This window comes from Tenacibaculum agarivorans (assembly GCF_001936575.1).
GTDB lineage: Bacteria > Bacteroidota > Bacteroidia > Flavobacteriales > Flavobacteriaceae > Polaribacter > Polaribacter agarivorans.
Window position 1 is genome coordinate 1 of sequence record NZ_MSMP01000009.1, and the last position, 115,343, is coordinate 115,343.

Sequence of the window (115,343 nt, forward strand, 5' to 3'; positions counted from 1 at the left end):
AATAAAGTTTTGTTATTATTATATTTTGTGAAAACAAAATCCCGAATGTTTTAGTAGCTCATTCGGGATTTTTTATGTTTTAAAATTTATATTTTTTAGTCAATTTCATTTGAATATCTTCAATAGGTTCACATTCATCGTGAACTGAAGGAAATTTACATACTAAACTTAAAATTGTTTTATTTTTATTGAAATGAATTTCTTTTATAATTGGATGATCTAAAACTGTATATATATTCTTACTCTTAAATACTCCTTTACCACCTACTTTATACACACATAAATCCGTATCTGTAATTAAATCGTATCGAAACTCATCTTCTTTGTACCAATACAATTCTACTGATTGCCAATTATTACTTTCTTCGTCTCTAAAAAAATAATAAGATTCCTTTTTATTTAACTTTTGAACTGCATGTAACACAACATTTTCCTGCTTGTCAATGGCACTATTATCATATCTTGACATATTTCCAGCTAATATCATGTCAGATTTCACTGGGCTTTTACAAGAAGTTAATATAATTACTACTACAATTTCAAAAAGTAAAAAACACTTTTTCATCAATTCAACACTATTATCTTAACACCGAAAACTCAATACTAGAATCAGTGAATACAGTATGCGTTTGTGTTTTAAAATCTTTTTTATCTGCTTTATAGATATTATCCACATAAGTTTGTGGATTTAAATCTATTAAAGGAAACCAAGTACTCTGTACTTGAATCTGTAATTTATGTCCTTTTTTAAACGTATGGAAAACATCCTGCAATTTAACATTTACATCAGTTTTCTTGTTTGGTGTAAAAGGTTCTGGCGTAGTAAAACTATTTCTAAATCGTCCACGTAGTACTTCACTACGCACCATCATGTGATAGTTACTTAGTTTAGTATGCGATTGCATATCTTCATTATCATTCTTTAAATCTGCAGGATGCACATCAATTACCTTTACAATCCAATCTGCTGCAGTTCCAGTAGTAGCTACCTTTAGTTTTGCTAAAATATCTCCAGCCAATGTAAAATCTTCAGTAAGCACATCAGTTTCAAAAACTAATACATCTGGCCTACGAGCTGCAAAACGCTGATCATCTGTCATGTATTTTCTTGGTGTAAATACCGTTTTAATATCTTCAGAATACGGTACAGGACGCTTTATATCACTTACAAATTGAATTTTAGTACTTCCTTGTTGGGTTGCACTCAATACTTCGTCTTCTGATAAATAAAAAGATTGTTTTTCCATTCCTTTAGGTGGCCAAGCATCATACGATTTCCATTCTTTTTTTCCTGTATCGAATACATAAGCTTCCGGTAAACTTGACTTAGGTTTTCCGTCTCCTTTTAAAAAGTGATTGAAGAATTTTGTTTCGATATCTTTTTGAAAGTTTAATGAAATAGAATCTCCAAAATAGTAGTTTCCTACTGTAGTTTTCACCTTACTTCTAGACCATCCTCCGTGATCCCAAGGTCCAAAAACTAAAGTATTATAATTATTAGGTTGGTGTTTTTCTATTCCTTTATACGTTTCCAATGGTCCATATAAGTCCTCAGCATCAAACCAACCTCCAACTATCATTGTTGCTACTGTAGAAGGAACTTTGTTTAAATGTTGTATAATGCCTTTACTCTTCCATACAGCATCATAATTTGGGTGCTCTACAATTTCTTTCCAAAAGAAATCATCAATCTGTTCCTTGTTTCCAGTTACTTTAGTATCTAGTTTATCATATTGAAAATATTCATTTAAATTTTTCAATGGTCCTTTATCTAAAAAGAATTGATACTGATCTTGAGTTTTCATACTTGGAAAAGAATACCAAGCTGAATCTGTAGGCTGATCTTTATAGGTTCCGAATAATGATATTGCTCTAAAATAACTCAATAAAAAAGCTCCATTATGATGAAAATCATCAAAGAAAAAATCTCCAATACAAGCTTGTGGAGAAGCTGCTTTTAAAGCAGGATGTGCATCAATAGTAGATACAGTAGCATAATGACCAGGATATGAAATTCCCCATGTACCTACTTTACCATTATTATGTTTTACATTTTTCACTAACCAATCTATAGTATCGTAAGTATCTGTAGTTTCATCTGCTTGTTTTTCTATTTTATTTGGAATATATGCTCTCATATTATCATATACTCCTTCACTCATCCAACGTCCTCTAACATCTTCATACACTATTATGTTCCCTTCTTTCATTAAATTAGGGTTTGGACCAATTCGCTTTCTAAATTTATCTTCACCATAAGGTCTACAACTGTAAGGTGTTCTTTGTAATAAGATAGGATACGTTTTGGTCGTATCTTTTGGAGAATAGATGGTGGCGTGTAACTTCACACCATCTCTCATCGTTATTTTTACTTCCTTTTTGGTATAGTTATCTTGAACATAGGTATCTTCTTTTTGCGCTTCTTCCTTTTTGGAAGTTTTACAACTCATAATACACAATGATAGTAGAAATACTTTTAAAAAAATTTTCATGTCTTTTTTGATTAATTAATTCAGTAAAGATAAAAAACAGATTGATTTTAATACCTTAGCTTTATGATGAATAATTTTACAAGACTAGTTTTCTCTTTTTCTATTGTATTTTTAATAAGCTGTAACACTAAACAAATAGAAAAAGAAGAAAAGCAAACTATTACTACTACCAAAGAATTTCCTAAGTTGGATCCTAATCGTTACAATGTTGCATTTTTAATTATGGATGGAACATATAACACAGAACTTACTGCCCCTTTTGATATTTTTCAACATACAATTTTTAGAAAAGGTATAAAAGCTATGAACGTTTTTACAGTAGCAGATACTGATAAACCTGTTACTACATTTGAAGGCATGAAAATTATTCCTGATTTTAATTACTTAAAAGACAGCTTACCTAAAATAGATATTTTAGTGGTTCCAAGTGCGGAACATCATTTAGATACAGATTTAGATAATGAAAAAATGATTGCTTTTGTTCAAAAAGTAGATACAGAGGCACAATTTGTTACTTCTCATTGTGATGGCGCTTTTGTACTAGCTAAAGCAGGTGTATTAAATAATAGGGTATCTACTACTTTCCCTTCTGATATTGATAAAATGCGTACTATGTTTCCTAACTTAGACATTAGAAAAGAAGTTCTTTTTGTTCACGATGGTAAATATATTACTTCAGCTGGTGGGGCTAGATCTTTTGAAGCTGCATTATATTTATGTGAACATTTATATGATATAGAAACTACAAAAGCTATAGCTGGTGGATTGGTTATTGATTGGGATTTAAGTAAAGTACCACATACCATTATAAAATAAATCTTATTACAAAGCTTACACTATTTCAATAGTACTTTATTGAATAATGCTACTACTATTACAATTACACTTGTAATAAGTATAACAGCCAACACTACAAGGATAAAAAATAATAAAAAACGTAATAATTTAAGTAGTGCTGTTCCAAAAGAATGTTTATACATTTTACTTAATACAAGTAAATAATAAAACATAAAAACAAAACTGCTCGCAAAATAAATTTTGGGATGTATAAATACTGCCATAAGCAATAAAATGGTAGAAAAATACATCGATGTGCCGTACAAATAACTATTAATTACAATGTGTTCACCATAATTATGCGGTTTTCTGTATGTTAACTTACTAATAAGAGCTAAAACTGGTATAAAAAGTAATGCGACTACATTAAAATACTTAAGAAAACTTCCTCCAAATTGTAACCCTACCTGAGCACTTTCTTGTTTTCTTTTTAAATCTTTCATCTCTTTCTCTGAAATAGTACCTTCAAGTTTCGATAGGTCTTTTTCTGCAATTTCAACTTGATTTTTATTTATTGCGTACATAATATTATCAAAATCTTTCTTGAAAATATTCATAACTGTTAACAATAATGCAACACCAATAAGTAGGTGTGAAAAAGGATTAATATATTTTCTTCTAGTTCCTCCAATATACTCAACCAATACATCTTGTGGTTTGAAAAACATCTTTTTTAGCGTTCTAAAATAAAGGCTGTCCCAACCCAAACTTGTTAAAAGTTCTGAAAATAAAAACTTTGTTGTGATTCTATTTTTAATGACTCTTGCACCACAATTTTCACAAAAATGTGCTTCGGCATCAAGCAAATACCCGCAATTTTTACAATTTTCCCCCAATTTTATATCTGTTTGTAGAAAGTAAATATAATGATTTCAACAATATTAACGTATTTTTGCAACATATGAGGATAAGAAGACTTTCTGACTGGTTACCAACTACAAACAAAGAAGTAAAACTTAGAGGTTGGGATGAATTGGATGTAATTTTGTTTAGTGGAGATGCTTATGTAGATCATCCATCATTTGGTCCTGCTGTAATTGGACGTATTTTAGAAAGTTATGGATTGAGGATAGCTATTGTACCTCAACCTAATGTGAATGATAATTTACAGGATTTTACAAAACTAGGTACTCCTCGTTTGTTTTTTGCTGTTACTGGTGGTTGTATGGATCCTATGGTGAGTAATTATACTGCCAACAAGAAAAAACGAGATAAAGATGCCTATACACCCAATGGTGATATTGGATTTAGACCTGACTATGCTACCTCTGTATACACTAAAATATTAAAAGATAAATTTCCTGATACTCCTGTTCTTATTGGAGGAATAGAAGCTTCTTTACGTAGAGTTACACATTATGATTATTGGTCAGATAAACTTTTGCCTTCCATTTTAGAAACTTCAAAAGCAGATATGCTTGTATATGGAATGGGTGAACAACCTTTACGTGAAATTGTAGAATTACTTCAAAAGGGAGTTCCTTTTTCTAGTTTACGTACCATAAAACAAACTGCTTTTTTAGTACAACCTGATGAAAAAACTCCAAAGAACAAAAATTGGGAAGATGTAGAAATTGCTTCTCATGAGGCTTGTTTAAAAGATAAAAAGACTTTTGCTTCTAACTTTAAGATTATTGAACAAGAGTCTAATAAATTAATAGCACGACGAATTTTTCAGAATATTGGAGATAAACAGCTGGTAATTAATCCACCGTTTCCAACAATGACAGAAAAAGAAATTGATTCTTCTTTTGATTTACCTTATACTCGTTTACCTCATCCAAAGTATAACAAACGTGGACCGATTCCTGCTTTTGAAATGATTAAGTTCTCTATTAACATTCATAGAGGGTGTTTTGGAGGATGTAGTTTTTGTACGATTTCTGCTCACCAAGGAAAGTTTATCGCTAGTAGAAGTCAAGAATCTGTGTTGAAAGAAGTAGATCAAGTAGCACAAATGGATGATTTTAAAGGCTACCTATCTGATATTGGTGGTCCTTCAGCAAACATGTACAAGATGAAGGGAAAAATACAGTCTATATGTGATAAATGTGTAGCCCCATCTTGTATTTCGCCTGTAATTTGTAGTAATTTAGATACTTCTCATAAACCATTAACGGAATTATATAAAGCCGTTGACGCACATCCAAAAGTTAAAAAATCATTTATTGGAAGTGGAATTCGACATGATATGTTAGTTCCCGAATTCAATAAGAATGCTGATCCGAAAGAATTAGATGATTACACCGAGGAAGTGATGAAAAATCATGTATCGGGTCGTTTAAAGGTTGCTCCTGAACACACTTCTGATCCTGTACTAAAACTAATGCGTAAACCATCTTTTACGTATTTTCATAAGTTTAAGGATCGTTTTGACCGTTTGAACAAAAAGAACAAATTAAAATTACAGCTAATTCCTTACTTTATTTCTAGTCATCCAGCTTGTGAACCTGAGGATATGGCAAATTTGGCTGCTGAGACGAAAGATATGGGATTCCAATTGGAGCAAGTACAAGGGTTTACTCCTACTCCAATGACTGTTGCTACAGTAATATACTATAGCGGTTATCATCCATACACTTTAAAACCAGTTAAAACTGCAAAAACGCGTCAAGAAAAATTAGATCAACATAAATTCTTCTTTTGGTACAAAAAAGAAAATAGAAAGTGGATTAAAGATACATTAACTAAAGTTGGTAAAACTGATTTGGTTAAGAAATTACTTCCAGAAGATAATTCTTGGCGAAAAAACAAACCTGGTAAAACAAAAAATACTTTTAACGATACTGTTACTCCTGTAAAAGAATCTAGAAGACGCAATAAAGGATTTAAAAAGAAAAGAAGAAGATAATAACACGTTAAAAATAAAGCACTTAAAAATCAAAAAGCATTCGTTTTTTTAATTTTCTTATCAAAATATATCCATTTACGCGCAAATCATGAATAAATAGTGTGCTTTTTTGCTTTATTTATAAATTAGCTCGTGTAAGTTATAATTCAACACCTTTTTAATAAGTTATCATATAATCCCTTAAAACTATTATAACATAAGTTCATCCTCATAATAAAAAGGTGTTGTTTTTTAATTTATGTAAAGTGGAATAACATGAATAAAACCCTGCTCTTTTTATCGTTAATTCTAATGATAAAAATATCTCACACACAAAAGATTACTATAAACGGGAATAAATTTCAAGTCAATGGTCAAGAGCTTTTTTTGAATGGTATTAATAGTCCTTGGCAAAACGATCCTTATTTTCGAATTGACTTTATTGACACTGATTATTTTGAACTTAAATTCTGGAAAGATGAATTTAAAAAAATGAAACAAAATAAAGTTAATACGGCTAGAATTTGGATACATAGCATTGGTAATCATAGTCCTCTTTACGATTCTAATGGTTTTGTTTTATCTCCTTCCACAAGATTCTATCAACATTTAGACGCTGTTATTAATGAAGCTGTACAGCAAGAAATATATGTATTACCTACATTATGGTCTTTTGACATGGTCATAAGAACTGGATCTGGACATGTAGGTAGCGATCAGTTTCAACAACATCGCAATGTATTAAGAGATACCAATAAACTAACTAGTTATGTAGATAATTTCTTAGGGCCAATAGTTGAACGTTATAAAAACAATCCATACGTATTTGCTTTTGATATTATTAATGAACCTGAACACATGTGGGAAAACGCCAATAACTGGGTAGATGGCCAAATTACTAGAAACCATGTAGTTCGTTTTATTGCAAGGTGTGCAGCAAAAATTCATGATATTTCTTCTAGTACTTTAGTTACTGTAGGATCTAAGTGGAACATTTATAATAGTAGCAGATATAATGGTTGGTCTGGTATTGCTCACACTGGAGACAATCTTACTGACGCTATTTTACAAGCGCAATTTAAAGATTCTAAAGCCTATTTAGATTTTTATTCTATGCACTGGTATCAATGGCAAAGTACAGGAGCACCATTTGATGAAAAAGTTTCAGATTTATATCCAGGTGTTACAAAACCGGTTATTATTAGTGAATATCCAGGACAAGATTTACCTAATAACGAATGCAACTGTACTTGTACAAACTGTGATTTTGATATAAGTTTGGCTAATGCTTATGAAGCTGTTTATCTTAATGGTTTTGCTGGTATGTTACCTTGGAGAAATGGTTTAGAAAATGATAAGTTTGGGAAATCTGCAAAAATTTATGAGGCTACTAATTCTTTTGCCAGTAAATACCCTGACTTAGTATTCCCAAGAAATACGTTAAGTACATCTGATAATGAGTTGACTAAAAGTTATGAATCCCAATTTAAATTGTATCCTAACCCAACTACGGACAATAATATTACATTAGAAATTACTTTACAAAAACAACAAGATATTAAAATTGAAATATTTAATGTGATCGGACAATCTTTTTTCTCTTATACTACCACAACACAAGATGGAAAAAATACTATTCCTTTAGATCTATCTAATTTCAACTCTACTGAAGGAATTATTTTCGTTAAAATATCTAGTAATAATTTTAGTAAAGTTTTTAAAGTTTTCAATTAAACTACATAGCTTTAATATAAATCCATTACTTGATCAAAGATATCGTGAATTGTTTCGATTGGAATATCTTCATTTGGATTAATCATCAATTGTGCTGTAAATGTTCTGTCACCTTTAATTAAATCAGGATGATCAACTTTTATACCTTTTCCGATAGCTATGTAAGGGGTTTTAGTTTTTCTATCAATCCATAAATAACAAAATATCTGTTTCTTATACATAAAACATGGTAATCTGTAATACCATTTATGGGTAATGTCTGTATTATAATTTAAAATAATACTTTTCAATGCCAGTAAACACCCTTTTACTGGTTCTTCTTTTTCATGATAAAATTCTTCTAATGATGTCATCTATTCATTATACATAAATTCGTTTTAAATGTATAAAAAAACATCATCCAAAAATTATTTTTCTGAATGATGCTCTAAAATTAGATTAAAGTTAAATCTTATTTTAATTCTAAATCAACAACTAAATCAAACTCGTCATAGATTGCTTTATCTTTTAAATTATCGAAAAAACTAGAAGAACCATATTTAATATCAAACTGCGTTCTATCTACTTTTAAAGAAGCTGTTGCTTTTTTCCCATAAATAGAAATATCAAATTTCACTTTTTTAGTAATTCCTTTAATCGTTAAATCTGCTGTAACTGCATAAGCATTTTTTCCAGAAGCTTTTACTTTTTTAAATACAATAGTAGATGTAGTAAACTTTTCTACATTAAAGAAATCTCCAGACTTTAAGTGTCCATCTAATTTTCCTTTGTATTCTCCGGTTAAATCAGTGGTATTAATAGAAGTCATATCTATGGTAACAGATCCTCCTGTTAATTTATCACCTGTAAAATCTAACGAACCTGACTTGATAGCAACTGTTCCTTTATGAGAACCTGTGACTTTGTATGCTTTCCACTCTACTGAACTTGTTGTAGTATTAACTTCTTTTTTACCTTTATCTAGTGTGGTAAAAGATAATCCTATAAATGCTATTAGCACTACACTTGCTAAACTTTTAAACATTGATTTCATAATTTATTTTCTTTACTATGTTAATTACATAGCAAATTTCTAAATACAAGGAGAAATGAAAAATGAACTAGTTTATCAAATGAAGTTAAACTAGTTTAACTTTTTGAGTTTTGTACTAATTGACTTTTAATTTTACTTAGAAATTCTTTTGTTATACCTAAGTAAGAAGCAATCATATACTGAGGAATTCGTTGTTCTATTACTGGGTAATTTTTCTTAAAAATTAAGTATCTTTCTTTAGCTGTTTTACTAAAATTACGTACGATTCTTTCTTGTGAAGCCACCAAAGCTCGCTCTGTTATTGTCCTAAAAAAGCGTTCTAATTTAGGTACTTTAGCAAATAACTCTTCTCTTACGTTATAATTTAACTGAATCAGCTCGGTATTTTCTATACACTGTACGTTATAATCAGCCGGATTTTGTGTTATGAAGCTTCCAATGTCTGAAGTCCACCAATCTTCTATAGAAAACATTACAATGTGTTCTTGTCCATTTGCATCTACATGACATGTTTTTGTACAACCTTTAATTATAAAATTTACATGTTTACAAACATCTCCTTGTTGCACAACATATTGATCTTTTAAATATCTTCTGTAATGAATCAATTCCTTAACAATCTGTTCTTCTTCTTTAGTAAGCTCAACAATTTTGTTGATATATGTAATAAGTGGCGTTGCATCCATTAGGTAAGCAATATAAAAAAGATGATCTATTAATAATACTATATAAAAGTACTATATATTTTTAATCTAGCTTAACACTAATGAACTCTTAAATTCTACATAAAATAAAAACCACCTAAATATTTAGGTGGTTTAGTGTGTTTTATTTTGACTGTATATTAATTTTTAGTCTCTAATTTATTCAATAAAAACTCGGCTACTAATTCTGAAGAAGCAGGATTTTGTCCTGTTATTAAATAACCATCTTCTACAGCATATGGATGCCAATCTTCTGATTTTGAATATTCACCTCCATTTTCTTGCAGCATATTTTCTACTAAAAACGGTACTACTTCAGTAAGTTGTACAGCATTTTCTTCTGTATTACTAAATCCAGTTACTTTTTTCCCTTTTACCAAAGGTTCATTATTACTTTTTGCATGTTTTAATACAGCTGGAGCATGACAAACCGCAGCAACAGGTTTACTATTGTTGTAAAAATCTTCTATTAAACGAATTGAGTCTTTATCTTCTGCCAAGTCCCATAATGGTCCATGACCTCCAGGATAAAAAATCGCATCATAATCAGATTCTTTTACACTCCCTAATGTGTGTGTATTGGCTAACTTCTCCTGAAGTGTAGTATCTTTATTAAAACGTTCCGTTGCTGGAGTTTGAAAATCTGGTAGTTCACTATTAGGGTCGATTGGAGGTTGACCTCCTTTTGGAGAAGCTAATGTAATATCTATATTATTATCTGCTAAATAATAGTAGGGAGACGCAAATTCTTCAACCCAAAAACCTGTTTTCTTATCAGTATTTCCTAATGTATCATGGCTTGTAAGTACAAATAAAACTTTTTTCATTATTGAGTGTTTTTAATTTATACCACAAAAGTAAATGTAGGATTTTAGATAAAAATTGATCTATGGTAAATAACTTAACTTTTAGCTATTTCTTTACGGATGCGACTTAAGCTTTCAGTTGTAATGCCTAAATAAGAAGCGATATGATAATTTTTCAAATGTTTTTCTATATTTGGATAGGTGTGTAAGAAATCTAAATACCTTTCTTTAGCAGATTTTGTAAGAATGGACAAAATTCTTTTTTCTTGACGCACAAAAGCTTTTTCTAATTTTTTTCTGAAAAAGCTTTCTACTTCTGGTATAGTGTTGTAAATCTGTTCTAAATCTTCTGCTGAAATCTTTAATAGATTAGCTTCTTTAATACAAGCTACATTCAACACCGATTTTTGAGGAGTCCATAATGCAATATAATCACTGATCCACCAATCTTGTATAGCAAACTGAATAGTAGATTCTTTGCCAGACTCTTCTAATTGATATGTTCGTAAACAACCATCGACTACATAGAATTGTGAAGTTACTTCTTCCCCTTGTTGAATTAGTAATTCTCCTTTTTTCACATGAATAAGTACAAATTTTTTAGTTATAAACTCAAGATCGTTTGAATTAAGAGTAATACTCTTAAAGATATGAGCTACTTTTTCTTTAACTATTAAACTACTAACCACAGATTTTACAATTTTCTTTTTCTTGAAGCTCTCCTACCAATTTTCCATGTTCATTTAATGTATAACCACAGCAATCCATAAATCCCTGTGCAATCATTTTACGAGCTCTTTGTATTTGTGATTTCACTGTTGGTAAAGATAGTTTTAATTGATCTGCAATATCTCTTTGTTTTACTCCTTTAATATCATACAAAAATAGAGGACTTCTGTATTTTTTAGGTAAGTTCTTTATAATACCAGCAAGGCAATCTTTTTCAGTATGTTTCTGATCTTCAAATTCATCTTCCAATTCAATATTATCTAATATTACTATTTTACCATTCGATTTAAAATAATCGTAGATTATATTTCTGGTAATTGAAAAAATCCATGGCCTTATTTTGGATGAGTTTTGTAAAGTACTTAATTTACTATGGATTATGATAAAAACATCTTGAAGTATATCTTCAGCACTTACTTCGTCTTTTGTTTTACTAATAATAAAACGTCTTAAATCATTACTGTAAGTAGTCCAAATATCTTGTGTACTCATAACAACAAAATTAGTAAAAAACATATCACTTCGAGTGTTTAAACTATAAGAGAAATCTATAAAATCATTAGACCATAGTAGTTTTAGCGATATTAATACATCTTTCTAAATAATTTAGGATCCACTCGAAGTGATATGATAATTATTTAACAAGTACAGCTTGAACACATACAGTTTTCACAAGTACAATTTGAACAATCTCCTGTTTTACATCCTTCACATACACATGTGCATTGTGCTTTATATTTCATATCTATTGATTTTTAAAATTCATATAGTAGACTTGTGAAACACAAAAAAGATGCAAAAAAATTAAAATTTATTTTTTAATCTGAGTTAAATTAGGCGATAGAATATCTTCAAAATACTTTTCCCATTTCCCATTCTCTAAACGTTTTTCTCCAAACTCATGGAATTCTCCTTTAGCTGTTTTAGTAAAAGTAAGTCTTGTAGTTTCATTAAAATACACCAGAAACTTCCCTTCATTATATTTTCCTTCATAGCCTTTTTTATTTCCGTCTTTAGTAAAAGGATAATAATAATATTTACCACTCTTTTCACTATATACTATTATCGTGTGTAATTTAATCCATGGGGATTTTACATTCAACACTAACATTTCTCCATCCATAAGAAAATCTACCTTCTCCTCTACTGTTACTTTTTTTTCTCCTTTATCAGAGAATGATGTTGAAGTGCCTTTCCAATTTCCTGTTAAAAACGCTAGTTTTTGTAAAGCCTCTTTTGCTGTTTGTTGTCCTGAAACAACATTAATGTTGGCTATTGATAGTAATACGAATAAAAATATTGATCTCATATTATAAAAAACGGGTTATAATTAAATTCCTTACATAGAAATAATAATTATAACCCTTTTTTAACTATTTAATTTAAATGTTAACAATGATAATTTTCGCTAATACAGTTGGGGCAAATATGTTTTGAACAATTTTCAAATTCACATGTTTTACAACTGCATGTACAGTTACTTTTATCTTATATCATTCACCTATAAAGATACTAAATATATTCCATTTTTTTAGTCTTATCAGTTTACTTTTTCTCCATTAAGATAAGTTTCTAACACCTTAGTTTTAGGAACTTTATTAATATCAATTGACATAATATCTTGATCTAACATAATAAAATCAGCAAACTTTCCAGCTTCAATACTTCCTTTTTCATTTTCTTCAAAATTTGCATATGCATTCCAAATCGTCATTCCTTTTAACGTTTCTTCTCTTGTTAATGCATTTTCCATTTGATAACCGTTTTTCGGATAATCATTTAGATCTTTTCTAGCTACCGCAGCATAAAAAGTTAAAAAAGGATTTACTTTTTCAACCGGGTAATCTGTACCTAACGCCACTTTTCCATATACATTTAATAACTGTTTAAATGCATAACCTCCTTTAATACGTTCTGCTCCTACTCTATCTTCTGCCCAATACATATCTGAAGTTGCGTGAGTAGGTTGTATAGAAGGAATCACATTTTTAAACATATCAAAATCAGGTTGATCTACTATTTGCGCATGTTCTATTCTCCAACGTCTATCTGTTTTTCCTTTCAATACTTCTTGATAGGTTTTTAGCATTAAATAGTTTGCAGAATCTCCAATAGCATGTGTATTCATTTGATATTCTGAATCTGCTATTTGTCTGGCTATTTCCTTATATCGATCAGGAGAAAAAATTAAAGCTCCAAAATGATTTTCTCTATCACTATATGGCTTTTTCATTGCTGCACCTCTAGATCCTAAAGCCCCATCACCATATACTTTAAAAGAACGAACATTCAATCGGTCTGTCTTTATAATTCCTTTCTTAATATAATAATCTAAATTCTGCTGTGTGGCAGATACCATTGCATATATTCTCATCTTCAGGGCTTCAGTTTGTTGTAAGCTATCAATCAACTCAATAGTTTCTTGTCCTAAACCAGCATCAACTACAGTCGTTAACCCATAAGAAAAGTTGATTTTCTCTGCATCTAATAAAGCTTGAATTTGTTCTTTTTTTGTAGCCGAAGGAACTTTAACAAAGTCCATAGCGTTGTCTATTAGTACCCCTGTGAGCTTTCCTTTCTCTTTTATAAATTCTCCTCCTTCTACTTTCAAATCTGCTGTAATTCCAGAAACATCCAATGCTTTTTGATTGACTAACATAGCATGTCCATCTACTCTAGTTATGGCTACAGGAGTATTAGGAAAAAGGTTATCTAATTTTTCTTTTGTTGGAAATTTTTTCACTTCCCAGTCATTCTGATCCCAACCTCTACCTGTAATAAAAGGAAGCTTTTTTTCTTTTTGGAAATCAACAAGTTTTTGTAATACTTCATCGTAACTTTTTGTTCCTGTTACATCTACTTTTTGTAATTGTAATCCAAAACGATAAAAATGACAATGTCCATCTATAAAACCTGGATATACAGCTTTTCCTTCTGCATCTATACTATGAGTTGACGCATATTTCTTATTAATTTCAGTAGTCGATCCTACTGATACAAATTTTCCATCTTTAACTGCAAAACTTTCCATTGTATCAAAATTGGAATTTACAGTATATACTTTTGCATTTTTTATTATGAGGTCTACCGTTTCCTTTTGTTGACATGAAAAGGCTAGCAGACTGAATAGTGATATTATTATTAGTTTTTTCATTTTATATAATTTCTTTAGAATAAATGAACCAAGCCCAAGCTATAAGTCCAAATTGAATTAGTAATCGGATGTAGGCATTTTTCTTACTTCCCATAGCTGGTTTTTCCCTTGTAATATCCCAAACATGTAAAGGGAGGAAAATAAGCATCAAAATAAAAATTCCAAAAGCAGCTTGTTTTTCATATGCAGTAATGAATAACCCTATTCCTAAAACTAGCTCAACAATACCAGAAATGTAGGTTACCATTTTTTTTGGGAAAAAATCTGGAATTATAGGATAATAAAATTTAGGTTTCTTAAAATGGTGGATTCCTATTAAAATAAATAAACTCGCCATTAGAAACTTTAGTGCTAAATACAGATATTCCATAAGTTTTAAGGCTTAACTTTTTCTTCTGTATATAAATATTTATCCATCAAATACACCAAACTTGCCATAGAAGCACTTCCTAGTTCTAATTCTCTTTTATTTACTTTATCAAAAGTATCTATTGATGTATGATGATAATCAAAATAACGTTGCGAATCTGGCTTATAGCCTACTAATGTAATATGATCGTCTTTTAAGGGCTTAATATCAGCTCCACTATACCCTTTTATTAAATCATGTAAACCATAAGGAGCTAATAATCTATTCCAACTTTGGACCAAAGCCGTATTTTTCTCGTTAGCATCAATTGCAAAACCTCTAGGTGTATGTCCTCCCGAATCACTTTCTAACCCTCCAATATGAATTTCGTTGTTTTGTTTCGCTAATCTTGCATATTCTTTTGCTCCACGAGTTCCATTTTCTTCATTCATAAAAAACACTATTCTAATTGTGTTTTTCGGCTTAATATTATTCTTTTTAAATAAATACGCCACTTCCAAAGACTGCACTACACCTGCTCCATCATCATGCGCACCTTCTCCTAAATCCCATGAATCTAAATGTCCACCTACAACAATAATTTTCTCAGGCTGCTCAGTACCCTTAATTTCACCCACAACATTATGTGAAGGAGCATCAGGTAAAGTTTTGCAACTTTGTTTAAAGTAAAACTCTATGTCTGGATTCTCTTTTAAATCCCTACTTAAATTTTCTGCTGCTCTAGAACTAATTGCTGCTGCTGGAATGTACTGTTCCTTAGAAATATCTCCATACCCCATAGTTCCAGTATGTGGATAATCATCAATACCATTAGTCATAGAACGTACTATTACTCCTTTAGCTCCAGCTATACCACAGACTCTTGCTCCAGAGAAACGTTGTCCAACACAACCACTGTAAGCCTCAAATGTATTGATTAAAGTATTATCAAAAGCTCCATTAAAAAACACAATTTTATCTTTTAATTTATCTCCTAAGGCTTCTGCTTCTTTTATACTTTTTACTTCTACTACTTTTCCTCTTACTCCAGAACTTGGTGTAGCTATTGAAAATCCAAGCGCACAAATTGGCACATTTTTTTGTTTTCCATCTACTGTGTAGTATGCTTGTTCCTTTTCTCCTCTTACCCAATGTGGTACCATTACTGGTTGCAACCATACTGAATCTAGTCCAATTTCTTTCATCAATTTCTCTCCCCAAACTACTGCTTTAGCTGCTTCAGGAGAACCTGATAAACGACCACCAATATTTTGGGTTAAATCACGCAACCATTCGTATGATTTTCCTTCGGTTAGTGCAGTGTTAAAAAAATGCTTTACGTTAGTACTATCTTTCTTTTGTTCTTCAGAAAGTGTTGTATTTATTGTTGTTTTTAGTGTAGTGTTCTCTGTTGTTGGTTTGCAATTGTATAAAAATACTGCAGTGACACAGAACGCAAAAATTCTCTTCATTAGTAAAATAGTTGATTAAAAGCTAAAGCTACAAAAAAGTTTATGAACTCTAGAATACTTATGATGTTCGTCTTGATAGTTTAACAAAATTCAGTGGTGTACATGGGGAATCTTGTAAAAAATCATTATTTTTCTCTGGACTCAATTTTTTTATTATTAATGTAAAAAAGTATATTTGACTTAGTCACTAAAAAGTTATACAAAGTATATTCTACAAAATAATAATTTTTAATAACTAAACTATAATCTATGAAAAAGGTACTTATTCTGGCTTTCTTTTTATTTTTTGGTTGTAAAAATAAGCCTAAATGTTTTTTAAACGAAAATAATACTGGGAGAGAAATTTATGATATAGATGAAGCAACCTGTTTTATCACCCTGAAACTGAAAAATAATAGTTTTGATATGAATTTAATTCGTAATGCTTTACTTGTTGAAGAAAGTTATATGGATAAAATCGGACTAATTTCATACAATTCAAATTCGAAAAATAACACTGAATCAAATTTCGAATTGGATCTTAATAATCTTGTAAAATATGCCTTGAATCAAGAAGGAATTAACTTAACACAAAGTGAACTATTACTTATTTATGAGACAGAAAATGAATATTTAAAGTTTATTGGGGTTGTGGGTGAAGAAAAAACATACACAAAACCAGAAACAAAGAAAACTTTTGATTATAATAATCATTCAGATTTTTTTTACCACACTTTGAATTTATTAAAAGACGAAAATTACACTGTAAAGTCATTTACTCAAGATTCTACTAAATTTATTGCTTATGAAGCAAAAAATAGCTATCCTGAACACAAAATTGTAAAACAAATTTTAGCACCAAACATAAAAAAGATTACTTATACTATTGAAAGAAAATATCCCACTAGAAAAGGTGGCAATGATTTTGTAAAATTTAATATTTCAGAACTTTATTTCAAAAACGATTCGATTGCCAAAAAGAAAAAACATGAAATAGACTCAATTATTGAGTTTACAGATAGGATTGATATTTTCAATGACAAAAATTATGATTACACTGTACAAAAATCTAATCGAATAATTTACGTGAGTTGTCAATCAAAATATCATTCTTACTCATCAGATTCTCTAAAACCTAAAATTGAAAAATTAAGTAAATAACAATTGTCTATTAACTCTCATTAGGAAACCATTTATTTACTATGCTTTTAATCTCCAATTTAGCTACATCTAAAATTGATTCTAATCGATCTCTATTTTGGTCGACGCCGAAAGCAGAAATTTGTTCTAATGGTATTCCAATAAAATCAAAATTCTGTTTTATTGTTGATGAAGCATATTCTTTTATATCTTCAGAATCACTATAATCAAAACCACTAACAATAATTGATAAAGCTTTTTTATCGTTACAAAGCCCTATAAATCCAGTTTCAGGACTAAAAGAAAATGTTTTATCACTCACTACAATAGCATCAACCCAAGCTTTAACAGTAGCAGGTAATGTAAAATTATAAATAGGAAAAGCTATAACAACATAATCTGCTCTTAGTAATTGATTTATGTATTCATGATGGTTTGACAAAATAGAGAGCTCCGATTCTGAAAAATTTCTCTTTCCATTATTCCAATCCATTATTAAATTGAGGTTTTCTACTAACAATAAATCTGGAGGAGTTTCAGATAAGTCTACTTCAGTTAGTTCAGTTTTTCCTTTAGTTAGCTTAATAAACTCATCGAACAACGTTTTTGTATAAGATCCTTTTCTAGGCGTATACCTAATTACTAATGTTTTTGTCATGATTTATTTTTTTGTCAAAAGTAACTAGAGGTTATTAATAATTTTAATTATTTTAGTTTAACAATTAATAACTATAGTTATGATTAATTTAGAGTGGTTAAGAACTTTTAGCGCTATTTATGAATGTAAAAACATAACAGAAGCTTCTAAAAAATTAAACATGACTCAACCTGGGGTTAGTAAACATTTAGCAGCACTAGAACATCATATTGGAAAAAAATTATTTGAAAGAACTACGCGTAAATTAACTACAACAGAGTATGGTAAGTTTTTTTATTCTCAAATTACTGCTCCACTTCAAGAACTAGAAAAGGTAGAACATTATTCAAGTCAAAGAGTTAAAAAACAACGCTATGCCATAACCATTGGCTGTACAACTGACTTTTTCAAAAAAGAATTAATGCCTTTTATATATTCTTTTGACATGTATATAGTTACTCGTTTTGGTAATGAGAAAGAATTGATTGAAGCGCTAGAGATGGATACAATTCAATTACTTGTAGGAATAAAAAAACATTTTACCTACAATCATGAATTTGATTTTTTAAAAAATGAAGAACTTGTGTTAATCTGCTCAAATACTATTGAAATTCCAAAAGATGTAAACCAAAATGAAAAACAACTCATTAAATGGTTACAAAAACAAACTTGGTTTACTTTTAACAATGAACAAGATGATATAAAAAAGTTTTGGGAAGCTAGGTTTAATACATCTCCCCAAATTATTCCTAGATACATTTTACCATCTTATATAGATATTATAGAATCTATAAAACACAGTCAAGGTTTTAGTATTGTACCTAAACACTTATGCGAAAAAGAATTAGAATATAAGACAATTAAAATACCATTCAAGACATTAGTCCCCATCAACCAAAAATTATTTTATTCTTATAAACTTAAGAATAGAAGATCTAAAGAAATCAATGCATTTAAAGAACAATTGGAAATGACTAAAGCTGTATAAGAGCGTAACTTTTTAAAATTATTTAATAACATTTCAATTCATCCAATATCCTCTATTTATATAAAAAAATTTAGTGTAGCGATATTGAATAAATACAAAAGAGTATATTTATGTAAAGTTTGTCTTACATACATTCTCATACTCTTCAATTAAAAAAATGAACATAGATACATCTGAAATAACATCATTTTTTAAAACTCAATATCCTCTAAATCAAGAAGGTTTAAAAGAGTTATTAGATTTATTCAGTGTAAAAGAATTCAAAAAGAATACCCTAATTTTAAAAGCAGATAGTAAACAACAACAATTGTGTTTTTTGAACAAAGGAATTATTCGAGAATATTATGCATCTACTGATAAGGAAATCAATATCAATTTTTATACAAAACCACAGTTTATTACTGATTTATCCTCATTTATAAACGATACAAAAACAAAAAAATATCAAGAAACATTAACTGATGTAGAGTTATTAGTTATTGATAAAGTTTCATTTAGAAAAATTTTGAATAAGCACAAATGCGGAAAATCATTTATTGAATTATCATTTCAAAAACTCTTAAAACAAAAAGAGCTTTTTGAGTATAATAGAATTACAAAATCATCTGAAGAGTTATACCGTGAGTTATTAATTTATAAGCCTAATTGGTTACAAACTATTCCACAATATCATATTGCTTCCTACCTAAATATTACCCCAGAAACATTGAGTCGAATACGTAAACGTATTTCTTGATTCAAATCAATGTAGTTCATCAATTAGCTCTCTAATTTTGTCTCTCTAAGAAGATAATATTATGAAAATACATCATTTGAGAAATGCTACAATGGTTATAGAATCCAACGATAAAGTAATTTTGGTTGATCCTATGTTAGGAGCAAAAGGTACAGCTGGACCTTCATTTACCTTATTTAGGTATAAACCCAAACGAAATCCAATTCTTGATTTACCAGCTAATGCAATGGATATTATAAATAAAACCACTCATTGTTTAATCACGCATTTACATCCTGACCATTTAGATACATATGCTGAAACTCTATTAAAGACGAAAAGCACTCCTGTAATATGTAGTGTAAAAGATGAGAAAACACTTCGTAAACGTGGTTTAAATGTGACTCAAGTAGTTGATTACTGGAAGTCTTCTGAATTTTTAGGTGGAACAATTGAAGGTATTCCTGCAGTTCATGGCTACAGATTTATAGTAAAACTAATGGGAAACGTGATGGGGTTTTATATCCAACTACCCGATGAGAAATCTATTTATATTAGTGCTGATACTATTTATACTGACGATGTTCATAAAGTATTATCAGACTATAAACCTGATATTAGTGTAGTTGCTAGTGGACGAGCACAATTGGATCTTTTCCAACCATTATTAATGAAAATGGAAGACATTGTCCGGTTTATTAATAATGCACCTGATATGGTTATTGCCAATCATTTAGAGGCCGTTAATCATTGCCCAATTACAAGAGAAGAATTAGCTTTAGAACTCACAAATAGAGGATTGATAGAAAAAACTATAATTCCTGCGGATGGACAAATTATGGAATTCAATTAAAAAATTAATTCCTATGATTACTAATAAATAATAGCGATTTAAGTATGAATTAATCGCTATTTTGTTTTATCAAATCATATAATAATTGTAATCATCGGAGTTGTAATAATTGACTATTATTAATCTATAAAACCTTATGACAAATTAAATGATAAAAAAGAATTTGAAAAAGCTTCATATCAATTGTTAACTAAAAATGAGAAAACTTTAGGTATATTTATAAACTAACTAAGTAAAAATCAACAAATGATTTCTTAGCAAAAACAGTAAGTATAATACTAAGAAATAATGAAATCTAACATCAAAAAATATTTTGGAGAAGGCCTATTAATTGTTTTTAGTGTCCTTTTTGCCTTATTTATCAATAAATCATTTGAAAATCGTCAGGTAAATCAAAAGAAAAAAATAGCTAAAGAAAGTATACTTATAGAATTGTATACGAATCAATCCATACTAAGGAATTGGAAAGAAAAACATACAGCAATAAAAAATAGAATCACACATGTAATTGATGGACAAGCTGATAGTATTAAAACAGAGTTAACAAAATATGATTATTTAAACCTTGGAGTTTTAACGAATAATGAACCTTTAATCAATGCAATACTAACAAATACAGCTTGGGAATCAGCAAAAACAACAGGAATAATTACTGAATTTGACTACGAGACAATTCAAAAACTAACTCATGTATATACCATGCAGGAAGTTTTGGCTGAACGAACCATTATGAATATTCTGGATTATTATTTTGATACAGCATCTCATGATATGAACAATCTAAATAAAGTCCTAACACAATTTCAATTACGATTTTGGGAATTGACAGGACAAGAGGAATTAATGATAACTTTATATAAAGACGCAATACAGCAGATAGAAAAATAAATGTTCTAAAAAAAACAGTCATAATGATTATGATTCCTACTGAAATTCAAAGTTTAATTTTAATTGATTGATAAGGGTGTGAAATTACAGTTTGAAAGATTATAGAATTATTTCTACCCGATACTCTGATGACATTTTTTTTGTAATTTTGATATTAAAATTAAATTATGAAAAAGATACTACTTACATTGACAATTTGTTTCTTAAGTTTAACTAATTATGCTCAAGAGAACATTACAGCTGATCTTAAAATTGCATATGAACAGAAGAGATATGATCACATCATCTCTGAATACTCAGAAAAAGTAAAAGAATATCCTGCTAAAGCAATTTATTATATAGCCATGGCTTACTACATGAAAGCCAATGATAGTAAAGTACTTGAATTAATGGATCTATCTATACAAAAGGATAAGACCGCCCCAGATGTATACTTTATCAAAGGAATGACATTTAACTTCATGGAACAGTTTCATAAAGCGATTAAATCATTCAATAAAGCTATTGATTTAGATACAACGAATTCAAATTATTTTAGTGGTTTAGGTGATTCATATTTTAATCAAAAAAAATATGAAGAGGCTCTTTCTGCATATAAAACAGCAACAGAGAAAAATCAACCAATTGACCGCCCTTTCACAATGATTCCTCAAATATATATTGAGTTAAATCAACCTCAAAAAGCATTAAAAGCCTTTTATAAATCAAAAGAAAATATCTCTAAAGAATCCGATATGTATATAAATACTTTATATAATATTGGACTTTATGAATTCTTAAATAAAGACTATGATAAATCTAAATCTGCATATAAAGAACTTTTAGAATTAGATCCAGATGATTATCATTCTATTGCAAAGTTGATTCAAGTTCTTTAGGGAAAGAAAGAATATGATAAAGTTAAACCTTTGAAAGAAAAGTTATACCAAGCTTATGATAAAGGTATTTTAGATGATAATCTAAAACAAATGTTTTGTTTCGATCAATTTGAATGGCAAGACAAACTGATCCTTGCTTATGAAAGATTTGCTGTTAAAGAAGGGAAATTATATTATAAACATGTTTTTTACGTAACTAATAAAGAAGGAAAAACGGAATTTACTATTCAAACTGAAAACTCACCCATTTCAGTTGAGTTAGGAGGTCCAAAATATGCTATAGGAATGGATAAAGATGGTGTTCATTCAACCTTTGGATTTATTCCTGAAGACTTTAACTATGATGATCTGAAATCAATCATAATTAAAATATTAGACAAACAAGTTAATTCAGTTTCAAGTTCAACGACTGGAAGTCCTAAGAAAGAAAAAAAATAAATACCATTCATTATATCTAATACCAACCTATAATTAAATTAATCAACCACTTGCTATAATATAAAGTATAACAAATCATTTGAACGAAACTGAGAAAATACTATTAATCCTAGATTTAGATGAAACCTTAATTCACGCTACTGAGAAAAAACTTAACGTTGTAGCAGACTTTATGTATGCAGAATACTATGTATATAAACGACCTTATTTAATCGAGTTTTTAAGAGAAATGAATCAGCACTACAAACTTGCGATTTGGTCATCTGCTGATGATGAATATGTAAATGGTATTGTCGAGATCATAAAACCAGCTGAAATAGCATTTGAATTTATTTGGGCTAGAAGTCGTTGTACTATTAGGCGGGACTATGAATTGGACAAATATATCCGTGAAAAGAGACTCAAAAAAGTCAAAAAACAAGGTTTTAAACTTGAAAAATGTTTGATTGTGGATGATTCTCCTGAAAAAACAAGAGACAATTTTGGAAATGCCATTTATATTTCACCGTTTGAAGGAAATCAAAATGACAACGAGCTAATTGTACTATCGAAATTTCTAAAAACTATAAAAGATGCTGAAAATGTAAGAAGCATTGAAAAAAGAGGATGGCGTAGTAAAAACATACACCTTTAACGTGTTGTACATTTGTATTTCTTCTTACTAAAACATGTCTCAAACCAAAAAAAAATCAAAATGAAAATTTTAATCTTTGGCGCTTCTGGTTCTGGAACAACAACTTTGGGAAGTGAGATTGAAAAAAAGACTGATTTTAAACATTTAGACGCTGATGATTATTATTGGGAAAAAACCAATCCTCCTTTTCAAAGAAAAGTACCTTTACTTAAAAGAAATGAATATCTAAAAAAAGATTTTGAACGTTTTGAAAATGTAATAATAAGCGGTTCAATGATTAGTTGGGGTAAAGAATGGTTAACAGCTTTTGATTTAGTCATTTTTATTCGATTGGAAAATACTATAAGGATGGAACGTCTAAAAAAGCGTGAAGCTGAGCGGTATGGAGAAAAGCTTATCACTGATACACAAATTCAAGAAAACTCAAAAGCCTTTTTAGCATGGGCAAATCAATATGAAAATCCTGATTTTAAAGGTAGATCATTGAAAATTCATAATGAATGGATTAAATTATTAGACTGTGAGGTTTTAAGATTAAACGGAGAAATCCAATTACATGAAAAAGTAGCAATTGTTCTCTCCAAAATAAAAGCAAAAAATTAATTACCACTCCTGTCCTACTTCCAAAATTCTCACAAGATTTTCTATTCGGTTTACTTTTACTAATTTTAGTCACTAAATCAAGTAAAGAATCATACGCAAAACGTTGGCCCTAAAAACGAATCTTATGAAAACTTATTTATTCATTTTTATTTTTTTAATTTACTCTATTTGTTCATTTAGTCAAGAAAATAAATCTGTTTCTGAAAAAATTAAAAGTGAAAGAGACGCCGAATTGAGCAAATTAAGAAATGAAGATATTAAGAGTAAAAAAATAATTGATAGTTTACAATTAAAACTAAAATCTACAACTGGAAATAAAAATCGAATTGATGCCTTAGAAAATTTACAGGAAGAAACTGAGAATAGATTAAAAAAACTAGAAGTTAAAGAAAAAACCGAGATCAGATTAAACGGTCAACTAGCTTTTACAGAGTTATTAAGTGTACAACGAGATATTAAACCTGCTGTACTTTTTCTGAAATCTCAAACTTTTTTTAATAATCTAGGAGACATAGGTAATATCAATAAATACAGTACATATACCAGTTGGAGAGTTGAATATGATAAATGGTATAAAAGAAAGAAAAAAAGCAGTGATGTTGTTAACTTGATAAATAATTCATTAAAAATTGTCTCTGATGTTTCTAATAAAGTTCCGTTATATGGCTCTATAGCTCAAACCATAACCTCAGGATTAACTTCTATTATCAGTGGATTTGGAAGAAAAGATAAAGCGCTGAAAGAAAAAACTCCTGAAATGATTAGCTTATTTAACATTATTGGTCAGTTTGAACAACAAAAAGCAATTATAGATCACGAATGGGAATTGATAAATGAAGAATTAAAACAACTTAAGGAAGAAAACCTAACTTTATTAAAAAATCAATTTAAGTACTATCATGTTAATTACAATGAATTTGTAGAAGATTATATGAAAGCAACTCTCGATAAGGATAGAGATACTTTTAAAGAAAACTGTTTGGTTAACATTGATAAAAAAATTGCTGAATTTGAATCAAAAAACAACCATGATTGGCTAGGAGAAGTAGAAACCTACATGTACAAAGTACAATCTATACGATTACGATTTGGACAACTAACTAATAGAATGTTAGCCAATATTGATAGTTATAAGAATCTTATCAAAATTTATGACAAACCATCGTACCCATCTGAATTCACGAAAAAGGTATCTAAATTAGAAAACTCATTGAATGATTTAAGAACAACTTTTTACGATTCGTTTAATCCTGTTGTATACATAGAAGATTCTGCAACCATGTATATTGGTACTAAGAAATAAGTAGAAAATAATTAAAATTTAAAATTCATTGTTATTTCTGAGCTGACAACTCGAGGAGATAAATATGATGAAATAAAGGAGTAAAAAAACACCATGGTTTAATTACCCTCATAGTACTTTTACAATTATCTAAAGCATTAGCATTACATACATAATGAAAATTCATTCTTACATTACTACTATTTTTACCCTATTAGTTTTACCAACTGCTTGTAATAATAAAACTTCTTTGGATTCTCAACTAAAAGTTGAAAATGATAGCTTAAAGCAGGAAATACTTACACTTAAAACTCAAATTAAATTAACTGATAGTTTAAAAAAATATACTTCTAAAGTTACCATAGCTAATACAGATGTTAAAGAATTAACATCAAAATTCAACAATCAGAAATATCAAATTAAAATCTCTTACCCGAAAAACTACTTTAAAAACAGTACAAAAAGATATCCTGTTTTATATGTAATTGACGCAGAAACTAATTTTGGTGGTATAAGCTACATTGTACAAAGACTTATTAAAGATAAATTAATTCCTGAAATTTTAGTGGTTGGAATTGCTTACAACACCGACTATAAAAACTTTTATAGATTAAGGAGTCGTGATTTAACCCCCTTAGAAGATAAAGGTTTAAAAATGGGAAATCATCGTGTTGATCCTACTGGAGGTGCTCCAAAGTTCAGTGACTTTCTTAAGTTTGAACTTTTTCCTTTTATTGAAAAAGAATACAGAATAAAAAAAGAAGATAGAGCCATTTACGGACACTCTTATGGAGGCCTTTATGGTTCATATGCTTTACTAGATAGACCCAACCTTTTTAATAGATACTTATTACTAGGGCCTTCACTTTGGTATAAAGACAAGTTATTGGTTAATCAAGTTTCTAATCAAAAACTAAGTTTTAATAAAACTACAAAACTTTATATGGGATCTGGTGAATTCGATTTAAGAATAAAAGATTATCAAGAAGAGTTTGTTAACCTTCTTCAAAAGAAAAATATATCAAATTTAAAGATTAAATCAGAAGTCGTGAAAAATGAAACTCATAGAACTATTTTTGGTGTTGGATTTACAAATGGACTTAGATTTATTTATACACAGTAAACCTTAATAAGTTAACTATATTATAAGCCTATGAAAAATGAAGTTTTTTTAATCTTAACCTTATCGTTTTTAATTTCCTGTAAAGGACAGTCTCATAAAAAGGCAATTCATAACATAAATACTGAAAAAGTAGTTTCTGAGAATTCTAAAACCCTAAATACTAAATTTGATGCTAAAACAAATACTATTCATATTATTGTAGCCCTTTGTGATAACAAATACCAAGGTATAGTTCCAGTTCCCAAAAGTATTGGGAATGGGCAGGACCCTAAAAATAATTTGTATTGGGGAACGGCTTATGGAATTAAAACCTACTTCAAAAGAAGCTCTGAATGGATATTGATACAACAGGAAAAAATTGATTCCCTTATTTTAGAACGGTTAGTTTTTAAACATCAAAATAAAAATTATTTTATTGTGGCTGATGCTTACAATGGGAAAAATATTAAAGAAGCTACAGAAACATTTTTACGAAGTAGCAGTGGAATCATAAAAGATACCTTAGAAGTTAACAACAAAACTATTGGAATATTAGGTAATTCAAAGCTTGTTGCTTACATAGGTCATGATGGACTCATGGACTTTAATCTTCAAGAAGAATTTATAAATACCGATAATAATATAAGGGATGTTATTATTCTTGCTTGTTATAGTAAGGATTTTTTTAAGCCTCACCTAGAAAAATCAAATGTTAATCCTTTAGTTTGGACTACTGGACTTATGGCTCCTGAAGCCTATACCATTCATGATGCTATAACAGGTTATGTGAAAGATGAAACAAATGATGAAATTAGAATTAGAGCTGCTAAAGCCTATCATAAATATCAAAAATGCGGGTTCAATGCTGCAAAAAGATTATTAGTAATAAATTGAATACTATTATTAGTACATTTCCCTGAAAACGGTGTTGTTCTTAATACTGAAATTTACTTCTTTTAAAGCAAAAAATATAATTTCATAGTGATCAAACAACTAATTTACATACTCATACTTGTCTCAGGAATTTTAGAATGTAATAATCAACCTCAGCAAATTAAAAAATCTATAACTACAAATTCTAATATTCAATCACAGCGCATTGATAATTCAAAATATTACACACAACTAGATACTATTGTAATTATAACAGAGCATAGGGACACTTTGAAGTATACTAAAACTGATTTCAATAACATTATAGATACACATCCTGAATTTTTTAATGAGTACCCATCTGAGCCAGATCTTACCTACTATTGTGAAAATAAAGATGAAAAGTATGTTCTTGGTGAAGTTGGTCGTGACTCATACTATGTTTTATATGCTCACTTTCTCAAACAAAAAAATGGAATTGAAGAATTTACATCACTAAGAAAAAGACTTATCAATATTTATCTAAAAATCAATTCACTTTTTGCGCAATTATGTGGTGGTACTTACTATGGACATCAATACTATCGCATTTTAGGCTATGTTGAATATTCCATCTATATACAATCAAGAAAAAGTAAAGAAAGTTCAGAAAACACCTACAATATAACTAAACAAAAAGAACTCTATGTCCAATCTTTACGCCAGCTCATAGAAGATCAAATTAAATCTGATCGTAATAAATTAGAATATGAGAAAATTGAACGCATTAAAAAACTTAACAAAATTGTTAATCAACTTGAAAACTTAATTACTGATATTTTTTACTTACGACAAGCACAAGAGTTCCAATACAATCACTATAGAAATTATTAATAATAAATTTATAAAACAGAGTAACAAAATAAAATAGTTGCCTAGCTAACTATTTTTATTATATTTGTGTCATGATCAATGCTAATACATATTTTCAAATAGAATTAACAGCAAGAAAAATAAGACAATATGGGCAAAATGTCCTTAAATCTCATGGTATTGATATTACTATAGAGCAATGGTTAGTATTAAATATTATCAATGAAAATGAGTCAATTAATCAAATTCAAATTGGAGAAAAGCTAGTAAAAGATAAACCTACTATTTCAAGAATGGTAAATCAATTAGAAAAAAAGGAATTCATTAATAAAATCCCCTCTTCTACCGATTCTAGAAAAGTTGAGCTATCAGTCTCTAAAAAAGGGAAAACTTTAATTCATAAACTATACCCAATTATTGAAAAAATTCGTTTTTCAGGACTAAGTAAACTCTCTAAAAACGAAAAAGATACTATTAAAGTCATTTTAGAAAAAATTAGAAAAAATTTAGACAATTAATTTTTATTAAAATAGTTGTCTAGCTAACTATAAATAACAATTAAAATTTGAAATCATGAAAACAAAAATCTTAGCAGTTATAACCATTTTTACTTTATTCTCGTGCCAGTCTAATGCGCAAAACAATGATACAAAAGGTGTTAAATCTACACTACAATCATACATAAATGCAGGTGATACTAACAATGCTAAAAAATTAGAGCCCAATTTACATCCTGATTTTAGAGTGGTTTTATATGATAATAAAAAAGATGCAACTTCTATCCTTAACAGATCTACTTACATCTCTTTTATTGAAACCAAAAAGTTTGGTGGATATAAAAGAACCGCAACTTATGAAGACATTCAGTTTATCGGAAATCATATGGCTTCAGTAAAAATTACTCTTACTAGTCCTGGAAAACCAACATTGAAGAATTTTTATTCTTTAGTAAAAATTAAAAATAAATGGACAGTGATTCAAGATTATGTTATTCTAATTCCTTAAAATTAATCTTTCTTAAAAGTTAATTAATTTACAACTACGAATAATATTTTTAAAATATAAGACATTTGAGATTTTATCAAATGTCTTTTTTTATTTAAAATTATAACACATAATGATCATACTATTCCTTTAAATTTTAACACTTATCACTAAAAAAAAATCATAAATCTCCCTGAAAACAGTGTAGTCATCAAAACTTAAATTTTCTTCCTTTGAAAATAAAAAATCGGTAATAATTATGAAAATCTCAATAAAGCTTAACCTTTTATTATTTACTTTAATTATACTTTCTAGTTGTAGTAACTCAAAGGATGACTCTCCTATTTTTTTTGAAGACGTTAATCTTAAAGAAGCTAGATTAACTAATTTTCTTTTAACTGAAACTAACTATCTAAATATTGAGATTGAACAGCCTATAATTGAAAATAATGAAGAAATTAAAGAAGGTAAAATTATTATTACTTTACCACATACTACAACTTCTCTAAATCTTTCCCTCAAGTCTGTAAATATAAATGGTAGTGACTTTAACATTTCACCATCGGTTGGAGCACAAGTACTATTTTCACAAACGGAATTTGTTAAATATACTATTACTTCAATAGCCAATTCTAAAAAAAGTATACATTACAATGTAAAAGTAATCATCTCTTCTACTCCACAGGAACAAAAACTTTCAATAACAGATTTTGAGTTATTAGCAAATGATAACTCTGCTTTTACCAATATTGATTTTATAAAAGAGTCCATATCACTTCAATCTGTAGATTCTCTTTTATTTTGTTTGTTTCCAAAAACAATAGATTTCTCTGATTTAACACCCGCAATCAAGTATCATGGATCTAAAATTGAATACAGGGTTAATAATGATGATTTTGAAGAATACCCTGTAGAAACTGGAAAAAGTATAAACTTTAAATATCCTAATACTGTTGACTTTAAAGTAAGTAACTCGACAACTTCAATAACCTATAGAATAATTGTTGACACACAACATCCAGTTATTTTCACAGAAGATATTGTAATACCAGATTTGAAAATGGGTGATACCTATAACGGCATAGGAGTTACTAGTTGGACGAATAATGGTAATTACCCTATTTCAACAATGAGTCCTAACGAATATTCAGATGTTATATCCCCTGCAACTGGGCTAAACAATATTTTTACTGCTACTCTAACTAAAAATAGTGGTGGAAACATTAACCCTGATGAAAATGGCTTAGTAAATATTATTGTAAATAATACACCTCTTATCGGACAATATGAAGCAGTAGCAAGATTTAACCTTAATTTCAATGAAAACTCTTGGAAAATTGTAAACTTCCCTACTGACAAATTCATTAATGATGTTGGATATAAAACTGTTGATATGAAAATTAAAGGAACTATTATAAATTAATACCTAGATAAAAATGAGATTATTAAATATTTAACCCCTAAGCATTGTATAAAAACAATTTGACTTAATAATAAAGTATTATGAAAGAAACAGTATCATTTTTTATTTTTCTTTTTTTTCTTAGTTGTAGTTCTGAAGATACAGGAGTTAAACTGAATAATGAGCCTAATGATACTATTATCTTACCCATTGTTGTTCATATAATACATAGTGGAGAAGAAGTTGGTGACGGATCTAATATATCCGAATATAGAGTTTTTGAGCAAATAGAATCTCTTAATAATGATTTTCGAAAAAGAAAGGGAACTTTAGGTTACAATACTCACGTACTAGGAGTAGATACTAAAATTGAATTCAAATTAGCTGAAATTGATCCTCAAAGGCAAAAAACTAAAGGTATCAATAGAATAAATTCTTATGATGTAACTATAAAGACTGATCCTGATAATCCACCTTTACCTTTCGATTTACTTCCTCAATATGCTTACTGGAATCCCGAAAAGTATATAAATATATGGGTTTTAAAAGGACCTAAAGATTTATTTTTAGGAAGCTCTCAGTTTCCGTATGCTAAAATCCCAGGATTACAAAATCCATTAAATACTATTGGAACAGGTATTTTTATTAACACATTACATTTTGGAAAATCAGATATTGACAGTAAAATAAACCTAGGAAGAACTCTTACACATGAAATGGGGCATTTCTTAGGCTTAGAACATTTATGGGGAAAAAAGGAAAGTTCTGACTGTTTAGAATATGACGATTATGTGAAAGATACACCTCCTGTAGGACATAGCAATACCGATTGTGATAATACCGAACTATCATGTAACGGAGAATCATCTATTTTAATACATAATTATATGGACTATTCTCCTGATGCCTGTATGAACATGTTTACAAAGGGACAAGCAGAAAGGATGAGATATGTATTAGAAAATAGCACAGATAGAAAATCTTTAGCAACATCAAATGTGATCAATAGATACTGATTGTCAGCAATAAAAATCTAACATTTTATTTAGCTGATAAAAATAGCGGTAAATTTACAAAGTAGTATAAAATTATTAGAAGTGATTACTATAGTATTATAAGATGCCTATTTCAGTTACAAAATATTCTACTTACTTAAATAATAGACATTAAGAACAAATACCCCTGAAAACAGTGTAGTTTTCAATACTTAAATTTTCTTTTTTTTGAAGATTACAGAAACACATGATAACATAAGCTAAGGTTTATCATTATTCAAAAAAATGATGACAACAATTTTTATTCGTACAACTTATCTATTGATCATTACATTCATATTTAGTTCTGTAAATCCTCAAGTAGATAAACGTTTAATTGGAAAGTGGAAACTGGTTAAAATAGTGGAGGATACATTAACTATGACTCCACCAGATTCTGTTGCTTTTGACCTTATAATATCAGAGTCAACTTTCTCTTATTATTTAGGAGTTAATACTTGTGGTTTTGAAGCTAAAACTATTAAAAAAACAATTATCGATACCTTGGGTTTTGGTGGATTGTGCACAGAGGCTTGTTGTGATGAATGGGTATGGAAATACAGTACAAAAATTAACTACACAGGAACATATGAACTAAAGAACAGACAAAAAATACTAATAATTTCTAATCAAGAAAGTGATTTGTACTTAAAAAGAGTTTTAAAATAAATAGAATAAACTTTAGCAAATAAAAATAGTTATGACTACATCAATTTTAGACCAAATTGCAGCACGAGAAAAACAATTGTGGCAACTTTTATCTCCTCCCGTATTAGTGAAAGATCAACAGGGTATTGAATTACCTTTAACTCCAGAAAAAGTGAAGGAAATACTAAATGATTTTGATGAAAATACTATGGTTAGCGATTATAAATCGCAGTTAACAGATATTATCACAAATATCAATACTCAAGATACTTCTTTTAATGCCATGATATTTTCTTGGTTTTATGATGGCGGGGATGAACCTGATCATGCTACTGGCATTGCTTATGAAAAATGCGAAGTAAACTATGATTTTTTAGTTTCTAATGGTCATTTAGAAAGAGAAAATCCATTTTTAGAAGGACAAACTTATGAATTAGACTATCTTTTTACTGGTAATGTTTTAGATTCTTGGTACGAATTGGATATGAATGTGTTTTTTGGATTAGGCGATGATATTTGTATTCAAACTTCAGGAAGTGATTTTATTGAGCTCTCAGAAGTCTACAATGAACTTTTCACTTTAAAATTAATGTCCTTCTTAGCAAAAGCTTATGCACAAATTACTACTAAAAAACCTAAGTATTTCTTTATACAAAGGCAAGATAGATGGCCTTTGTTAATTAGTGATAATTGATCATTAAATAACCATGCTTAAAAGAGTTTTTTTAAAATAAAATATAAATGTCTGGATATACTTTTGATCAAATACCTCAACTAAAACAAGCACTATTAGACGAAAATTTAACCATAGCGCTTGGCAATATTCCTATGGTAAATATAGAAGATGATGAATGGGAATATCTAGCATTAATGCAAGAGTATGACGCTATTTTCAGAGAATTTTATAGTGCTAATAAAACAACCGCTTTACTATGTTTTATACATTTAGTAGCCGCTTCAGAACATATATACTACACAGAAGATTGGCCACAGTTTACCGATTTAATTTCAAATCTATTAGCTGTTATTTCTGAACAACCCTATAGCAAAGAAAATGAGTTATTAGTAGATACTTTACTAAATAAATTAGATCTAAAAGCTAGATATGTTATACTACATGGTAACTTAAACTACAATCTTGCTTGCTTTTTTGCGAATAAACAGGACACTAAAACGATGATGGAATATGTTTTACGTGCTTTCTTTTCATTTGATAAAGACAAATTTTTTCAAGAACCATGCTTTCAGCCATACCAAGACAAACCTTTTTTTAAACAACCTTTAGAAAAGTTCAATTACAGCGCTGCTACTTGGTGGACAGATATTTGGCCTATTAATGATTGGTATACTAGCAAAGAACATAAGTATGAGCTGTAACGTTTACTAAAACTCTAGAAAAAACTATGAAATTAAAACATATACTACTATAGACTTTCAGGAATTTTATATGGAAATGTTGTGGTCTTTTAATTTAGTTCCTAAAGACATAAAGAAGTTTGATTATTACGAAAATACTATAAATGGAATGAATCAATTAGTATTTGATTATTGGAACTAAAAACCAGTATTTTATTCATTATCACCCAACAAAACATGACTATAAAAGCAAACATTTTAAATACAGATTATAACAGAGATTGGATACATTTTATACAATGGTATCAAAATCTATTATTTAGTATACAAGAAGATACTATTTTAGATATGTGGGATGCTAATTTCAAAAAAATAGCCTCAATAGAACTAGGAGGGCGATTTTACGAACCTAGTTTTCAATTTGTAGATCAAAAATTAGTATTAATAGCCAAAAGAGGAAATAGAATCGCAATTATAAATTTTGAGAACCTTAAAAATCCAACTGTAGCATTACAAAAAACAGAAAATGGTTTTATAAAAGGAGCTTGTATTGCTCAACATAAATTATACATCCAAATATCAGAGACGCATAAAGATAAAATTCATTTCAATTTTCAAGTCTCAGATATTCCAACTTTAGAAAATCCAAATCCAGAAATTAACTATGTAATTCCTGTAAACGAAGACGATGTTTACAATGGTGCATTCTATACTCAGGTTGTAAAAGACACAATATACTGGATTAATCAAAATTCAATTTTTGCTATGGACATTACAAATCCGGATGATCCACAAAAAATAGCAGCTAAAAAAATTGTAGATAATGGTATTGGATATCCTGTATTACTTACTGATAACCGAATGCTAGTTTTAGAAATTGGAGGCGATACTTGGATGGGTGTAAATCATTTTGACATTTCTAATAACAACATCAAAAAAATATCAAAAGGAATATTAAAAAACCACTGTATTAGAGGTTGGGAATTAATAGACCAAACACTATACATTATTCATTTAGATCTCAAAAGAATCAATAAAGAAAAAAAATACAAAACGTATATCAGTAGTATTGATATAAGCGGAAATCCAACCATAAATTACACCAAAGAATTACCAATTATAGAAGTATATGGTGAAGATAGTTCAACTATTTATGGTTGTTATTATACTGGTGAGAGTTTAATTCTAATTCAAGGTAATGGAGGAATCCATGAAGTTTCAATAAAAAATTAAAAGTAACATATGAAAGAAAAATTAACAACAGCAATTATTAATGGTGATGTAAACTTTATACAAGACTACTTTACTCAAGGAGGTAAACTCGATAAATTAAGGCTAACAGCTCCTAATGGTTATGGAGTAAGCCCTGTTGAATTAGCAGCTACGTCTCACATTCATCATCAAGGTAATGCTCAAGTAGTTTCTTTAATCGTTAAAAATTCTTCAGAAGATGTATTAGCTGAATCATTTATTCGCTTTTCTAGTGAAGATGATAATACAGCGGAAGTTAAAAGTCTTTTAGAAGCTGGAGTTCCAGTAGATATTATGCATCAAAATAGAACTGCACTTCAAAAAGCTACAGGAAATAGAAATTTAAAAATGGCACATCTATTACTTACTTATGGAGCAGATCCAAATAAAGAAGGTGAATACGGAACTGCTTTAAAAGAAGCTAAAAGTATTCGTTATGAACCTGCTTATCTTGGCATGATGGAATCTTTTTTAGAAGGAAATCCAAAATCTCCTTTCGACTTTGTAAATACAGACGCTATAAAATCACAACTTACAGATTGGTTAACTGCTATCTATAATTTTGGAAAATCCAATAAAGACCAAAAGTTTTATATCATAGCTATTGATGTAGGCAGACTATCTGCGAACTCCGAAGAAGCGTTTGAAGCTACACTAAAAAAATATAGAGAAGATTTCACTGATTCCTATCGCGAGGAAAATGAAGTACAGAGATTAAAATTTAGTGCTGGTGATTTTTCATACCATAACATACATGAAATGAAAGAAACTACTCTTGATACTAATAATTTAGATTACTCATTCTTAGAACCTTTGCCTAATGATGCAAGAACTAAAAAAGAGTTACTTACCGAAGGACTGCTTTTAAATAAAGAATTATTTAGAAAAGAGTTGAATACTACAGACGATTTTAAGGTTCAAATATTTAATCATACTTACTAAAAACAAACACTAAGACTATGAATACAAATGAATTAATAGATAGATCTTTATTTTATTCCCTAAGAAAACAATGGAACAAAGCGTTAGATTTTGCAGAGCAAGCATTAACTAAAGATCCAGAAAGTTTCTTGGCACATAAAAGATTAAGCTTATGTCTTTGGTATCTAGATAAAAAAGAAGAAGCTATAGCCAGCATGCACAAATCACTAGAATTCTATCCGGATTTTGCCAGCGCACATTATAATCTCGCTTGTTTTTACGCTAAACAAGAAGAGAAGGAAAAAATGTTACATCATTTAAATCAAGCCATCGCTTTAGAAGAGTATACAGATTATCGTCAAATGGCTAAGGATGATAGAGATTTTCGTGGATATAGGAAAGATGATGATTTTTTAGCTATTGTAGAAGCAAATAATGAGAAAGAGGATCTTATCATTGCTACTTTATCTGGAGAAGACTATGAAGCTATTTCCAATCTATTACTAAAAATAGAACGTGAAATTCCTGTATCAATAATTGAATGGGAAGATTATTATGGCGATGATGAGACAACACTTCCTTACTTATTAGAATCCAAATGGGATAAAATTAGCGAAGAGGCTTTGTTTCATGTGTTTAAAATAGTTTCTCAAAACCTAGATGCTGAAGATTTTACTGGACTTGTACCATTATGTCAAGCCATAAAGAATAGAATTCCTGCCAACTACAATAACTTTATTATTGAAGCATGGAAAAAAAAGTATAGCTACATGGATGCGAAGCATCTAAGTCGTTTAGACAGAAGTTTTTTAACCTTAATTGCTGAGCTTCCTGTAGAAATAATTGCGGATGTTATAGTATGGGCATTGAATTCTCACGGAAAAGATGCTTTAGAAGATTATCAAGAACTTTGTGCTATCGCACTACAAGATTTACCTGAAAATCATGAGGCTCACGATGCTCTGATTAACATTATTGACACTCTAATGCATGACAATCAATATCAAGATGAAAACATAAGCGATAAAAAACAACGACTTGTTTTAAGCATGGCTCCTCCTCCATTAAAATATCCTGAAGGTATTGAGGATTTTAGAGATAAATTACAATTCCGATTTAAACAAGATCATCCATATCACATTATTAATGGAGCAGCTGGATTAGCAAGACACTACGATTTTATTCATTTAGTAAAACCTAGATTACCAGAAATAGCTAATCTTGCTAACCTAAATATACTGTCTCCTGAATTAAGGTTAGAGGCTATTTCCGAAGTTTTAGCCAAAATAGGAAACAAAGAAGAGATTGCTTTATTGTCTCCTTGTTTACAAGATAAATCGTATCAACTTTTAAAAACTGTTGGTCAACTTTTTTATGAACATGAAATCGTAGCAGAAGAAGCTTCTGAAGCAGTCGATTATTTGATTGCAAGTACTCAAATTGAAGATATAGATGCGTACGAACTTCATGATATTATTGTTGCTTTACGTTGGTTTAAAGACGAACGTATTACAGATATACTTTTAAACTTTTTAGATTACGAAAGAGAACTTGTAGCAAGAGAGGCTTTAAAAGGTTTAGGAACACAAAAAGCAGAAAAAGCTATTCCTAAAATTATCAATCAGTTTAAAAGTGGGTATCCACAGTGCGTTTCTGCTGCTGCACAAGCATTGAATGACATAGGAGGAATTGCACATTTAGAACTAGAAAAAAGAAGTAATTTTGATATAGTTATAGCTAGAGCACAAAAAAGCCCGCGTTGGGCAACTAGAGCTCTCCCATACTTCAGTATAAAAGGAATGGATACTGATTTAATAGCGCTTCTAAAAACAAACAAAGAAAATGAAGCTTACGTACACATAACTAAAGCTATTGCTCAAAAAGGAACCCAAACAATATTTCCAGATTTACTTGCTATTGGTTTAGATACATTTACTTCTAGAAACATTGGAGGAAGAAATTTCGTTTTAATGTTTAATACTATCATCAGAAATACATCGGATAATCTTGATGAAGAAGTCATGAATCAATGTAAAGAAGCACTTGTAAATACAGATACAGAAGATATTACGGCATTCATAAACATTCTTGAAAGAGATGGAGATTATGCTCGTTTAAAATATCCTAATGAAAAGGAACAAACTATTATTGATGCCTTTGTAAAACAATATGCTGAGACTTTAGAAAATAGTGATTTAATCAACGTTTTATTTACCGCTAAATATTATTCTTAATGAACTATTACGTACTATTCGCCGATTTAAGGGTTAAAGGATTGGCTACAGTTATGTCTGTTCCTAATGGAATTGAGATAATGAATACCATGACTGGTGAGAAACAACCTAATTACAGTAAAAAAGAAATTCAACTAGAATTATCTTTAGGTAGTGGTAGTTTTCGTGGTCACATGATGGGAGGAATTCTTCCATTATTCAGGGATGAATTATTAGATGCGTTTGATGAATTTGGGGTGAAAAATTATCAGTCTCAACCCACAGAAATGTTAGATCCAGCAACGAATGAAATAGAATACGGCTATCATTTAACAAATATTATTGGATTAAAAGCTTGTGTTGAGGGGTATGATTGGAATGCAAAACCATGGGATAGACCTGCAAGAATTGAATATTTCCAAATTGACTCAACTAAAACAGATAATCTAGCTATATTCAGATTAAAAGAACAACCTAATTTGATCATTATCAATCAAAAATTAAGAGATTTTCTAATTGAAAAAGAAATGGTTGCAATAAGAATGATTCCTACTGAAGAATTTAATTCCTTAATGTAAAAATACCATGAAGCATGATGAAACGACTGTTTATACCTTTAATTTTTATTTTTAGTCTCTCAAACTTTGCTCAAAACAATAAAATGACGTTGAATAAAGATCAGCTTATCATTCAAGCGAATACAATTTTGGCTACTAAATATCCAAACTTTCGTTTCAATGCTTCATTGTATGAAATTTCTGCATGGAGAAATTCTCAAAAAATCGTTGTTTACTATAAACGAATCATCAAATTTGTTCCTCTTGGTAACAAAGAGCAAGACTTAACATATGACTTTGAAGTAAATCTAACTTCTAAAAGTGTTGCTCCTTTTGACTTTTTTGGTGTTGAAAAATTATATCATCCAAACATTAAAGATCAAAAGAAAATTGATTTTGTGGTAAAAGCTTTCAATTTACCACACTCTGGATTTGATACTAAAATTATAGAAGAATCAACTATGTATGCTATTTATTTAGATAATGAAGTAGCTTTTGGTCAATATTACATTGATAAAACGACTGGTAAAGAATGTTTAGGGTCTATCGAAGGAAGTTATGCCCCAATACCTGATGATATTAAATTACTAGACACAGATCCTCTAATTGAGATCAAAGAATAATCTATCAGTATTTTACAGATCAACTATCTCAAAATAAGATATTCAAAAATTGACCCTAAATTAACTAAAAACACCATGCTTTTTAGGTTAAAAGAAAAACCAAGACTCATCATCATTAATCAAGTGCTACATGATAAACTCTCAAGGGCACATCCTCCAGGTGTAATATTTCTTCCCACTAAATGATATGATGGATCGTTAAATGTTACCTGTTAAATAGTGAACTTATCTATCCATAACCTTATAGTTTATTTATCTTTAAAAATTAAAATCATATCGCACTAGTTCCATTTTTCATATAAAAAACTATAAATCAAAATAATACCAATGAAAATTCAAATAATCGTATGTCATCCTAATGAGAATAGCTTCAATCATGCAATAGCAAATAGAGTTAAAGAAGCATTAATACAGAATGGACATCAAATTATTTTTCATGATTTATATAAAGAAAAATTTAATCCTATTTTAACCTACGAGGAAATTACAGGAAACACAAATGATCCTATTCTTGAAGGTTATATAGACGATTTACTTCAGTCAGACGCTTTAATCATAGTTCATCCTAATTGGTGGGGAAAACCTCCCGCATTATTATCGGGTTGGATTGATAGAGTTCTTAAATTTAATATCGCTTATACTTTTCCTAAAGGTGAAGAAGGAGGAGCATCAATAGGTTTATTAAAACTACAAAAAGTTATCGTTTTAAATACTGCTAATACAACGGATGATAGAGAAAGAGAAATATTTGGAAATCCGTTAGATCTTATTTGGAAAAATTGTGTTTTTGAATTTTGTGGCATACAAAATACTATACGAAAAGTTTTTACCGTAGTTGTAGATAGTACTCTTGAAGAACGTAAAAAATGGCTTGATGAAGCTGAACTTTTAGTATTAAATAACGTGAGTTAAACATAAGAACTCACGTTAAGTATATTCATTATTATTCATTTTGAATGATTTTCTTTTTATACTTTTTAAGTTCTTTTACAACTAGGTAATGGCTGGTACAACCTAAATACCATAAAAGCAATTTAAAAACTAACAATTTGACAAAAAACTTGTTATATTGTTGAGAGTTTTTTTATCAAAATTATTACAATAATAGGGTCTCGACTGCGCTCGACCTAACAACGATGAATATAATTTCTTATTTGAGATATATTATAAAAACTACTTCATTTTAAAAGTTTTCACTGAAAACCGTGTGGTATAATAACATTACTACATTTATTTTTGTATAAATATTTAGTTCTAGTGATGTTTAACAAACTATTAATTATTGTTTTAACTGTTGTTATATCAGCTTGTAAAAGCAAAGAAAACTCTATGAATACACCTACTGTTTTTGATACTGTTGATCCTAAAACTTCAGATCGTCTAAAAATCGAGCACATTACAATTAAAGATAAAACTGTTGAACTTATAGTACCTACCGAAGAAGTTTTTAAAGATAAATTGTATGATGAAGAACAAGCAAAAAGAATCATACACTTAAATTTAGATACCGAAATTAAAAAGAAGATTTCACCTTCAAGACTTTTAAAACTAATCCAGTTTCAAGGCGACTTTATTGAAGCAAAAGATGCAAAACATCAGAACTATTTAGATGATAGTAGAGAAAATACCGCATTCTTAAAACAAAAAATGAAATCCATTGGAATAGATCTTAATTTATCTGATCAGGAAATAAATAATATCATTAGAATAGATTCTTATTATATGGAGCTTATAAATTATACGTTGGAGTGATTATTTAATGTTTTTATGCAATTATTCCTAAAAATTAACAGCTATAAACTACAAACCAAATAATAATGCGCATTAAAAAAATAGTATCTCTTTTATTTGTAATCACGTTATTAGCTTTTAATTCTGTAGCAGATATTACAGGTCCTTCCACAATTGAATCAGAGATACAACCTATAGCTATTAACAAAAAGGGAGAAATTCTTTGTAAAACACGTTTTACCAAAAATGAAATGGGTGCTTATAGTCCTATGAAAATAACATATGGATTTTGTATTATTTCTAATGGTAAGATAATTGAGTTTACCACAAAAGTTTTAGATGTAGATTATAATGAAGCAGTTAGTTATGAACCTTTTTTTAAAGAAGCAAAGTATTGGGATAACATATTCTTTTCTAAAACAACCCCTAAACAACTTCATCAAATAAAAAAATATATTCTTAAAGACAAGTATGATTTTACATCAATCAATGCAGATTCATTTCGAGTTGATAGACTCTTCTCTATTTCTGAATTTGAGAAATCTAAAGATATATCGCTAAAAAGCGAAAAGCAAAAAGCATTACACGGAGCGCATAGCACAAAATATTTTAATGATCAAAAGGTTCATGTACTTTATGATTTTGGAAATATTCTAATTCTTAAAAATACTAGTAGTAGTGATAGTAACGAATCAGAAATAGAGATCGGAGCAAATTTTAACTATTACAACTCATTGAACACTACAATTAATGAAAAAGGTAAAAAGATTAGTTTTGGATTTGATATAAGTGAAGTTACTGGTGTGTTATTTCTTAAATAATGTTTTAAAATCAATAATTGACTAGAATAAATATCAACATATTAATTACGCGAGGGATGATGTATTCCGGATAAATACCACTTTCCCTTTCTAAAATAAAAATAGAATTGATACAAAGGATCATCATCTGTAGGCTTTACTAGTGCAACTATTAATCTGAATTGTGTTTCCTTCTCCCTTTTAACATATTTTAAATGTTCATTCTTAATTTGTTCAGGATTATCTGAAACTATCAAATCGGATTCAATTTGCCATTTTTCATAGCTAGAAATATAATTGTTGCCATCATACAATCTTTCATAAAACACTCCAAATGTAGTAATAGGATATGGTTCTCTTGCATATTCGTTCTCTAGTAAATTAAGGTATGATATCTTACTTTCAGAAGTATATATTTTAGGTATGTAGTTCAATAGATCTTTAACATCGTAAAACTTTTCTGTCGTTTTTTCAAGATCATTAGTAATTGTAGTACGTAAATAATCATTTGTTGATGTAGCTAATACACAATGCACAGGTTCGTTTTCGAGTATTAAACTATTTAATGTTTTAAAATCTTTAGATATTAATGCTTCTAAAAATTGATTCGACTGTTGTAAAAACAATTGAGTTCTTTTACTATCTTCAGATTTTAAAGTAGTTTGAGAACCAAACACCCATCCTATACTATCTTTATACTTAATCTGATACCAATTATCTATATATCCTCTTATAGTATCTAAATCTCCTTTCTTCTGAAGAGTACACACAACACCATTACTTAATTTGAGAATAACCTTTCCTTTTTTAGGTTTCGATCGTACCCAAATATTGTCTCCTTCTATATATATTAATTCCTCTTTAGATGTATTATCCCTTTGTTGAATTGAAATAGAGGATTGTTGTTGAAGTTTAGTTTCCTCTTTTTTGCATCCAAAAATCAATAGGACAAATACAACACTTTTAAGAACGAAATACCTCATGTACAAAATAATTCAAAATATCGTTAACAAAAGAAAAGATTTATCTTTCGGCGTACTACACTGTTTTCAGTTAGTTTTATTTATAACAATGAAATATACTCTTTACAATATTTATGAATTAAGATAGAGTAATACAATGTGTTTAAAATGCTTATTTTAGTGTCAAAACAAACAACTAATACTTTTTCAAGCTATATTTTTCTTAAAAATTAGAGTTTTTCAATATATCTATTCATAGTATTAAAATCAATTGACTCATACATGCAAGAACTTTTAACCTACATAAATAACATAAGCACAATTGAGTATAATACCTTTAAAGAATTACAAAAATATTTTACACCTTTTCAACTGAAAAAAAATGAGTTTTTTGTTAGAGAAGGTGAATATGCAAAACAAATTGGGTTCTTAAAAAAAGGCATTGTGAGGGCTTTTTTCTTAAACAAAGATGGAAAAGAATATACCAAGCAATTTTTTGTAGGACCTTCTATAATTGGTGCATACAGCGCTTTACTTACGAAACAAACTAATAAAATAGCTCAACAAGCACTTACTGATTGTGAAATTTTGGTGGCTAATTTTACTAATATAGAAAAGCTGTATACTAAATTTCATGATTTAGAAAGATTAGGTAGAAAAATAGCTGAGTTTTATTTTTTGGAAAAAGAACAAAAAGAAATTGAAATGGCAATATTGAATGCAGATAAGAGGTATTTAATTATGAGAGAACAATTTCCTACTATAGAAACTATTATTCCTCAATATTACATTGCTTCTTATCTAGGTATTTCTCCAACCCAACTTAGTCGAATTCGGAAAAAGTTAAGTAATCCTTAATTTTAATTACATATGTAAATGTAAGTATTCCTTACTATGATAAAATTTGTATTCACTCATAATTCAAATGCAATGAATCATATTTTATCTTTTATTTTAATTGGGATTTTCTCCATTTTTTTAGGTAGTCAAATTACAGAAGGATGTATTTTAGTACCTTATTGGAAAACATTATCTCATATAGAATTTTATAACTATTATGCTAAGTTTGGGCCAATAATAGGTCGTTTTTATACCATACTAACTATTATAGCAACATTAATTCCGTTATTTGCTAGTATCTATTGTTATTATAAAAAACCTCTTGCTTTAAGATATTCTCTTATTTCTACACTTTTTGCATTTCTAGTTATCGCTATTTTTTATATATATTTTAAAGAAATCAATCAACTATTCTATGAAGCTGCTTTTACTCCCAATCAATTGCAAGCAGTACTAAGCAATTGGGAACATTATCATTGGTTACGTGTATTTTTCGAATTACTATCATTAACTTTTTTAATCCTGTCATTAAATATGCTAAACTTAAAGAAGCGAAAAGTATAGCATAAAATATTAGAACTAAAAAGTTATGTACTCTATAATGAAACCTGCATTAAACTACTAAACATCAGTAACAAAACACCAGAACATTCGTCTTCCTAAAAAATTACAACAACCAACTACAATTATCTATGGAAGCAAAATCAATTTTAGATCATAAAGTTCTAGTAACACTAAGTGTATTTTTTTTAACTCTTTTGTTCATTCTATTTGAATACTTTAATGGCGGCGTAATTACGCATCATTTACTTGCAAGAGAAGATTTACCAGGTATTTCAAACTGGTGGGGATTAGTAACTGTTCCATTACTTTCCTGGATAAGTGTTGTTTTAATAAGTAAACGAAGAGATACTATTATAAAGCTTGAACCAGCACAACTTGAAAATTATGATGCTAAGATTTTAAGAGCATTTTTATTTGCATTATTATTTGGAATCACTGCATCATTACTATGGAAATTCAATTTAGCTAATATCTTACGGTATTTTATTCTTACTCCTATTCTATTTGCCTTTTTTAAACCTGTGTATTTACCTGAATACTTATTAGGGTTTGTAATAGGAATGCAATTTACCTTTGGAGGAATATTACCAATTATAGTTGGTACAGTATTATTAATCTTATGTTTTTTGGTTCATAAGTTAACTAGGATAATAATGAAAACTATACTCCCCAAGAACTGACTTCCTGTAGCTAAAATACTATAAAATTTCACTGAATATTGGGTATAAAGAAAGTAGATAAAACACTAGTTTTATAATATCTGTTATTGGTATATGAAATACATTTTATTTCTAAATAACTTTGAATACAGCAACTATACTATGTTTGATTTAAAAATTCGAAAAAGATGTTTAATACACTCGTAAACCTACTCATTGTTGTTACGCTACTTTTTCTTTTTTTCGGAGTCTCTCCAGCAGGTGGTACAACATCTGGTCTAACTGATGAAGGTATTAATAATCTTATGAAACTATTTTACGGATCTATATTCCTAATCATACTCATAAGTATTAAATTAGTTCGTTTCATTATATTAAAGAGGAAATCTATAAAAAACATAAAACAAACTAATGGCAAACATTTTCACTAATACAAAAGTAAATAATGAAATACTACGGATGAGTAATGGATTAACTTCTGTATTTATTGAAACATTTTGTCTTGCAGGCGCAGACCTTGCAAAAAAACAATTTGAAAAGGATCTTATGATTTGGTTTGGACAACGTGATTGGGTTATTTTAGGTATGGGCGTCGAAGGGTTTGATATCTCAGAAATTATTTGGAATACTAGAGAATTCGAACAACAAAAGACTTTTATTCTTAAGGTTATAGACTCGGTATATACAAAACGAAATTGGCAGTACTTGTCTTATGAACCCAATACCAGTTTCCTTTTTGAAAAATTAAATATGTTTAAAAATATGATACACTCATTTACTTCTGAAAACATTGGAAACAACGATTGGGAAGAAGGTTTATTTGAATTTGATGGAGAAATTATGAAGTATGATCAATGTGAAAAACATAAGATATATAAACATTATCAAGGTTGTGTAATTTGTAATAACGAAATATAAAATATAATACTTACTCCAATAATGCGATCTATTTTAATTAGTATACTCACACTAACTAGCTTTTCTATCTTTGCTCAATATCCATTTGAAAAATACCCATCACCAACATATCAAAAATATAACAATTGGAAACGATATGATTGGACTGATACAAAACAAGCAGTTCATCATACGTTAAAAATTGATCAGTTTTTCGATAATAAAGAGGCTTTAACAATACAATTAACCTCATTTACATCAAACCATAAAACTTCTTTAATTCGTGTTTTTCGAAATAACACACAAATCCAAAAAATTAAAGAAGATATGATTTTCACAACACTAAATACAGGACACGAGCCAATACGTGTTGCAGACATCAATGGAGATGGACTTCAAGATCTGAAAATTATAACCTCATACTTAGGAAACGGAATTGCGGGGCTCAATGTTAAAATCATTTATCTATTTCAAACCCAAAATCAAGAATTCATTAAGGTTTCCTTTTCTGATATGATAGATACTGACAGAACTGAACGAGATTTTGATGGAGATGGTAATTTTGAAATCATCACCATGGGCTTAAATGGATATGATAAACATAATTATTGGACTTTTAATATTTTTGAATATAAAAATGAGGAATTACAATCTGCCAATTTTAAAGATGAATATCCAATAATGATTCAGTACCTTTATCGTAAAAACTATGAAATTACAAAGAAAATTGATCGTCAAAAAATGAAAGAATTTGCTTTAACGTTTCCTCGTCATTACGACAAAAGGAACTAAATATATAATCTTACTTTCTGATCATTTTTGAACAGCATGCAGAAAAAAGAAAACCACATATTAAAATTTTTAAGAGACTATTATAAACCTATTCAACCTACAGTATCAATTACTAATAGTGAAATTAGTTATCGAGAAATTTCACCTAGCGTAACAATTGAAAATTATGTTTATTGTTTTTGGCAATTGAAAACCAAGAAAAAGTTATCGGAAAATTATAAATACAGAGTGGTTTCTGACGGATGCATCGATATTTTTTTTAACCATCAAAAACCAATTGAAAATTTCATAATGGGTTTTTGTAAAAAATATACGCATTTCGAGATTGGAAAAGAGTTTGATTACATCGGAATCCGATTTTTACCTTCTGCTTTTCCCCTTCTATTTGGTATTGATGCCAAAACATTAAGTAATCAGTCTCTAGAACTTAATGAAGTTTTACCTAATTTTTCCAATTGGATTCATACAACTATAACATCTTCAGACTCATTTGAAATCATCTCCAAAAACATAAACAATCAAATCATCAGCTATTTAAAAAACAAGGAAATTAATTATGATCATCGTTTTTTAGATGCGTTACAAAAGATTTTTCTTAAAAATGGATATTTAGATACTGAAAAAGAATTACATACTGGCTTAAGTCCTCGACAACTCCGTAGAATTTTTAACTTTTATATTGGTACTACTGCTAAATCATTCAGTAATGTTGTGCGCTTTCAGTATATTTTAAATAGAAAACCTTCAAAACAAAGTTTAAAAGACAATAAACCTTATTATGACGTAGGTTTTTTTGATCAAGCTCATTTTATCAAAAGTTTCAAAACATTCTACGGTATTACACCTTCAGAGGCTTTCGATTAGATTTTGTCCGATTTTTACAATTCTTGCTGTTATTCTCTATCTACATTTGTATCAACAAAACATTAAACGTGAGAATATTAATCATAACAGTATTTGTATTAACTCTAGGTTTTACAAATGCACAAATACAATACAAGATGAAACTAAATGCAGGAATAATTACAACCAAGCTAAAGGAGACTAAAGAATTTTATACAAAAACATTAAACTTTGGAGTGCGTTTTGAAAACGATTTTTATCTATTACTTCACACTCCTAATCAATCATTTGAAATTAGCTTTTTACTTCCCAATCATCCAAGTCAAAAACCAATTTTTCAATCGCCTTTTAATGGAAAAGGTATGTATTTAACTATTGAAGTTGAAAATGTTGATGAAATTTACCAAGAACTAAAAGGAAAAGGAGTTAAAATGGAAGTAGATATCAAAAATGAACAATGGGGCGATAGACATTTTGCTATTGTTGATCCAAATGGAATTGGAATTGATATTGTAACCTATACGAAACCAGAAGAACAATAAAATTATAATTAATAGTTACTACCTCATTGTACCAGTCTTTACTTAAAGCTGGTACTTTTTTATACGGTTCACTTTCATTAAATTAAAGTATCTTGTATCCATAATACTGATGACAGATGCTATTAAAAGATAAAATAAGAAATTTAGTTCGTAATTTTTCTCCTCTCACTCCAGAAGAAGTAGAACTCATTGTTGAAAAAACAATAGTTAAGGAATTTAAAAAAGGAGATATTTTATTAAGACAAGGACAAATTCCTACCAAATGCTATATGGTTGTAGAGGGCTGTGTAAGAGAGTATTTAATAAAAGATGGAGAGGAAAAATCTACTGCATTTTATACTGAAAGTGAAACATTTACACCTCAATCTGAAAAAGGTATGCCATCAATACACTACTGGGAATGTGCTGAAGATTGCGTATTAACAGTGAGTACTAAAAGTTATGAGGAAGAGCTCCGAAAATTACTTCCCCGCTTAGAAGATGTTTTCCGTCAAATCGCTATTGATAAAATTTATATGGCAAAAATTCAATGGAGTGAATTTGTATCATCCACTCCTGAGGAAAGGTATCTAAACTTATTGAAAACTAGACCTAATCTTTTCAATCGTATACCACATTATCAGATTGCCAGTTATCTTGGCATGAAACCTCAATCATTAAGTAGAATTCGTAAAAGAATAGCTAACTAAATAAATAGTAAATACTACTTCTTTTTTATTATACATTCACTAAAGTGAATGCATAATACTTTTATAGCCTATAAGTTTGTGAAGATATAAAACCTGATTATGAAAAAAGTCATCTCATTTATATGTTTACTCACACTAAATTCTCTATTATTTCCTATGAATGCTCAGCAAAAAACAGACACTACACTAGTTTATGTTCATCAAGAAAAAGCAAGTTTTAAGTCGAAATTCTTTCAAAGCATGGCTTCTATCTTTAGAGTTAAAAAGTATATAGAAAAGAATATTACTAAGCATACATATGATCAAAGTATAGCTCCTATACCTAGATCTATCCGGAAAAACTTTATTATTCATAAAGACAGCTTGCTAAAAAGACAAATTTTTATACTAGAACCTAAACAAAATACTTCAGAAAAAGTGATTTTATATTTACATGGTGGCGCTTATTATTGGAATATTTCGAAGTACAATTGGTCGTTTGCGGAAGAATTAATAAAAGAAACCAGCGCAACTATTATAATTCCTGATTATCCATTAGCGCCAAGTGCAACCTGTGAAGATCTCTATGATTTTATGAATGAATTATATCAACAATTAATCTCTACCCATCATCATAAAAATATTAGTATTATAGGAGAATCTGCTGGAGGTGGTTTAGCATTAGGTTTTTCCATGCTTTTAAGAGATCAAAATACACCTCAACCACATCAACTTATATTATTAGCACCTTGGCTTGATGTCACTATGAGTAATCCAGAAATTTTAAAAATTGATAAAAAAGATAAGATCCTAGGAATAAAAGGACTACAATTAGCAGGTAAGGGTTATGCTGGAAAAATGAATGTTACGGACTATAAAGTAAGTCCAATTAATGGAGATCTATCTAATCTACCTCAAACATCTATTTTCATAGGCACTCATGATATATTTGTAGCAGACGCTAGAAGGTTAAAAAATAAAGCACATGCTAGCGGAGTTCCATTACGCTATTATGAATACCCTAAAATGTTTCACATTTGGATTTTAGTTAAAAAACTTAAAGAAGCTAAGCATGCACGCAAACAGATCGTATCATTACTTCTCGCAAAAAATTCTAATTAAAATTTTCTTAAATTGAAATCTCATAGTAATGAATACCTAACAAGATTAAAAATCATTATTATGCTATATTCCTATAAAAATCTAAAGCTCTATACATGAATCAAACGTTTGGTTGTATTGTTATTCAAAAAGAAAAAAAATTCCTTAGCAAGGATACTATAACTAAATCAATTTCTGAACTAGGATTAAAAGCCTCGATAGACAATTCTTCTTCATATACTTTAGATCATTATTTGTTATCAAATACTATAAAAGATAATTATTTATATGCTACTGAAATACATAATTTATTTGTCCTTTTAGGGCATCCTCTATATTATTTGCTAAATGAAGAAACCTTAGGTAGGGTTCACCAAAAGAAAAGAACATTATTTCATTTTACACAACATGGAAAAAGTAGAGAATATGGATATAAATTTTACCAAAAGGGTGAATTATGTACTCATGAAATTTGTTTTGGAGAAAATTCAGATTTATACTACAAAAGTCCAATACAAAACGGTATAAAATTACCGAAATCTATTCATCGTGATCACGCGTTTCATCAGTTTGCCAATGAAAAACAAATTCCAATAGAACTACTCAATACATTGAGAGCTTCTTTACCTCGCAATGGTATGTCATCTGTTTTTTTTCACCCTAAAAAACAAGAATGGATATATGGCAAATTAGTTTTTCAGAAAAACTCTGAGGGCATAACAGTTACTAATTTTCAAGAATTAGCTCCTCAAGGACACAAAAGAGGAAAGCCTATTCTTGTTGATTCGAAGGCTATTGAAAAAGGACTACTTATCCGATGGGAACAATTATTTTACGAGTGGCATAATAGAACCATAAAAGAACTCCTAGGCTTTAGGTTTGATTACCCAAATGAATATCCTAATAATATAAAACTTACAAAATATGAATTGCTTTCCTAACATTTGTAAAAGTCTAGTTGTATTGAGCTTTGCTTTGGTATTTGCTACTTGTGGAAAACCTAATACACTTCAAATAGGTATTACAGTGCATTCTGAAAAAGGATATGGTATAATTGTAACCAAAATTGCTACACATAAAAATCCAGAGTTACCGATAAAATTTGGCGCTAGAAATCTATGTAAATATTATGTGTATCCAACCCTACCTTTTGAAACCACCAATATCGTTTCTTTAAGAGATTTTGAAGGAATTCCACATGATCATATTCCTAATTATATAACATTTGAATATCAATATGTAAACATTAATGAATGTACTATGTCTCGGAAAGATACTGTAATAAAGCTTCGTTTTTTAAAGGATCATCTTCCTCAAAAAAAGGGTGATATTGTGGAAATGGGTTGGGATAAAGCAGCATATTATGTACATAAAACCAAAGGTATTGCTGAAATCATCAACAATAATGATACTTTAGACCATGTACTTTCAATAGCTCCTGTATACTATTCACGATATGATTGTAAGAAATGGGTTCCGATTGAAGGTGAAAAATTTATGAAAACTATTGATCTTAGCACCTATCAAAACTCTAAAGTAATGACTGACTTCAATAAAAAGACAGCTTTATCTGGCAATAAATATCGTACTGCAATTACCTATAAGTTTTATGATAATGGTGAAATCAAATTAGATATAAAAAATTATAATAACAACCCATGGAAATAATTACATCCTAGATTGGTTAATACATATTTTTACTATAATAGTACTAGAAAACATTTCATACATCTAGAGAATTACAATGCATCACTTTAAAACCATAGTAAATTATTGTAAAGCCATTCAGATTTCTAATCCAAAACATCCTTATTTTGATATTAGACGTTTTGAAGAGAATATGCCAACTGTAGTTGCTAAAATGCCTCCTTTTAAACATGAGTTTTATGCTATTGCTATAAAAGTAGAAGGTTCTGGTAAAGCTATTTCAGGGCATCATACAAATTTTCCTGAGGGAGCTACGGTATTTTTTAATTCTCCTTTTCAAATAATTTCTTGGGATATTTTACCCGATTGGGAAGGCTATTATTTAATGTTTTCTAAAGAATTTATCACACAATCTAAATATTTACAACAATTATTAAGTGAATTTCCTTTTTTAAAGATTGATCAGTCAATACCTTTTGAAGTGAAACCCCAAGAAGTTTCAAAATTGTTGTCTATTTATGAAGCCATTTATGAAGAGCAACAGAACTTAAAAAAAGATTCGCTTATTATTATTGAAAGTCAAGTGTTAGTACTTCTAAATTTTGTAAAACGTTTTTTTAATAATCAAGTAAGTGAACAAGATGCTGAAACTGCTTTTAGAAAAGCAGATATTCATTTATTATCAAGATTTCAGGCTCTGATTGAAACTAATTTTTACGATAATTCAACTATCACTAAAAAAGCACATTCACCTAGTTTTTATGCAAAACAATTAGCCGTACATCCAAATTATTTAAATGCAATAGTGAAACAAATTACAGGACATACAGCGAAACAACAAATTCAAAAACATATATTACAATTGGCTAAATCACGGTTATTACAAACTCAAATGAGTAGTAAAGAAATTGCTTATTCTTTACATTTTGATGCTCCTAACAATTTTAATACCTTCTTTAAAAAACATACAGGAGAAACTCCTACTACATTTAGAAAAAATCAATAATCTTTGATTTTTATACTTCTTGATTTGATTCTATAAATCCATCCTATCTCTTCTTATTGATCTTTGTATCATCAAACTATAAATGATATGAAAATCAAAGCAATAGTAGTAAGTCTGCTATGTACAATAGCAAGTCAACATTTAAAATCACAAGAAATGAGATCAGAAATTATAAACGAAACACAACGTATTCAAGAAACCATTAGTAAATTATTTATACATAGTGATGATAGAAATTGGAAAATTGTTGAGTCTCTATTTGCTGATACCGTAACTCTAGATTATTCTTCTATGACAGGAAATTCAGCCGCTAAAGTTTCGCCTACAGATATTACTTCTGCATGGAAAACTGTATTACCAGGATTTACATATACTCACCATCAGTTAGGTAACTTCATTACAGAAATAAATGAAAGTAAAGCCCATACTTTTTGTTATGGAACTGCAACCCATTATTTGGAAAATAACAATGGAAATATTTGGACCGTAGTTGGTAGTTATGATTTTGATTTAGAAAAAATCAATAATAATTGGAAAATAACACTAATGAAATTCAATTATAAATACCAAAATGGTAACGATAAATTAATTCAAGAAGCTATTAAAAACGTTAAATCAAATTAAATGGACACCGCAATGAGAAACAAAGCAAAAGTATATACATTTTTTAATGCTTTAACAGCTGAAGATGCAAATGCTATAGCCAATTTATTTGCTGAGAATGCAAAACACATCAATCCATATCATTCTGAATTGTTTCCAACAGGAGCAGAAGGCAAAGAAGCTATCCGAAAATACTGGGAACCTGTATTCCCTAATTTTGAAGGAATGACATTTCCTATTGAAGAAATCTATGCTATGGAAAATCCTAATATCGTGTTTGTAAAATATACTGGGATAATCAAATTAAAAAATAATGCTGGAGTATATCGTAATAACTACTACTCCACTTTCAAGTTTAATGACAAAGGAGAAACTATAGAATACGTAGAAATCTTTAATCCGATTGTGGCTGCAAGAGGTTTCGGATTGTTAGATCAAATTTAATAAAGCTCTATTACTAACAATAACATTCAAAATAAAATATGATGAAAAAACTAGTTATGCTCACAGCAGTTGTAGTAGTAAATGCTTGTGGAAAGACTCCAAAAAAAGACGTTATAAAAACAATACAAAAAAACTAAAATCATGGAAAAAATACATTTTAAAAGTGAAGGATTAAACCTAGTAGGACATTTATATTATCCGCCAAATTATAAAGAAGGAAAACAATATCCAGCTATTGTATCTTCTGGTAGTTGGACAACCGTAAAAGAACAAATGGCTGGTTTATATGCTGAGCGTTTCGCAACAAAAGGATTTATCACATTAGCTTTCGATTTTAGAAATTATGGAGAAAGTGAGGGTGTACCTCGCAGTTGGGAAAATCCATCCATGAAAATACAAGATATTAAAAATGCTGTAGCGTATTTAAAAAACTTACCAGAAGTAGATTCAGATCATATTGGAGCATTTGGTGTGTGTGCTGGTTCTATGTATACGCTAATGGCAGCTTCAGAAGATAATGCTATAAAAGCAGTAGCTACCACAGCCTCTTGGTTACATGATGCTGAAGCCGTAAAATTATTTTATGGCGGTATAGAAGGTGTGCAAGGCAAAATTAAAGCTGCGCAAGATGCTAAGAGGAAATACGCAGAAACTGGTGAATTTACTTATATTAAAACTATTTCTACTACTGATGAAACAGCAGCAATGTATGGTGAATATGATTATTACTTAAATCCTAATAGAGGAGCAATACCAGAATGGAGTGCAGATCAGTTTGCTGTGGCTACTTGGGAAGATTGGTTAACTTTAGATCCATTTCCTTCTGCAACTAAGTTAAACAAACCTTTATTAATGATTCATTCTGATGGTAGTGTGCTACCAGATTATACTAAAAAGTACTTCGAAACTGTTCCTTCAAAGAATAAAGAATTAGTATGGGTTAAAACAGATTTACCTTCTCCAATGCATCAATTTGCATTTTATGATCAAGAAAAAGAAGTGAATTTAGCTGTGGAAAAAACAAGCGCTTTCTTTAGAAAAGTATTACACTAAAACGAATAATCCCCTTTTATTTTGTTCCGTCCGAATGTATTATTGCATTCGGATTTTTTATCATAAAGTTATATAAAAGCAATACTTTTAGCCTTTCTTATCAAAAGAATCGGAATATATGAATCTAAATAGTATTGAAGATATAAAAAAATTGAAAGGTGGTATTGGTATTGACACACTAGAACAATATATTCATCAACTTTTACAATTATGTATTGATTATACTATTTCATGGGAAGAAGGTATAGAAGCTTTGAGTGACATAATTGCCTTAAAGAAACATGATAACTCTATTTTATCTGAAAAAGTAACTGCTCCAATACTTAATTGGATTACTAAAACATATAACTCTTCTATATATGAAGGCTTTCCTGAGAGTAAAGATAAGGAAGAACATGAGAGAGTATTACTACTTCTTCGTGTAACCAAAGACGTATTGTTTAAAGTTCATCATACCACTGATACTATCCCTTTTTTACATACTGTATTACAAAACTCTTCTAATCCATTTGAAACAAGAGAAATACAATATTTTCTAGATTATATCAAAAATTTAAAACCTGAACACAAGCATAACTTAGACGATGAACTGTTAGATAAAATTCTTACAGAAGTCGATCTTTTTTTTGATACAGAATACAAGAACGGAGAAAATCCATATGCTGTATGTGGATTAAGAGAAACTATAAAAGAACATAAACTATGCTACTCTATTAGTTGGTGCCAAAAAAAAGATAAATATATTTCTCCAGCCAAAAGATCAGGATGGGTTGGCGTTGGTCCTTTAATGATTTCTAAAAATTTTGATTTATTCCAAAGAATGGGTTCTGCTATAGGCCCTGATTGGATTTATCTTTTTGAGTTGGACATCCAAAATTTAGAAGAATATTTTTATGTAGAAGTTCCTTATCAAAAACAAAATACAGCATTGTTAAAATCTGTATTACAATGTACTGAGGAAGAATTACTAGATAAAATAGATGATAATGAAAATATTATTTTTTCTGAGTCAAAAGCTTGGATTGATAACTATGCTAGTTTCCAATCCATAGTTGACAAGCTAAATGCAGAAGGAATTTCATGTAAAGTTCAAATTAAAACTAGAGAAAAAATAAAGGTGGAGAAAGTTATCAATGAAGATAATATTGAAACAGAAGATGATACTGAAGAAGTACATGAAAACTTAATTCCATTAGCTGTTAATAATGAATGGATCTATAAGCAATCCATCTATAATAAAAAATCAGAAAAAGCAAAAATAGCAACCATAGCCAATACGGTTACTGATACTCTCGATTTATCAGAACATACCCAATATGTAATTACTGAATTTGGTGAAAAATATGATATTTTTCACAATAACAAAGGTATCATACGCTTTAAATGGAGTCAAATAGGTATTGAACGATTATTTTCATTGCAACATCCTTACACAATTGATAAATTTCCTTTTAAATATCAAGCTACTACACTAAAACATATATTTAGTACTGAAGATATCTCTGATACAGAAATTATCACTCATAATGTTATTTTATATAAAGACGATGAGTTACTAGTAATACATAATAAAACATACACGTGTTATAGATATGTTTTAAAGCCTGTTGATGAAAAAGGCGTTGAAATAATAAACAATACGACAACAATTTATATCGCTCTAGACATTGGAATTGTCAAAAAAACAATTGAAACTCCTAATGAAATTATCAATTATGAATTAATTGATCAAAATTTCAATTAAAACAATGCATCAAACTTATAAATAAATCCTCCTATAACTTGGAAACCTTGTGCATCAAAATTAGTAAATCGTTGGTATTGACTATTCGTGATATTATTTGCTCGCAAGAACACTGAGAATAAATCATTAAAATGATATCCTCCATTTACATTTAAATCTATATAGTTAGATAAATCTATCACTGTAAACGTATCAGCACTACGCTGTGCTCCTTTTCTATCGCCTACAAAATATAAATTAGCTCCTGCATACCATTTTTTTCGTTTATAACTAGCAAATACATCTGCTTTTACTTGTGGTAAATTAAAAGCTTCTTCTAAATTACTTACGTCAAACGTATTGAATTCTACATTTAAACCTAAGTTTAATCTTCTAGAAACATCATAGGTTAACTCTCCAAAGAATCCAATAGTAGTTATGTCATCGTAAACCACATCAAAAGAATTTCCGTATCCAAAACCTGGGAAACCTAAACCTGCTGGAGTTGCCGTTGTAGTCCCATTAGATAATGATTCATTCAACACAAAAAATGTTCTACTTTCTTCCTTCTTAAAACTTACTCTTGTATTGTAATTAAAATCTCCACTTAGTATCCCTCTAAAACCTCCAAAAACATTGAATGCCTCACTAGATTGCGTAATATTTAATGTTGGTGATACATGTGGATTTTCAGAAGTAAAACCCTCATAAGAATTTACCGTTAAATCACCCTTTACTCCTGCATAAATATTAGCATATCTCTTTATAATTGGATAGTTAGCTTCAACATCTGGATATGCAAAAAATTTCCCTTCACTATTTTCTAAATCAAAAGAATAATACGCCTTTCCTCCTATTTTCATATCGAAATCACCAAATGATAATGCATAAGAAGGGTTAATTCCTGCTGTAGCAAAACTGTAATTGATTTTTTGATCAGGATCAGCATAAGTTCTATCAAATCCTCCCATTACAAAATTAATCGAAGTTCTTAATTGTAAATCTTCTAAATTAGTTCCAAATCGCCCTAGTGAAATAGCAAACTTGGCATCTACATCAGCATGGATTTCATCTGAATCTTGGCTATCTGTAAAATAAGCAATAGATCCATTAACTTCTTCAGTAGTTCTGTTTGGAAAAAATATAGAACCAAATATGTTGTAATACTGATATAATTGCTCTTCTTCTATTCTATTAATCGCTAAATCCGTGAAGTTTATATCAGTTGGTAGTCCGTACCAATTGTATTTATTTCTATACGCGTTTGCACCAACTTTCCAGTCAAAAAAGCGCATTTCTTGCTTTAAAAATAAGTCAATACTAGCATTGTAATAGCTACTACTTAAAGGTGTACTTGCCACCGGATCTGATGAAGAAATAAAATTAATTTTCCCTCCATATTCATACTCAAACGCATTGGTATTTTGAAAATATCCTTCCACAAATGGCGTTAAATTATTACCAAATCCTAGTGAAAAATAATTATCAAAAAGTCGCTCTCTATCTCCTACATCAATCCCCTTTAACACTCCACTCTTAGGGATAAATTTCGAAGCAACTGGAACGGTTTGTACTTTATATTCTAAAGCTTTTCGTTCGCTATTTTTAGACAATTTAATGACTGGTTTCTTCTTTATTTTAAATGCATCTGTTACTTTAGGCGCATAAGAGGTCACAACTTCTACTACTTCTGTTTTAATAATAGTATCTTTTGCTTTTTCTGTTTTGTCCTTTTTTTGTGCTATACCAAAGTGCGCAACAAACATCAATACTGTTAGTATTATTCCTTTATTCATTCTCATGTACGTTTTACTTTTTAGAACTGATGGATTCGTTAGTTTTAGCTTCTTTACTCTTTATTTTATTAAGCTCGTTCTTAGCTTCTTCTATTAAATCTTTATACTGCGTAAAGTTCTTTACAATGTTATCTAAGATATACGTTGCTTGATAGGCATCTTTTAACGCATAATAATTCTTAGCCATTATAATGTAGCTTTTTACTCCCCAGTATTTATAGGTTGAATAATTGGCGATTAGATTTTGAACTTCTTCATTAGAACTTTCATATGCTTTTTCTTCATGAAGGAAAAATGCTTTGTAGTATAATGTTTCCGCTTTTAACTCTCCGGTTGCTGTATCATCTAATGTACTATAGTAATCTTCAGCAACTACAAGATCATTAGTAGCCATCGCAGAACGCGCTAAAATAATTCTTGCATCGTCACCCACTACTTCATCTATTTTACTGTTAGCTAATACTTTTTCTGCATAAGTAACGGCTTTCTCATAATCTTTCTTTTCATAATACCCTTTCATCAGATTACTTTGCGCAAATATGATATTCTGATCTATATTTCCTTCTTTTTCTAAACGAACTAGAAGTAGCATTGCTGTATTCCATTTCTCTTTTTCTAAGTACAATTGACTTAACTTAGCTAATGCTTCTTCAGAAAACTCATTAACTCCTTTATCAATTACATATTTATAATAAGGTACTGCATCTTGTTTTTGACTTCCTTTGAAATAAAGTTGCCCTAAATAAAAATTCGCTTTTAATGCATGTAATCCATTTGGAAAACTTTGTAAGTAACCAGTAAACCCTTTAATAGCTCTAATCTCATTATTTTCAAGATATTTATTCTCAGCAGCTTCATAAGTAGTATTATCAATATCACTATTAGAAACATTTACAAAATCTAATGTTTTTACCCATGTTGCATATTCGTTTACTTTACCTAAATCTATATACACATTTCTGGCACTAGCTACAGCTTGTTTCGCTTCATTAGAATTCGGATACTTAGCGACTACTGATTTGAATTTTTCAAGTGCTTTCGTATTATTTCCTGAATTGTACTCCAGTAATCCTTGACGTAATTCTACTGTTGGTATATAACCACTTTGAGGATGCTCTTCTAATAACTTATTGTATGAAATATTGGCTTGTTTTGTTTTTCCTAAACTAGTATAGGTAGTTGCTAACTGAAATAAAGCATCGTCTTTTAAGTTAGAACTATCGTAGTTTTTAATTAGATTATGCAAGTCATTAACTTTGGCTTTACTATCACCAGCTAATCCATTACTCATTGCTTTTTGATATTGTGCATAATCGGCACCAGAACCTCCTTCATTAATCACTTTATCATATGCACTAATTGCTTCACCATATTGTTTAGAAGCATAAAAAGAGTCTCCTAAACGATTAGAAGCATCATCATTAAAGTCATTATCCTCTAAATTTTGATTTAAAAATTCATAGAAATATTGTCTTGAATTTTTATAATCTTTTTGCTTAAAATAAGCATAAGCTATGTTATAGTTTAACATTTCAGCCTCTTCAAAATTTGGAGCACTCACTGCTGAAAAAGAAGTTACAGCATTTCTATAATTTCCTATTAAATAATTGGTTTCACCTAACCAATAATGCGCTTTGTTTTTAATAGTATCGTTTACTGCTTTAGTTGCTATTAAAAAATGAGGTAATGACTTATTCAATTTTTGTTCATTAAACAACTGCATTCCTCTGTATAATGATACTTCATGCGCCAAAGCATTATTTTCAGGATTCTGATTGGCTTTTAAATAATTGATAGCTCCCTGATAATCTTGTTGATGTAAGTACGATGTAATTAATAAGCCTGAAATTTCTTGTGTATTTGGTGATTCTGGGTACTTAGCTAAATACTCCTTTAAGACTTGTGGAACACTCTTATATGGATTTCCTGCTTCATAACTAAGCTTGGCATAGTTTAAATCTGCATCGGCAGTGATAATAGGGTCAAAATTCATTTCACTAGCATTCTTAAATGCATTTAACGCTTCTGACTTTTTTCCTTCACTTAAATAACATTGTGCTAAATGATAATAAGCACTTTGTGCTACTTTATTTTCTCCTCCAATAATTTTATTAAACTGTCCTATTGCACTTGTATAATCTTGAAGTTTATAGTAAGAATATCCTAAATAATAGTAATCTGTATTTGTCCATTTACCATTTTTACCTTCATATTTATTCAAATAAGGAACCGCTTTTTCATATTGTTCCAAATTGAAGTAACTCTCCCCTATAATTTTACTTACGTCAGATCGTTGCTGTTGTTTTTTAATATTTGGTAAGATTTTTTCTCCTACTTGTACCGCTTTTTCAAACTTTCCGCTTTTAAAAGCCATATCTAACAAGTAATAATTAGCCTCAGCCTTATACGTTTCATTATCGGCTAACTGACTTAAATTATCTTCTGCTTCGCCATAATTTTCTTGCTTATAAGAAATATATCCATAGAAATAACGAGCGTCTGTACCATATCTAGGATCACCAAGTAACGTTGCAAATTTTTCTTTAGCATCTTTCAAATAGTTCGATACTAAAAGCGTGTATCCCATTTTATAATTGAGCTCTTTTTTTTCTTCAACATTTAAAAGTGTAGGATTTACCTTTTGATACCATTTTAAAGAATGTGATGCTTTTCTATTCGCAAAGTAATAGTTTCCTATATTCAAATATATTTTTTCCTTTTTACTACTGTAAGGATGTTTTTTAACAAAATCTAACACTTTACTATCTGCTTCTGTTTGATTTAATTTAATCGCACACATAGCATCATAATAATCTGCATCTGTTTGTAAATTATGTTTGGTTGTGTTGGCAGAAACCTCTTTAAAGATTCGCTGCGCTCCAGAATATGCCTTATTATTATATAAAGTTATGGCTCTATGAAACTTTCCATCAATATTCGTTTGCACCTCAGTATTCTGAGCCATTGAGCTTTTTAAACCCAAAAAACAACAAAATACGATCCATAAATAGTTATATTTCATATCAGATTTTATCTTTGTTTTCGTTCCCCTTTTAGGATAACGTCATCTTTTTGATTTTGTTTTGTACTATAACAATCCTCAAAGATAAAAAAAGTGGCTTTAATAGATAATAAATAATAGATTTGTAAAAACTTACTTTTTATGGAAGAACCAATACTGCAGCTTGAAAATGCAGATATTTATCAACGAGATATTTTAGTGTTATCAAAAATAAATTTCACCTTAAACAAAGGTGACTTCTACTATTTAATTGGTAAAACTGGAAGTGGTAAAAGTAGCTTACTAAAAACATTATACGGTGATCTTAGATTACAAAGAGGTTTAGGAAGTATTGTTGGTTTTGACTTAAAAAAAATGAAAGAGAAAGATATTCCTTTTCTACGAAGAAAATTAGGTATCGTTTTCCAAGATTTTAAGTTATTAAATGATAGAAATGTTTTTGATAATTTGGAATTTGTTTTAAAAGCTACTGGATGGAAGGATAAAAATGAGCGTAAAGAAAAGATCTATGAAGTTTTGGATAAAGTAGGTATGAAAGAAAAATACTACAAAAAAACTTTTGAGCTTTCTGGTGGTGAGCAACAACGTGTAGCCATTGCTCGTGCACTTTTGAATGATCCTGAATTAATTTTAGCTGATGAGCCAACTGGAAATTTAGACCCTAGGACATCTCTTGAAGTTATGGAATTACTAAATGAAATTCATAAAAGTGGTAAAACAATTTTAATGGCCACTCATGATTACCAGCTAATTGTAAAATTTAAGCAAAAAACTGTTAAGTGTGAAGGCGGTAAAATATTTGAAGTAGTGCAACAACAGCCTACTAAAAGCGAATGATTTCAGTATTAATTCCTACATATTGTTGGAATTCCTTTCCATTAGTTGAAAAATTACATCAACAACTTACCTCTGAATGTATTCCTTTTGAAATCATTGTTATAGATGATGCTTCTAAAGATCAAAGTGTTTTACAAAATAAAAAAGCTAATGACTTAACGTATACTTCTTTTGAAATTTTGTCTCAAAATATTGGTAGAAGTGCTATTAGAAATTTGTTAGCTAGTAGAGCAAAATTTCCTTGGTTATTGTTTTTAGATGCTGATGTAATGATCCAAAGTGATTTTATTAAAAACTATATTTCAGCTATCGAAAATTCAAATTCAGATGTAATTAATGGAGGAATGTTTTATATGGATGATATTAGAAAAGGAAGTTTACGTTGGAAATTTGGGAAAAAGAGAGAAGAAATTAGTGCTATAGAAAGGAATAATCAACCATTTAGATATGTATTTACAGCCAACTTATTGATTAAAAAAAAGGTACTTGATCTTGTAAAGTTTGATGAAGAGTTACTATCTGGATATGGTTATGAGGATTCATTATTTTCTCTAGATTTAAGTAAACAAAACATTACAATTTCTCATATTGAGAATTCCATTTTTCACTTGGAGGTAGATTCGAATAAAAAATTTATTCAAAAAGTAAAACAAGGAATGAAAAATTTGACGAGAATTATGAAGACTAAAGATTCTCATCTGTACGATATCAAAATGCTAAAGTTGTACAAACAGAACCAATTCATATTAAATCACCTATTTTTTTTAAGTCCTATATTTGAAAAAATGGCATTAAAAACCTCATCTTTATTGTTTTTTGATGCATTTAGAATCACCTATTTAGCCAAAATTTTAAGAAAATAAATTTAAAAACTATCACTTGAATACTAGAGAAGAAATAGCCGATTTTATGTATAATAGACTCCTCAAACATAAAGAAGAGTTATCTATTCAATTTCACTCTTCTTCAGAATCCATCGGATATTTTATCATTGATGATCTACTTCCTGATAACATAGCAGAACGTTTTTACACACTTTTCCCAACAGAAGATGAAATTGTAAAACGTAAAAATTTACGTGAATACAAATATGTCGCTTACGAAATGAATAAATACCATACGCTATTAGAAGAAGCTATCTATGCCTTTCAAGATGAAAAAATAGTACATCTAGTTTCTGAAATTTGTAGTTTAAACGCTATTTATCCTGATGATTTTTTATATGCTGGTGGATTGTCTTTAATGAAAAAGGATAATTATTTGAATCCTCATTTAGATAATTCTCATGATCGAGATAGAAATCGTTGGAGGGTATTGAATTTACTTTATTATGTGACTCCCAATTGGGCATTAGAAAATGGTGGAAACCTAGAGTTATGGAATAAGGGACTAAAAAACAGTCCTATAACTATACAAAGTAAATTTAACAGATTAGTGGTTATGGCCACACACCAAAAATCTTGGCACTCAGTCAGTAAGGTAAATATTGATAAAACAAGATGTTGTATTTCTAATTATTATTTTTCTGATCAACCTTTATCAGCTAATGATACTTTTCATGTAACCACATTTAGAGGTAGACCTGAAAAAAAACTTAAAAATATGGTATTGACTTTAGATTCTGGAATTAGAGGTTGGGTTAGAAAATTGTTTAAAAAGGGGATTCGAGAAAATCCTCATCAGTATAAAAAGTAACTTATTTTAAATTGTCAAACAATTCAAGTAATACACTTTCTTCATTTTCCCAAATTAATTCTTGTTTGGCTTTCAAAAGTTGTTCATGATAATCTTTTTCTTCCATTTGCTGGATTTGTTTAGCTATCATTTTCGGAGTTCTATCTATAATTACTTCTCCTACTCCATAGTCTTTAACAATTCTCTTCATTTCGGGTAAATCAGAACATAATACTGGAATTTCTGCTTGTATGTAATCGAATATTTTATTGGGTAGTGCATACCTGTAATTTAAACCTAAATCTTCTTCCATAGAAATTCCTAATACAGCATTTGGGGTGATTTGTTTCAATTCTGAAGGTGTTACTTTCCCATAAAAAAGTACTTTGTCTACTAAATTTTCTTTCTTGACTTTATCCTGTAAAGACTGAAGAATGTCTCCTTTCCCTACTATTAAAAATATATAATCTTCTAAATACTTCATGGTATCTATCATGAGTTCTAATCCTCTTCCTAGATTAACAGCTCCTTGATAGATAATTATCTTTTTATCTGTAGAAAATTGCAATTCTTTTTTTTCTACACTCCTTGTAAAAGGTACATTTCGTAGTATTTTAAAATGGGTGTTGTAATTCTCTCGATAATGGTTGGCTATACTTTCACAAACTGTGTACGCATTTTTTAAATTAGGAATTATTTTTTTCTCCAAGAATAACCAAATATTTTTTACCAATTTACGATCTACCAATTCTGGTATTTCTGAAAAAAGTTCATGACTATCAAATACTAGTTTCTTACTTTGAAACCTACTAATCAAATAATTAGGAAGTAAAGAATCTACATCATTAGATAAAAGAATATCTTTTTTAGAAAAAAGTAACAAAAAAAATAATCTGACATTGAATTCTGCATAAAACAAAAAACCATTGGTAAAAAACACCTTGAATCTTTTAGTTTGGTATGTTCTTGTTAATAATTCTTTTCTTTTAGATTTTAAACATCCCATAAGTAATACAGAATATCCATTATTATGTAGAGAACTACAAACTTTATGAACACGTTGATCGGTTATTAAATCATTAGATACAGAAACTATTATTTTTTTCAAGAAAATAGAATTTGGACCAATATAAAAAGAAAAACCCGCTTCGAAGAAGAAGCGGGAAATTGCTATGAAAAACTATGAAAAAGAAACTTTAAATACGTCTCTGATACTTAAGACGTACAATTTTCTTTATACTTACGGCTTTAAGATTTTTTTAACATTTTTTAAATATCATGAGTTTATTCGATCTTTTTTACCATCCAAACATTACAACTTGAGTGTCCAGAATTTCCTAATTGTTCTTGTAAAACTTTGAATCCTGACCTTTCATACATTGAAATCGCTTTAGAAAAATGAGGTAAACTTTCTAAATAAATATGCGAGTATCCTAACCCTTTAGCTGATTCTATACTTTTTAGCATTAATTCTTTTCCAACACCTTTTCCTCTAACAGTATCTGAAATATAGAACTTCACCAACTCACAATAACCTTCTTCTAATCCTTCTGTAGGATAAATACCACAACATCCAACAGGTTCTCCATCTACTTCTGCTACCCATAATATTGAGCCTTTTACTGTAAATAACTCATACAACTGATCTGTTGATGCATCAGAATATACAGTTCCTGTTCTTGGCGCATCAAACTCTTCAATTGTGTTTCTGATCATTTTTGCTAAAAACGGATTGTCTTCAAGTATTACTTTTCTATATACTGTAGTCATTTTCAAAAATTTTATATACTAAGGTAAAACAAAAAAGCAATCTTTTAAAAGATTGCTTTTGATTATTGTATACTTAGAATTGATTAGAATTCTAAATTAGCATTATTTGTTTTAACTGCATCTGCAGAAGCTGTTAAGTGCTCTTTTTCTGCATCGCTTAAATTAATTTCAACAATACGCTCAATTCCATTTTTACCTAATACTACTGGTACTCCAATACATAAATCAGATAATCCGAACTCACCATCTAATAAAGCTGAACAAGGGAAGATTTTCTTAGTATCACAAGCAATAGCTTGAACCATTCCTGAAACAGCAGCTCCTGGTGCATACCAAGCAGAAGTACCTAATAAGCCAGTTAATGTAGCACCACCAACTTTAGTATCTTGCTTTACTTGCTCTAATCTTTCTTCTGATAAGAATTCAGATACTGGTACTGAGTTACGAGTAGCTAAACGAGTTAAAGGAACCATTCCTTTATCAGAGTGACCACCGATTACCATACCATCAATATCAGAAATTGGTGCTTCTAAAGCTTCAGCTAATCTATACTTAAAACGAGCAGAATCTAAAGCTCCACCCATACCAATAATTCTGTTTTTAGGTAAACCAGTTGTTTTGTGCACTAGATATGTCATAGTATCCATTGGATTAGATACTACAATGATAATAGTGTTTGGAGAGTGTTCTATTAAGCTAGCAGATACTGCTTTTACAATTCCTGCATTAATTCCTAATAACTCATCACGAGACATACCAGGCTTACGAGCAATACCAGAAGTAATTACACAAACGTCTGAACCAGCAGTTTTGCTATAATCACCAGTAGTTCCAACGATTTTAGTATCAAAATTATTTAAAGAAGCAGTTTGCATTAAGTCCATTGCTTTACCTTCAGCTAAACCTTCTTTAATATCTACTAATACTACTTCAGAAGCGAAATCTTTGATTGCAATGTACTCAGCACAACTAGCACCTACTGCACCTGCTCCAACAACTGTTACTTTCATTTTATATATTTTTTATTGTAAATTAATAATTAAGTCGAACAAAAATAGCTATTTGGCCACTGATATAAAATAAAAACTCATGGAAAATTACCATGAGTTTTTTTATGAGTTATAAATAGTAATACTTAAAACTTGTGAGCTGATATTAAATGATTCTTTTCATTTAAGAAAACAATGTTATCAACCTGATCAATTACATAGTTTGGAGTTTTATCTAACAAATCAATAGATCTTTCAACTTCACCTGTCTTTTTATTTATTTTCAATATTTTGTGTATGGTAGGTTGGTCGTCTCTTTTAACCTTAGTTACAATAAACTGACTATCTTTTGTTTTTTTAGAGTTAAAAAACCTTTTTGAAGTTACACTAAATACTTGTTGCCATTGTGTATCTTTAGCTCCTTTAACATATAAACCTACAATTTCAGAAGTCTCCGAAGTTCCATCCGTTTGATCTTCAGATGTCCTATAAGCACCATTAGATAAACTACTTAACATTTTAATATTATCTAAAGATCCTTTGATATCTAAATCTACACCTGCAAAAGCTAATCCTAATTGTGCTACGCCTACTAATCCTTCCACAGACGATGCAGGCTTGTAATAATCTGTATACTTTACCGTACCGTCTGGTTTTAATAACGACATATGTTGATCAGTGTATAATAAATACCCTTCTCCTTTAATATACTCAGCAACTAATGGAGTTTTTCTCTTTACACTCTTTAACTCAACATCTTCAGCGAATAGGTTAATTTCTCCAGAATTTAAATCAAACTTATATCCCTTTTCATTTTCAAATAACACTACTTTATCTTCTTCTTCATCAAAAGTAACTGCGGGTATAGATTTAAACTTTACATCACGTTTCCAAACATCTTTACCTTTATTAAAATCTAAAATATTTGATCGTTCTGTAGAAATATATAATATTCCCTTACTAGTTGCTGTAATGTAATAAGGGTAACCATCTACTCCAGTATTCCAAATCTTTTTACCTTCTTGAGATACTAAAGCAACCTCTCCTTTTTTCTCTTCTTTACCTACAGCTATTAATCCTTTTTCGTGAGGAATTACCTCATCAAGGTTGTCTATTTTAAAACTTTTTTTCCACTTAAATTTATTTGTTGCTGGATCAATAATATTAAAACCTTCCGTTTCAACTAAAATTAAGTTCCCTGTCGCATCAGAAACAACATCAATCAAAGTTCCTCTTAATTTTAATTTCCCTGGTGTAATATCGTTACCATTAGTAGGATCTAATACTAATAATTTACTAGATTTCTTTACACCTACATATAAACTGTTATTTTTATCTGAATATACTAGTGCATTCACTTTCTTTCTTGCTTCATAATTCCATGTTATAGTTCCTTTTGCAAAATCTATAGCATAAATTTGTTCTTTAACCCCAATAATTAAGTTATTTTCCGATGGGAAAAATGGTCCATGATCTATAAATGATCCTCCAAAAAACTTGAAGATTCCTCCTACTTTACCTAAGTCAATAATCCAGTTCAATTTTGTATTAACAATATCGAAACTCATTAACTTTCGATTCTTATTTTCTAAAAGTTCAAATAAGATTACTCCTTTATCATTTAATGTGGTATAATTTTTAATTCTATACCCTTCATCCTTTGTATCGAATACTATTTCTCCTGTATTAGAGTTTAATATTATACCTCTAGTTTTACCTACAACAGGACTATATTCAACATAGAAAAAAGGTAAACCTTCAATATTTAAAAACGTTTTTTTATCAACTGCTTTTAACTCTTTGTTATGCCATATGATTTCACCATTAGTATGATTCATAGCAAGAAGACCTTTAGCTCCAGAGGCAATTATATTACCTTCATTAGATTGTTTAATCCAACCTACCTCGTATAGCTCATTTTTTAAATCCTTTTCCCATACTTTACTTTGTCCATAACTAGCCCAACTTATAATTAAGACGGCTAAAAAAAATTGTACTCTCATTTTTATATTTTAAGAATTTCTTAACAAATGTAGTTAAATTATATAAAAAAAGGATCTGCAGTTTTTGCAGACCCTTTTTTTAATGTCTTCTAAGTATATTTTATCTGAAGCTGAAAGCAATTCCAGCGTTTAAAGAACCGTACTCTTGTAAAGTATAACTTCCATATATTTTGAAGAACCCTAAACTTAATCTAGTCCCTACTGTAGCATTGAAACTCCCTGTACTAGAACTTAATGAAAAAGGATTGGTAACTGTTTCTGTTATTGCTACCGATGGAGTAGTAGTTGTTTCATATGTTAAAACATATTCTCCTAACACGTTTAAACTGGTACTTCCTCCATTATATCCAACTCCTCCAAAAAAGTTGATCACTGGAAGATTTAGAGATGCTATAGCTTGTACTGTGTATGAATTTAAATCAAACTCTATAGCTCCGTTATTAGTTGCTACGTCTCCTGTAGCATCTTCTATATCATAATCTACATTCATATTAGTGTACGCTGCTAATAATGAAATATGTAGAGGTGTTTTATCTACAACCCCAAACCAATCCGTTATTTCCTTTTTCAGTCCAACTCCAAATAGTCCTCCTTTTACATTATCAGATCCTACTTTGGGTACAAATCTTAACATTACATCTAGTTTAAATGGCAATCCCACACTAGCTTGAAGTGAAGGAGCCGGTACTGCATTAAAAGGCACATCATCTCCTACTCCTTCTGGCATTAAAAAGTCCGCAGAAACATTTTGTCCTTGTACCGTAGTTGTATAAGTTACTGTTGCTCTTTGATCTGTACCTCCAGCTACTGTTGGGGTGGTATTTCTGTCTGAAGAAGTTGCATTAGATAATCCAATAGTACTAATATCAAAAACTTTATCTGCATCAGGGATAAAGGAAAAATTACCTCCAATGGAAATGTCAAAACCAAACTTTTTATGAACTTTAGCGGTATGATACCAACCGTTGTTCATACTGTATACAAATCCTTTAAAAGAAGGATCTAAATACGCATTCATTAACTTTTGAGCATCATCTCTAGCTAATAAAATTGTTTCAACATCTTGTGAAAATGAGCTCATCGTAGATACCATAAAAAGGGATAGTAATATCTTTCGCTTTTGATTATAATTGTTAGTATTCGAGGTAAAAGATAGAAATTTTAATGATACAATTGATAATTAAACCTAAGTATTAACACTAAAATACTTTTAGCATTTGATTTTTTAACTCTAGTTTTGTCTTTATGAAATTATCTATTGAATCTAAATATTCTCTACCTATTTTTTTATTCGCTTTATTTGTAATAAATCTATTACAAGGGTACTTCACAGAACTTATTGCTGATGAGGCGTATTACTGGACATATAGTAATCATTTATCTTGGGGATATTTTGATCATCCTCCAATGGTAGCTGTATGGATAAGTATTTCTAAATTATTTTTTTCCTCTGGTGAGTTGAGTGTCCGTTTTTTCTCTTCAATAACATTACCCGTAACTTTTTATCTTATTTGGTTGTTAATAGATCATCCTAAAAAAAGAGACTATATAAAATTATTCATACTCTTAATATTATCTACATCTTTGTTCAATGTTTATGGTTTTATAACAGTACCAGATACTCCTTTACTCTTTTTTGTTGCATTATTTTTATTAGGGTATAAAAAATATTTAAAAGATCAACATGTATGGAGTTATCTAATTTTAGCATTAGCTATGGCTGGCATGCTATATAGTAAATATCAAGCCGTGCTGGTAATCTTTTTTGTACTACTTTCCAATTTAAAAGTTGTAAGAGATTGGAAAATATGGCTTATGTCATTAGTAACTCTTGCACTCTTTTTTCCTCATTTATATTGGCAATTTGAGAATGATTTTCCTTCTTTCAAGTACCATCTTTTTGAACGAAAGGAAAATACGGAATATAAGTTCAGAGACACTTACATGCACATCATAAATATGATTGTGATTTTTGGTTTTACATTTCCTATTGTGTATGCATCACTAATCAAAAATTTAAAAAATAAAGACCTTTTTCATAGAGCTTTAAACTTTTTAGCAATAGGGTTCATTGTTTTCTTTTTTATTTCGACGTTTAAAGGGCATGCACAAGCACAATGGATTGTACCTATTTCAATTCCGCTTATTATTATTCCTTTTTACTATCTTATTGAAAATCCAAAAAAGGTAAAACGCTTTACTTATTTGGCGGTAATCACTATAGCTTTAACCACGTATTTACGATTTGCTATGGTACATGATAACTTACTGCCTATTCAATTTGAAATGCATGGCAATAAAAAATGGGTGAGCGCTTTAGATCAAAAATTAAATGATGAAACTCCTCTTTTTTTAAATTCTTATCAAAACACATCGCTTTATTGGTTTTATACAGGAAAGAGACCTTATCAATACAATTCCTGGAGTAGTAGAAAAAACCAGTATGATTTGTATGATTTCAACACTAATTATACTATTGACAATACTACTTTAATAGGAGTTTGGAAAAGAAATAATCCTACAGATTCTATTCCTAAAAGAAATAGAAAAAAGATTTTTATAAAAAAATTATCTAATAGTTATAAAAAAATTACAAAGGATAATATTCATTTTGAATTGATTAATCCTAAGGTAAAAGAAAATGCTAACAACATAATTTCAGTTAAATATCATATAACTTCAAAAGAAGATATGGAAAAACTGAATTTAATTATTACTTTAAAATCAGGGGGGCGTAGAATATTATGTAATGCTGCACTTCATCGAGATACCATATCTTTCTTTGTTCCTAAATTGAAAAAAGACTTTAGACCAACTGAAATTCAACTTGTAGGTAGTACCAATAACGAAACTATCCCTGTACGATTAAGCTCTATTGAAAAATGTGATTTTATCTATGAATAAGCACCTAACGTATATTAGTATAGCTATACTTATCTGTATCATTACCTTAATAGGTTTACCTTTAAATCTTATGCCGCCTGATGCTGCTCTTTATGGGTCTATAGCTAAAACTATGCATCTGAATAATGATTATATTAATTTATACTCTTTAGGAAAAGATTGGTTAGATAAACCTCATCTTCCTTTTTGGTTGACTGCAGTATCTTTTAAGATTTTCGGGATCTCAAATTTTGCTTACAAATTACCTGCCGTATTAACTTTCTTATTTGGAGTATGGGTAACTTTTAAATTTACTGAAGAAAATTATAATCGTAAAACTGCCATTTTAGCTACCATTATATTGTCTACATCGTTACACAGTGTAATTTCTAATTTTGATGTTAGAGCTGAGCCTTATTTAACTGGTTTTATAATAGCTGGTCTCTATTGGCTTTATAAATATGTAAAGACAAAAAAATTCAAAAATTTGCTCTTAGGTAGTTTATTTTGTGCCTTAGCTGTAATGACTAAAGGTATATTTGCTTTAATTCCAATAATAGCTGCTTTAGGAGGACATTTACTAGTACATAAAAAATGGAAAGAAATTTTAAATCCAATGTGGTTGATTGGCATTCTACTTATCACACTATTCATAACTCCAGAATTGTATGCTTTATACCAACAGTTTGATATGCATCCTGAAAAAATAGTTTTTGGTAAAACTAATGTATCTGGAATCCGTTTCTTTCTTTGGGATAGTCAATTTGGGCGATTTTTCAATACAGGACCAATTAAAGGTCGTGGTGATGTTTTCTTCTTTTTACATACTATTTTATGGGCTTTCTTGCCTTGGGCAATTCTATTTTACATTGCTTCATTTTTAAAGATTAAAAGGAACTTTAAGAAAGTACAGCCACAAGAAGAATTCTATTCTATTTTTGCTACAATTACAACATTAGTAATTTTTTCTCTAAGTAAATTTCAATTAGCTCATTATACCAATATTGTTTTTCCTTTTATGGCAATACTAACAGCTGATTTTATCGTACAGCTATCGACAAAGTATCAAAAATCAATCAAAACATATAAGGTATCGCAGTGGTTTTTAATATCAATTGTTTTTATAGCCATTACTCTAATAAGTATATTTTTACAGCCTAAATTCAATCCTCTTTTCATTTTAGTTGCTATAGCATGTATTGCGACTATTTATGTTATACAAAAAGAAAGAAACGACACAATACACAAAATTTTTCTGTATAGTTCTGTCAGTTTTTGCTTATTATATGGTTTCATGTTAACACATTTTTATCCTACTCTATTTAAATATCAAGGCGGTGTTAATGCAGCTAAATATGCAAATACAGCATTAAGCGGACAGAAAATCCATTTTATTGATAATGGAACACACAATTTTGGATTCGAATTTTATTTAAACTCTACTATTAAAAGGGTAAAAAAAGAAGATTTAAAAAATAAACCAGAAGCTATTTTTTATGCTAATAGTAAAGATTTAGAACTCTTAGATACTATAAAAATACGCTACACTATTTTAAACGATTTTGATTTTTATAGAATTACGAAACTGAAAGGTAAGTTTGTCAATCACAAATCGAGACCAGAAACATTAAGAAAGAAATACCTTATTAAATTAAACTAGCTTTTCTTTAAATACTTTTAGGTATAATAGCTTGTATACTTTATAAAATAAAGTTCCAAACAATATTCCTGATATAAAACCTACAGAAACATCTACTGGGTAATGAACTCCTAAGTAAATTCTACTATAACCAAATAGTAATGGAAAGATGAGTAAAAAATAGATGAATTTAAATCTACTCTTTAATAGTAAAATAATAAAAACAGTAAAGGTTGTAGATAATGAGGCGTGACCTGACCAAAAACTTTTTCCTCTAGGTTTGTATGAGAATTGTCGTAAATATTCTTGTAATTCTGGGGTATTACATGGTCTTAAACGACCTGTAGTATTCTTAACCAAATTGGTAAACTGATCTGAAAATGCCACTAATACTGTTATAAACAACAACGTGAACATTGTTTTTTTAAATCCGAATCTAATCGAGATTAATATTAAAATAAGGACAAACAATGGAATCCAGTTTAGTTGATTTGTTATTGTCAACCACATAGCATCCCATTGCTTGCTTCCTAAGTTATTGAGATAAATTAAAAGCTCTTTATCTCTTTCTAGTATACTATCAAGTAAATTATTTGCCAACTTTTAAAACTTCTATTTCAAAAATAAGATCTGTATTCGGTTTTATTACAGGTAAACGACCAACTTCACCATATCCTAAATAGCTAGGAATAAATAAGCGTGCTTTTTCACCTTCGTGTAATAATGAAGCTCCTTCCTTCCAACCAGAAATTAAAGGATAATTAGGATCGTTAATTGTAAATGTAAAAGGTTGTTTTCTATCTAAACTAGAATCTATCTTATTTCCTAAATCATCTAATAATGTATAATGAACTGTAGTAGGTAAATTTGGATTTACTTTTTTACCTGTTCCTGCTTTAAGTTGTAAAACTTTTAGTCCCGAACTTGTTGTTTCAGCATCATAATACTTAAATTCTTTTTTGATATTCTCCTTAGCTGTTTTTATTTTACGTTGCCTTTCTTCTTCTCTAGCTTTTGCGTTGTCAAGCTCAGTTAAAAATATTTGAGGCGCATCAAAGTTCTTAGCCGTTTTTCCTACTCTGATAATATCTACCTTGTTGATAACATCATTTTGTACTATAGTATCTACAATATTTTGTCCGTAAGTAACTTTTCCAAAAATTGAATGTTTACCATCTAACCAAGGAGTTTCTTTATGCGTAATAAAAAATTGAGAAGAGTTTGTAGCTGGCCCAGCATTTGCCATAGACAATACACCAGCGCTATCGTGTTTATAAATTAACTCCCCTTTGTCATTTAAAGGAAATTCATCTTCAAATCTATATCCTGTACTTCCTCTTCCTGTTCCCGATCGGTCTCCTCCTTGAATCATAAAATCTTTAATAACTCTATGAAATTTTATACCATCATAATAAGGTTTTCCTTTCAATGAATCATTCAACTTTGGATTGTTTCCTTCAGCTAGAGATACAAAATTAGCTACAGTCATAGGCATTACATCTGAATGTAATTTCACTAAAATATCTCCTCTATTAGTTTGAATATCTGCATATAAACCATCTGTTAACTCAGGATATTTTGCTGTTTTACAAGACGAAAGAACCGCAATAACTAAGACTAAAATAAACTTAATTGGTTTCATTATTTTTAAATTTAAATAAAAAAGACATTAGTTAGAAACTAATGCCTTTAGATTTTTTTAGTGTCCGTGACCGTCTCCTTTTGAGTGTTTATCAGCAGTTCCAGCTGGTGGAAGAATCTCTAATAATTCAACATCAAAAACTAAAGTTGAGAAAGGTTTTAATTTAGGACCTCTTTGTTGATGTCCGTAAGCTAATTCTTGAGGTATAAAAAACTTATACTTAGAACCTGGCTTCATTAATTGTAAACCTTCAGTCCATCCTTTAATTACTTGAGTAACTCCAAATTCTGCAGGTTGATTTCTATCTACAGAACTATCGAAAACTGTTCCATCGGTTAATGTACCATGATAATGAACTTTTACTTTATCTGTAGTTTTAGGAGTTTCTCCGTTTCCTTCCTTTATAACTTGGTATTGTAATCCACTTGCAGTAGTAATAATTCCATCTTTACCTTTATTATCCGCTAAAAACTGTTCGTTTTCTTTCTTATAATCTTTGAAATCTTCTTCAGCTTTTGCTTTCATTTCTTCCTCACGCTTCTTCATTTGTGCCATTCTAACCTCTTGAAAATATTGACTAATTATTTTCTCAGTTTCTTTTCTATCTATTAAAGTAGCGTTAGCAGAATCAATACCTTCCATATATCCTTGGATATATAAATCAGGATTTAAATTTTTTGCTGTTTCGTCAGTACTCATACGCATTGCAGTATTTACACCAATGGCATAACTCACTGAATCTATTTTGCTATCAAGACTGCTTTTCGTTTTTACTTGTCCATTGTTACATGACACAACTACTACTCCAAGGGCTACAGTAGCCAAAAACTTAGTTAATTTCATTACTTATTATTTACTTGTTTAATATCTATTAATGTTAGTTTGCTTTTTAAGCTTTGATTTATTCCTATTTTATTTCCATCTCCAGTAACTCCGTAAGCTCTAAAGGAAGGAATGACAAATGTAATGGTTTCTCCTTTTTTCATCAACTTTATTCCATCTTGTAAAGCAGGAATAAAATCTTCATGATCTACTTTGTAATCGATAGTTTGATCTCCATAAATTAAACTATTATTAAAATCGGTTACATTATAACGTATAGTTACTACGTCTCCTTTAACTGGTGGTTTAGTATGTAACGTATCTTGTACATGATACGTATACCAAAACCCGCTAGATGAGTTTATATAATTTGTGAGTGTATCTTTTGCCAAGTAATAGGCAATGCGTTTTAGCTCAAGATCATTTAGTTTTTTATTCTGTTTCAATACTTCTTTGTAGAAGCTACTAGTTGACTGATCTTTTGGCCTTCTGGCTTCTGGTGATGTACAACTCAACAAAGTAATACCCAAAAACACATAAAAAAACACTCTGTTAATCATACGATTCTACTAATTCTTGCTGATATTTTGGTAATAAGGATTTAAACCTTACAATAGTATCTTCAATAGATTCCTCACTTCTACCACCAGCTGCATTATCATGCCCTCCACCACTAAAGTAATTACGGGCAAATTTATTTACTGAAAACTTTCCTTTAGATCTTAATGAGATTTTTATAATCCCTTGTTCTAAATCTTGGATAAATATTGCCGCAAATATAATTCCTTTAAGAGACAACGCATAATTTACTACGCCTTCGGTATCTCCTTTTTGATAATTAAATTCATCTTTATCTTTTTGAGATAATACGATAAAAGCTGTTTTATATTCTGGTAAGATTTCTAAATTACTTAACGCTCTACCTAACAATTGTAACCTGCTAAAAGAGTTAGCATCATAAATATTACTATGTATCTTATCATTTTTAGCTCCTTTATCTATCAAATTTGCTATGATTCTATGCGTTGTACTTGTGGTAGATCTAAAACGAAAAGAACCTGTATCTGTCATTATACCTGTATACAAACAGGTAGCTATGTTTTCATCTATCAAATCTAGATCTCCAAACATTTCAATAAAATTGTATACCATTTGACAAGTAGAAGACATACTTGTATCAGAATACATGTAAGCAAACTCATCTGGCTGCTGGTGATGATCGATTAGAGCAAAATCGTTCTCATATTTTACCAACGTATTTTTCATATCATCTCCAACTCTGTGTAGTGCATTAAAATCTAGTAAAAATATGATTTCAGATCTGTTTAATGCTTTTACAGATTGATTATTTTGACGATCAAATCTATATATGGTTTCGTATCCTGGTACCCAATGCAAAAAATCAGGAAATTCATTTGGCATTAGTACTTGTGTCTTATGTCCTTTTTTATCAAAATAATGTTTCAAACCTAAGGTTGAACCAATTGCATCTCCATCAGGATTTTTATGACCTATAATTACAATACTCCTTGAAGTTTCAAGGTAAGTAGACAGTTCTTTAAAGTTTTTTAACAACATAGACAGCGAATATACAATTTAATATTCTTTTAAATATTTAGTAATATCTGGTTTGTTTATTTGTTCCTTATTTTTACCAGATGAATAAACTAATAACACTACTATTTATTGTATTCACTTCGCATTTTATATACAGTCAAAGTGATTTTACAATAGCCTTTGGATCTTGTAATAAACCATCAATGGAAAATATGTTATGGGATGATGTCATTTCATTACAACCTGATGTATGGCTTTGGGGTGGCGATGCCATTTACGCTGACACTGACGACATGCTTAAAATGAAAAAGGATTATGAAATGCAATACCAACAGAAAGGATATACAAAACTTTCTGAAAAAGTAACTATTTTAGGTACATGGGATGATCATGATTATGGTAAAAACGATGCAGGTGCTGAATATGCTTATAAAAAAGAGAGTCAACAATTATTTTTAGATTTTTTAAAAGTAGATCAATCAGACCCTAGAAGAACTAGAGAAGGAGTATATCATAGTCAAGAATTTAAAACTCCAAAAGGTACTGTAAAAGTTATTCTATTAGATACTCGTTATCATAGAACAGCTTTAACCAGAAAAGATAAAAAGTATGTTCCTAACACTTTTAATGAAGGTACACTATTAGGAACAAAGCAATGGGAATGGTTAACACAAGAGTTAACAAATTCTACAGCTGACTTTACTATTATCATGAGTAGCATACAAGTATTGTCTAGTCAACATCGATTTGAAAAATGGGCTAATTTCCCTCATGAAGTGAGTCGACTATTTCAATTATTAAAAACTTCACAAGCTAAGAATGTAATTTTCTTATCTGGAGATAGACATATTTCTGAATTTTCAAAAACTACTATTAAAAATGTACCGTATCCTGTTATCGATTTTACATCCAGCGGACTTACCCATGCATACAAAGGATTTACAAGTGAAGAAAATAAATTTAGAGATGGGCATGTAGTTTTTACAGAAAGTTATGGTGTTTTACAATTTAATTTTGAACAGAAAAAAGTTATATTTCAAATGCGAGGAAATGGAAATTCTATTTTACAAGAAATTTCCCAGACCTATCCTTAACTTGCTAGTAACATTAAAAAATGTATTTTTGCGCGAAATTAAAATTTGATTCAAATACAAATGGCAACAAATAGAACTTTTACAATGATTAAACCAGATGCAGTTGAAAACGGACATACTGGTGCTATTTTAGAAAAAATTAATGCTGCAGGGTTTAGAATTGTAGCAATGAAGAAAACACATATGACCAAGCGTGATGCTGAAACTTTTTACGCAATTCACAAAGAGCGTCCATTTTTTGGTGAGTTAGTTGAGTTTATGACTCGTGGTCCTATTGTTGCTGCTATCTTAGAAAAAGAAAATGCTGTTGAAGATTTTAGAGCTTTAATTGGTGCTACTAATCCTGCTGAGGCAGCTGAAGGAACAATTAGAAAACTATATGCTACTTCTATTGGAGAAAATGCTGTTCATGGATCTGATTCTGATGAAAATGCTGCAATCGAAGGTAGTTTTCACTTCTCAGGTAGAGAGATGTTTTAATTTGAGACTTAGACTCAAAGAATAAAACTTTAAGATATTAACTCGTTACTTTTTAGTAGCGAGTTTTTTTTATTAATTACTTTAAAAAAACATTGTATTCCATTTTTTTGCTACAAAAGCTACAGCTATGTGAGTTTCAAAATAAAATCACATAAACCTACATTCATGTTATTTTAAAAGAAAAATGTCTTTTCTAAAAAATCTTTGTCTTAGTTATGGCTTCGACAATGCTCAGCCATCAACTTCTAACTTCTAACTTCTAAACCAACATAATCTTCTTGATTACTTGTTCACCCATTTCCTGATTCATCATATGCATAATTTTTTCTTTTCCGTAGGTTAGCTCCTCACGTAAAACCGAAGAACTTAATCTCACTATTAATGTCCCATTTTGCAATTTTACTTCATTGGTATATGAATGTACACCTGGTCCCATTAATTTTTCCCACGCTTCTTCTACATGAATCTTTTGAAACCCTTTTTCTAATTTATTTTCTTTTATAAAAGCTCCCATTAAATCTTTAATAGAAAAACTTTCATTCTCTCTTTTTGCCATATGCTATAAGTTAAAGATTTGATAGGATTTATTACTTTGTTTTACCACACTTTCTGTTCGTTCGGAATGTGTATCTGTGATAAAAATCTGACCAAATTCATCATTATTTACTAAATTAACTATTTGAGCTACTCTGTGTTCATCTAGTTTATCAAAAATATCGTCCAATAATAAAATTGGAGTAATTTTAGATTGCCTTTTTATAAACTCAAACTGTGCTAATTTCAACGCTATTAAATACGATTTCTGCTGTCCTTGAGAACCAAATTTTTTGATTGGATACTCCCCTATTTGAAACGTTAAATCGTCTTTATGAATTCCTGCAGATGTATACTGCAATATCTTATCCTTTTCTAATTGTTTTTCTAAGAGTTGTGTAAAACTCATGTCTTTTAATTGACTTTTATAACTCAAATTTACTTTTTCCTTATCATTCGAAATCACCTGATACTTTTCGTTAAAAATAGGAGTAAATTTTTCTAAAAATTCACTTCTTTTTTGATGAATTTCATTTCCATATGTTACTAATTGATCATTATATACACTCAAATTTAAAGCGTCAAACGTTCTATTTGCTGCAAAAAACTTCAATAACGCATTTCTCTGATTCAATACTTTGTTATATGAAATTAAAGCAGACAAATATTTTTTATCTTGCTGAGAAATAACTCCATCTATGAATTTTCGTCGTGTTTCGCTACCTTCAATAATTAAATCACGATCCGCCGGAGAAATGATTACTAAAGGAAATTGTCCTATGTGATCTGAAAATCTATCATATACTTTCCCATTCCTTTTCAACACTTTTTTTTGTCCTCTTTTTAATGAGCAAATAATTTTTTCTGATCTCTCATTCACCATATAATCTCCTTCAACCACAAAAAAATCTTCATCGTGTTTTATATTCTGTCCAGCTATAGGATTGAAATAACTTTTGGCAAACGACAAATAATAAATCGCATCCAAGACGTTCGTTTTCCCCACACCATTATTACCCACAAAGCAATTGATCTTTTTTTCGAAATTAAATGCTTCTGATGCAATATTCTTAAAATTCACTAATGATAATTTCTGTAAATACACTCCTCTTTCGGTTTTAGGACAGGAAATGCAAAATAACGAAAAATCAACTTTTAAAATCCAATTAAAAAAACTATTTTTGCGCCACTAATTTTATAAGAACTATGGCAACATATAAAAAGAGAGGATATAAACCTAAGAAAGAAAAGGTTGTTGATGAAGTTATTGAAGAGACATTTGATGAGTCACAAAGTGATGTAGCAAAAACATTTGAAGGATTAGATGAAGTTGCGAACAAATCAGAACAATGGATTGAAAAAAATAGCAAGCCTTTATTTTATGGTTTAGTTGGAATTGCAGTTCTTATTTTAGGGTATTTAGCTTACAATAATTTTGTAGCTGAGCCTAATGAATTAAATGCTTCTAACGAATTAGCTTACCCTAGATCTTTCTTTGATCAGGCAGAAAAAGCTGCAGGAGTTAAAGCGGATAGTTTATATAATTTAGGATTAAATGGTGGTGAAGATGGAAAATATGGTTTCTTAGATATTGCTAAAACTTTTGGAAGTACTAAAGCTGGAAATTTAGCAAACTATTATGCTGGAATTTCTTACTTAAGAATGAAAGATTACAAGAATGCAATTTCTTACTTAAGTGATTTTAATTCTGACGATGAATTATTAGGTCCTACTGCTTTAGGTGCTATTGGTGATGCTTTTGCTGATATCGATCAACCTGGAGATGCTTTAGAGTACTACGAAAAAGCTGCGAATAAAAAAGATAATGAGTTCACTTCTCCTATGTTCTTATTTAAAGCTGGACAGTTAGCTATGAAATTAGGTAAGTATGATAAAGCCGCTGGTTTTTTCACAACAATTAAAGAAAAGTATGCTACTACTCAAATAGGTAGAGATATTGATAAATATTTAAATAGCGCGAAATACGCGAAATAAATTTTAAATTTCTCGTCATTACGAGGAAGAATGACGAAGTAATCTATTAAAAAGATTGCTTCATTTCATTCGCAATGACAATAAAAATGGCAACAACAAACTTATCACATTACGATAAAAACACAATCCCAAATGCGAAAGATTTTCGATTTGGGATTGTTGTTTCAGAATGGAATCCTGAAATTACTAAAAGCATGCACAATGGGGCTATTGAAGCCTTAGTAGATTGCGGAGCACTACCAAAAAATATTGTTTCTTGGGATGTTCCTGGAAGTTTTGAATTGGTTTTTGGGTGTAAAAAAATGATTGAAACCGAAAAACTTGATGCTGTAATTGCTATAGGAAATGTTATTCAAGGAGAAACAAAACATTTTGATTTTGTTTGCGAAGGTGTTACACAAGGTATTGTAGATTTAAATATTAAATATGATGTTCCTGTTATATTTTGCGTACTAACTGATAATACCAAACAACAATCTATTGACCGTTCAGGGGGAAAACTAGGTAACAAAGGAATTGAATGTGCTATTGCTGCTATTAAAATGGCTGCCATAAAAAATAAAGGACTTCAAAAATCTACAGTAGGTTTTTAACTTGAGTTAGTTATAAAGTTTGAAAAGTTGTAATTAAAGATTTAGCAAATCTAAAATCATAATTTAAGTGATTTAAAAGTTAAAAGACTCAAAATTAAAAAAGTTCATAAAGTTTCCAACTTTATGAACTTTATAACTTCTTTACTTCTTTGGTAAAATAATTATTCCGTAATTTTGATTATATGTTTTTGGTGTAGTTTTTGTCATATAAAAACAAACTACTAATTAACATCATATGGGTATTTTTAAAAAACAACATAAAAAGTTCGAATATAAGCCTCGTTACTATAAAGGTGAGGGAAATCCGTACGAGTTTAAACACAAGTTTGACGAGTATAGAACTACCGTAGGAAAGCGAAAATCTATAAAAGATAAAATCTTTACCGCTGTAGATGAATTTAAGTCTTCTGAATATGGAGGACTAAATAAAACGATTGTAATTATTGCCGCAATTTTAACACTTATATTCTTATACCTGATTGACTTTGATCTATCAATATTTTTAAGAAAGCGTTAATTTAATGTCAGATATTATTCAGTTACTTCCCGATCATGTTGCGAATCAGATTGCAGCAGGTGAAGTTGTTCAACGTCCAGCCTCAGTTGTAAAAGAATTGTTAGAAAATTCAATTGATGCTGGCGCTACTTCTATTACTTTATTATTAAAAGATGCGGGAAAAACGCTAATACAAGTAATTGATAATGGAAAAGGAATGAGCGTTACCGATGCTCGTTTATGCTTTGAAAGACATGCTACATCTAAAATAAAAGACGCTAAAGATCTTTTTAATCTAAATACTAAAGGATTTCGTGGAGAGGCCTTAGCTTCTATAGCTGCTATTGCGCATGTTGAACTAAAAACGAAGCAAGAAAATGAAGAGTTAGGTACCTGTATTAAAATTGAAGGAAGTACTATTACAGATCAAGATGTAATATCTACCGCAAAAGGAACAAGTATTGCTGTTAAGAATTTATTTTATAACATTCCTGCACGTCGAAATTTTTTAAAATCAGATACTGTTGAAACACGACATATTATTGATGAATTTCAACGTGTGGCTTTAGCACATCCGGAAATTTCATTTTTGCTACATCATAATGGAAATGAAATTTATCATTTAAAAGAAAGTAATTTCCGTAAACGAATCGTAGGTATTTTTGGAGCTAAAATGAATGAAAAATTAGTTCCAGTAGAAGAGCAAACTGATATTATGGTGATTAAAGGTTTTGTAGCGAAACCTTCTTATGCTAAGAAAAAAAGAGGAGAACAATTCTTTTTTGTTAATGATCGATTTATCAAGAGTTCCTATTTAAATCACGCTGTAAATAATGCTTTTGATGGTTTATTAGAATCAGGGTCACATCCTTCGTATTTCATCTATTTTGAAGTACCTCCTAATACTATCGATATCAATATTCATCCTACAAAAACTGAGGTAAAATTTGATAATGAAAAAGCACTGTATGCTATTTTAAGAGCGACTGTAAAACATAGTTTAGGACAATATAGCGTTGCTCCAGTATTAGATTTTAACAGAGATGCTACATTAGATACTCCATATGATTTTAAGGATAAACCTGCAGTTTCTACTCCAAAAATTATCGTAGACCCTACGTTTAATCCTTTTAAAAATGAAACTACTCAAGTTTCAACACCTAAAACGAGTAGCCCAACTCCTAAAACAAGCTTTAAAAGCGATTACAAAGATTATAAAAAAGATGCTGGAAGCTGGGAATCTTTATATGTAAATACCCATCAAGAAGTTCAACAAGAACAATTATTTGAAAGCAAACAAGAAACTGAAACTGGAAAAACGTTTCAGATTCAGAAAAAATATTTGCTAAGTACTATAAAGTCTGGTGTAGTTTTAATACATCAGTCCTTAGCACACCAACGTATTTTATACGAAGAGTTTTTAACGAATATAACTGTTAAAGATGCTAATAGTCAGCAATTATTATTCCCTATAAACATTTCTTTTCCTTCATCAGACATAGAAATGATTCAAGGAATTAAATCGGATTTGGAAAGTGCTGGATTTGTATTTAATGAATTTACAAATGAAAGTGTAGTTATTGGAGGAATTCCAACATCTATTTCTGAAAGTCAGATTAGTTTGATTTTAGAACAGTTATTAGACGATTTAAAATTAGAAGTGCCTGAAACTAGTTTTAGTCATTATGATGTAATGGCTAAATCATTTGCTAAATCACTAGCTATAAAAACAGGTACCGTATTATCTATAAAAGAACAAGAAACCTTAGTAAACAATCTATTTTCTTGTAAAGAACCTAACGTTTCCCCTATAGGAAAACCAACGTTTAAAACCTTAACTTTACAAGAAATTGATACTATTTTTAGTAAATAAACTATGCAAAGATTAACAGAAGCCATAAAGCACCTGATCATTATAAATGTAATTATGTTTATTGTTCCACAGTTTTTAAACTTGGACCTTACAAATATTCTTGCTTTACATTTTCCTAAGAATGAGCATTTTGGAATTTGGCAATATGTAACTCATATCTTTATGCATGGCGGATTCTATCATATTTTATTTAATATGTATGGATTATGGGCTTTTGGAACACCTTTGGAACAAATGTGGGGAAAAAATAAATTTCTCTTTTTCTACTTTTCTGCGGGAATTGGAGCTGGTTTGATTTACACCCTGGTAAATTATTATCAATTTAATGGGACTTATCAACAACTGATTAGTATGGGACTTTCTGCTCAAGATATCCAAAACATCTTAACAACAGGAAGTTATAATGAAAACATAATCTCATTAAGTAATAAGCAAATGAGTGAATTTTACTCTCTTTACCATACACCAGCGGTTGGAGCTTCTGGGGCAGTGTATGGTGTTTTAGTTGCTTTTGCTCTTGCTTACCCTAATGCTAAATTGGCTTTAATATTTTTCCCAGTTCCTGTAGCAGCAAAATACTTTATACCATTGATTTTAGCAGGAGATCTATTTTTTGGCCTAACAAAATATTCTGTTGGAAACATAGCTCACTTTGCCCATGTAGGAGGAGCGCTGATAGGTTTTATTATAGCTTGGTATTGGAAAAAAAATCAATTTAGAATACATTAAACAGTATGGATAATCTTAAAGCACACTTTTTAAGAGCCAGCATGGTAGAAAAATTAATCTACATCAATGTTGCTATTTTTATTTTAGAATTGATCCTATCTTCTTTCTCTGGTCTATATGGACCAAGAACAAACTTTATAGAAGTATGGTTTGCATTACCATCTAACTTAAGTAGTTTTTTAAGTAAACCTTGGACTATTGTATCCTATGGTTTTTTACATTCAGGCTTTATTCATATACTATCTAACAGCATTTGGTTGTATGTCTTCGGACGTTTATTTATCGAATATTTTACCGAAAAACAAGTATTAAGTTTCTATCTATTAGGTACTTTTTTTGGTGGATTGGCCTTTTTATTTGCCATGAATTATTTTCCTGTATTTAGTGGTTCTAAGCCTCCTATAGTTGGTGCTTCTGCTGGAATTTCAGCTATTATTATAGGTATTGCAACTCATATTCCTAATTACCAGTTACGTATTCCACTAATTAATGTGTATATAAAGGTTTGGCATTTGGCTGCTTTCTTTATTTTAATGGATTTAATTAGTCTTTCTGGTGGTAACGGAGGTGGTCATTTTTCTCATTTAGGTGGTGCTTTATTTGGATTTTTATATGTGCATTATGCTAGTAATAAAGAGTTAAATTTATTTTCTTCATTTCAAAATCTTTTTAAACCTAAAAGAGCACCTTTAAAAACAGTACATAAATCTGGAAATGTAAAACCTAAAGGTACTTACAGTACAAAATCTGAAAATCAACAAAAAATAGATAGTATACTAGAAAAAATAGGAAAATCAGGTTACGATTCTCTTTCTAAAGCAGAAAAAGATTTCTTATTTCAACAGGGAAAAAAATAAACTAAGTGCGAAAAAAAAAGAAAAATTCTTTACTAGATAATTTATTCTATTTTATCAATGTTATTGTAGCTACTGCATTATCATTGTCGTACTTTCTGGCCTTTATTTCTCCTAAAACTGTACCTGTTTTTTCTGTAGCTAGCTTAGCTGTTCCCTTTTTAATTATTATCAATTTATGTTTTTTTGTGTATTGGCTTTTCAAATTGAAAAAACATTTGATTTTATCAGGTCTGATCTTATTTTTAGGCTGGTTATCCTTACCTCCTTTCGTTAAATTTTCTTCTAAAAATACTGCACGTAATACTGATGTAAAAGTAATGAGTTACAATGTACGTATGTTTAATATTTACAAATGGATTGATGAAGAAGGAATCAGTGAAAAAATAATTGATTTTATCACAGAAAAAGATCCTGATATCTTAGCTATTCAAGAATATCATCATTCAGAAAAGAGGGATTTACATTTTCCATATTCATACTACGTGCCTAAATCGAAAAAAAACAATTTTGGTTTAGCTATTTTATCTAAATACAAGATTATCAATAAGGGATCTCTAGACTTTGAAAACAGTGCTAACAATGCTATTTTTATTGATATTCTAAAAGATAAGGATACTGTTCGTATTTATAATCTACACTTGCAATCCTTAAAATTGAATCCTAAAAAAGAAAATTTTGGTGAAGCAAATTCTGAAAAATTAATTGGTCGATTAAAGGATGGATTTCAAAAGCAAGCTTCTCAGGTGGAGCTTTTCTTGCAACATGAAAAAGATTGGAAGAAACGAAAAGTAATTTGCGGTGATTTTAATAATACTGCATTTTCTTGGGTATATCGAAAAATATGTAAGAACAAAAAAGATGCTTTTGATGTTGCAGGTTCTGGTTTTGGAAAATCGTTTAACTATTTCTTTCCTATGCGTATCGATTTTATTTTAACCGATGAAAAAACTACCATCAATAATTTTAAAACCTATACACCTAAACTTTCTGACCACTTCCCTATTATGTCTAGAGTAAATTTTGAATGAGCTGTATGTAGTTAAAAGTTGTATTTAGCTATTAATATAATTGGAAGATTAAAAAAACAGATTGCTTCGTGCCTCGCAAAGACATTTTTCACGAAGTTTTAATCATAAATCATACAATCTTCAATTAAATACTACATAAATCTAAAATTGCAGGTCTATCATTTTATTTCCAAAATTTTGAATTGAGTTTATGATTTAATGAATCCAGTAAAACATGTCTGATTCTTTTATTCTTCTATAGAGAATTTATTAAGGGCTTATTGCATAAAGTTTATAACTAAAATAACTTTCAACTTATATGATTAATACTATCTTAGCGCTCTAATTAAATTCTATAGTACTCTATGAAACATTTTGAAGTAGCAGTTATTGGTAGCGGACCTTCTGGAGCATCTACTGCTTTTCATTTAGCAAAAAAAGGAATTTCTACTGTTATAATAGAAAAAGAATCACTTCCTCGTTATAAAACTTGTGGTGGTGGTTTTGTATATCGTGGTCGTAAAGATTTACCTTTTGATATTGATACTGTTGTAGAAAGAGAGTTTCATACTGTAGATATTTATTTAGGAAACACACTACATTTTCAAACTGTTAGAAAAGAGCCTACAATTACAATGATTATGAGAGATTCTTTCGATCATTTAATTGTAGAAGAAGCTAAAAAACATGGAGTTACTTTATTAGAAAACAATAAACTTACCGGATTAGTTTATGAGGATGGTAAAGCTATTTTAACTACTAGTGAGACTCAAATTTCTGCTGATTTTGTAGTAGCTGCAGATGGAGCTTTAAGTCCAACCGCAAAAATGGCTGGTTGGAATGAAGAAACTAGAAAATTAATTCCTGCTTTAGAATATGAGGTTGAAGTTTCTGATGAAGATTTTGACCGCTTAAAAGATTTAGTTCGTTTTGATATAGATGCTATTCCTTATGGTTATGCTTGGAGTTTTCCTAAGAAAAATCATTTATCGATTGGAGTTGCTTCTACTAAGAAAACTCGAATCAATCTAAAGAAATATTACCAAGAATATGTAGAGACTTTAGGTATTAAAACTATAGTAAAAGAGTCTCAACATGGATTCCAAATTCCTATTGCTCCAAGAACTGATGGTTTTGTAAAAAATAATGTGTTCTTAATTGGTGATGCAGCAGGATTTGCCGATCCAATTACTGCTGAAGGTATTTCTAATGCTATTTATAGTGGTGTTTTAGTTGCTGAAGCGATTAGTGAGAGTGAAGGACAATTGGAAAAAGCTACTGCTCTTTATAATGAGAAATTAAACGAGAAACTAGTTCCTGAAATACAAACAGGTTTATGGCTAGCAAAATGGTTCTATGAACAAAAAACTGTTCGAAATATTCTATTAAAAAAATACGGTCAACGATTTAGTGATGCTATGGCAGATATATTCCATGGTGAACGCTCGTACCCAACAGATATTAAACAGGCCATTACTAGAAAGATTAAAGAATTAGTGTTTTAACCTCGGAGCTGACTGTAAGTCTGAAGTTTGGGATACTTTTTAATTCATTTGAAATTTATGATTTCTTTCCTATATAGGTAAAGTACTCCCAAGTTCCTATATAAGCATTGTATACTTTGTTATTCACTGTAGTGAATTTACCTTCTAAAACTGGAGTAAGATGACGCTCCATTCTTACATGATGATTTCCCATATGATCTCTAAACCATTTATGTTTAGAATTGTAAAAATCTACAACAGCTATATATCCTCCAGGAATTAAATCCTTATATGCTTGTTGAATCATATTAGAAAACTCAGGATTCACCATAGTTAACATGTATGAAAACAAAATCACATCGGGCTGATTATTTCCCAAAACATCTAATTCGCCATAAGGACTTTCAATTAATTCAATATTTGAATACGAACTCAGTTTCTTTTCAGCAATAGTAAGCATGTCTTTAGAAACATCCATTCCTATGATTTTACTCTCTGGAAATCGTTTACTCAGATTTTTTAAATTATAACCTGTTCCGCATCCAATTTCTACAATAGTTTTTGGAACTGTTACCTCTGCGATTTTATCTATAATTAATTTTCTTCCAAAAAGAAAAGACCATCGTGTGGCATCGTAAATTGTGGATTGGAATTGGTAGTAATTTTGAATTAGCTGACTTTGTTTTACCGAGTTTTCTACATTCATTTGTTTTTATTTTACAATTCCTAAATACACACTAGCATACGTTCCTACTCTATCTTCTTTATGCATTTTATCACATAGCTCTTTATCAAAATACACTTGTTCTTTTATGAATTCAGGAAAGAAGTCTATTTCTTTGGCTGCAGATCGCATTAAAATACGTGTTCCTGGTTGGCTGTTTTTTAAGATTAAACGCCATTCTTCTTCCAAAGCTGGAACATTGTTAACTGCAAGCCAATCTTGGTGATCTAATAACACATAATGAGAATAATTCCCTGGATTATTAATTAAAAAATCACTTAATGTTGATGTATAACTGTAGGCTTTACTTTCTTGGTTTTGAAGTTTTTCAAAGTTCTCTTTCTTCAAATATTCAGGACAACATTCTTTAGTGTAAAAACCTTTTAAATATACTTGATAGAAATAATTATCTCCAATATCTAATTTGGTAAAAACATTTCTTAAACACTCTCTTATATAGGCTACATTACCTCCTGAATAGCTTTCTTGTATTAAAGCTTGTTGTGCTTTTGGCACCCCTGCTAAATACATGGTAAAATGATTGTTTAATAAAAGAGAAATAAAAGGATTAAATATTTTTTCTTCCAATAAAGTATAATAACTCGCTTGTTGTGATAAATTATTAGAAGTCATAAATGACTCTAAGTTTTGCCTGATTTTTTTACTTGCATATAAATAATTTCTACATAAATATGCTAATACTCCTGATGCACCACGATAATAAAACGACTTTCTTTTTCCTCTTCCATGGAAGTAGTGAATATGCTCATCCCAATACTTTTGCGCATATTCTGGTAAACTTTCTCGTAAGAATTCTTCATAATATGATTTAGCACCAACATAGTTTCCCTCTCCAAAAAACTGAAAAAGATGTTCATGATCACCGTGTTTTAACATTTCTCGTTTTAATTCAAGTAATGCGTTTTGCCTAAAATTCATATCTACAGAATGAATTTCTGAAGGTTCATCTAATAGGTAATCTAATAAATTATCTCCTGCACTAGTAATCATAACTAGCTTACTATCATTATTCAATTTCAGTAATTCTCGATCACAACGCGGATCTTCCCAACAAGTATTATAAATTAATTTTTTTCCGTGTATTTGATGGAAAAACCAGTTTTGTAATCGATTCATAATTTTGATTTATTGTAATACTTGTAAAAGTAATTTTCGTAGTTAAACAAATTAATAATCAATAATTAAGTTTTTATGAACCTATCGTTAATTTAATTAGAATAAGCTATTTAAACTTTTAAATGAAAAAACCGTTTGATTTCTCAAACGGTTTAATATTTTAATATGCTAAGTACTTTATTTTTTAGACTTCAGATAAGTTTTTAGACTTTACATAGTTTTCAACTTCATCGTGAGGAATTTCTTTCACTGGAATGGCAAAATCTCCATTAGATCCAGAAATCACAATTTCCTTTCTGAATTCACCTTGAAAGCTTCCTCTTACTTTATAATGGCTTGTTCCTTTTCCAATAGGTCCTGTCCATCCCATTGCATCTATTTTTAATCCTCCAACAAAGTGAGGATCTCTTACTAGATCAAATCCGTATGAATAATTTTGTGCATCTCCTTCAACATATACGCTGAAAAAACCTGGAGTTCTTAATCCAGTCCAAACATATACTGCTGAACATTGATCTTCTGTTACTGGTTGTTTACCGTAAAATCCCATAATTTTTGTTTTTTTTAATTTCCTACTCTTTTATTAGTTGGCTTTTCGGATTTCGCCTTGGTACTTAAAACAATGGCCATTGATTTTACGTCACTATCAAATTTCTAAATTAATAGTGTAGATATGGTAATTTTTTCCTTAAGAGACTCATATTTAGACTTAGAAGTATTCTTTTCCTATCGTGAGTGAAGCATTAAACTAGCTTTAGAGTTAGAATGTCAAAAATTATATGGAGCTAAAAAAGACTATTCAAAATTCTGGTTATCAATATCTTTATTTTTCTTTTGGCTGTACTTATCTCTATATAATAATATGAGATTGGAAAAAGAAATCATAAAAACAGCAGAAAACAAATAACATAGAAATAATGAAATCATTAGTTCTACTCTATTCCAACTGATGCTAGCTTTTGTCCATGCTTTTTCCGGATCTCCTAATAAAATTAGCATCTTTTCTTTTTTATCCGGCAAGAAACCATGGGCTTCTTCAAAGATTGCAAATGGATTTTTCTCCAACAATTCATTTCCTATTACAATATCTTTTTCCAAATACGGTAATGTATTTGTTCCTCTTAAATAATGATATGTAATATAGGTTCCTATAAAAAGTGTAAGAAAAATTACTGATAAACGCATCCAAACAGATATAACTTTATTTTTTAATGAAAATAAAATCATAAAACCAGCAAGAATAGTAGCTATAAAAATTCCAAATTTCATAAAAGATGCTGTGCTTTCTTCTGTTGAATTCCAAGACGGTAAAGGAATTACAAATGCACTAGTTACTGTAACAATCCATGTACTTAATAGTACAACTTCTTTCCAGATATCTTTTAACTTCGATACTACCATCTGCTATTTTTTTGGTGCTTTTAAAACCAATACTTTCTCTTTATCTTCTCCACTAAATGTAATTAAATGTAATTCTGGTTCCCCTATCCTATCTTCTTTTTCTAACCAGAAAAGATAATATCCTGGCACAAAATCTTGTGTGGCTTGCTGGGTAGGCTTATTAAATCGGAATCGTTTTATATCTAAATTTCCTTCAAATGATAATTTGCCAAACACAAAAAAGCCATTATCTTCATTGGAATCTACAATAACTCTTACTTTAGTATTAGCATCATTATTCTCACTTGAATTTATGGCCATTTCTTTAGCTTTATAATCATAATAAATTCCTTCTAAAATCTTTTCTTTTTTTATAATATGCTCTTCAGCGGCGATTTTCTGCAACATTTTTTGCGTTTCTTCTAATGATTTTAAATATTCAGGAGTTAATGCATTTCTATCATTACAACCTTCCAATAGATAAAATAACTCTTTCCGCTTATTTTCTACATTAGCTATCGTTTTTAATATTGATGATTTTGTTTGCGTTCCTATTTCTATTTCATCCTCAATAGTATACTTTGATTTTTCCTCTTTTATAGCTCTCTTTTTTATACTCTTTAGTGTTTTTTTCGTTTGTGACGCTATTGCTGTTAAAGCTAAATTGTCTTTAGAATAATAAGTTGATTTACAAGACACAAGACTTACAACTGTAATGATTGTTAAGAGTTTATATATTTTCTTCATCGGAGGACTTGTTTATTAGTATTCGGTATATTATTACAAATTTGTTTTTTATTTGTTAAAGATACTATAACAATACTGACAAAGGCTTGCACTTTACCGACTTTTATTCAAAATAGGAAGTATTAAACACAAATAAGTTTTAGTTCTATTTAGTTATTCTTCTTCTTATTCCCTAACAAATTTTCAATGTTATATCTAGTCTTACCCATGAAGTCTTTTTGACTATATCTTATTTTTTCATCAAAGATTTCTCTATCAATAAGTGTGTAATTTGTTCTCTCAAAATCTGGTATGGTATCTTCATAATCACTTATTTGTTGTATATGCGCATTACCTACTTTCCATATGCCTTTAAAATTTTCACCTTTTTGCGCTGCAAATCGCTGCATATGTTGTCCTCTTCGTACACTGTAAGAATTTTCTTCATCTTGATAAGTATTCTTGTTATCAAAGAAGTATGCTGCACTTAATGGTACATTTCTATTCTCTTGAATATTAAATTTATTTACCTTTTCTTCTAATATTGGCTTCAAATGTTTTACATGCCTATCGAATCTAGTATTTGATGCTTTTATTAAACCGTCAAATAAGTTACGATTCGATCTTAAAAAAGCACTGAACTCAGCTAATTTATTACCATCATCTAAAGTAGTGTTATCTTCAAAATTTACAATTTCATTTACTTTATCATTTAAGAATTTAGCATTTGATTTTATTAATTTCATTCCTTTATTGATCTCTTCTGCTGTTGTAGCTCTCTGATACACTTCAATAACAAGTAGTAGAAAAGATAATTTATCTAAATAATATAACGTTGGAGAATCACCATAAAAAATAATTTCAAAACCATTTTCATACTGTAATTCAGGTTCTAGCCAATAGTTTTTTCGTCTACCTTTAAATTTATTATTGGTATATTTTCGTTCAGCTTCTCTTACATTTTTAGAGTATTCATGATCTTCTCCAATAATATTCAATTTATTTTTATCTATCTTTTTATCTAAGGGTTTTAATTGTACGGTTTTATTATTGCTACTTCTCATTACAGTTTGTAATGTACGTTGCTCCATGATATTAGGTCTATTGTTAACTATTGTAGCTTGTTCGCTAAAACTAGTTTCTTTCCGTACACGTTGTACTGTTTTTTGTTGTTCTTTACTATTTTCTGAAGGTACTTTCATTTTGAATATTTAGCAAAAATCGTTATTGGAAATACAAATTGAAACCTCATACAATTGTGATTGTTTCACTTCTATCTTTTCCAAACTTTCTTTTCTTGTCCAGTTATATCTTTAGCATAATTCTTCACGAAATCTTCATAGGTCACAATAATAACTTCCTCATCTACATTACCTAATTCTTGTAGTATATCTTGAATATGACTATCTCCTACTTTCCAAATTCCTTTCATTCCTCTTCTAGCTGCATTTTTTGCCGCTTCTAACATATAGTCTGATCTTCTTTTAAAGTATCCGTCCCATAATACATTTAAATCACCTAATTGGTTTAACTTTTTCTCCTCTATTTCTTCTACCATGCTGTATAAATCTGGACACCAAGTTTCTAACTCTGTATACTCAACTTTACCTCCCAATATTGATGTCATTACTTTAGATTGTACTTTCTTTTTAAACCTGTTAAAAGCCAACATGAGTTTACTCAATTTCGGTGACATTTTAAGATTCTTTTTCGAAAACATCCTATTCTCAATATCAATGACATTAAAAGCTTCTGAAACTTGTCCTATTAAGAATGACACAGTGTGTTTATTTTTCTTATCATCTAATGAGGATTTTTCAAAATCATAAAATATACTCGCTAATCGAACTATTTTACTTTCAATTCTAAGATCCCAACTATCTCCTGGGTGTCTCTCATCCATATCGTTTACAAAAATAAAACCATATTCTTCATAATAAGGTAGTCTATACATATCTACTAAATGCGTTGCTTCTTCTTTTCTCCAAGGAGTTGAATAATAGTAGTCATCGGTTTTTTTTATATCTGATTCATCTCCATGTACTTCTCCCACTATATTGAACTCATCAGAGATAATAGTTGGACTTTTTCTCATTTTCATTTGTGCTACTTTGTAATCACTTTCACATGATTTTGGATTAGGGTTCCTCCCATACATGTCTGTTTTTCCGCTGTACAATGCCTTGGTCCCCATTACATCCGCTTCTTTTTCTAATCCAGCATCGTCATTAATATTGACTTTACTTTTAAGCTGTCTAGTAGGTTTTACACGACCTTGTTTTTGCTGTACCACATGCCAAGCTTCATGAGGTAAATACTTTTCTTGTCCTGGTGCTAGATGAATATCTGTTCCTTGTGCATAGGCATGTGCTTGCAATTGTGCTGGTTTACTAGAATTATAATGTACTTTTACATCATCCATACTATATCCAGAAAGGTTTTCTATACCTGTTTTTAAAGTATCGGGTAAGCCTATGTTATTACTTTTTCTAAATTCTTGCTGGTTCTTTTTTTGTTGAATAATTGATGTATTGTTTGACGAATTATTCATATTCTTTAGAAGCTTACGTTGCACCATATTGGAAGTTCTATTATCCACTATTTCTACTTCTCCACCAGAATTGATTTCTTGTACTACACGTTGTACTATATATTGTTCTTCTTTACTGTTTTCTAATGATGTTTTCATTTTTTATAATGTTTATTAAAATGAATGTTATCTGGATTACAAACTACCTCTAAACAAAATGCCTTGACTTTTTTTTATTACCAATATTACTAAGACACTTTATATCTCTTCTTTTCTTTGTAAATACAATGCTTTATCTTGAAGGAATTTATCTATATTTTCATTATGATTTGATAAAATATTTTCTGTTGCTTTTATTTTTTTATTCAACTTATCTTCTTGTTCTCGTTCATATTCACCAGACTCTATTGATCCGATTTCGTACAACTTTTTCTTCTTTTTCTTTCTATTAGCGAGAGATATATTAAAAAGACCACCAAATTTAACTCCCTTTTTAGCTGGTTGCTCTTTCTCTACAGTAACTTGCTTAGGTAGTTTTTCTTCATTATCACTATTTACATGGGTGAATATTATATTTTCTGATGGTAAATCAATGGGTTTATTTCTAGAGCGTTTATGTTTTCTAGTTTTCTTTTTTGGCAAATTAGGTGATTTTTCTTTTTTAGGAGTTTCTGTTTTATCTAATAACTCATCTACATCATTAATAAAATCAAATTTTGGTCTTTCCCAATCATATGCGGCATTGGCTTCTATTACAACTTTAGTATTTATATCTTCAGCAACAACTATCATGTAATGATTACCAATTCCTCTTTTTTGCCCGGGAAGTCTATTGGTAACGATTTTTCCAAAGTCTTGACAAATAATTGAGCCTATTTTTACAAGTCTTGATAAATTTTCTATACCATTTTTATGCATCCACTCTTTTATTGTATCGGCATCAATATCTATAAATGATGTGTTTATTACGCCTCTACAATCGTTTATATTTTCTTCATTCATTAAAAATTGAACTTCGTTTACAAAATTCATACAACTATTTTTTAATATCAATCCAAATTCTGATTCATTATCCTCTTCTAAGATCTTTTCAAGTTGTCCCAAATATTTTATTAATTCTGTATTCATTTTTTTTAAGTTTTCTCCTTCATAAGATTTATTTATATAATCCACATTTATTAATCTTACATTAGGAGTCCAAGTACATAATTCTTCTCCTTCAATTATTTCCTTACCTTTTGTATACAATGATTTTGGCCTAGGTCCTTCAGCTGTAAATTTGCTATACAGAACTTCTTCTTGACCAGCTATAATCATATAATTATTATTCTCAGACCATACTAATTCTCCAATTTTAGCATTTGATGATTTTACCGTGAATTGTATTGAAGTATTGTCTAAATTTATTTTTTGCCCTTTTTTATTCAATATAGCTGCATGGAATGAATCATTATTACTTGTATGCATTGCCTTTTCCCCCATTACATCTGCTTCTTTTTCCAACCCTGCATCATCATTTATATTTACCTTACTTTTCAATTGTTTAGTAGGTTTTACTCTACCTTGTTTTTGTTGCACTACATGCCAAGCCTCGTGTGGTAAGTGTTTTTCTTGTCCAGGTGCCAAATGAATATCAGTCCCTTGTGCATACGCATGTGCTTGTAATTGTGCTGGTTTACTAGAGTTATAATACACTTTTACATCATCCATACTGTAGCCTGAAAGATTTTCAATTCCTGATTTTAATTGATCTGGTAGTCCTGTATTATTGCTTCGACTTTGCTCAGCAACCTTACTTCGACCGTGCTCAACACTTGTTTTCTTTTTCTGAAGAATTTGATTTTCTGAAACTGAGTTTTGAATAGCTGATTTTACTTTTCTCTGTTGAATAATTTCTGGTCGATTATCTGAAATAATAGCTCTTCCTCCTGAATCAGACTCTTGCCTTGCACACTGTATTGTGCTTTTTTGTGATTCTTGATTTGTATCTTTTGCTTTCATTATTTTTTGATGTAATTGTTTACGTCTTTTCGAATGGAATACAATGGAATGAAGAAATATGTTTATCCTGTACTTAAACATATTTCTGAAATCCAATCTAAAGATTACTTCTTCGTTTCGCTTATCGTAATGACGTTTTACTTTACGTATGCCATTACAATTGAAACTTCATGGGACAAAGTATATATTCGTTTACTTTATATTTCATATTGAAAATCAATAAAAATTTGTCTTTTAAAATGTTCTCCATATAATTCCAATAACCATCAGAATCACTTGAACTGACACATTATTTTATAATTAAAAATTGAATGATCTAAATTCTAATGCTATTTGTATCAAAACTTTCAAACTTTTCAACTTTCCTCTTTTTTCTAAATCAACTCAACAATATTCCTTCTTTCTGTAATTCTTGTCGTATTGCATTTTCCAAACTAGATTGAGAAATAGAGTTTTGCTGTTTTGTAATCGCTTCTAATGTGCATTTACGCACTACATTCATCATTAAACCTCCTGAGAGTTCATATCGTTCAGCTATTTGCCATAAATCAATTGTACTATCTAAGGGTAAGGCTGCTGCAAACGATTGTTTCCATAAGCCATGACGTTCTTCTACACCTGGCATTCTGAACTCAATCATAGATTGAAAACGACGTGTGAAGGCTTCATCAATATTATCTTTTAAATTAGATGCTAAAATCACAACACCTGGAAAATCCTCTATTCGTTGTAATAAATATCCTATTTCTTGATTTCCATAACGATCATTGGCACTATTTACCTGTGTTCGTTTTCCAAATAACGAATCCGCTTCATCAAAAAATAAAATCCAATCGTGATGTTGTGCTTGATCGAATACTTTAGCTAGATTTTTTTCTGTTTCTCCAATGTATTTAGAAACCGTCATGCTCAAATCAATTTTATATACTTGCTTTCCTGTGGTTTTCCCTAGCAAAGCTGCCGTCATACTTTTACCAGTTCCAGGCGCGCCATAAAACAAACTTTTATACCCTGGTTTTAAACGTTTTCCTAATTGTAAACTTTCTAAAATAGTAGTTCCGTGTGTTAACCAATCTCGAATTTCTTGTAATCCAACACCTGTAGACTTGGATACAATAAGATCTTCCCAACTAAGTTTAGTCTCAATTTTTTGTGCTGGAAAATCAGGACTATAGGCAACTTGATATGGTGTTCCTTTGATGAAATATTCAATATATTCATTAGCAATCATCCAAATAAAGCTTAATAATGGCGCTTCTTTTTTTTGCGATGTTGCTTGTATAATTCCTTTTTGTACAAACAATCCTTGAGTCGTAAAAAAAGTTTGATATGCTAATCGTTTTTGTAAATTGTCTCCTGCCAAAATAAACATGGCTGTTTCTGCTGTAGGAACTAATCCTTGATGATACTCTAAAAAAACACCTCCAAACTCACTAAAACGACGATCATAATCTTTGTTTTTAGTAGATAGAATATCTAGCAATGAGGGCTGTATATGAGGTACTAGTGCAAGAATCAACAATATTCTTTCTTGAATACTTAACTTGTTCTCTTGAATGAATTTACTATACGGTGTATCGTATATTGAAAGATCTGGTGGAAAAATATCATATATCGAAGTATATTCCGTTTCATGCTTAAAATATAATGCTATGCGTAAGTTGATGAGTTCTTGCAACCAAGCTAGCTCATTTTCTAAAACTGTAGCAGTTTGCTGCATTTTTGAAGAAATATCTGTTTTTTCTAATCTTATTTCTGGTATCATTTTTTTCGATTATCAGTTATTTGTATACACTTTTAAACTTTTACAGCCACTCTACCATGAGTAGTTTTTCCATCCACGGTAATTTTATGGTAGTAAAACTCCATGGTAATTTTTGCAAAACAACATCGTAAGTTTCTTTTTTGACTTGCAATAGCCAATGATCATCACGAGTACGTAAAGAAGCTTGTCGTTGTATGTATGAAACCCTAAACCCTTTAGATGAAATATTTCCCCAAGATTTGCCTTGTGCTATAACAGCCATTAAAAGGTGATTTGCTATTTCTTTTTCTGTAGCAGATAGTGGAAAAATCTCCATAGGTTGATCTATAGCTATTCCACATAAAATTTTAGCTAAAGGTAAGAGACCTTCAAAGACCAATACTTCTTCTTCAGTACATAAATATTGCAATACTGAAACTGCTTTTTCTTTAGCTTCTTCAGTATTGAAAACCTTATTTTCTAGCAATTCTAAATTCTCAAAAAATCGCTGTAAGAAAGGCCATAACAATACTAAACCTGCATTCTCTATGCTTAAAAAATCCGTAGTTTCAAACGCTTCGATCTCCTCTTGAAATACAGATGATGCTGTTATACCTTTTGTGTCTTTTTTAATCTTTCCGAATTGCATCACACATTTAGTAATAGGCAATAATACCGTTGATGTTATTTGTTCTTGCAATTCTATGTTGTTCGGATCTGTGTCATTAGGTATATTCTTTTCTTTTAATGCCAAATCATCTAACACCTCTACAAGTTCCTTTAATAGCGTAATCGACAATTGATTGGCTGAGTACTTGGTAATAATTTGATGTATATACTCAAATACATACTGCCAAGCTGCATTATTTTTATGTTTTGTCTTGTAATGGACAACCCAAGAATGTATTTTTTGAAGCACTTTTTGAACATCATCTTCATTTTTTTCTTCTACATTAACACCTAATTCTTGGTATATTTTTTTTAGTATGTTATTTCTTAATTCTTTAATATTTAATGTGATATTTTCTATTTGAAAAATTGCACTGTAAAATAATTTTGTAAACAAAAACTCAGGTAGTTCGTTAGTTGTACGTTTTGTTACCGCTACTTTTATAGCCGTTTTTATCTCTAGTATACTTTTATGGTCTAAATTGGTAAGCAGTTTAGTTGTTTCTAGTAGTTGCGTTTCAGTAAAAGTATTGACATATCGTTTCATCAATTTTGATTCTGTATGCAGTTGAGATAGCATCTTTTTAACATCATCTGATGGATTTTCTAATAGAATATTTAACTGTGCTATCACATAGGTTTTAGAATTATCTACCCACCATGGCAACATTCCATTTGCTAAAAAATATGTAACTATTTTAAATGGTGTTTTTTCTAAAACTCTTCCTGAACCTTCAACAATTTCATATTCGTTTGGTTCACTTATTTCTGATAATTTTTGATACAGTATACTGGTAAATTTTTCTTCTATATCTTCAAAATTTACTTCTCCTAAATCTAACTCTAGCTTTTCTATTTGGATGTGTGAAGTAGTGCTTTCAAAGAACATTGCTAAAGAAGTATCTATAATCTTTGCTAAGTTTTCCTTACATAAATCTGCCACCTTATGTTGTAACTCAAAAGTATTCGCTTCTTTATTCAGATGTATTTCTACAACTTGTCTATTTATGATATGATTAGTACTACTATTAAACATGAATTACACTTTATTTACTATTGAAAATAGGCTATATGATTTCTTTTAAACACATTGAACTCTTCTTCATTCAACCATTTTGTATACGCTGTAATATGTACTGGAGTTTCCTCTCTAATTGTATTTTCGGTAAACTGTTTAAATATGGAGTTTTTGTATCTCCCTTTACCTTCTGGCAATACAAAAGTGACTTGTAATGAATAGTTGTCTTCTAATTTTTTTGCAGTGGTAAATCGTCCTTGTAATTTATTTTCTTGAAAAGGTATATCGATTTCAAAACCTTCTTTAGTTACTGAAATAATTTTATGCTCTCCGTTAAAAATAGAAGCTCCAAATATTGTAATGTTTTCCCCAAGAGAAACGTTTTGTTCAGTCTTACAAAATGTTCTATTGCCTGTTCCTACTTCGAAAGTATGAATTGGATTGGTAAAGGTTTGAAAGTGGAGATTAGGTGTTACATGTTGCCAACTGAAGATTGCATCTTCATTTGATTTTTCTAATACACCTTGTAATACAAAATCCGTTTCAGTGCATGTTATCACTTCAAAAACCCCTAAATGGATACCATCTTCAAAAATAGCAATGTGATCTTTGATATGTAATTCATGACCAACAGCAACTATCTTACTTGTTTTTGTTATTTCATCTGTTTCAAAAATTTCAATTGTATACTGTTGATAATAGGTATCTAAAGTATTAGCATCCGAATTTTCTTCGCGTAACAATATATGTTCTACCATATAAAACTCTTCTGTAGGGTTGATTCCTAATTTTTTAGTGATACGGTTTTCTAATCCTGTTTTATGTTTTTTAGTAAGATCAAGTCCCTTTCCTCGCTCAGAACTGATACTAGGATACTCTTTTAAAAATGTTATTTTATCTTTAATTAATTGCTGCCTATCTCCCGTTGCATCATCTCCCTGCATCAGCATACCATATGCAGTAAACTTTTCACTATATCTTGCTAGTAAATGATTTAAAAACTTATTTTTTTGCAATAGCTGTTTTGATGAGCTTTGGTTTAAATAAGTAGTATAACTTTTTGTATTTTGAAGGATCTCGTTAATTCCAGGAACTTTATCTAATAACGATTGTTTAAAAACAGTACGATAATTTGTTTCGTCAACTCCTACCAACTCTTTAAAGTTAGCAGCTTGAGAGAAATAGTTCGCTAATAGCTGATCAAATACAGCTAAATAAGCTTTTAATTGTTTTGCTTGCGCTTTTCTTTTCTCAGAAGCAGTATCAGGAAGTCCAACGGTTCCAATACCATAATTTGTTGGAAATTGCTCTTGAATACTGAAATAATTTTCAATAGCTCGATCTTGTCCTACGGTTAACAGTATATCTTTTTCTTCTTCTCGTAACGTTCTTTTAGTAGTTACAGCTACTAGCTTGTTCTGATACAACTCTAAAATCTTCTCTGAATTTAACTGTACGTCTAAACCATTTACCCTAAATTGAAGATGTTGTAATGTAGCTGATACATCTAAACTCGGAGTTTTACTTTTATCTAGCGGAAATACCCAATTTTTAACCTGTGAACTTCCTGATGCTATTACAAAATTTTGAACCGTAGCTACATGTTTTACATCCATAACTTCTTTAATAACATCTGAAGCATGAATTTCTTTTTTTCTGGCATAACGTATTAATTCATCATCATCTATAAAACCATGTGTTAATCTCGGACCTTCAAAAATTTCATCTGTCCTTTTTCCTTTATCTTTCATTTCTTGTAATGAATACGATTGTACGACTGGCGATAAGTTCCAATACATCGCATACAAAACATCTGCAGCTAATTCATTAATATCATCTACAGTATCAGTAACTTCTACCGTGCCTAAAAAATATATCCCTTGTTTTCCAAGTACTGTAATCTCGTCAAAATCTTCACAAATAGCTCTATTGGCATATAATTTTTCTGTTACTAATGTTTCTATTTGTTTAGCTCCCACAGAACTATCATGCTCAATAGCTACACTATATAAACCTTTATAAGCACTGTTTATATCTGTTACTTTTTCTATCCAAGCATTTCTTACGCCATTAGTATCTACAATAATTTTTCTGTAGTCTAGTAAAGTAATAGGACTGGTAGTTAGTATTTCAGCTGGACTATGTAATGTTTCATAAGACTTGCTACTCTTCCCCAATATATCTTTAATATCATAATCTAATCTGTAGGCTATATCTGTAATGGCATAACACAGTTGTTCCAGAATAGTAATCCCAGGATCATGTGTATTATGATCCGTCCAACTACTTCCTACCAATTGTTGAATGTGTAGTATGGCTTCCTCTCTAAGAAACTCATAACTTAACGCCGATTTTTGCGGTGTCTGTTTCGGTATTGTTATTGATGCTGCCATAAGATTATAGTTTCATAATGTATGCTAATACAAAATATGGTGGACGGTTTTCATGCGGTTGATTACCTCCCGTATTTTTTAATTTGGCCTTATCTGTCTTAACTTTAACGCCAGTTTGACTATTCTGCATAACTCCAGAATGATCTATATCATACTCAATACCTGCAGGATTTTTACTATCTGTTCCTTTATGTGTATTATTTCCTGTATATCGTATCAATCGATCAAATGTTCTACCTGCACTATCCTTACCAATATGTTTATGTCCAGGATCTGTTACTCCATGTCCATGCCCCTGATCTTCATGGGTGTGTGCAGGTAATTGAGCTGTCGTTAATTGTACTTCTTGGAGTCCTCCAGTTTTTTTAGTTTGATTATACTCTGGATTATTTTTATCTAAACCAACAATAAATCGTCCAGAGAGATTAGGTGTACCATTATTTCCATCACATAAAGCCCAACCTTCTGGTATTTGTGAACCAGACCACATGGAAATTAATCCTGAAGGCAAACGTGTATCTACATACTCTTTAACTGCTTTTTGTGAAGGGATAATCGTTTCGCTACTTACACCATTTTCTAACAGTGTTTCATTATTAGACAAATTATTCATGAGTACATCTCCACTAATCGTAACACGATTCGCCGTAATATTCATGTTTTCTTCTTCAGCAGTAATGTTAACCGACTTTGAATTGGCGTTATCTTTTGCATCTATAAAAGCAATACTATTGCTCTCTAAAACCGTTTCTTTATTTTGTTCACCATTTCGAACTGTAACTATACCATTTCCTCGTTGTTGTGCTACCTCAAAAATTTGAGTACGTTTCTGAGTCGCATCTACCACAGATAATAATGATGTTTCTTCTTTTCCTTCTATGGTTAATTTAGAATTAGGTTCTAGTGTTCCTATACCTACATTTCCATTTCCATTATTGATAAACAAACGACTTTCCCCTGTAACATCTTCTATATTTAAACCCTTTCTGCTGGTACTAGGATCTTCATGATCTACTCTAGGATTTAAATTCACCTTCCAATTGGGTGTACTTTGATTAAAATCGGCATACAAATGCATGATTTCTTGTGTACTAATAATTTCTCCCTCGGCTTCAAGGGCAATTGGCTCACCTGGTAACTTTTTAATACAATCCTCTACTTGATTTAATGAAGCATCTATAAAATCTGAAAATTGCTGTTCCGTTGGTATTTTTTCTGCTTCAAAATATTGTTTTAATTCTGTTCTGCTCTTTTTATTTGTACTCATATTTTTTTATTTTTTATAATTCTATTTTTACAATAGATCAGGATTTATTTTTCGGTTTCCTCAATATTCTTAGCTACTTTAAAATCTCTTTCAATCATCATGTAATTGATTCCGATTTCTGAATTTTCATTGTAGTTATTATCATCTACTATATTGATAATATGATCAATATCACTTACTATAATCATATCTGGTTGATCAGGAATTACAACATTCTCTCCGTTATTCACGGCTCTAACATCTACAAAAGATTCATTATCTATACTTTGAAATAACTTTAGATTGGCCACAAAATCAACGTAAGGTCTTTCGGCTATAAAGTTGATAACTACCCCTGCATCTAAGGTTCCACCGAGGCTAATGCTTTCTGTTTTTCCATATGCCCAAGGTGATAAAAACTCTTTAAGTTCTTCTATAAGTTTCGCTTTAAAATAGACTTGGTCTACTCCTGTATTGAATTTTATCGAACAACGTGTAGATACTTTTAAATAAGTTGGGTTTTTCACTACAAATTCTGCAGAAGCAGGAGTGTGTTTACTTAAAAATGTTGCTATTTTTGAAATACTACTTGCTGAAACTTTTGGACTCAATGGATTAAAGGGTACACTCTTACGAATGTCTGGTACAACCGTGATATGTACTTTTCCTAATTCTTTTGTACAGGGCAAACATTTTACTTTATACACCTCTGGAAAGTTCTCTAAAATCAAATGTTCGTAATCCCACATGGTTAACGCTCTATTTTTATGGCGTAAGCGTTCACTAACTCGTCTATTAAATGCTGCATCACCTTCTTTAGGTTTTCCTTGATTGGATGTAAAGGGTTGCGCTATGGTTTCTATTTCTGGTATAAACTGAAGTGTTTCTGTAATACTTCCTTGTTGTAATGGTGTTTCAAAATGAGAATCATCGACTACAGTATTGATTAATTTTGCTTCAATTACTTGTGTCTTTATGGCTACTAAGTCTGAAATTCCATTAATGTGATTAGTAACACTTACTTTTAACCAATGCAGTTCACTAGATAATAGTGTACCTCCTAAGCCAATATCTTCAGGAGTTTGTAGTTGAATGATTCCTGTATTCATTAACCCGTTTGTAGTATCAGAAACTAAAGCTGTATGTGGTAAAGTATTCCATTTGTTATTTTTAAGGTAGCTAAAGGTTAATATTGGTTTTTGACTTTCAGGATCTGCACTTCCTTCTGCTATCTGAAATAAAATACTTACGATTTGTCCAGGCACTAATTTTGAAATCCCCATATATAATGAACCATTATCTGTATACGCTGGCAATAATGTTATGGATTCTTTCTCTTCAATAGCACTATAACCAAAAGGATGTATATGTAATAATGCGTTATTTTTAAAGATTCCTTTATACGTATCTACTATAGTTTCGCTGGCCGTATATCCTAATCGTAAAGTTTTAAATTTAGGTTGATAAGGTGAATTTAACTGGGTAATGTTTCCTGATAATGCTTGTTTTTGCAACAATCGATTATAGGTTTGATGTTGAAAATCTAACGGAGTTAACGCCATACTAAAATAACGTTGCCATTCTAAAACTTCTGTCTCAGCAACATCTTCAATATCGATCAAATCATATGTATAACCCGGTCTGTTTTTGTGAAATAAGCTAGGCAAATCATTCACCTGTATTGTATTGTCTTCAGTAAACAGCGAAATTTCTTTTTGTATTGGTATTTCTCTTAAGTCATCATGAAGCTGTATGTTGACTTTAAAATCTGTATTCGCATTAATAATAGGTTGTCCGTTATCATCTGTATAGTTTTGATAATATTCAGCAAAATCATTAGGTTTATTCAACCATTCAGTAGTTATGTGTAAGTTTTCAACTTTCTTTTGTGATAGCTCTTCATGCGTAAAATAAAATCGAGAACCTTGCTCAGGAAAAGCGCCAAAAGGTTCAAAATTCTTCTTTACATTTAGAATTTCATTATCATTTTGAATAACAATATTTTTTAATTCTGATACCTCGACTCGCAGATCAACTTTGAAAAATTCAATCTCCATCAATTTGTGAAATACATCGATTTCATTTTGGTCATATTGAGAAAACAAAATTTCTTGATTAGGCAACAATACTAGGGTTGGAATGGGCTGAGGAACCAAAGTATCTGAGTTAACATTTGCAACAACTGGAGGTTCTTCTGGAGAAAGTAAGATTTCAATATCTAAAATAATTTGTAAATCATTTTCTGTAAACATAAAAGGATCTTCTGGTCTCTCTGGTAATTCTCCTACATGTTCAACAAATATGGCAGTACTATTTGGGTTATTATCTTTATCAAACTTTAGTATTTTATATACTCTTCTATTATGCGTTACTATGAAATTACCTATATTTTCCTCTTTGTGAATATTTATAATACCTGGACCAGAAAAATCTACTAATAGAGGTTCTTGTTTGGTTTCGATAAAATCGCTTATTTCAACTTTATCTATCGTTGGATCTACAGTATATTGTAAGCTAAAAACACTTTCATTTTTGGGCTTAAACCAACTTTCTTCTCCACTAAAGTGCATATCAAAGACGCCTTCTTTTAAAAGCGAGACTACTTTTTCTGCTGTTGCTATACCTTTATCTAAGCCTAATGAGAGCTGTATTTTTCGTTTCCCTTCTCTTAATAATAATAGCGGTGAACTTATAGCAAAACCTAATTTTGCGGGTGTTAACACTTGATCTTCTGCTGTGGTATGATTTCCAAAAGTTTTAAATTGAGCACTTTCTTGTGTTTTATCATTCGTTTTGAACGCTAGTTTTGTTATGTCATCTGCAGCATATATTTTTCGATTCTTTTCTACAGTAGGTGGAGCAATTACAATTCTTCGAAATCTTCGTTCAGATTGCTCTAAAACCAGATAAAATTTATCTACATCTTCTTGCGTTGGATTCGTGCTTTTTGAAGTTTGTATTAAAAAAATAAAGTTTTCCTTGCTGAGTTGTAGTTCATCTATAATATAGTCTTTTGGGTATAAGAGATTTCGTTTTCAGATTCAAAAACCTTAATTTGGGCTTCAGGAAAACTGGATTGTAGATTTGAAATCTTATGGTCTAATTCCGATAATTCTACAAAAGCAAACTCATCATTTCTAGAGCTTATACTCAATTCTTTATTCCCATCTGTAATGAAATAATATTTCCATTTTATAGATCTTGATTCCAAATTGATTTGATATGTTTGACTCTTTTTAGGTATTCTAATTTGAACTTTACCTAGAGGTTGATACCCTTTAACATGAATTGTTTCCTTTCTTTTTACAATTGACTTATGTAGTGTTTCAGTCCCTTTACTATCGTTTGTATACACGACTATTTCATCATCTTCTACATTGGGACTTTTCGTTATTCCTTTTATTTCGTCTGAAGTAGGAACTATATAGCATTCAAATACATAATCTAACTTGGTATTATTTTCTGCTACCAATACCTGAATTCCATCCGTATTTTTTTTTACTAGAAATTGCTTTGAATTAAAAATTCTTTTTGTTTCACTTGCTAATACTATAGCTATATCTTCTATAACTTCTGAAAAATATTCGTGCGTAATTTTGAGTTGAAAAAGTGCTGTGTACTTCATAATCCTTTAACTTTTAAATACTAGTTATTTTTTTTCAGTTATTAATTGTGTTACTTCTTCTACCATTCCATCGCTAAACGCTACACTTTCATCATCTGTGAAAGACAGTAATCGTACACGATACAGTACTGAAGGCAAATACGATGTATTTAATGAATGCCAAACTTGATTTTGTTCTTCAAGAGGTAAGGATATCAGTTCAACTGTTAGTTTTTCTATCTGCTCATCAGACAATTCTGGCGCATTTAATGGAGTGAACATTCTATTCGATTGAAAAAACTTAATTACATAAGAAAGGAACTTCAACGCCTGATTGTAATCACTAAATTTAGAGACGAAAAGGATTAGTAATTCTATCCTTATTTCAGGATTAAATTGGGTTCGAATACCATTTTTCACTACCCCTCTATATTGATCTGCATTTCTAAATTTTCGATCTTCAGAAATATTGATTAAAAAAGGCGTAATTACGTTATTAGTAAAACTTACAGGATCGTTATTATTACTATCTATAAACTTTATAAGGTCATTATCTACCTTAGCCTTTATTCTTAGATATTCGTTTAACTTGTCTTTTAAAATTTGTAATGTGGTATGGATCACTTCTCTATCTTTTTACGTAAACAACACACTTGTATTGTTGATGTAAAATTAGAGTATACATACGTGTTCAACTTTCATTATTCCGTAGAATGCTGTCATTTTTACGACATTGTAAACTGAAGATTACTTGTATAATTCTTTTGTATATTTTGTATGGATGTAGGACGAATTCCAAACTCCTTTTTGAAACATCTTGTAAAGTAAGATGGGCTTGAAAACCCGAATTGAAAAGCAACTTCTGCCACAGTATAATCAGAATCCATCAATACTTCTTTTGCTTTCTTCAAACGAAGTGATGTAATCAATTGTGTTGGCGATTTTTTAGTAGTTTCCTTTACTTTTCTCTGCAATTGACGCTCACTAATTCCTATTTTTTTACATAGCTTCTCTACAGTAAAAAAATCATCTTCAAGATGTTGATTAATAATTTTGAGTACATTTTCTAAAAAACAATTATGAGGTATAATTGTCGATTTATTCTTTGGTTTTTCTTGATATGGTTTGTTACTCTTTCTTGCACTATACAATTTACAAAGATGCTGTGTATTACTATCAAAAATTGACGTTTCTTGCTTAAAATCAAAAGGAATACCTGACAGTAAGTGTTTGACTCCTTGCGAAACCAAAATCTGATTAGGGATAGCTTTATCTATAATTGACTTTATATACTCACAATCCTCCGTAGTTAATCTAATTTTTTCGATTGTAGAAAATGCTCTTAGACATACTCCAAGACGAGATGTAACTTTTTTATTTTTAAGTAAATCTTGTAATAAAGCAGCTGTTTTTAAAGCTTCTCCTGGTACTTGAAAACTCATTACAAAACAATCTCTTTCTTTACATACGATAGTTCCTCCATTTTCGAGTACTATTTTATAAATATCATTACTATTAAATTGTTTTTTTATTCCATCAAGAAGCTGTCCAAATAACAAAGAAACCAGTTTCTTTTTAGGTTTAAAATTTGACTTTATAGCTCCCATAAAATTTCTTATTTCATCTAATATCTCATTTTTGTTTCCAATCCAAAACAAATGATCATTTCCATCAAATTTCACAAACTTTGAGTTTTTTATTCTTTTTGCTATAAACTCTCCTTCAGCAATTTTAACATCAATATCGTGAGTACGTTGCATTATTAATGTTGGTACCTCTATGTACTTTAAAATATCTATTATATTTACTTCTGTATTTACTTTAGTAAGCGCCAATGCTGCTCTGGGGCTAGCTCCATACCTAAAATAGCTTGTAAGCCAATTCATAAATTGAGGATCTTCTGCTTTTGAAGGCGCCAATGCTTGCAGTTGCATTTTTCCACTACACCAGTTATTCTCAATCATATTATACAAGTCTTCTCGTTCTTCTCTGCTCGGTGCCCACGGATAGTTTTCTGACTGCTTACGCTGTGCAAAAATCCCAAAGGTTATTAAAGAAATTACACGCTCTGGATAGGTAGCACTGAATAATGCTGAAACACTTCCTCCTTCTGAATGACCAAAAAGAACCGCTTTTTCTGAACCTACTGCATCCATTACAGCTGTAATATCTTCCATACGTTCTTCTATTGTGGAAAGATCTACAACTCTATCTGAAAGACCTGTTCCTCGCTTATCAAAAAGAATCACTCTTGCTATTTTTCCAAGTTCTTCTAGAAACTCGGATAAATCTGGACAAAACCACATCCAATCTATGTTTGATACCCATCCGGGAATATAAACTAAATCGAAAGGTCCTGATCCGAAAACTTGGTATGCAATATTAATTGTGCCACTTTTGGTGTATTGAGTAGTTGGAGGCGTCATAGTTGTTTCATTTGATTGTGAAATCAAATATCTTATAACTTATTGGCTACTATATACAAATGTTATATGAGAACGAAAAAACAGTGACTGAATGGGAAAAATTATAGCTGAATTAAATGTAATTATTAGAAATTTTCACGAAATAATAAGTTAAAGACAGACTTAAACATTTAACCATTTTTTAAATTCTGAGGCCTTGTTTTTACTTATTAATATTTTAGCATCAGAATTATCAAGAACTATTTTAAGTTGACTATTTCCATATTTTATGATCTTTTCAATATTGGCAATATGAACTATAAACTGACGATTTGCTCTAAAGAATAAAGTAGTATTTAAATTTCCATAAATTTCATCGAGGCTTGAATTACTAACAGATTTCTCTCCTTTATTATTTATTACATATGTTATCGAGTTTTCCGAATATATATAAGCAATATTATTTGCTAAAGTAGGAATTAACTCATTTCCTTTGTATGTTAAAAACCTATTCTTTTTTTGATCTTGTGTTTCAGTAGTAGATTCCGTTTTTATCTCTTCTTCACTATTCTTTATTCGTTGCTGATATATTGAAATTCCTAGATTTAATTTTGTTAGAGTAATAATATCATTCTCCAAGTCTAAATTTTTACTTTCTAATTTTTTCTCATAATAACTTCCTATTAAACGGACTGTAAAAAATGAGATAGAGATAATTAAAACTCCCATTAGTATAAAAATAGTATACAATCTTCTTTCTAACTTTACTACATATAACAATAGTTTATCTGTATTTAATACCGAAGCTAATTTTAAATTACTTCTTTTTATGTTTTTTTCATAAAGTACTTCTAAAGAATGTGATGTGTTATTTTTAGGAGACTTTTTATAACTCATTAAGATATCATACACACTACTTAACTTAAAACTTTTATTAATCGCATTGGCTAAGTATTTACTCACAATAATATCTTTATTAATTTGAGAAATTTCTGGATGACAAACTACCTTATTTTCCCCATCAAAAACAGTAATATATGTTGTACTGGGTTCTACTTCTGATAAAATATCTTGAACTTGGTAAGCTATATCAGAATCATTAAACTCTTTTATTTGATGATTCAGAAAATATGCAATTTTTTGAACTTCTTTTTTTCCCGACTCTAACTCTAATTCTAAAAGTAAATTTACACATACTTTAACGCTATAATTTATACCGATTGAAGCGCTTAAAAAAAACACAACTACAATTGAAACAAACGTTAAGAAATATAATCTATCCTTCCCCATTACTATAATTTCTATTTTTAAATACTATTTATTGGTCTGTTTTTTTTCGCAAAGATTACTATAATTTATATTTATGGTGAAACTTTTATCGCATAAAAAACCTCTTGATTACTCAAGAGGTTTATATCGTTTTAATATCCAATAAATTATTTAATAATGAATCTTTTTGTGGTTTCTATGGATTCATTCTCAATTCTAAGAATGTAAACTCCAGATTCAAAACTATCTATATTTATTGCTCTTCTATCATTTAATGCTGCTTTTTCAATTACTTGACCAAGCATATTAATAATTGAATATGTTGCGTTTGAAAGACTTCTATTTGGTCCAACTAATTTTAATAGGTTTCCTTTTCCAATTGGATTAGGTGCAACCTCAATTGAAGTAAAAATACCTTCATCTTCGTCTCCTAAAACATCAGTTCTAGCTCCAAAACTAGCCACTGTTACTGAAGAAGAACTACAAGATCCTTCATAAATTCTTACATTGGCAAACGTTGAATTATTTCCTGAACCAGCATCATTATCGTTAATAAATACTAAACGATCCATGGTACCAGTGTAAGAATCTCCTACAGGAATTACATATGTTGTTGTTCCACTTGTATAGTTATCAAAATTAGTAATTCCATAATTTTGAGTTCCATGAACTTTGAAATAACGAGTTGCTGTTAATGTATTATCATCTTCAAATCCTATTCCATGAATTTCTCCTTGTGAAGTACTTGTAAATTCAAACTCAATTACAGTATTTGCTGTAACCGTGTAATTTAATGGAATATATTTCCAAGTATTATTCGTTAATGTTAATGATGAACCATCTGTACTTACTGAGAAGTTACCTGCTGAATCTTGATTTGAGAATGGTGTAATAGTAAAATTATTAAAGTTTACTGTTGGACATCCTGGATCTGGACCTCCACCACCACCTCCACCAGAGGTTAAGGCTAAATCATCAATAGCTATATCACTAGACCAACTTGTACCTGTAGTACCTACAAATCTTAAGCGTACTTCTGCTTCTCCTACATATGCTCCAAGATTAACAGAAACACTATTCCATTGATTTCCTTGGTTTCCTGATTGATTCCAGATACTTGTCCAAGTAGTACCATCAGTAGAAGCTTCTAATCTTAATGATCCAACGCTAGTACCGAACATATGGTTACTAAATGAGAAAGTAGCTGATGTTAATGAAGAAAGATCAAAACATGGACTTTGTAAGATTGCTGTTGCATTAGATCCTATCTGTCCTGTACTTCCATTAGTAGAAGCTTCTAAGAACATGTAGAAAGATCCATCTGCTCCTGCACTTGGTCCTGTACCAGAAGAAGGTGTTCCATTAGCATCTCTTACCCAGTTACCATCATCTCCACTAGCTTGAGTCCATCCGTCGTTTGCTTCAAAACTTTCTCCATATGGGAATGAATTTACTGTTGAAGAACATGTTACAGGATCTGGGCCTCCGCCTCCACCTCCATCACAAGGATTGGTGAAAGAAACTGTTTGGTCTGTTTGACCATTAGTTCCCCCATTATTATTTTCATTAGCACCTTCACCAACTCCTCTTTCAGCAAAGGCCTTCCATATTAAACATCTGTAAGCACCACCATATAAATCTTGATCTGCTTGTAATATTCCATCACGTCCAGATACAAATCCTGGATTACTTGCCGTATTTTTCAATCCTTCTGTTACTAAAGCCATGGCAATATTGTTTCCTCCCGTTCCATTGTAAAAATCAGGATCAAAACCTTCTTGATCAATTAATAGCCAAGTCATATCCCAAAGGATTGTACAAAAAGCATACCCAACTCCATGTGGTCTTGCCAAGCCTCCAATATCAGAATAATCTGTATCATTTATAGATCTATCCGTAGAATATACGGTTGGTCTAATTCCTAAACCATTCAATCCTTGACCTAAAACATAAGTACCAACTCCTCTTCTATCAGCACCTGTATCTCCTGCTTTCATTGTAAGCATTAATCCGAACCAGTCAGACCATCCTTCTCCCATTTGCTCAGAACCTCCTAATACATTTGAGTTTCTACCACCAACTAAACGTGTAGAAATTCCATGTCCATATTCGTGTGCTATAATAATGTTATCAAAAGATCCGTCTCTACCTGGATTAGTTCTATTCCATAGGAACATCTGCATTCTTGGGTTGCTACCATCTGGAGGAGTACCAAAGTTTGCATTATTAGTACCACTTCCATCTTGAGAATCTGCATTTACTGAATCACTCCCTGATCCACCTCTACCGTAATTATTCTCTTGAAAGTTTCCACTTGCTTCGTCAAATCCATATTGATACCAAACATCGTGCATGATGTTATTCCAATAAAATAAATTTGTAGTAGAAGCATTTCTGTAATTACTTGGTGCTTGGTTTAAATTTACAGGAAAGTCAAAATCTAAACCACTTCCTCCGCTTGGAGAAGCTCCAGTTCCATTATTTCCGTTAGCATCTTCTTGTGCCCAAACATTGTTTCCTCTAGTAATAGTAAATTCAGCACCAGCAGATCCATTAGTATCATGCCATCCAAAAGGTGAAGCTACACTTTCTGCTGGGTCAGTTACTATTGTTCTACCTCCATCATCAGGATTAATTAATGGCATTGCATAAACTCTATACGAATCTGGAGCCATAGCCATAGATTCTGCTGCATAAGGAATTCCATAATTCTCTCTTGAATTAACATCTTTATGAGCCTTGTGTCCATGGTCATGTTTGTGATTATGTAATTCACTATGTCCTGGTGTATCAAAATTACAAGAGATTACCCAATCATCTTCTTTTAAAATAGTATTTGATGAAGCATCAACAAAACTACTCCACCAGTGTTTTCCACCTTTTTCATACAACGTAACATTCCAACACAGATGTATTTTATCTTCATATAAAAGATATACTTTTTGAGCTGTAATTGGTTCATTATCTTCTGTTATTCCAGAATCTAAGTACTTAGATATAGGATCTCCACCTCCATTAGTTCTTCTTAATTGCTTTTGCAATCTACTTGCTGCAGGTAAATTATGACTACTAATCACTGTGTTAATCGCTGCTTCTTCATTGATTAACGAAATAGATCTAGATTGTGGAATTTTAGATTCAACATCTTTTACAAACTGATTTACACTATAATTTACACTATTATTATTCACTGACATATTATAGGTACCATTAATAATTGGTATCCCTTTAAAATATTGTGTCAAGTAATAATGTGTCAAGCCCTTTTTCAGAGATGAAGCTGTACTTGTTACTTTCCATTCAGCATAATCTGTTTGGGAAGCTTGGCTTTTGTTTTGTAGACTTTTAAAATGGTCTTGGATAACGCTTAAATCACTTTGAGAAGTGTTTTGGGAATAAGCTAACTGTAGCACAAGAAATAGTGCTACAATACTGTAGGTTTTTTTCATTTTGGTAATGATTTTGAAAGGTTATTGCCTAAAAATAAGCAAATTATTTATTTTTCAAAAAAATTAACAAAAAATCAACAAAAAATAAATTAATGTTGTTTTTTAACTAAAATTATTAAAAATAAAACATACAAATATCCACAAGACTAAATATCCTATAAATTCTTTACTTTTTTTTAACTTTTTCTTTCCTTACCCCTTTAAGCGTCAGTAAATCGATAGGGTTTATACCTAATCCTTTAACATTTTTTTGAGAAAAGCGTATAACTTCATCATAATACAAAGGAATTACCGGAGCTTCTTCAATTAAAATACTATCCATTTTACGATACAACTCAAAACGCTTGGAATTCTTTGTTTGCTTTATAGATTCTTCATACAGCTGATCAAATAACTCATTTTTAAAATGTGTGTAATTAGGTCCATTAGGCGTAAAATTTTTACTATAAAAAAGAGATAAATAATTTTCTGCATCTGGATAATCTGCAATCCAACTGGCTCTAAAAACTGGCAGTTTACCATTCGCTTTACCTTGTCTTAAGGTGGAAGGTAATACAACTTCTACAATAACATTTAATCCTATAGATTGTAATTCTCTTTGAATAAACTCACATAAATCTAAATAATTACTATTTGTTGTTATTGTAACATTTATAGTTTGTTCTCCTGTACTATTTTTAAATTTCTCTATTAATTGTTTTGCTTTTTGGGGATTATATATATATCCTTTAGCATTAGAAAAAGAAGGTAATCCTTTAGGAATAAATCCATTTAGAGCTGGTGACCCAACATTATTTCTTAGAAAAGTTATCATTTTCTCCCTATCAAAACCATAATTCATTGCCTTTCTAATCAATTTGGATTGTGTTGGATAGTCTTTTTCAACATCTAAATAAAAACCTAAATACTCCGTATTTAAATAAGCCCCCTTTTGCATGTCGATGCTATTGGAGTACTTTTCTTTTAACTTTCCAGTATTAGATAAAATCTCATCTTTGTAAGAGGCATCTAAACTTTTCATAAAATCAATATTCCCTTGAATGAATTGTAAAAACTCACTTTGCTTATCTGGTAAGAATGTAATTGCTAAGGCTTCTAAATACGGTAGCTTTTCACCTTTACTATCTACTTCATAATAATTTTCGTTTTTCCTAAATACTAGTTTTGTATTTTCTACCCATAACTTGAATTTGAAAGGACCAGTACCAATTGGGTTTGAACGAAAATCTTTGCCATAAAATTCAACAATCTCTTGAGGTACTACTGAACAATATTTCATACTCAATAGTCCTAAAAATGGCGGAAATGGTTGATTTAATTCTATTGTAAAAGTAGAATCATTTACTACGGAATACTCTTTTACGTGTTGTAATACCCATCTTCCTGGTGAGGCCACTTTAGGATCT

Annotated in this window: 110 protein-coding genes (1 of these 110 running past the window's edge); 62 read left to right on the top strand and 48 right to left on the bottom strand. The window is 29.9% G+C overall.

The window, feature by feature from the left end; genetic code table 11:
- Nucleotides 1–79: 79 nt before the first annotated feature.
- Nucleotides 80–565 carry a hypothetical protein gene (locus BVC87_RS08235; RefSeq protein ID WP_075341894.1) on the bottom strand — a complete coding sequence of 162 codons (486 nt, stop codon included), beginning with the start codon at nt 563–565 and terminating at the stop codon, nt 80–82.
- A gap of 13 nt (nt 566–578) precedes the next feature.
- Complete coding sequence (locus BVC87_RS08240; RefSeq protein ID WP_075341895.1) at nt 579–2,492, bottom strand: CocE/NonD family hydrolase; 1,914 nt, start codon at nt 2,490–2,492, stop codon at nt 579–581.
- Between the two features lie 66 nt (nt 2,493–2,558).
- On the opposite strand from BVC87_RS08240, the gene BVC87_RS08245 reads away from it, so the two are divergent.
- The gene (locus tag BVC87_RS08245) at nt 2,559–3,308 is read left to right on the top strand and encodes a DJ-1/PfpI family protein (protein WP_075341896.1); all 750 of its coding nucleotides are present in this window, start codon (nt 2,559–2,561) and stop codon (nt 3,306–3,308) included.
- A 20-nt stretch (nt 3,309–3,328) separates the two neighbouring features.
- Here BVC87_RS08245 and BVC87_RS08250 read toward each other — a convergent pair whose 3' ends face one another.
- The gene (locus BVC87_RS08250; protein ID WP_075341897.1) at nt 3,329–4,165 is read right to left on the bottom strand and encodes a DUF3667 domain-containing protein; all 837 of its coding nucleotides are present in this window, start codon (nt 4,163–4,165) and stop codon (nt 3,329–3,331) included.
- A gap of 65 nt (nt 4,166–4,230) precedes the next feature.
- Here BVC87_RS08250 and BVC87_RS08255 point away from each other — a divergent pair, with 65 nt between their 5' ends.
- Entirely contained in the window at nt 4,231–6,180 is a 1,950-nt protein-coding gene (locus BVC87_RS08255) for a YgiQ family radical SAM protein (protein ID WP_075341898.1), read from the top strand.
- 291 nt (nt 6,181–6,471) lie between these two features.
- A complete protein-coding gene (locus BVC87_RS08260) occupies nt 6,472–7,893 on the top strand; it encodes a T9SS type A sorting domain-containing protein (protein ID WP_075341899.1) in 1,422 nt (473 codons plus the stop codon).
- 11 nt (nt 7,894–7,904) lie between these two features.
- Here the strand turns inward: BVC87_RS08260 and BVC87_RS08265 are convergent, their stop codons facing one another.
- The 10 genes from BVC87_RS08265 to BVC87_RS08310 form a co-directional block, all read right to left on the bottom strand.
- Nucleotides 7,905–8,246, bottom strand: a complete 342-nt coding sequence (locus tag BVC87_RS08265; RefSeq protein WP_075341900.1) for a DUF1801 domain-containing protein — start codon at nt 8,244–8,246, stop codon at nt 7,905–7,907.
- 98 nt (nt 8,247–8,344) lie between these two features.
- Nucleotides 8,345–8,926 (bottom strand): YceI family protein, encoded by a 582-nt coding sequence (locus tag BVC87_RS08270; RefSeq protein ID WP_075341901.1) that lies wholly within the window; start codon nt 8,924–8,926, stop codon nt 8,345–8,347.
- Nucleotides 8,927–9,021: 95 nt separating this feature from the next.
- Nucleotides 9,022–9,612: a Crp/Fnr family transcriptional regulator gene (locus BVC87_RS08275; protein ID WP_075341902.1), complete on the bottom strand. Its 591-nt coding sequence runs from the start codon at nt 9,610–9,612 to the stop codon at nt 9,022–9,024.
- 158 nt (nt 9,613–9,770) lie between these two features.
- Nucleotides 9,771–10,457 (bottom strand): type 1 glutamine amidotransferase domain-containing protein, encoded by a 687-nt coding sequence (locus tag BVC87_RS08280; protein WP_075341903.1) that lies wholly within the window; start codon nt 10,455–10,457, stop codon nt 9,771–9,773.
- 74 nt (nt 10,458–10,531) lie between these two features.
- A complete protein-coding gene (locus BVC87_RS08285) occupies nt 10,532–11,125 on the bottom strand; it encodes a Crp/Fnr family transcriptional regulator (protein ID WP_234974650.1) in 594 nt (197 codons plus the stop codon).
- The gene (locus tag BVC87_RS08290; protein ID WP_075342043.1) at nt 11,118–11,657 is read right to left on the bottom strand and encodes a sigma-70 family RNA polymerase sigma factor; all 540 of its coding nucleotides are present in this window, start codon (nt 11,655–11,657) and stop codon (nt 11,118–11,120) included. Before BVC87_RS08290 ends, BVC87_RS08285 begins: the two co-directional genes overlap by 8 nt.
- A 319-nt stretch (nt 11,658–11,976) precedes the next feature.
- The gene (locus tag BVC87_RS08295) at nt 11,977–12,474 is read right to left on the bottom strand and encodes a hypothetical protein (protein ID WP_075341904.1); all 498 of its coding nucleotides are present in this window, start codon (nt 12,472–12,474) and stop codon (nt 11,977–11,979) included.
- A gap of 231 nt (nt 12,475–12,705) precedes the next feature.
- On the bottom strand, nt 12,706–14,319 hold the full coding sequence (locus BVC87_RS08300; RefSeq protein ID WP_075341905.1) for an amidohydrolase: 1,614 nt from the start codon (nt 14,317–14,319) through the stop codon (nt 12,706–12,708).
- 1 nt (nt 14,320) lies between these two features.
- Nucleotides 14,321–14,689: a DoxX family protein gene (locus BVC87_RS08305; RefSeq protein WP_075341906.1), complete on the bottom strand. Its 369-nt coding sequence runs from the start codon at nt 14,687–14,689 to the stop codon at nt 14,321–14,323.
- A gap of 5 nt (nt 14,690–14,694) precedes the next feature.
- A complete protein-coding gene (locus BVC87_RS08310; protein ID WP_083629346.1) occupies nt 14,695–16,140 on the bottom strand; it encodes a M20/M25/M40 family metallo-hydrolase in 1,446 nt (481 codons plus the stop codon).
- A gap of 249 nt (nt 16,141–16,389) precedes the next feature.
- Here BVC87_RS08310 and BVC87_RS23685 point away from each other — a divergent pair, with 249 nt between their 5' ends.
- Nucleotides 16,390–17,280, top strand: coding sequence for a hypothetical protein (locus BVC87_RS23685; protein WP_075341907.1), 891 nt, complete (start codon nt 16,390–16,392; stop codon nt 17,278–17,280).
- A gap of 10 nt (nt 17,281–17,290) precedes the next feature.
- Here the strand turns inward: BVC87_RS23685 and BVC87_RS08320 are convergent, their stop codons facing one another.
- Nucleotides 17,291–17,917, bottom strand: coding sequence for an NAD(P)H-dependent oxidoreductase (locus BVC87_RS08320; RefSeq protein WP_075341908.1), 627 nt, complete (start codon nt 17,915–17,917; stop codon nt 17,291–17,293).
- 79 nt (nt 17,918–17,996) lie between these two features.
- Here BVC87_RS08320 and BVC87_RS08325 point away from each other — a divergent pair, with 79 nt between their 5' ends.
- From BVC87_RS08325 to BVC87_RS08455, 27 genes are all read left to right on the top strand, one after another.
- Entirely contained in the window at nt 17,997–18,884 is an 888-nt protein-coding gene (locus BVC87_RS08325) for a LysR family transcriptional regulator (protein ID WP_075341909.1), read from the top strand.
- A 157-nt stretch (nt 18,885–19,041) separates the two neighbouring features.
- The gene (locus BVC87_RS08330; protein WP_075341910.1) at nt 19,042–19,620 is read left to right on the top strand and encodes a Crp/Fnr family transcriptional regulator; all 579 of its coding nucleotides are present in this window, start codon (nt 19,042–19,044) and stop codon (nt 19,618–19,620) included.
- Nucleotides 19,621–19,681: 61 nt separating this feature from the next.
- On the top strand, nt 19,682–20,452 hold the full coding sequence (locus BVC87_RS08335; RefSeq protein ID WP_075341911.1) for an MBL fold metallo-hydrolase: 771 nt from the start codon (nt 19,682–19,684) through the stop codon (nt 20,450–20,452).
- A 288-nt stretch (nt 20,453–20,740) separates the two neighbouring features.
- On the top strand, nt 20,741–21,340 hold the full coding sequence (locus BVC87_RS08340) for a hypothetical protein (RefSeq protein ID WP_075341912.1): 600 nt from the start codon (nt 20,741–20,743) through the stop codon (nt 21,338–21,340).
- A gap of 167 nt (nt 21,341–21,507) precedes the next feature.
- Nucleotides 21,508–22,218 carry a tetratricopeptide repeat protein gene (locus BVC87_RS08345; RefSeq protein ID WP_075341913.1) on the top strand — a complete coding sequence of 237 codons (711 nt, stop codon included), beginning with the start codon at nt 21,508–21,510 and terminating at the stop codon, nt 22,216–22,218.
- A gap of 30 nt (nt 22,219–22,248) precedes the next feature.
- Entirely contained in the window at nt 22,249–22,656 is a 408-nt protein-coding gene (locus BVC87_RS08350) for a hypothetical protein (protein WP_075341914.1), read from the top strand.
- A gap of 79 nt (nt 22,657–22,735) precedes the next feature.
- Nucleotides 22,736–23,290, top strand: a complete 555-nt coding sequence (locus BVC87_RS08355; protein WP_099098844.1) for an NIF family HAD-type phosphatase — start codon at nt 22,736–22,738, stop codon at nt 23,288–23,290.
- Nucleotides 23,291–23,350: 60 nt separating this feature from the next.
- Nucleotides 23,351–23,893: an AAA family ATPase gene (locus BVC87_RS08360; RefSeq protein WP_075341915.1), complete on the top strand. Its 543-nt coding sequence runs from the start codon at nt 23,351–23,353 to the stop codon at nt 23,891–23,893.
- A 124-nt stretch (nt 23,894–24,017) separates the two neighbouring features.
- Nucleotides 24,018–25,196, top strand: a complete 1,179-nt coding sequence (locus tag BVC87_RS08365) for a hypothetical protein (RefSeq protein WP_075341916.1) — start codon at nt 24,018–24,020, stop codon at nt 25,194–25,196.
- A gap of 154 nt (nt 25,197–25,350) precedes the next feature.
- Entirely contained in the window at nt 25,351–26,298 is a 948-nt protein-coding gene (locus BVC87_RS08370; RefSeq protein ID WP_075341917.1) for an alpha/beta hydrolase, read from the top strand.
- 30 nt (nt 26,299–26,328) lie between these two features.
- Nucleotides 26,329–27,171 carry a hypothetical protein gene (locus BVC87_RS08375; protein WP_234974651.1) on the top strand — a complete coding sequence of 281 codons (843 nt, stop codon included), beginning with the start codon at nt 26,329–26,331 and terminating at the stop codon, nt 27,169–27,171.
- 87 nt (nt 27,172–27,258) lie between these two features.
- A complete protein-coding gene (locus BVC87_RS08380) occupies nt 27,259–28,023 on the top strand; it encodes a hypothetical protein (protein WP_075341918.1) in 765 nt (254 codons plus the stop codon).
- Nucleotides 28,024–28,094: 71 nt separating this feature from the next.
- On the top strand, nt 28,095–28,520 hold the full coding sequence (locus BVC87_RS08385) for a MarR family winged helix-turn-helix transcriptional regulator (protein WP_075341919.1): 426 nt from the start codon (nt 28,095–28,097) through the stop codon (nt 28,518–28,520).
- 55 nt (nt 28,521–28,575) lie between these two features.
- Nucleotides 28,576–29,007, top strand: coding sequence for a nuclear transport factor 2 family protein (locus tag BVC87_RS08390; RefSeq protein ID WP_075341920.1), 432 nt, complete (start codon nt 28,576–28,578; stop codon nt 29,005–29,007).
- A gap of 238 nt (nt 29,008–29,245) precedes the next feature.
- Nucleotides 29,246–30,409 carry a hypothetical protein gene (locus tag BVC87_RS08395; RefSeq protein ID WP_075341921.1) on the top strand — a complete coding sequence of 388 codons (1,164 nt, stop codon included), beginning with the start codon at nt 29,246–29,248 and terminating at the stop codon, nt 30,407–30,409.
- A gap of 80 nt (nt 30,410–30,489) precedes the next feature.
- A complete protein-coding gene (locus BVC87_RS08400) occupies nt 30,490–31,404 on the top strand; it encodes a M43 family zinc metalloprotease (protein WP_075341922.1) in 915 nt (304 codons plus the stop codon).
- A gap of 264 nt (nt 31,405–31,668) precedes the next feature.
- Nucleotides 31,669–32,091 carry a hypothetical protein gene (locus BVC87_RS08405; protein WP_143569744.1) on the top strand — a complete coding sequence of 141 codons (423 nt, stop codon included), beginning with the start codon at nt 31,669–31,671 and terminating at the stop codon, nt 32,089–32,091.
- Nucleotides 32,092–32,122: 31 nt separating this feature from the next.
- Entirely contained in the window at nt 32,123–32,764 is a 642-nt protein-coding gene (locus tag BVC87_RS08410) for a hypothetical protein (RefSeq protein WP_075341924.1), read from the top strand.
- Nucleotides 32,765–32,811: 47 nt separating this feature from the next.
- Complete coding sequence (locus tag BVC87_RS08415; RefSeq protein WP_075341925.1) at nt 32,812–33,447, top strand: hypothetical protein; 636 nt, start codon at nt 32,812–32,814, stop codon at nt 33,445–33,447.
- A 216-nt stretch (nt 33,448–33,663) separates the two neighbouring features.
- On the top strand, nt 33,664–34,659 hold the full coding sequence (locus tag BVC87_RS08420) for an LVIVD repeat-containing protein (RefSeq protein WP_075341926.1): 996 nt from the start codon (nt 33,664–33,666) through the stop codon (nt 34,657–34,659).
- Nucleotides 34,660–34,668: 9 nt separating this feature from the next.
- Nucleotides 34,669–35,619: an ankyrin repeat domain-containing protein gene (locus tag BVC87_RS08425; protein ID WP_075341927.1), complete on the top strand. Its 951-nt coding sequence runs from the start codon at nt 34,669–34,671 to the stop codon at nt 35,617–35,619.
- A 17-nt stretch (nt 35,620–35,636) separates the two neighbouring features.
- Nucleotides 35,637–37,832 carry a HEAT repeat domain-containing protein gene (locus BVC87_RS08430; RefSeq protein ID WP_075341928.1) on the top strand — a complete coding sequence of 732 codons (2,196 nt, stop codon included), beginning with the start codon at nt 35,637–35,639 and terminating at the stop codon, nt 37,830–37,832.
- Nucleotides 37,832–38,389, top strand: coding sequence for a hypothetical protein (locus BVC87_RS08435; protein ID WP_075341929.1), 558 nt, complete (start codon nt 37,832–37,834; stop codon nt 38,387–38,389). Before BVC87_RS08430 ends, BVC87_RS08435 begins: the two co-directional genes overlap by 1 nt.
- An 83-nt stretch (nt 38,390–38,472) precedes the next feature.
- Entirely contained in the window at nt 38,473–38,991 is a 519-nt protein-coding gene (locus BVC87_RS08440; protein ID WP_075341930.1) for a hypothetical protein, read from the top strand.
- A 327-nt stretch (nt 38,992–39,318) separates the two neighbouring features.
- On the top strand, nt 39,319–39,903 hold the full coding sequence (locus BVC87_RS08445) for an NAD(P)H-dependent oxidoreductase (RefSeq protein WP_075341931.1): 585 nt from the start codon (nt 39,319–39,321) through the stop codon (nt 39,901–39,903).
- 348 nt (nt 39,904–40,251) lie between these two features.
- A complete protein-coding gene (locus BVC87_RS08450; RefSeq protein WP_075341932.1) occupies nt 40,252–40,743 on the top strand; it encodes a hypothetical protein in 492 nt (163 codons plus the stop codon).
- A gap of 65 nt (nt 40,744–40,808) precedes the next feature.
- The gene (locus tag BVC87_RS08455) at nt 40,809–41,543 is read left to right on the top strand and encodes a hypothetical protein (RefSeq protein WP_075341933.1); all 735 of its coding nucleotides are present in this window, start codon (nt 40,809–40,811) and stop codon (nt 41,541–41,543) included.
- 41 nt (nt 41,544–41,584) lie between these two features.
- On the opposite strand, the gene BVC87_RS08460 is transcribed toward BVC87_RS08455, so the two are convergent.
- Complete coding sequence (locus BVC87_RS08460) at nt 41,585–42,505, bottom strand: SH3 domain-containing protein (protein WP_143569745.1); 921 nt, start codon at nt 42,503–42,505, stop codon at nt 41,585–41,587.
- Between the two features lie 261 nt (nt 42,506–42,766).
- On the opposite strand from BVC87_RS08460, the gene BVC87_RS08465 reads away from it, so the two are divergent.
- The 16 genes from BVC87_RS08465 (at nt 42,767) to BVC87_RS08545 (ending at nt 55,887) form a co-directional block, all read left to right on the top strand.
- Nucleotides 42,767–43,342, top strand: coding sequence for a Crp/Fnr family transcriptional regulator (locus BVC87_RS08465; protein ID WP_075341935.1), 576 nt, complete (start codon nt 42,767–42,769; stop codon nt 43,340–43,342).
- 72 nt (nt 43,343–43,414) lie between these two features.
- Nucleotides 43,415–43,888, top strand: a complete 474-nt coding sequence (locus tag BVC87_RS08470; RefSeq protein ID WP_143569746.1) for a hypothetical protein — start codon at nt 43,415–43,417, stop codon at nt 43,886–43,888.
- 128 nt (nt 43,889–44,016) lie between these two features.
- Complete coding sequence (locus tag BVC87_RS08475) at nt 44,017–44,568, top strand: hypothetical protein (protein WP_075341937.1); 552 nt, start codon at nt 44,017–44,019, stop codon at nt 44,566–44,568.
- A gap of 390 nt (nt 44,569–44,958) precedes the next feature.
- Nucleotides 44,959–45,465, top strand: coding sequence for a hypothetical protein (locus BVC87_RS08485; protein WP_075341939.1), 507 nt, complete (start codon nt 44,959–44,961; stop codon nt 45,463–45,465).
- Nucleotides 45,466–45,486: 21 nt separating this feature from the next.
- Nucleotides 45,487–46,236, top strand: coding sequence for a hypothetical protein (locus BVC87_RS08490; RefSeq protein WP_075341940.1), 750 nt, complete (start codon nt 45,487–45,489; stop codon nt 46,234–46,236).
- Between the two features lie 36 nt (nt 46,237–46,272).
- Complete coding sequence (locus BVC87_RS08495) at nt 46,273–47,100, top strand: AraC family transcriptional regulator (protein WP_075341941.1); 828 nt, start codon at nt 46,273–46,275, stop codon at nt 47,098–47,100.
- Nucleotides 47,101–47,237: 137 nt separating this feature from the next.
- Nucleotides 47,238–47,621 carry a VOC family protein gene (locus BVC87_RS08500; RefSeq protein ID WP_075342047.1) on the top strand — a complete coding sequence of 128 codons (384 nt, stop codon included), beginning with the start codon at nt 47,238–47,240 and terminating at the stop codon, nt 47,619–47,621.
- Between the two features lie 116 nt (nt 47,622–47,737).
- Nucleotides 47,738–48,310: a Crp/Fnr family transcriptional regulator gene (locus BVC87_RS08505; RefSeq protein ID WP_075341942.1), complete on the top strand. Its 573-nt coding sequence runs from the start codon at nt 47,738–47,740 to the stop codon at nt 48,308–48,310.
- Nucleotides 48,311–48,409: 99 nt separating this feature from the next.
- Entirely contained in the window at nt 48,410–49,411 is a 1,002-nt protein-coding gene (locus BVC87_RS08510; RefSeq protein WP_083629348.1) for an alpha/beta hydrolase, read from the top strand.
- Between the two features lie 95 nt (nt 49,412–49,506).
- Nucleotides 49,507–50,331 carry a hypothetical protein gene (locus BVC87_RS08515; RefSeq protein WP_075341943.1) on the top strand — a complete coding sequence of 275 codons (825 nt, stop codon included), beginning with the start codon at nt 49,507–49,509 and terminating at the stop codon, nt 50,329–50,331.
- Nucleotides 50,315–51,058 (top strand): hypothetical protein, encoded by a 744-nt coding sequence (locus BVC87_RS08520; protein ID WP_143569747.1) that lies wholly within the window; start codon nt 50,315–50,317, stop codon nt 51,056–51,058. Before BVC87_RS08515 ends, BVC87_RS08520 begins: the two co-directional genes overlap by 17 nt.
- Nucleotides 51,059–51,134: 76 nt before the next feature.
- Nucleotides 51,135–52,043, top strand: coding sequence for a helix-turn-helix transcriptional regulator (locus BVC87_RS08525; protein WP_075341945.1), 909 nt, complete (start codon nt 51,135–51,137; stop codon nt 52,041–52,043).
- An 87-nt stretch (nt 52,044–52,130) separates the two neighbouring features.
- Nucleotides 52,131–52,667 (top strand): nuclear transport factor 2 family protein, encoded by a 537-nt coding sequence (locus BVC87_RS08530; protein ID WP_083629350.1) that lies wholly within the window; start codon nt 52,131–52,133, stop codon nt 52,665–52,667.
- Nucleotides 52,668–52,679: 12 nt separating this feature from the next.
- Nucleotides 52,680–53,090 carry a nuclear transport factor 2 family protein gene (locus tag BVC87_RS08535; RefSeq protein ID WP_200799177.1) on the top strand — a complete coding sequence of 137 codons (411 nt, stop codon included), beginning with the start codon at nt 52,680–52,682 and terminating at the stop codon, nt 53,088–53,090.
- 141 nt (nt 53,091–53,231) lie between these two features.
- The gene (locus BVC87_RS08540; protein ID WP_075341947.1) at nt 53,232–54,143 is read left to right on the top strand and encodes an alpha/beta hydrolase; all 912 of its coding nucleotides are present in this window, start codon (nt 53,232–53,234) and stop codon (nt 54,141–54,143) included.
- Between the two features lie 118 nt (nt 54,144–54,261).
- Nucleotides 54,262–55,887 carry a hypothetical protein gene (locus BVC87_RS08545; RefSeq protein ID WP_075341948.1) on the top strand — a complete coding sequence of 542 codons (1,626 nt, stop codon included), beginning with the start codon at nt 54,262–54,264 and terminating at the stop codon, nt 55,885–55,887.
- Here BVC87_RS08545 and BVC87_RS08550 read toward each other — a convergent pair.
- Both BVC87_RS08550 and BVC87_RS08555 read right to left on the bottom strand, forming a co-directional pair.
- Entirely contained in the window at nt 55,884–57,662 is a 1,779-nt protein-coding gene (locus BVC87_RS08550) for a TonB-dependent receptor (RefSeq protein WP_075341949.1), read from the bottom strand. The genes BVC87_RS08545 and BVC87_RS08550 overlap by 4 nt on opposite strands.
- A 13-nt stretch (nt 57,663–57,675) precedes the next feature.
- The gene (locus BVC87_RS08555) at nt 57,676–60,627 is read right to left on the bottom strand and encodes a tetratricopeptide repeat protein (RefSeq protein ID WP_083629352.1); all 2,952 of its coding nucleotides are present in this window, start codon (nt 60,625–60,627) and stop codon (nt 57,676–57,678) included.
- Between the two features lie 198 nt (nt 60,628–60,825).
- Between BVC87_RS08555 and BVC87_RS08560 the strand changes: the two genes are divergently transcribed.
- Genes BVC87_RS08560 through BVC87_RS08570 form a run of 3 tightly spaced genes read left to right on the top strand, consistent with a single transcriptional unit; the run spans nt 60,826 to nt 63,216 of the window.
- Nucleotides 60,826–61,521 (top strand): cell division ATP-binding protein FtsE, encoded by a 696-nt coding sequence (locus BVC87_RS08560; RefSeq protein ID WP_075341951.1) that lies wholly within the window; start codon nt 60,826–60,828, stop codon nt 61,519–61,521.
- Nucleotides 61,518–62,384: a glycosyltransferase family 2 protein gene (locus BVC87_RS08565; RefSeq protein ID WP_075341952.1), complete on the top strand. Its 867-nt coding sequence runs from the start codon at nt 61,518–61,520 to the stop codon at nt 62,382–62,384. Before BVC87_RS08560 ends, BVC87_RS08565 begins: the two co-directional genes overlap by 4 nt.
- A 16-nt stretch (nt 62,385–62,400) precedes the next feature.
- Complete coding sequence (locus BVC87_RS08570) at nt 62,401–63,216, top strand: 2OG-Fe(II) oxygenase (RefSeq protein WP_200799178.1); 816 nt, start codon at nt 62,401–62,403, stop codon at nt 63,214–63,216.
- A 1-nt stretch (nt 63,217) separates the two neighbouring features.
- On the opposite strand, the gene BVC87_RS08575 is transcribed toward BVC87_RS08570, so the two are convergent.
- From BVC87_RS08575 to BVC87_RS08595, 5 genes are all read right to left on the bottom strand, one after another.
- The gene (locus tag BVC87_RS08575; RefSeq protein WP_075341953.1) at nt 63,218–64,303 is read right to left on the bottom strand and encodes a glycosyltransferase; all 1,086 of its coding nucleotides are present in this window, start codon (nt 64,301–64,303) and stop codon (nt 63,218–63,220) included.
- A 176-nt stretch (nt 64,304–64,479) separates the two neighbouring features.
- Nucleotides 64,480–64,965 (bottom strand): GNAT family N-acetyltransferase, encoded by a 486-nt coding sequence (locus tag BVC87_RS08580; RefSeq protein ID WP_075341954.1) that lies wholly within the window; start codon nt 64,963–64,965, stop codon nt 64,480–64,482.
- An 83-nt stretch (nt 64,966–65,048) separates the two neighbouring features.
- The gene (gene mdh / locus BVC87_RS08585; RefSeq protein WP_075341955.1) at nt 65,049–65,975 is read right to left on the bottom strand and encodes a malate dehydrogenase; all 927 of its coding nucleotides are present in this window, start codon (nt 65,973–65,975) and stop codon (nt 65,049–65,051) included.
- A 125-nt stretch (nt 65,976–66,100) separates the two neighbouring features.
- Entirely contained in the window at nt 66,101–67,957 is a 1,857-nt protein-coding gene (locus BVC87_RS08590; protein ID WP_075341956.1) for an NHL repeat-containing protein, read from the bottom strand.
- A gap of 100 nt (nt 67,958–68,057) precedes the next feature.
- Nucleotides 68,058–69,068: a DUF6588 family protein gene (locus tag BVC87_RS08595; RefSeq protein ID WP_394331631.1), complete on the bottom strand. Its 1,011-nt coding sequence runs from the start codon at nt 69,066–69,068 to the stop codon at nt 68,058–68,060.
- A gap of 134 nt (nt 69,069–69,202) precedes the next feature.
- Here BVC87_RS08595 and BVC87_RS08600 point away from each other — a divergent pair, with 134 nt between their 5' ends.
- Together BVC87_RS08600 and BVC87_RS08605 are read left to right on the top strand one after the other, a co-directional pair.
- Entirely contained in the window at nt 69,203–70,861 is a 1,659-nt protein-coding gene (locus BVC87_RS08600) for an ArnT family glycosyltransferase (RefSeq protein ID WP_075341958.1), read from the top strand.
- Nucleotides 70,854–72,500 (top strand): ArnT family glycosyltransferase, encoded by a 1,647-nt coding sequence (locus BVC87_RS08605; protein ID WP_075341959.1) that lies wholly within the window; start codon nt 70,854–70,856, stop codon nt 72,498–72,500. Before BVC87_RS08600 ends, BVC87_RS08605 begins: the two co-directional genes overlap by 8 nt.
- Here BVC87_RS08605 and BVC87_RS08610 read toward each other — a convergent pair.
- The 5 genes from BVC87_RS08610 to BVC87_RS08630 are packed head-to-tail and all read right to left on the bottom strand — an operon-like array spanning nt 72,492 to nt 76,521.
- On the bottom strand, nt 72,492–73,079 hold the full coding sequence (locus tag BVC87_RS08610) for a phosphatase PAP2 family protein (RefSeq protein ID WP_075341960.1): 588 nt from the start codon (nt 73,077–73,079) through the stop codon (nt 72,492–72,494). The two genes, BVC87_RS08605 and BVC87_RS08610, sit on opposite strands and share 9 nt — an antisense overlap.
- The gene (locus BVC87_RS08615) at nt 73,069–74,121 is read right to left on the bottom strand and encodes a peptidylprolyl isomerase (RefSeq protein ID WP_075341961.1); all 1,053 of its coding nucleotides are present in this window, start codon (nt 74,119–74,121) and stop codon (nt 73,069–73,071) included. Before BVC87_RS08615 ends, BVC87_RS08610 begins: the two co-directional genes overlap by 11 nt.
- 57 nt (nt 74,122–74,178) lie before the next feature.
- Nucleotides 74,179–74,964 carry an FKBP-type peptidyl-prolyl cis-trans isomerase gene (locus tag BVC87_RS08620; RefSeq protein ID WP_075341962.1) on the bottom strand — a complete coding sequence of 262 codons (786 nt, stop codon included), beginning with the start codon at nt 74,962–74,964 and terminating at the stop codon, nt 74,179–74,181.
- Nucleotides 74,964–75,503, bottom strand: coding sequence for a gliding motility-associated peptidyl-prolyl isomerase GldI (gene gldI / locus BVC87_RS08625; RefSeq protein WP_075341963.1), 540 nt, complete (start codon nt 75,501–75,503; stop codon nt 74,964–74,966). The genes BVC87_RS08620 and gldI overlap by 1 nt, the downstream gene beginning before the upstream one ends.
- Nucleotides 75,496–76,521, bottom strand: a complete 1,026-nt coding sequence (locus BVC87_RS08630) for a DHH family phosphoesterase (protein ID WP_075341964.1) — start codon at nt 76,519–76,521, stop codon at nt 75,496–75,498. The genes gldI and BVC87_RS08630 overlap by 8 nt, the downstream gene beginning before the upstream one ends.
- Before the next feature lie 80 nt (nt 76,522–76,601).
- Between BVC87_RS08630 and BVC87_RS08635 the strand changes: the two genes are divergently transcribed.
- Nucleotides 76,602–77,594 carry an alkaline phosphatase D family protein gene (locus tag BVC87_RS08635; RefSeq protein ID WP_075341965.1) on the top strand — a complete coding sequence of 331 codons (993 nt, stop codon included), beginning with the start codon at nt 76,602–76,604 and terminating at the stop codon, nt 77,592–77,594.
- A gap of 60 nt (nt 77,595–77,654) precedes the next feature.
- The gene (locus BVC87_RS08640) at nt 77,655–78,074 is read left to right on the top strand and encodes a nucleoside-diphosphate kinase (RefSeq protein WP_075341966.1); all 420 of its coding nucleotides are present in this window, start codon (nt 77,655–77,657) and stop codon (nt 78,072–78,074) included.
- Nucleotides 78,075–78,333: 259 nt separating this feature from the next.
- Here BVC87_RS08640 and BVC87_RS08645 read toward each other — a convergent pair whose 3' ends face one another.
- Nucleotides 78,334–78,630 (bottom strand): DUF721 domain-containing protein, encoded by a 297-nt coding sequence (locus tag BVC87_RS08645; protein ID WP_075341967.1) that lies wholly within the window; start codon nt 78,628–78,630, stop codon nt 78,334–78,336.
- A 3-nt stretch (nt 78,631–78,633) separates the two neighbouring features.
- Entirely contained in the window at nt 78,634–79,713 is a 1,080-nt protein-coding gene (gene recF, locus BVC87_RS08650; protein ID WP_075341968.1) for a DNA replication/repair protein RecF, read from the bottom strand.
- 101 nt (nt 79,714–79,814) lie between these two features.
- On the opposite strand from recF, the gene BVC87_RS08655 reads away from it, so the two are divergent.
- The 8 genes from BVC87_RS08655 (at nt 79,815) to BVC87_RS08690 (ending at nt 87,663) form a co-directional block, all read left to right on the top strand.
- Nucleotides 79,815–80,603: a tetratricopeptide repeat protein gene (locus BVC87_RS08655; RefSeq protein WP_075341969.1), complete on the top strand. Its 789-nt coding sequence runs from the start codon at nt 79,815–79,817 to the stop codon at nt 80,601–80,603.
- Nucleotides 80,604–80,689: 86 nt separating this feature from the next.
- Nucleotides 80,690–81,196 (top strand): 6,7-dimethyl-8-ribityllumazine synthase, encoded by a 507-nt coding sequence (gene ribH / locus BVC87_RS08660; RefSeq protein ID WP_075341970.1) that lies wholly within the window; start codon nt 80,690–80,692, stop codon nt 81,194–81,196.
- Between the two features lie 235 nt (nt 81,197–81,431).
- Entirely contained in the window at nt 81,432–81,713 is a 282-nt protein-coding gene (locus tag BVC87_RS08665) for a riboflavin synthase subunit beta (protein WP_075341971.1), read from the top strand.
- 4 nt (nt 81,714–81,717) lie between these two features.
- The gene (gene mutL, locus BVC87_RS08670) at nt 81,718–83,565 is read left to right on the top strand and encodes a DNA mismatch repair endonuclease MutL (protein WP_075341972.1); all 1,848 of its coding nucleotides are present in this window, start codon (nt 81,718–81,720) and stop codon (nt 83,563–83,565) included.
- 3 nt (nt 83,566–83,568) lie between these two features.
- Nucleotides 83,569–84,294 carry a rhomboid family intramembrane serine protease gene (locus BVC87_RS08675; RefSeq protein ID WP_075341973.1) on the top strand — a complete coding sequence of 242 codons (726 nt, stop codon included), beginning with the start codon at nt 83,569–83,571 and terminating at the stop codon, nt 84,292–84,294.
- 5 nt (nt 84,295–84,299) lie between these two features.
- Entirely contained in the window at nt 84,300–85,151 is an 852-nt protein-coding gene (locus BVC87_RS08680; protein WP_075341974.1) for a rhomboid family intramembrane serine protease, read from the top strand.
- Nucleotides 85,152–85,156: 5 nt separating this feature from the next.
- Nucleotides 85,157–86,179 carry an endonuclease/exonuclease/phosphatase family protein gene (locus tag BVC87_RS08685; protein ID WP_075341975.1) on the top strand — a complete coding sequence of 341 codons (1,023 nt, stop codon included), beginning with the start codon at nt 85,157–85,159 and terminating at the stop codon, nt 86,177–86,179.
- Nucleotides 86,180–86,523: 344 nt separating this feature from the next.
- Entirely contained in the window at nt 86,524–87,663 is a 1,140-nt protein-coding gene (locus BVC87_RS08690; protein WP_075341976.1) for a geranylgeranyl reductase family protein, read from the top strand.
- 55 nt (nt 87,664–87,718) lie between these two features.
- Here the strand turns inward: BVC87_RS08690 and BVC87_RS08695 are convergent, their stop codons facing one another.
- From BVC87_RS08695 to BVC87_RS08785, 19 genes are all read right to left on the bottom strand, one after another.
- On the bottom strand, nt 87,719–88,348 hold the full coding sequence (locus BVC87_RS08695) for a class I SAM-dependent methyltransferase (RefSeq protein WP_075341977.1): 630 nt from the start codon (nt 88,346–88,348) through the stop codon (nt 87,719–87,721).
- Nucleotides 88,349–88,354: 6 nt separating this feature from the next.
- Nucleotides 88,355–89,503 (bottom strand): DUF3419 family protein, encoded by a 1,149-nt coding sequence (locus tag BVC87_RS08700; protein ID WP_075341978.1) that lies wholly within the window; start codon nt 89,501–89,503, stop codon nt 88,355–88,357.
- 184 nt (nt 89,504–89,687) lie between these two features.
- Entirely contained in the window at nt 89,688–90,053 is a 366-nt protein-coding gene (locus tag BVC87_RS08705) for a hypothetical protein (protein ID WP_075341979.1), read from the bottom strand.
- A gap of 245 nt (nt 90,054–90,298) precedes the next feature.
- Nucleotides 90,299–90,904 carry a hypothetical protein gene (locus BVC87_RS08710; protein ID WP_075341980.1) on the bottom strand — a complete coding sequence of 202 codons (606 nt, stop codon included), beginning with the start codon at nt 90,902–90,904 and terminating at the stop codon, nt 90,299–90,301.
- Nucleotides 90,905–90,907: 3 nt separating this feature from the next.
- Nucleotides 90,908–91,630 (bottom strand): hypothetical protein, encoded by a 723-nt coding sequence (locus BVC87_RS08715; protein ID WP_075341981.1) that lies wholly within the window; start codon nt 91,628–91,630, stop codon nt 90,908–90,910.
- Between the two features lie 149 nt (nt 91,631–91,779).
- Entirely contained in the window at nt 91,780–92,811 is a 1,032-nt protein-coding gene (locus BVC87_RS08720) for a hypothetical protein (protein ID WP_075341982.1), read from the bottom strand.
- Nucleotides 92,812–92,882: 71 nt separating this feature from the next.
- The gene (locus tag BVC87_RS23080) at nt 92,883–94,298 is read right to left on the bottom strand and encodes an eCIS core domain-containing protein (protein ID WP_083629356.1); all 1,416 of its coding nucleotides are present in this window, start codon (nt 94,296–94,298) and stop codon (nt 92,883–92,885) included.
- Between the two features lie 99 nt (nt 94,299–94,397).
- Complete coding sequence (locus BVC87_RS23085; RefSeq protein WP_083629358.1) at nt 94,398–96,140, bottom strand: eCIS core domain-containing protein; 1,743 nt, start codon at nt 96,138–96,140, stop codon at nt 94,398–94,400.
- Between the two features lie 379 nt (nt 96,141–96,519).
- Nucleotides 96,520–97,905, bottom strand: coding sequence for an ATP-binding protein (locus BVC87_RS08735; protein ID WP_200799179.1), 1,386 nt, complete (start codon nt 97,903–97,905; stop codon nt 96,520–96,522).
- 40 nt (nt 97,906–97,945) lie between these two features.
- Nucleotides 97,946–99,589: a contractile injection system tape measure protein gene (locus BVC87_RS08740; protein ID WP_075341983.1), complete on the bottom strand. Its 1,644-nt coding sequence runs from the start codon at nt 99,587–99,589 to the stop codon at nt 97,946–97,948.
- Nucleotides 99,590–99,606: 17 nt separating this feature from the next.
- On the bottom strand, nt 99,607–101,964 hold the full coding sequence (locus BVC87_RS08745) for a hypothetical protein (protein WP_075341984.1): 2,358 nt from the start codon (nt 101,962–101,964) through the stop codon (nt 99,607–99,609).
- A gap of 4 nt (nt 101,965–101,968) precedes the next feature.
- A complete protein-coding gene (locus BVC87_RS08750; RefSeq protein WP_075341985.1) occupies nt 101,969–103,231 on the bottom strand; it encodes a phage baseplate protein in 1,263 nt (420 codons plus the stop codon).
- A gap of 44 nt (nt 103,232–103,275) precedes the next feature.
- Nucleotides 103,276–105,933: a baseplate J/gp47 family protein gene (locus tag BVC87_RS08755; protein ID WP_075341986.1), complete on the bottom strand. Its 2,658-nt coding sequence runs from the start codon at nt 105,931–105,933 to the stop codon at nt 103,276–103,278.
- 275 nt (nt 105,934–106,208) lie between these two features.
- Nucleotides 106,209–106,835, bottom strand: a complete 627-nt coding sequence (locus BVC87_RS08760; protein ID WP_075341987.1) for a hypothetical protein — start codon at nt 106,833–106,835, stop codon at nt 106,209–106,211.
- 24 nt (nt 106,836–106,859) lie between these two features.
- On the bottom strand, nt 106,860–107,438 hold the full coding sequence (locus BVC87_RS08765; RefSeq protein WP_075341988.1) for a DUF4255 domain-containing protein: 579 nt from the start codon (nt 107,436–107,438) through the stop codon (nt 106,860–106,862).
- Nucleotides 107,439–107,539: 101 nt separating this feature from the next.
- Nucleotides 107,540–109,240 (bottom strand): alpha/beta fold hydrolase, encoded by a 1,701-nt coding sequence (locus tag BVC87_RS08770; RefSeq protein ID WP_143569748.1) that lies wholly within the window; start codon nt 109,238–109,240, stop codon nt 107,540–107,542.
- 162 nt (nt 109,241–109,402) lie between these two features.
- A complete protein-coding gene (locus tag BVC87_RS08775; RefSeq protein WP_075341990.1) occupies nt 109,403–110,509 on the bottom strand; it encodes a LytR/AlgR family response regulator transcription factor in 1,107 nt (368 codons plus the stop codon).
- Between the two features lie 146 nt (nt 110,510–110,655).
- Nucleotides 110,656–113,937 (bottom strand): M36 family metallopeptidase, encoded by a 3,282-nt coding sequence (locus tag BVC87_RS08780; protein WP_075341991.1) that lies wholly within the window; start codon nt 113,935–113,937, stop codon nt 110,656–110,658.
- A 166-nt stretch (nt 113,938–114,103) separates the two neighbouring features.
- Nucleotides 114,104–115,343, bottom strand: partial view of an ABC transporter substrate-binding protein gene (locus BVC87_RS08785; protein WP_394331630.1) — the 3' portion only. It continues 407 nt past the right edge of the window; the window shows 1,240 of its 1,647 coding nt (coding positions 408–1,647); its start codon lies beyond the right edge, outside the window — the gene reads right to left on this strand; it ends in the stop codon at nt 114,104–114,106.

Bases quoted from the DNA above. Each gene is read 5' to 3' on its own strand.
- BVC87_RS08235 (WP_075341894.1), bottom strand. From the start codon at position 565: ATGAAAAAGTGTTTTTTACTTTTTGAAATTGTAGTAGTAATTATATTA.
- BVC87_RS08240 (WP_075341895.1), bottom strand. From the start codon at position 2,492: ATGAAAATTTTTTTAAAAGTATTTCTACTATCATTGTGTATTATGAGT.
- BVC87_RS08245 (WP_075341896.1), top strand. From the start codon at position 2,559: ATGAATAATTTTACAAGACTAGTTTTCTCTTTTTCTATTGTATTTTTA.
- BVC87_RS08255 (WP_075341898.1), top strand. From the start codon at position 4,231: ATGAGGATAAGAAGACTTTCTGACTGGTTACCAACTACAAACAAAGAA.
- BVC87_RS08260 (WP_075341899.1), top strand. From the start codon at position 6,472: ATGATAAAAATATCTCACACACAAAAGATTACTATAAACGGGAATAAA.
- BVC87_RS08265 (WP_075341900.1), bottom strand. From the start codon at position 8,246: ATGACATCATTAGAAGAATTTTATCATGAAAAAGAAGAACCAGTAAAA.
- BVC87_RS08270 (WP_075341901.1), bottom strand. From the start codon at position 8,926: ATGAAATCAATGTTTAAAAGTTTAGCAAGTGTAGTGCTAATAGCATTT.
- BVC87_RS08275 (WP_075341902.1), bottom strand. From the start codon at position 9,612: ATGGATGCAACGCCACTTATTACATATATCAACAAAATTGTTGAGCTT.
- BVC87_RS08280 (WP_075341903.1), bottom strand. From the start codon at position 10,457: ATGAAAAAAGTTTTATTTGTACTTACAAGCCATGATACATTAGGAAAT.
- BVC87_RS08290 (WP_075342043.1), bottom strand. From the start codon at position 11,657: ATGAGTACACAAGATATTTGGACTACTTACAGTAATGATTTAAGACGT.
- BVC87_RS08295 (WP_075341904.1), bottom strand. From the start codon at position 12,474: ATGAGATCAATATTTTTATTCGTATTACTATCAATAGCCAACATTAAT.
- BVC87_RS08300 (WP_075341905.1), bottom strand. From the start codon at position 14,319: ATGAAAAAACTAATAATAATATCACTATTCAGTCTGCTAGCCTTTTCA.
- BVC87_RS08305 (WP_075341906.1), bottom strand. From the start codon at position 14,689: ATGGAATATCTGTATTTAGCACTAAAGTTTCTAATGGCGAGTTTATTT.
- BVC87_RS08310 (WP_083629346.1), bottom strand. From the start codon at position 16,140: ATGAAGAGAATTTTTGCGTTCTGTGTCACTGCAGTATTTTTATACAAT.
- BVC87_RS23685 (WP_075341907.1), top strand. From the start codon at position 16,390: ATGAAAAAGGTACTTATTCTGGCTTTCTTTTTATTTTTTGGTTGTAAA.
- BVC87_RS08320 (WP_075341908.1), bottom strand. From the start codon at position 17,917: ATGACAAAAACATTAGTAATTAGGTATACGCCTAGAAAAGGATCTTAT.
- BVC87_RS08325 (WP_075341909.1), top strand. From the start codon at position 17,997: ATGATTAATTTAGAGTGGTTAAGAACTTTTAGCGCTATTTATGAATGT.
- BVC87_RS08330 (WP_075341910.1), top strand. From the start codon at position 19,042: ATGAACATAGATACATCTGAAATAACATCATTTTTTAAAACTCAATAT.
- BVC87_RS08335 (WP_075341911.1), top strand. From the start codon at position 19,682: ATGAAAATACATCATTTGAGAAATGCTACAATGGTTATAGAATCCAAC.
- BVC87_RS08340 (WP_075341912.1), top strand. From the start codon at position 20,741: ATGAAATCTAACATCAAAAAATATTTTGGAGAAGGCCTATTAATTGTT.
- BVC87_RS08345 (WP_075341913.1), top strand. From the start codon at position 21,508: ATGAAAAAGATACTACTTACATTGACAATTTGTTTCTTAAGTTTAACT.
- BVC87_RS08360 (WP_075341915.1), top strand. From the start codon at position 23,351: ATGAAAATTTTAATCTTTGGCGCTTCTGGTTCTGGAACAACAACTTTG.
- BVC87_RS08365 (WP_075341916.1), top strand. From the start codon at position 24,018: ATGAAAACTTATTTATTCATTTTTATTTTTTTAATTTACTCTATTTGT.
- BVC87_RS08370 (WP_075341917.1), top strand. From the start codon at position 25,351: ATGAAAATTCATTCTTACATTACTACTATTTTTACCCTATTAGTTTTA.
- BVC87_RS08375 (WP_234974651.1), top strand. From the start codon at position 26,329: ATGAAAAATGAAGTTTTTTTAATCTTAACCTTATCGTTTTTAATTTCC.
- BVC87_RS08385 (WP_075341919.1), top strand. From the start codon at position 28,095: ATGATCAATGCTAATACATATTTTCAAATAGAATTAACAGCAAGAAAA.
- BVC87_RS08390 (WP_075341920.1), top strand. From the start codon at position 28,576: ATGAAAACAAAAATCTTAGCAGTTATAACCATTTTTACTTTATTCTCG.
- BVC87_RS08395 (WP_075341921.1), top strand. From the start codon at position 29,246: ATGAAAATCTCAATAAAGCTTAACCTTTTATTATTTACTTTAATTATA.
- BVC87_RS08400 (WP_075341922.1), top strand. From the start codon at position 30,490: ATGAAAGAAACAGTATCATTTTTTATTTTTCTTTTTTTTCTTAGTTGT.
- BVC87_RS08405 (WP_143569744.1), top strand. From the start codon at position 31,669: ATGATGACAACAATTTTTATTCGTACAACTTATCTATTGATCATTACA.
- BVC87_RS08410 (WP_075341924.1), top strand. From the start codon at position 32,123: ATGACTACATCAATTTTAGACCAAATTGCAGCACGAGAAAAACAATTG.
- BVC87_RS08415 (WP_075341925.1), top strand. From the start codon at position 32,812: ATGTCTGGATATACTTTTGATCAAATACCTCAACTAAAACAAGCACTA.
- BVC87_RS08420 (WP_075341926.1), top strand. From the start codon at position 33,664: ATGACTATAAAAGCAAACATTTTAAATACAGATTATAACAGAGATTGG.
- BVC87_RS08425 (WP_075341927.1), top strand. From the start codon at position 34,669: ATGAAAGAAAAATTAACAACAGCAATTATTAATGGTGATGTAAACTTT.
- BVC87_RS08430 (WP_075341928.1), top strand. From the start codon at position 35,637: ATGAATACAAATGAATTAATAGATAGATCTTTATTTTATTCCCTAAGA.
- BVC87_RS08435 (WP_075341929.1), top strand. From the start codon at position 37,832: ATGAACTATTACGTACTATTCGCCGATTTAAGGGTTAAAGGATTGGCT.
- BVC87_RS08440 (WP_075341930.1), top strand. From the start codon at position 38,473: ATGACGTTGAATAAAGATCAGCTTATCATTCAAGCGAATACAATTTTG.
- BVC87_RS08445 (WP_075341931.1), top strand. From the start codon at position 39,319: ATGAAAATTCAAATAATCGTATGTCATCCTAATGAGAATAGCTTCAAT.
- BVC87_RS08450 (WP_075341932.1), top strand. From the start codon at position 40,252: ATGTTTAACAAACTATTAATTATTGTTTTAACTGTTGTTATATCAGCT.
- BVC87_RS08455 (WP_075341933.1), top strand. From the start codon at position 40,809: ATGCGCATTAAAAAAATAGTATCTCTTTTATTTGTAATCACGTTATTA.
- BVC87_RS08460 (WP_143569745.1), bottom strand. From the start codon at position 42,505: ATGAGGTATTTCGTTCTTAAAAGTGTTGTATTTGTCCTATTGATTTTT.
- BVC87_RS08465 (WP_075341935.1), top strand. From the start codon at position 42,767: ATGCAAGAACTTTTAACCTACATAAATAACATAAGCACAATTGAGTAT.
- BVC87_RS08470 (WP_143569746.1), top strand. From the start codon at position 43,415: ATGAATCATATTTTATCTTTTATTTTAATTGGGATTTTCTCCATTTTT.
- BVC87_RS08475 (WP_075341937.1), top strand. From the start codon at position 44,017: ATGGAAGCAAAATCAATTTTAGATCATAAAGTTCTAGTAACACTAAGT.
- BVC87_RS08485 (WP_075341939.1), top strand. From the start codon at position 44,959: ATGGCAAACATTTTCACTAATACAAAAGTAAATAATGAAATACTACGG.
- BVC87_RS08490 (WP_075341940.1), top strand. From the start codon at position 45,487: ATGCGATCTATTTTAATTAGTATACTCACACTAACTAGCTTTTCTATC.
- BVC87_RS08495 (WP_075341941.1), top strand. From the start codon at position 46,273: ATGCAGAAAAAAGAAAACCACATATTAAAATTTTTAAGAGACTATTAT.
- BVC87_RS08500 (WP_075342047.1), top strand. From the start codon at position 47,238: ATGAAACTAAATGCAGGAATAATTACAACCAAGCTAAAGGAGACTAAA.
- BVC87_RS08505 (WP_075341942.1), top strand. From the start codon at position 47,738: ATGCTATTAAAAGATAAAATAAGAAATTTAGTTCGTAATTTTTCTCCT.
- BVC87_RS08510 (WP_083629348.1), top strand. From the start codon at position 48,410: ATGAAAAAAGTCATCTCATTTATATGTTTACTCACACTAAATTCTCTA.
- BVC87_RS08515 (WP_075341943.1), top strand. From the start codon at position 49,507: ATGAATCAAACGTTTGGTTGTATTGTTATTCAAAAAGAAAAAAAATTC.
- BVC87_RS08520 (WP_143569747.1), top strand. From the start codon at position 50,315: ATGAATTGCTTTCCTAACATTTGTAAAAGTCTAGTTGTATTGAGCTTT.
- BVC87_RS08525 (WP_075341945.1), top strand. From the start codon at position 51,135: ATGCATCACTTTAAAACCATAGTAAATTATTGTAAAGCCATTCAGATT.
- BVC87_RS08530 (WP_083629350.1), top strand. From the start codon at position 52,131: ATGAAAATCAAAGCAATAGTAGTAAGTCTGCTATGTACAATAGCAAGT.
- BVC87_RS08535 (WP_200799177.1), top strand. From the start codon at position 52,680: ATGAGAAACAAAGCAAAAGTATATACATTTTTTAATGCTTTAACAGCT.
- BVC87_RS08540 (WP_075341947.1), top strand. From the start codon at position 53,232: ATGGAAAAAATACATTTTAAAAGTGAAGGATTAAACCTAGTAGGACAT.
- BVC87_RS08545 (WP_075341948.1), top strand. From the start codon at position 54,262: ATGAATCTAAATAGTATTGAAGATATAAAAAAATTGAAAGGTGGTATT.
- BVC87_RS08550 (WP_075341949.1), bottom strand. From the start codon at position 57,662: ATGAATAAAGGAATAATACTAACAGTATTGATGTTTGTTGCGCACTTT.
- BVC87_RS08555 (WP_083629352.1), bottom strand. From the start codon at position 60,627: ATGGCTCAGAATACTGAGGTGCAAACGAATATTGATGGAAAGTTTCAT.
- BVC87_RS08560 (WP_075341951.1), top strand. From the start codon at position 60,826: ATGGAAGAACCAATACTGCAGCTTGAAAATGCAGATATTTATCAACGA.
- BVC87_RS08565 (WP_075341952.1), top strand. From the start codon at position 61,518: ATGATTTCAGTATTAATTCCTACATATTGTTGGAATTCCTTTCCATTA.
- BVC87_RS08580 (WP_075341954.1), bottom strand. From the start codon at position 64,965: ATGACTACAGTATATAGAAAAGTAATACTTGAAGACAATCCGTTTTTA.
- mdh (WP_075341955.1), bottom strand. From the start codon at position 65,975: ATGAAAGTAACAGTTGTTGGAGCAGGTGCAGTAGGTGCTAGTTGTGCT.
- BVC87_RS08590 (WP_075341956.1), bottom strand. From the start codon at position 67,957: ATGAGAGTACAATTTTTTTTAGCCGTCTTAATTATAAGTTGGGCTAGT.
- BVC87_RS08600 (WP_075341958.1), top strand. From the start codon at position 69,203: ATGAAATTATCTATTGAATCTAAATATTCTCTACCTATTTTTTTATTC.
- BVC87_RS08605 (WP_075341959.1), top strand. From the start codon at position 70,854: ATGAATAAGCACCTAACGTATATTAGTATAGCTATACTTATCTGTATC.
- BVC87_RS08615 (WP_075341961.1), bottom strand. From the start codon at position 74,121: ATGAAACCAATTAAGTTTATTTTAGTCTTAGTTATTGCGGTTCTTTCG.
- BVC87_RS08620 (WP_075341962.1), bottom strand. From the start codon at position 74,964: ATGAAATTAACTAAGTTTTTGGCTACTGTAGCCCTTGGAGTAGTAGTT.
- gldI (WP_075341963.1), bottom strand. From the start codon at position 75,503: ATGATTAACAGAGTGTTTTTTTATGTGTTTTTGGGTATTACTTTGTTG.
- BVC87_RS08630 (WP_075341964.1), bottom strand. From the start codon at position 76,521: ATGTTGTTAAAAAACTTTAAAGAACTGTCTACTTACCTTGAAACTTCA.
- BVC87_RS08635 (WP_075341965.1), top strand. From the start codon at position 76,602: ATGAATAAACTAATAACACTACTATTTATTGTATTCACTTCGCATTTT.
- BVC87_RS08640 (WP_075341966.1), top strand. From the start codon at position 77,655: ATGGCAACAAATAGAACTTTTACAATGATTAAACCAGATGCAGTTGAA.
- BVC87_RS08645 (WP_075341967.1), bottom strand. From the start codon at position 78,630: ATGGCAAAAAGAGAGAATGAAAGTTTTTCTATTAAAGATTTAATGGGA.
- BVC87_RS08655 (WP_075341969.1), top strand. From the start codon at position 79,815: ATGGCAACATATAAAAAGAGAGGATATAAACCTAAGAAAGAAAAGGTT.
- ribH (WP_075341970.1), top strand. From the start codon at position 80,690: ATGGCAACAACAAACTTATCACATTACGATAAAAACACAATCCCAAAT.
- BVC87_RS08665 (WP_075341971.1), top strand. From the start codon at position 81,432: ATGGGTATTTTTAAAAAACAACATAAAAAGTTCGAATATAAGCCTCGT.
- mutL (WP_075341972.1), top strand. From the start codon at position 81,718: ATGTCAGATATTATTCAGTTACTTCCCGATCATGTTGCGAATCAGATT.
- BVC87_RS08675 (WP_075341973.1), top strand. From the start codon at position 83,569: ATGCAAAGATTAACAGAAGCCATAAAGCACCTGATCATTATAAATGTA.
- BVC87_RS08680 (WP_075341974.1), top strand. From the start codon at position 84,300: ATGGATAATCTTAAAGCACACTTTTTAAGAGCCAGCATGGTAGAAAAA.
- BVC87_RS08690 (WP_075341976.1), top strand. From the start codon at position 86,524: ATGAAACATTTTGAAGTAGCAGTTATTGGTAGCGGACCTTCTGGAGCA.
- BVC87_RS08695 (WP_075341977.1), bottom strand. From the start codon at position 88,348: ATGAATGTAGAAAACTCGGTAAAACAAAGTCAGCTAATTCAAAATTAC.
- BVC87_RS08700 (WP_075341978.1), bottom strand. From the start codon at position 89,503: ATGAATCGATTACAAAACTGGTTTTTCCATCAAATACACGGAAAAAAA.
- BVC87_RS08705 (WP_075341979.1), bottom strand. From the start codon at position 90,053: ATGGGATTTTACGGTAAACAACCAGTAACAGAAGATCAATGTTCAGCA.
- BVC87_RS08710 (WP_075341980.1), bottom strand. From the start codon at position 90,904: ATGGTAGTATCGAAGTTAAAAGATATCTGGAAAGAAGTTGTACTATTA.
- BVC87_RS08715 (WP_075341981.1), bottom strand. From the start codon at position 91,630: ATGAAGAAAATATATAAACTCTTAACAATCATTACAGTTGTAAGTCTT.
- BVC87_RS08720 (WP_075341982.1), bottom strand. From the start codon at position 92,811: ATGAAAGTACCTTCAGAAAATAGTAAAGAACAACAAAAAACAGTACAA.
- BVC87_RS23080 (WP_083629356.1), bottom strand. From the start codon at position 94,298: ATGAAAACATCATTAGAAAACAGTAAAGAAGAACAATATATAGTACAA.
- BVC87_RS23085 (WP_083629358.1), bottom strand. From the start codon at position 96,140: ATGAAAGCAAAAGATACAAATCAAGAATCACAAAAAAGCACAATACAG.
- BVC87_RS08735 (WP_200799179.1), bottom strand. From the start codon at position 97,905: ATGATACCAGAAATAAGATTAGAAAAAACAGATATTTCTTCAAAAATG.
- BVC87_RS08740 (WP_075341983.1), bottom strand. From the start codon at position 99,589: ATGTTTAATAGTAGTACTAATCATATCATAAATAGACAAGTTGTAGAA.
- BVC87_RS08745 (WP_075341984.1), bottom strand. From the start codon at position 101,964: ATGGCAGCATCAATAACAATACCGAAACAGACACCGCAAAAATCGGCG.
- BVC87_RS08750 (WP_075341985.1), bottom strand. From the start codon at position 103,231: ATGAGTACAAATAAAAAGAGCAGAACAGAATTAAAACAATATTTTGAA.
- BVC87_RS08760 (WP_075341987.1), bottom strand. From the start codon at position 106,835: ATGAAGTACACAGCACTTTTTCAACTCAAAATTACGCACGAATATTTT.
- BVC87_RS08770 (WP_143569748.1), bottom strand. From the start codon at position 109,240: ATGACGCCTCCAACTACTCAATACACCAAAAGTGGCACAATTAATATT.
- BVC87_RS08775 (WP_075341990.1), bottom strand. From the start codon at position 110,509: ATGGGGAAGGATAGATTATATTTCTTAACGTTTGTTTCAATTGTAGTT.
- BVC87_RS08780 (WP_075341991.1), bottom strand. From the start codon at position 113,937: ATGAAAAAAACCTACAGTATTGTAGCACTATTTCTTGTGCTACAGTTA.